A 115,343-nucleotide genomic window follows, 5' to 3' on the forward strand; every position below is an offset into this window, starting at 1 on the left:
GAAGTGTTTTAGCTTGTGATACTACTGATACTGATTTAGATGGAGTTATTGATATTATTGACTTAGATGACGATAACGATGGTGTTTTAGATACTGCAGAAAATGCATATAGCGGAAACCCAATTGCAGATACAAATAAAAACGGAATTATAGATTATAAAGATCCAAGTCTTAGTGGTTTCGTGGACTCTAATTCAGATGATATAGATGATCGATATGATCTCGATTTAGACGGAATTATAGATCAATTTGATGTGGATGCAGATGGAGATGGTTGTCCGGATGCTTTAGAAGGTGGTGCTACTTTTACTTTTGCAGATGTAGATGGTAACAATCGATTAAAAGGAGATGTAGATGAAAAAGGTATTCCTGTTGTAGCAACTAGTAATGGTCAATTATTAGGAAGTAGTCAAGATGATTTAGTACAAGATTCAAGTTGTAGTTTGCTGCCTGTAATTATTAGTCAAGTTTATCAAACGGCGTCAGGTAACGCCATTGAATTAACAAATATTGGAACAACAACTGTAACTAATATCAGTTTAGTTTTATTTAAAGATTTAGGGATTACTTCTGCAAGTGCTATTTCGCCTACGGCAGATTTAACAATAACAAGTATACCTGCAGGTGGCTCTGTTGTTATAAAATCTGTTGCATCACTTCCGGAAGTTACTTTTATAAATAATCCTATAGAAATAACAGATGCTAGTATTGCGGATTTAGCAGATGGAGACGACACTTTAATCCTTTCAAAAACCATAAATGCCTCTGCTTGGGAAAATAGATATGATGTTGTTAAGAATATTAGTAACACAACATCTTTGGTTCGTATCGATGAAATAACAAAAGCAAATACGACTTTTACTGTGGCAGAATGGCTTTCTTTTGTAGATGATTCAATAGAAGTAGTTGGAGATTCAGATCCAATTCCTGCAATTGTAAGACATGCAAATGGGCCGCTTTTATCAGAAGTAAAAACACCAATTAATGAAACAAATTGTGGTTTAGGTTTGCATAGAATAAGTCCAACTATTCTTACAGGAGCTGCGTGGAGTAATGGTTTTCCAGATAAGTCTAGAAGTGTAATTGTTAGAGAAACGTATACGCATTCTACAGGTAATTTAAATGCAAGAATATTAGATGTGCAAGGTAGTAATGTGTTAAGTGTTAGTGATAATGCGTTAATTGTTTTAAACAACACGAATATTAATGTAAATGCACAGATTAGAATTTTAGGTACTGGACAGTTTGTTCAAGTACACGATGGTAATCGTAATGTAACCGGCAATGGAAAACTATTAATAGATCAAAAAAGCGAGGTTCCTAATGTGTTCAGGTATAATTATTGGTCATCACCAGTGGTAGAGTTTATTGGCGGAAATACGTATAGAGTTTCAGAAATTATGAAAGATGCTGGAGGTGAGCTTACTGCTAGTTCAACAATTACAGATATTAATTTTGTTGGTGGTTACGACGGGGCTGTTGCGAGTCCTATACAAATAGCTAGTTATTGGATTTGGGCTTACTTTAATAGTACAGGAAATAACGATTGGGTGCAATTAAAAGAAACGGGTTATTTATCTAAGGGTTTAGGATATATTATGAAAGGTACAGGTGCTAATGCACAATATTTTACATTTTCTGGAAGTCCATTAGATGGAGATATTTCATTTAACTTATCTGCAGATACCAATAGTCTTTTAGGAAACCCATATGCAGGTACTTTAGATGGAAAAGCATTTATATTAAATAATGAAGACACTATTGATGGGACCCTTTATTTTTGGGAACATTCTGGAGAAGCAACAGATCAAGGGCACATAAAAGCAGGTTATGAAGGTGGTTATGCACAATTAACTTTTTCTATGGCAACAGCTGCTACAAGTGTTGTTGGTACAAACGGATTAACAGATTCTTACTCGTATAATACACCAACAAGATACATTGCTGTAGGTCAGGGATTTTTTGTTTTTTCAGATGCAGATGGAGGAACCATTAATTTTAATAACAAGCAAAGAAGTTATCAGTTAACTGAACCTCATTTCTTTAAAACAGAAGAGAAGAAAACAACTAATAGTTCGCTTCCTATTTTAAAATTAGGGTTAGATTTTACAAACAAAGACTATCTAAAGCTTCATAGGCAAATAGGTATTTCATTTAATGAAAATCATTCTTATGGTTTTGATTATGGTTATGAAAGTGTAATGATAGATGTCCAGTCGTCTGATGTCTATTGGGATTTTGATGAAATGGATCATAAGAAATTAGCTATTGCAGGAGTTGAGAGCATAAATGATGCTTTAAAAGTGCCACTTACAATTCTTGTTGATTCTGATGAACCTCTTTTTATAAGAATAGATGAATTAGAAAATATTAACCGTAAAATTTACTTATTAGATGCTTTAGAAAATACCACTAAAGAATTAAAAGAAGATGAGATGGTGGAATTAGAGTTGGCTAAAGGAACTTATAAGGATCGTTTTTTTATCACCTTTAATGAAGCTAATGTGTTATCAGTTTCTGATGAGGTTTTAGATTTTAGTTTAAGAGTTTATTTGGATGACAATTCGAATGCAATATCAATACTTAACAATACCAATCTTTTTATAGAAAATGTAGAACTATTTAATGTGTTAGGACAACAAATAAAAACTTGGACACCAAATGTTTCTAATGAAAAGATTGACTTAAAGTTGGGTAATTTACCAACATCTATATACATTGTTAATGTAAAAACAAACCAAGGTATATTTACGAATAAGGTCTTAAAAAAATAAAAAATTAGATACTGTATTATAAAAAACCTTTCTGAATAAGAAAGGTTTTTTTGTTATGTAACAAATCTTACAAAACTGTACTTTAAAATCAATTATCTTTGTAGTTATGAATGAAAACTTAAATCCTGAAAACGACAACTTATCTAATGAAGATTTAGACGTAGAAAAAAAATTACGTCCACTTTCTTTTGATGATTTTACAGGACAAGATCAGGCCATAGATAACCTAAAAATATTTGTGGAAGCAGCAAATCAAAGAGGAGAAGCTTTAGATCATACACTTTTTCACGGACCTCCAGGTTTAGGGAAAACAACTTTAGCACATATTTTAGCAAATGAATTAGAAGTAGGGATAAAAGTTACTTCTGGTCCTGTTTTAGACAAGCCTGGAGATTTGGCGGGTTTATTAACAAACCTAGATGAACGTGACGTTTTATTTATTGATGAAATTCATAGATTAAGTCCTATTGTAGAAGAATATTTATACTCTGCAATGGAAGATTATAAAATTGATATTATGATAGAATCTGGCCCAAATGCCAGAACAGTTCAAATAAATTTAGAACCTTTTACATTAATTGGAGCAACAACTAGATCTGGTTTGTTAACCGCTCCAATGAGAGCTCGTTTTGGAATAAGCAGTAGATTACATTATTACAAAACAGAATTGTTAACCACAATTATTCAAAGAAGTTCACACATTTTAGGAGTTCCTATTTCTATGGAATCTGCAATAGAAATTGCGGGTAGAAGTAGAGGAACACCAAGAATTGCAAATGCTTTATTAAGAAGAGTTAGAGATTTTGCACAAATCAAAGGGGATGGAAGTATTACCATAGAAATTGCAAAATATGCCTTAAAAGCATTAAATGTTGATGCACACGGTTTAGATGAAATGGATAATAAGATTCTAATGACCATTATCGATAAGTTTAAAGGAGGACCAGTTGGCTTAAGCACCATTGCAACAGCAGTTTCAGAGAATACAGAAACTATTGAAGAAGTGTACGAACCTTTTTTAATTCAGCAAGGTTTTATCATGAGAACTCCAAGAGGAAGAGAAGTAACCGAATTAGCATATACACATTTAGGAAGAGTTAAAGGAAAAAGTCAAGGGGAATTGTTTTAATATTTAGAGAAAAGAGAAAAAAAATAAGAATTCCTTCCCTTTTGGAAGGTTAGTATGGGCTAATGAATATAAAAAAGATAATACCAATTTTAGAATGGTTACCAAACTACAATACATCTCTTTTTAAGGGAGATTTATTGGCTGGTATAACTGTTGGTATTATTTTAATTCCGCAAGGAATTGCATATGCTTTAATTGCAGGTTTACCACCAATTTACGGTTTGTATTGTGCTTTGGTACCCCAAGTTATGTATGCTATTTTTGGATCATCAAGGCAAGTAGCCATTGGTCCTGTAGCAATGGATTCTTTAATTGTGGCAACAGGAGTATCTACCCTAGCTTTGGCAGGTTCTGAGAGTTACATAGCAATAGCTGTTTTGTTAGCTTTAATGGTGGGGGCAATCCAATTTTTAATGGGTGTTTTTAGTTTGGGGTTTATTGTAAACTTTCTATCAAAGCCCGTTATTACTGGTTTTACATCCGCGGTAGCGTTAATTATTGGGTTCAATCAATTTCGGAATTTATTTGGAGTAGATTTTGTGCAAAGTGATCAATTGCAGTATGTTGTAGCAGATGTTTTTGGTAGGATTAACAATTTTAATCACCCAACAACTATTATCGGATTAATTTCTGTCGTGATTATTATCATCCTCAGAAAAATCAATAAAAAAATACCAAGCGCCTTAATAGTTGTTATTTTAGGAATTGTAGTGCTAAAGTATTTTGGAGCTTCTTTTGGTGATGTTTCTATTGTAAAAGACATTCCTTCTGGGTTGCCGATTTTCGGAATTCCAGAGTTTGATATTGACTTAATAAGAGAGTTATTACCAATTGCATTTACGTTGGTAATGGTTGGCTATTTAGAAACCATTTCTATAGGAAAATCGTTAGAAGCAAAACAAGATGAATATAGAATAAGACCCAATCAAGAATTAATAGCTTTAGGAATTAGTAATATGGTGGGGTCGCTGTTTAAAGCATATCCAACTACTTCTAGTTTTTCTCGTTCTGCAATTAACCAAGAAAGTGGAGCAAGAACAGGTATGGCAGCTTTAATTTCTGTTGTAATGGTTGTTATTACGCTATTATTTTTAACACCGTTATTTTATCATTTACCAAAAACAGTCTTGGCAGCAATTATTATAGTAGCCGTTTTTAATTTGGTAAATATTAAAGAAGCAGCTTTTTTATGGAGAGCAAATCATTTAGATTTCTGGTTGATGTTAGCCACATTTATTGGTACGTTATTATTAGGAATCGAATTTGGAATTATTGTTGGCGTAGGGTTGTCTTTAATAGTGTTAATTTATAGAACCTCTAGACCTTATGTGGCGGAATTAGGGAAAGTACCCAACTCTAATTTTTACAGAAATAGAAGTCGTTTTGAAGAAGTTATTATTGAAGACGATGTCTTAATTTTTAGATTTGATGCACAAATATTTTACGCAAATTCTAGCTATTTTAGAGACAAATTAGATGAAATGGCATATAGAAAAGGAGATGCTTTAAAATTGATAGTTTTAGATGCAGAAAGCATAAACAGAGTAGATAGTACAGGAGTAGAAATGCTAAAAGAGCGTATTAAATATTATAAAAAGAAAGGGATTACTTTTTTACTAGCAGGCGTAAAAGGTCCAGTAAGAGACGACTTATTTAGAAGCGGAATTTTATCAATTATAGATATCAATCACTTTTTTATGCGCTCTAATGATGCCGTAAAATTCTACAAAACTGGAGATAGAAAACAACAAGAAAAATATGCGAAATATATACATCAAGCATATCATTAAAAATAATTAGTAACTAAGTCTATAAGTAAAATTTTTGAAGTGAATTCAGAATTTTAAAACCTTGTAGGTGTTAAAAATATAAAAATGATCATAGAACAAATTTATACAGGTTGTTTAGCTCAAGGGGCTTACTACATAGAAAGTAATGGCGAAGTTGCTATTATAGATCCATTAAGAGAAGTACAAGATTATATAGATAGCGCAGCTAAAAACGATGCAAAAATTAAATATATTTTCGAAACGCATTTTCATGCAGATTTTGTGAGCGGACACGTTACATTGGCAGAAAAAACGGGTGCACAAATTGTATTTGGTCCAACAGCAACAACTAATTTCGATGCAATTATAGCAGAAGATAACCAGGTTTTTAAAGTAGGAGATATTACCATTACGGTATTACACACACCTGGTCATACAATGGAAAGCTCTTGTTATTTATTAAAGGATGAAAACGGTAAAGACCATGCGCTTTTTAGTGGTGATACCTTGTTTTTAGGTGATGTTGGTCGTCCAGACTTGGCTCAAAAAAGTGATGTAACAGAAAAAGATTTAGCAGGTTTTTTATTTGATAGTTTGCGTACTAAAGTAATGACTTTAGCTGATGAGGTTATTGTATATCCTGCACATGGGGCGGGTTCTGCTTGTGGTAAAAACTTAAGCAAAGAAACGGTTGGTACTATTGGTAATCAAAAAGAAACCAATTACGCTTTAAGAGCAAACATGACTAAAGAAGAGTTTATAAAAGAAGTAACTGATGGTTTGTTGCCTCCTCCAGCTTATTTTCCTTTAAATGTAAAGTTGAATAAAGAAGGCTATAAAAGTATTGATGATGTTATTAAAAACAGTGAAAAGCCATTGTCTGTCAAAGATTTTGAAATCATTGCAAATGAAACTGGTGCAATTGTTTTAGACGTTCGTCATCAAACAGAGTTTGTAAAAGGATTCATTCCGCAATCTATTTTTATTGGTATCGATGGCGGTTTTGCTCCTTGGGTTGGTGCATTGATTAAAGATATTAAGCAACCAATTTTATTAGTTGCTCCAGAAGGAAGAGAAGAAGATACCATTACCCGTTTGTCTAGAGTTGGTTTCGATAATGTTTTAGGATATTTAGAAGGTAGTTTTGATACTTGGCAAAAAGCGGATAAAGAAATAGATACCTTAACGTCTGTTTCTGTTGATGTTTTAGAAGATAAAATTAAAGAAAATGCAGTGGTTTTTGATGCTAGAAAACCAGGTGAATTTGCAAGTGAACATGCAGTTGTGGCAAAAAATACACCGTTAGATTTTTTAAATGATCATATCTCTGAGTTTCCAGAAAAAGGAGATTTTTATGTGTATTGTGGTGGTGGTTATCGCTCTGTAATTGCTGCTTCTATCTTAAAAGCAAGAGGTATTCACAATGTAATTGATGTTGCTGGCGGTTATGCTGCCATAAGAAATTCTAATATAGAAAGAACAGCAGCTGTTTGTCCATCAACTTTAAAATAAAAAATGATGAAAAATGTTTTATGCCTTTTATTCATGAGCTTCTTTTTTATAAATTGTAATTCACAAGAAGATGTTAAGTCTGTTTCTACACAAGAATTAAAAGAGTTACTTTCTAAAGATAAAATTCAGCTAATGGATGTTAGAACACCTGCAGAAATAAATGAGGGTACTATAGAAACAGCTACTTTTGCAAATTATTTTGATGCTGATTTTAAAGAAAAAGCTTCAAATAAATTAGACAAATCTAAACCAGTTTATTTATACTGTAGAAGCGGGAAAAGAAGTGTAAAAGCCTCTAGAATTCTTAAAGAAAATGGTTATGAAGTCTATAATGTTTTAGGCGGATATAACAAATGGAAGCAAGAAAACTAAATTTAATTAGAAAATTGCTATACGAGGATCTTTAGAAATGATAATAAAAAATACGATTGTACACAAAGCAAAATCTTTTGTGAATTGTGCGGTTGGTAGAATTGATTCCTAACGTTAAAAAACACATAAAAAAGAGAGAACAAGCACCTAAATTCAGGTTTTTGTTCTCTCTTTTTTGTATTTTAGATTTATAAAAATAAACAAGGTTGAGCATTTATAAATCCGTTTTTATTGCATTTTTTTTATTGTTTGTAACAAGCTTAAATGCTCAGTTTTCTGCTGAATTTTTAAAGTATCATAAACTACATCCAGAAGATGCAAGAGTTCGTTTGCAGCAAGAAACTATTATTACAATAACGGTTGTTAATGATAGTTTACAAATACATCAAGAGTTTATTGAAGAAGATTTGTATTTAAACGATGCTGCAACTTACAACTCAAAAAACACCTTAAATTTCTCTGCTTTTTTCGAATTAAAGAACATAGAGGCATCCTCTTTTTCTTATGATAATAATGAATATGTAGAAAATAAAGTAGATAAATTTACAGAAAAAGATGAGTTGAATCAGTCTTTTCATGATGATTCTACATTGTTAAACTTTGTATATCCAAATTTAAAAAAAGGATCAAAATCTAGGTTAAAATATAGTCAAGAAATTAAAAACCCTCGTTTTTTAACGCCTTTTTATTTTGGTGATTATTTTCCTGTTGAACAAAACAAGGTAACCATTATTGCCGATGAAAATGTAACACTAGAATTTAAGGAGTTTAATATTTCTGATGCTCAAATTACATTCAGTAAAGAGAAAAAAGGAGGGAAGGATATTTATAGTTGGACAATAAACAATCAACCGAAATATGAATTTGAGTCGAATACACCAAGTTATAAAACCATTTTGCCACACATTGTTCCAATCATTACTTCTTATAAAATTAAGAACAAGCATAAAAGATTATTAGGTGAAGTTGCAGATTTGTATAATTGGTATTATTCGATGGTGAAAAATGTAAATACAGAGGCTCCAAGTGCAGAACTAGTCGCTTTGGTCTCTAAAATTACTGCGGATAAAAAGACCGATCTAGAAAAGGTAAAAGCTATTTATTATTGGACGCAACAAAACATAAAATACATTGCTTTTGAGTATGCTTTAGGCGGATTTATACCCAGAGAATCGAATGATGTTTTTAGAAAAAAGTATGGTGATTGTAAAGACAACTCGAGTATTTTATACAGAATGTTAGAAATTGCAGGCGTAAAAGGAAATTTAACATGGATTGGTACCAGAAGTATTCCTTATACTTATAAAGAAGTTCCAACGCCAGTTGTAGACAATCACATGATTCTTTCTTATGAAAACGATGGGAAAACCTATTATTTAGACGCAACCGGTAGGTATATTAAGTTCGGAATGCCAACTTCTTTTATTCAAGGAAAAGAAGCATTGGTAGGTTATGGAAAAGATTTTAAGATTAAAACGGTACCAATTATAGCTGCTAAAGAAAATGCAATTATAGATGTAACCAATATCAAAATTGAAAACGGCAGGGTTATTGGGGCTTCTGAAATAACGATTTCTGGATATCCAAAAATTGATATTTTTCACACGCTAGAATCTGGAAATTCAGAAACGAAGTTGAAGAAATTCTACAAAAGTATTTTTGGGAAAGGGAATAACACCTTTCAAATCAATAATTTTAAAGAAAAGAATAAGTATCATTACGACAATGATTTTATCGTCGATTACGATTTCGAAATTAAAAATTATGCTAAAAATTTAGGTGATGAGATTTACATCAACCTAAATTTGAATAAAGAGATTTCTTCTTATAAAACGGATAAAAATAGAGAAAATGCGATTGAATACGAGTATCAAAAACAGTATAATTATACCACTAAGTTAGAAATTCCTAAAGGTTATAAAGTAGATTATTTACCAGAATCTTTAACCGTTTCGAATGATTTATTAGTTTCTAAAATTACATACCAAGTAAAAGGAAACGAGGTGATTTACAATCATGAAATTGAATTAAACTTTTTAGTTTTATCGACAGAGCAACAAAAAGAAGTAAATAAAGAGATTCAAAAAATTGAAAGAAATTATAAAGAAATTGTAGTTTTAAAAAAAGAATAATAACAAAACGAATTGACCAATAATCATGATGTGTCATTCTGAATTTATTTCAGAATCTCATATAGCAACTTCTTATTTTAAGACCCTGAAATAAATTTAGGGAGAAAATTAAGACATGATTTTAAATAAACGAATGATGAAGAACAAAATTCACCTATTAATAGCCTTCTTATGTATTTTTCAGATTGTAACCGCACAAGAAAAACCTTTTTTTGAAAGTTACGATTGGGAGGTAAATCCGAAGTATAAAGTAGATAAAGAAATTTCTGAAGACATGATTGCTGTTAAAGAAAAGACAGTGACAGAGTTTTATTTTCAGAATGAAGATTTAGTGGAGTTTTATTTAGAACACAAAGTTTTATGGCTAAATTCTGATGATGCAATTGAGGAGTATAACAAAATCTACTTACCGTTTTCATCGGAAGCAGAAACACAAGTAAATAAAGCAAGAGTGATTACTCCTGATGGAAAAATTATCAATTTAGATAAATCTAAAATACTAACTGCAGAAGACGAAGAAACCGGTAATACCTATACATATTTTGCTTTAGAAGGCATTACAAAAGGCAGTTTTATTGAATACATGTATGTGGTAAAAAGGCCGCCAAGTTATACTGGTAAAAAGTTTTACATTCAAGATGAATATTATAAAGATCAAGTAGAATTCGATTTGTTCTCGCCAAGTAATTTGTTGTTTAAATTTAAGAGTTATAATAATTTACCAGATGTAGAAAGAGATACCTTAAGTACAGATAAAATACATTATAAATTACATGTTTCTAAGGTAGAAAAATTAGAAAACGAATACCAAGCACCTTACAATGCTTCAAGAGGTTTCATCGTTTATAAAATGGATAAAAATATCGATAATATGGACGAAGATATTATCTCTTACAGAAATATTGCACTAAATGTGTATGCTTCTTATTATCCTGAATATTCAGAAAAAACTAAAGATTTACTGGATGATTTTATAAAGGAATTAGCGTTACCAAAAAATGCAGATCAAGAAAGTAGTATCAGAAAATTAGATTTTTATATAAAATCAACGGTGTATTCGCAAGATACTTATAATGATGACTTAGAAGATTTAGACCTCATTTTAAAGACGCAAGTAGCCAATGAAAGTGGAGTTATCAAACTATATATTGCTGTTTTAAGAAGTTTAAATATTGAGCACGAATTGGTGATAACAACTGATAGAAATGAAATTAAGTTCGACCCAGAATTTGAAGCAACAAATTTTTTAACCGACTTTTTACTGTATTTCCCTACATCAAAAAAGTATTTATCTCCAAATGCATCCGGAACAAGATATGGTTTTCCAATTCCTTATGTAACTGATAATTACGGACTATTTTTAAAAGAAGGAGTTGTTGGTGATCAAAAAACGGTTACCGGAAGAATTAAATATATAGAACCTGTAAAAGTGGATGAGGTTTTGGATGTAATGAATGTAACCATCGATTTTAATAAGGATAATTTAACCGAAAACAGCGTTCATTTAGATAGAGCTTTCAGCGGATATTACGCAATGAATATACAGCCTTTTATGCATTTAATTCAGGGTAAAGATGCTAGGAATGACTTGGTAGATAGTTTTGTAGAAAGCATGACATATGATTTTGATGTAGAAAAAAGAGAGTTAATAAATGCAGATGCAGAATTGTTTGGAATAAAGCCTTTACAGATAAAAGTAGATTTTACTACGGAAGGTTTTGTAGAAAAAGCAGGAAGAAAGTACTTGTTTAAGTTGGGTGATTTAATTGGACAACAAATAGAAATGTACCAAGAAAAAGAAAGAGTTTTACCTTTAGAAGGACAGTTTCATAGAGGGTATAATAGAACTTTAACACTTCATATTCCTGATGGTTATAAAATCACCAATTTAGATGATATTAATATTAACAATTCCTATGTGAAAGACGGAAAAGAATTGTTCTTTTTTAAATCTTCTTATCAATTAAAAGGAAATATCTTAACTGTAACAGCCAACGAATATTACAAAGAAAATATTATTGAAGTTGCTATGTATGAAGAGTATAGGACAGTCATTAATAGTGCAGCAGATTTTAATAAAATTGTATTGTTGTTAACTGCTGAATAGTTTATTGGTGTGTATACAAAAAATAAAAAGGGAACATTTTGCTCCCTTTTGTTAGTAATGATATTGTGAAAAATAAACAAAAGTCTACCCTAAATATGTTTTTAAAAGATGTGTTTTAGATTGATGTTGTAAGCGTCTAATAGCTTTTTGCTTTACTTGGCGGACTCTCTCTCTAGATAAATCAATAGTTGCTCCAATTTCGGTTAAACTATAAGGACTCGGAAGATTAATGCCGTAAAACATTTTTATCACTTTTGCTTCCTTGTTAGAAAGTGTGTCTAAAGCTCTGTTTATTTCAATGGATAATGATTGACTCATTAAGTTTTTGTCGGGTCTTGGAGACTCGTCAGACTGTAAAACATTGTATAAATTAGTATCTTCACCTTCTTTAAACGGTGCATCCATAGATACATGTCTACCAGAATTTTTTAAAGATTGCTCTACTTCATCTTCTGTCATGTCTAACTGTTTCGCAATTTCCTTGTTGGTAGGCATACGCTGTTCTCCTTGTTCTAAACGAGCATATATTTTTCGAATTTTATTAATGCTACCAATCTTATTTAAAGGCAAGCGTACAATACGAGATTGTTCTGCTAAAGCAGACATAATTGCTTGACGAATCCACCAAACGGCATAAGAAATAAATTTAAAACCTCTTGTCTCATCAAAACGTTTTGCTGCTTTTACAAGTCCTAAATTGCCTTCATTAATTAAGTCAGATAGCTTTAAACCCTGACCTTGATATTGTTTAGCAACAGAAACTACAAACCTTAAATTTGCTTTTACAAGTTTATCCAATGCTCTGTTGTCTCCTTTCTTTATTTCTAAAGCTAATTCTACTTCTTCATCAGCAGTAATTAACCCAATTTTACTAATTTCTTGAAAATATTTTTCTAAAGATTTGGCGTCACGATTGGTTACTTGTTTTACAATTTTAAGTTGTCTCATATATTGTTTCGGTTTTTTAAAGATTAATTTTAAATAAATAAATTGCAATCATCACACGTTTTCACTTCTCCATAATACGTTTCTCGATATTCATGGATGGTTTTAATAGGAATTCCTAAAAAATATTTTTTAATATAAGTTACTCTAGAATTTAAAGTTCCCATTGCAGAGGAATAGTATTTTTGATATTTAGTTTTTCTTTGTATTTTAATTATTTTCATATGTACAGTTTTAAATAAGTGTAAGAACACTTAATATGAATTTGAAGATTAATACGGATTTAATTTTCTTAAAAAATTAAGGAATAGAAAAACTAGAAAGCGGGTGCAATTGATTTATTAGAATGACCTTTTAAATCGTAAAAAGCGAGACTATAAATGCTTGTGTTATTATTGATGTATAAAAATGAATTTTTCATAATTTTCAATATACGAAAAAACGACCGATTTTCAATAGAAAATGCTCGTTTTGTTTGTTTTTTGCGTTATTTTTAATCAAAAAAGACTAAAAATGATGTTTTTTAAAACTTTAAAGTAACGCCAACTAAGAAGTTTCTAGTAGCTTGTGGATAATAACCGGCACCGTCTAGAGTTGTAATTTGGTTTGGATCAGACCAAGTATCATCATACGTGTAATAATAACCTCTGTCTACATATTCTGTATTAAAAATGTTATTTATTAAAGCAGAAAATACAATAGATTTAAAGATCTTATTTGGGTTTATTTCATAAACAATATTTAAGTCAGATGTAAAATAATCGTCTAAAACATCGTTGTCAGAAATTTTACTACTAAAGTTGCTCATAAATTGTTTACCAACATATTTAGATAAAAATGAAACCTGTAAGTTCTCTATAGGCTTGTAAATAAACATGTTTCCTGCAACAACTTCCGGAGAAAAAGATAAGTCTGTATTACCTAAACTTTCTGGTGTATCAATTCCGTTTCTTGTTATAAAAAAGTCTTCGTTTTTATTAGAACTAAATGCAGCATTTGGTTTTATAGAAAACTGATCGCTTAAAGTAATGTCTGCATCAATTTCTAAACCTAGTCTATAACTGTTACCAGAAGTTGCTCTTACTGGCGCACCAACATCATCTAAAGCACCTGTTAAAACCAACTGATTTTTATAATCCATATAATAGATGTTGGTATTTAATTTAACGCTTTCCTTTTTTAAACGCCATCCAAATTCTAAATCATTTAAAGTTTCGTGTGTTGTAACTCCGCCTTCAAAATCATTCCTATTAGGTTCTCTGTTTGCTACCGCAAAAGAAGTATATAAGTTATTATCGTTATTAATCTTATAAGTTAATCCAACCTTTGGGTTAAAGAAATTAAAATTAGCATCAACATTAATAGCAGCAATGTCAGAAGTAATTCCTTTTGTTTGGTAACCAACAAAACGTCCTTGTAAATCTGCATAACCAGACAATTTCTCACTAATATCAAAAGTAGCTTTTGCAAAGATTGAAAAGTCTGTTTTCTTTGCATCAGAAAAATAATAACGATCTCTAATATTTACATTTGGCGCTAAATCTTCTCCCCAAATTACTTCACCAAAATGATCTCCAGTATAATTAGAATACGAAATTCCAGAAATAAAATTAAGTTTATCTGTTTTGTAATTGGTATTAAAGTTTACTACATAAAAATCATTTTCTAACCAACGTCTTACAATTACATCTGTTCCATCAACAATTAAATTTCCATAATCTGCTGCATCTCTTTCTTCTTTAAATTGCTCAAAAAAACCAGCACCTTTTGTGTAGTTTAAACCTAAGGTTGTAGACCAATTTTCATTCAATTTTTCATTCCAATGTAATTGATAATGGTTTTGGTCATAGTCATCTACTTCATTCTCGTACGTATACGGGTTTTGTCTTCTATCTTCCTTTAATTGATCTGCAGTTAAACCTTCCCAAGCTTGGTAAGTAACTTCTTTACCTCCAAAAGTAATTGCTTTTATCAACGTGTTTTCATCCGTATAACTTGCTTGTAAATAGTAAGATTTTAAATCGGCAGAAGCTCTATCTACATAACCATCAGATTTAATGTTAGACAAACGTCCGGCAACTTCAAAGTGCTCATTAATTTTACCAGTACTAAACTTTACAGTATGTTTTCTTGTTCCGTAAGAACCAAAAGAGTTCGATATTTCTGCAGAAGCCTCTTCAGAAACCGCATCTGTCAAAATATTTAAACTTGCACCAAAAGCACCAGAACCATTTGTAGAGGTTCCAACTCCACGTTGTAATTGTAAATTCTGAGTAGAAGAAGCAAAATCACTTAAATTTACCCAAAAAGAACCATGACTTTCGGCATCGTTATATGGTATTCCGTTTACCGTAACATTAATTCGCTCTCCGTTAGAACCACGAACGCTCATATATGTGTAACCAACACCTGCACCAGCATCACTAGAAGAAACCACAGAAGGCATGTAATTTAGTAAAATAGGAATATCTTGACCTAAATTACGGGTTGCAATTTCCTTTTTAGAAAGGTTAGAAAACGTAACAGGCACATCTGCATTTACACGAACAGCAGAAACCAAAACCTCTTCTAAAACTGTTGAATTTGGTACTAAAGAAAACGCAATTGTATTATTTTGTGATAAAGAAATTTCTTTAGAAACTGTTTTGTAACCCATAAATGAAACCTGAATGGTATAAGCTCCTTTAAGAAGATCTACACTAAACTTTCCATCAAAATCCGTAGCGGTTCCTTTTTTAGTTTCTTGTACCAAAATAGTTGCTCCTGGCAAAGAATTATTATTTTCATCTACTACTTTTCCGTTAAGTGTAAATGTCTGGGCGTTTACAAGAATGCTTGTAAACAAGAATAAAAAAAATGTGATTTTTTTCATTTTAAAAAATTTAAAACGAATAAAAAGAGGTAATTATTCTTGTGATTTATGTTGAATAATTAATTATTGAAGTTTCTACTTCTGCACCTATAAAAAGCTTTTACACTTTTTTAAAGTACTAGTTTCCTAAACAGCATTACCTGTTCTAGGTTCAATGGGTATGATCTCAGCTTTTTAAAGCACCCCTTTATGAGAACGCTGCAAAATTACCTCAGTTTTTTGACATAGAGAATAACAAAAGCACTTTTTTTAGAAGCTATTTCCTGCTTTTCGCTATATCTTTTTTTTGAAAAAACAAAAAAAAGGATGCCGCTGCTATCAGGGCTAAGTTTACTTACTAAATCTTAGTATTTTCTGAACTAAAATTTCAATTTAAAATCTTTTACCTAAAAACGAATAACTTATATGTTAAATATTATTTTAGCTTTTGTAATTTGCTATATATAATTACGACTGTTAGATTTTAAAATAGATTTTTGATAGATTTAAAACATTCTAAGACTGCTATTCTTATCTTTTCGCTTTCGCAAGAAGCCGAAAATTTACGTAAGCCTTTCCTTCAAAAAAAGGATACGGTTAGCAAACTGAATGCTCTTATTAAAGAAAAAGTTAGTTCTTTAGGTGTAGACTATTTTCATTACACAGAGAAAGATCAAAAAGGAAATAATTTTGGAGAACGTTATGTAAATACTGTTTCAGACCTTTTTAATAAAGGGTATGATAATGTTATAACGGTTGGTAATGATACTTTAAGTTTAGAAAAAAAACATCTTCGTACTGCGTTAAATGCAGTTGGGAACAAAGAGGTGCCTATTGGTCCTTCTTACGATGGTGGTTTCTATCTTTTAGGTTTACGTAAAGACCAATTTAATGCAGCAGATTTTCTTTCGCTTTCTTGGGAATCATCAACATTATATAAAGAGTTAAAAACACTTTTATCAGAAAAAGAAATAGCAACTGTTACACTTCCTTATTTATATGATTTAGATGAAGAGTTAGATATTTCTAAAAACATTGCTTCTCTTTCTTTTCTAAAAATAGAAGCACTTAAATTATTACAAAACCTACAAGTAGTAATTTTAAAAGTAAGCAAATTCATTCTACAAAAATTTAAAGAAGCTTCTTTAAACCACCTATACAATAAAGGACCTCCATTGGTTTGTAATTAATTATAAGTACAATTTTCTGTAAAAACAGGACTTATTATTTTACATACATTTTTAACTCAAACTAATGAAGAATTTATTTTTCGGCTTACTTGTGCTATTTACTATTAGCCTAAGCGCCCAAGGAGATCTTGTGGTTTATGCCATAGATTATAATACCAAAGTACCAATTAAAAATATAAGTGTTACGCTTGTTAACGATCAACAAGGTTACGAAGTAAAAAATACCACAAACGAATTAGGTAAAGCTTCTTTTAACTCCATTCCCGTTTTAAATGGTTATCAAGTTATTTTTGATGGAAATAAAACATACGGAACCACTATTTCAGATATGGTAGATGTTCGTTCTAATGAAGAGTCGGTGGTAAAATTGCTATTGTTTCCGGCTTTATTTCAGCAAGAAACGTTAAACGAAGTTGTAATTACTGCTTTAGGAATTAAAAGAGAAAAACAATCTTTAGTTTCTTCCGTAACCACTATAAAACCTGCTGCTCTTACAGAAGTTACGCTTACGAACGTGGTAAATAGCCTTGCCGGACAAGTTGCTGGTGTAAAAGTAACCAATGGTTCTTCTGGTGTAGGATCTTCTTCTCGTATTGTTATTCGTGGAGAGAACTCTTTAAGTAGCTCTAACCAACCTTTATTTGTTGTTGATGGTGTGCCTATTAGTAATGAGCAAATTACAAGTGATTTAGTAAATGATGGCTCATTACAAGAAGTAGATTATGGTAACGGAGCTTCTGAAATTAGTCCAGATGATATTGCTTCTATCTCTATTTTAAAAGGAGCAGGTTCTGCTGCTTTATATGGTGCAAGAGCCGCTAACGGAGTGGTATTAATCACTACTAAAAGAGGTAAAAAGAAAAAAGGTTTAGGTGTTAGTATTAATAGCTCTTTAACCTTAGAAACTTTATTAACCTTACCAGATTATCAAAATGTATATGGTGGTGGTTCTAATGGTGAATATTCATTTCAAAATGGTGCTGGCGCTGGCGTTAACGATGGTGGTTTAAGTAGTTATGGCCCACGTTTAGATCAGGGTTTTTTAATCAACCAGTTTGATAGTCCATCTGTAGATATTAACGGAAACACGGTTCGTGCTGGAGACGTTATTGCAAGAACACAAGCAGACGGAACTTTAACGCCTATTACACCTACTGCTTGGGTTTCTAACCCTAATAACGTACGTAATTTTTTTAAAACCGGAATTACTAAACAAAATAATATTGCTATTAGCTCTTCTGGCGATAAAGGAAGTAGTAGGTTTTCGTATAGTAATTTAATAAACGAAGGAATTGTACCTAATACCGATTTAAAAAGAGATGGTATCTCTTTAAGTTTAAACCAAGAAGTACACGAAAAGTTACATGTAAATGCTTTTGTTAATTATATTAATACAAGAAGTGGTAACCGTCCTAATTTAGGATACGGATACGAAAACCCTCTTTATGGCTTTAATTGGACAGGTAGACAAGCAAATATTGATTCTTTTAGAAATTATTGGCAAGCAGGACAAGAAGGTTCTCAACATTTTGATATTAACTACAACTGGTTAACAAACCCTTATTTAACTGTTTTTGAAAACACCAATAGTTTTAATAAAAATAGATTTTTAGGAAACGCCGCTGCCGTTTACAATATTACAGACAAATTAACTGCAACGGTACGTACTGGTTTAGATACATATAATGATAAACGAGAATTTAGACGTGCTGTAAGTACCAATGCAAATCTAGAAGGTTCTTACAGAGAAGACAATGTGTTTTTTAAAGAATTAAACACAGATGTATTAATCTCTTATGATGATGTAATTAATGATAATTGGAAATATAATGTAAGTGCAGGTGCTAACCGTTTTGATCAAGAAATTGAATACAGTTATACTTTAGCACCTCAACTAGCTATTCCAGATATTTTTACACTTGCAAACTCCAAAGCTGCTTTGGTTGCAGAAAGTAATACGTTTGCTAAAAGAATAAATAGTGTATATGCAACTGGTAATTTAAACTATAAAGATGCTCTTTATTTTGATGTTTCGTATAGAAATGATTGGAGTAGTACTTTACCTGCCAATAACAATTCTTTTGGATATTATTCTGCAGGAGTAAGTGCTTTAATTAGTAAATTAGTGACATTACCAGAAGCAATCTCTTTCTTAAAATTTCGTTTTAGTGGTGCTAGTGTTGGTAATGATACAGATCCTTATCAAAACAATCAGAACTTTTTATTAAATCAAAATTACGGAACCAATTTTCGTGTAACTAATGAGAATGTACTAAAGAACTCTAATTTAAAACCAGAAAGATTAAATGCTCTAGAAACTGGTATTGAAGCTTGGTTTTTAAACAACCGTTTGCAAGTAGATGTTTCTGCTTATCAAAATACTAGTGTAGATCAAATTATATCTAGTCCTATTTCTCAAGCGAGTGGTTTCGGTAATTTTAATATAAACGGAGGTGAAGTTCGTACTAGAGGATTAGAAGTTTTATTGAGTAGTATTCTAATTAAAAAGAAAGATTTTAAATGGGAAAGTTCTGTGAATTTTTCTACTTCTAGAAGTATTGTTACAGAATTACCCGAAGGAGTAGATCAATTTGTAACAGGTTCCGCAGACGTATTTTCTGGTTCTGGCGGATCTAATAGTGTTTTTTATATTGCCCAAGAAGGTGGTCGTGTTGGAGATATGTTTGGTACTGGTTTTGTAGAAATTGATGGAGAAATTCTTCATGATGCTAATGGTTTACCTGTACAAGACCCTAATTTACGCTTATTAGGAAATTATAATCCAGATTTTCAAGTAGGTTTTAATAATAATTTCACCTATAAAAATATAAATCTATCCTTTTTATTCGACTGGAGACAAGGAGGAACAATCGTTTCAAGAACTAAAGCTTTAGGAAGCACTTCTGGTGTATTACAAGAAACTTTAATAGGTAGAGAAACCGGTATTGTAGGTAACGGTGTAGTTAATATAGGTACAGATACAGCACCACAGTATGTTGCAAACACTACTAATGTTTCTGCACAAACATACAATAATAGCTTTTTTGATCGTGGTAATGAGGCAAGTGCATTATACGATGCTTCTTATTTAAAATTAAGACAACTAAGTATTTATTATAAGTTTAATAAAAGCTTAGTCAATAGAATTGGTTTCCAAAAAATAAAAATAGGGTTAACAGGTAGTAATTTATTCTTATTTACAGAAAACCCTCACTTTGATCCTGAACTAAATGCTTTACAAGGACAAAGTACAACACAGGGTGTAGAAGATTTCTCATACCCATCTACAAGAAGTTTAGGAGTAAGTATTAAAACTGAATTTTAAGAAAATGAAAAATTATAAAAATATATTTTTAGGAGTCTTCATTTTTAGTACATTTTTTACTGCGTGTACTAAAGATTTCGAAGAAATTAATACAAATAACAATAACCCAGAATCTGTTGCTCCGCAGTTTTTATTAACCAATGTTCTTTCGGTTTCTTCAGATTTAAATGCATTCGATCAAGGCTTTAGACAAGCCAATTATTTAGCTCAATTTTCGGCTAGTATTGAATTTGAACGTATAGATCGTTATGAAATGGGATCTAATAGCGAGTATTGGAACGCTATTTTTGGTTTGCTTTCTGACATAGAATCGATACAAAATTCAGAAACCACAAACAGTGCTTATAATGCAGTTGGTGATATTATGAAAAGTTATTTATTCTCTCAACTTACCGATTTATGGAATGATGTTCCGTATACAGCAGCTTTAGGAGCTATTGATGGTGTTTTTTCGCCTAAATATGACACGCAAGAAAGTATTTATACAGATTCTGAAACAGGTATTTTGGCTACTTTAAAAAATGCTGCAGCAACATTAGAAAACAACAATGCTATTATTGAAGGTGATGTTTTATTTAATGGCGATTTAAGTAAATGGATAAAATTTGCCAACTCTTTGCAAGTCCGTTATTTAGTGCGTATTAGTAAACGTTTAAGTGATTTTTCAGATTTACAAGCTTTGGCAGATTCCGGTAACATCATGCAGTCTAACAACGATAATGCTGTTCTTCCTTATTTAAGTACATCACCAAATCAGTTTCCTTTATTTAATGCAGCTTCTGGTATTAATAATGAACATACCATGACGATTACTGTAGAAGAAATTTTAAAATCTTGGAACGATCCTAGAATGGCAGTTTTATATAAGCCTACAAATGCAACTGCTAATACAACCGCAGAATTTCATGGTTTATTAAACGGACAATCTAGTAATAGTATTGCCGCTAGTGGTGTAGATTTAAATAATATTTCTTTATTCGGAACTATTTTTAGAGATACTCCTAATGGCGTAGATGCACAATACATGCAATATTCCGAAACTCAATTTGCTTTGGCAGAAGCTGTTGTAAAAGGTTTTATTTCTGGTGATGCAAATACGTATTACCAAAACGGAATTGCAGCTAGTTTTGATTATTACAATACAGAAATTCCTACAGATTATTTTACAAGAACTGCTATTGCTTTAGATGGAAGTGAAGAAGATATCACAAAAATTATGACTCAAAAATGGTTGAGTTTAATTTCTGTAGGTCATGAAGCTTGGTTTAATATTCGTAGAACAGGAATTCCTAATTTAGTAGCTGGTCCAGATAATCTTAATCAAGGCCGTTACCCAGTTCGTTATTTGTATCCAGAGTCAGAACAAGCTTCTAACAACGCTAATTATAAAGAAGCTGCAGAAAGGATTGGTGGGGACAATATTAATAGTAAAGGTTGGTGGGAGAAAGATTAATTTATTTAATTTTTAAATTAGAAATAAAGATATGTAATCCTATAATTTTCGACATATAAAATGTGGGGTTAAAATCTACATATAAAACTTTAGGTTATCATCTTAAAATTAAACATCATATATAATAATGACCAATTACATGAAAACGATATATATATTCATAACTTTTTTATTTGTTACAGCTTTTGCAGAAGCACAACAAAAACCGATACATTTAATTATAGATGCAGACACAGCAAATGAGGTTGATGACCTTTTTGCGTTGGTTCGTGCAATAGATGAACCTGCATTTAATCTTTTAGGTATTACTTCTGCACAGTTTCATACATCGCCACAAGCAACAGAAAATACGGTTGGTGAAAGTCAGGCTATTAATGAGCAAATTATTAAAGTGATGAACCGCCCAGAGATTAAACTGCCTTTAGGTAGTAACGTTCCGTTAGCATCTATGACAACGCCTTCTCCTTCGGAAGCTTCTAAATTTATTATAGAAAAAGCACACGAAATGGAAGGTAACGAAAAGTTAGATTTGGTTATTTTAGGATCTTGTACCAATGTTGCTTCTGCAATTTTAGAAGATCCTTCTATCATTTCTAAAATCCGTGTAAATTATCTTGGTTTTTGGCACACGGTAAAAACAAACACGTATAACAAAAAAGAGTTCAATTCGGGTAATGATCCACTTGCAGTGGATGTGCTTTTAAATACGGTTAATTTAGAGTTTAATGTAATGACGGCAACTACTTCTCAGCATTTAGTTTTTAAAAAGAAAACGATAGATAAGCAGTTAAAAGGAAAAGGCGGCATTAAAGATATTTTAGTAGATCGTTGGGACACATACAATCGTTGGTGGACAAAAAAAGATCCTAAAAAGAAAAAATGGGTAATGTGGGACGTTGCTCTTGTTGAGGCTTTAATTAATCCGGAATATGCAACGATAACGCCTTTACAAACACCAAAAGAAAACACAAAAAGAACTATTGGTGTGTACACAGATTTAGATAAAAAAGCAATGGAAAAAGCTTTTTGGAAACACCTTAATAAATTATAATATGAAGTATATTGATATACATACAGATTTAAAAATCATCAAAGAATTTCTATTAGAAATCAATTTTTTAAAGGAGTCTGAAGAAATTTTATCCGCAGAAAAACCAGGAGAAGGTAATATGAATGTGGTGTTGCGTGTAACAACCAATCAACGTTCTTTTATTGTAAAACAATCGCGTCCTTTTGTACAGAAGTATCAAGATATTCCTGCGCCAGAAGACCGAATTGATGTAGAATATCAGTTTTATAAAGCTATTGAAAGTCCTGCAATAACTTGTCATATTCCTAAAGTTCTTGCTTACGATGCTAAAAATTATGTATTAATTTTAGAAGATTTAGGAAATTGCGAAGACATGAGTCTTGTTTATAAAAATCGTGTTATTGAAACGGAATCAATTCAACTTTTGGTGGATATACTTTCTAATATTCATAAAAGTGAAGTTTCTAATACGTATCCAGAAAACAAAGAATTACGCGCTTTAAATCATCAACATATATTTGTTTTACCTTTTGTTACTGATAATGGTTTTTCTTTAGATACCATTCAAGATGGATTAGAAGCAGTATCACAAGCTTATAAAAATGATGAAAAATTAAAAGCACAAATTACTTTAGTTGGAGAACGTTATTTATCCGAAGGAACAACTCTTTTACATGGAGATTATTATCCGGGTAGTTGGATGACCAAAGAAGATGAGGTGTATGTAATTGACCCCGAATTTAGTTTTAAAGGTTTTGCTGAATTTGATTTGGGTGTTATGGCAGCGCATATGGTGATGGCAACTGGAAATAAACTACTAATTTCTAGAATAAAACAGGCGTATAAATTAAAGTTAGATGAGCCTCTTTTTTTGCAAATAACAGGTATTGAAATAATGAGAAGGTTAATTGGTTTAGCACAACTTCCGTTAGAAAGAACTTTAGAAGAAAAGAAAGAATTGCTAGAAATAGCAAGGTTGTTAATTATTGATTAATGACCTAGTTTTAATCTAACCCAGGTTTCTTTCTCAATGCTTTTTTTACAGAAGTTCTCTTCTTCTTTTCCGCATTTTTTCGAACAGAAGATTTACTTGGTTTTGTAGGTCTTCTTTTTTTCGGACGAATTAAATTTACGCGTAATAATTCTAAAAAACGTTTGATAGCCAAATCTTTATTTCTATGTTGAGAACGAGATTCATCACAAAATAAAATTAAGGTGTTTTCTTTTGTTAGTTTATTAGAAAGCTTGGTTTTTAAAAGCTCTTTTTCGTTATCAGAAAGAGAAAGAGAGTCTTCTAAATCGAAAGTCAACTCAATCTTAGAAGATACTTTATTTACATGCTGCCCGCCAGCACCAGAACTCCTAATGCCTTTAAAATTAAGTTCTTTTAAGATGTTTTCTTTGTTCATTTGTTCTAAAAATAAAGTCTATAAAAAGTAAAATAGTAGCGTTTTTAGATAAATATTCGATAGTTTTATCACTTATCACTTATCACTTATCACTTATCACTTATCACTTATCACTTATCACTTATCACTTATCACTTATTCTGTTATTTAATACTCAAACGGAGTGCCAAAATCACCCGTATTTTGATGTAGAAAATGCATGTCTACATCTTGTAAGGAATCAGAAAACGAATGTAAATTTTCTTTATCAGCAATTATTTTATCAATAGCTGCTGTAGCATTCCTTAAGCGAGTTTCTTTATCGCCTTTTAATAAAATATAAGGTCTGTTATGGTCTATTAAAGATTTCTCGAAAGCATTAAACATTTCTAAACGTAGCTCTGGTCTGTCTCGTAAATCATCTTCTTCCCAAGGTGTATCAATGTATGTTAACAAATACAAATCATATTGATTTTCGCTTGCCGCTTCGTTTAGTTTTTCATCAACAAAACCACCATAAAACTCTTCTGAGTATACTTTGGTTTCTAGTAAGTCGGTATCACAAATTAAAATTTTATCAGCTTTTTTAGCCAAAGCATTTTCTAATTTCATTTGTCCGACTGCAATAGGAAGTAAATCTTCTTTTTCGCAAGTTTTACGTTCGTTATTCCATTTTTCTTGCAAATATTCACGCGCAAATTCTGGTGCCCAAACGGTATTATAATAACGTGCTAAATGACGAGAAAGTGTTGTTTTTCCTGAGGATTCTGGTCCGAATAAAACAACTTTTACGATGTTAATCGGGTCTTGTTTAAGTTCTTTTTCCATGCTAAATAACCTGATATAGCTATAAAAGTAAATATTAAATATTGAATACTAGTAAAAGTAAATCCTTTATAAAAATACAAAGGAGTAGAAATGATGTCTCCAACAATCCAATAAATCCAATTTTCTATTTTTCGTTTTGCCATTAGCCACATACCCACAAAGAAAATTGCCGTTGTAAAAGTATCTACATAAGCGGTCCAACTAGTCCATTTTTCGAAATACGTATAGACTCCATACACAAAAATTAATGTGGCAATAAAGATAAGTACACTTAGTTTTTTTTCTTTTAAAGTGGTCCTAGAAATTGGCGTTTCATGCTCACCATCATTTTTATAAGTCCAGATATACCAACCATAAACACTCATTATAAAGTAGTAGACGTTTATCATCATATCGCCTAAAAGCTCCCACTTATAAAGGAGATATACAAAAATTAGTGTGCTAATCATTCCTGTAGGAAACACCCATATTTTATTTTGTTTAGAATACCATACTGATAAAAAACCGAAGATTACTGCTATAATTTCTAAGACAATATCTGTGGTTTCATACGTTTTGTATTGTCCAAAAAGGAAATCGATAATTTCTGACATTGAATTTTATTTGAAGTTGTAAATGTAATCTTTTCAGTTTTTATTGGTAAAGGCAAAAGTATAATTCATTTAAAACTACTTAAAAAAGAGAATATTGTCATTTCGACTTTTTGGGAGGAAACCTCATGAAATTTGGTAATTGTTATATTATCACTGTTATGGGATTTCTCAATACTTCGAAATGACAAGTTTGTGCTTCAATGTTATGGAGTCTAATGTTATGAGATTTCTACTCGCGTAGAAATGACAATTGTTGAGGTTTCTTTTTGTTCAGTTTATGCTATACCCAATTTTGTCATTTCGACCTTTTGGGAGAAATCACATAAGGTTTGGTTGTTGTTGTATAACTGTTATGAGATTTCTCAATACTTCTTTGTAGTTCAGTGTTGTGGGATCAATGTTATAGGACATCTTCTTCTTCTTGCGTAGAAATGACAAACTGCGAGGAAAAATTATAGTGTATTATTTTTTAAGTTGATTAAAAAAAGCTTCATCTTTTTCAAAAGCAGTACCAATAACCACTAAATCTGCCCCTGCATTAAAAGCTATTTCTAATTGCTTTTTAGAACGAATTCCTCCACCAACAATTAAAGGAATAGACAAATTACTTTTCACAACAGAAATAATACTTGCGTCCACAGGTACTGTGGCTCCAGAACCGGCTTCTAAATAAATCAATTTTTTACCAGAAAATTCACCAGCTAAAGCGGTGTTTAAAATGAGTTCGGTATTTTCTTGAGAAATTGGTTTTGTATTGCTTACTTTTTGAGTAGCTGTATTTTTTTGACCGTCAATTAAAATGTAACCCGTTGGTAAAATTTCTAAAGATGAATCCTTTAAAAACGGAACACTTTTTATTTGTTGTTCAATTAAATATTCAGGATTTCTGCCAGAAAGTAAACTTAAAAATAGAATTCCGTCTGCTTTTTGTGATATTTGAGAAACATCACCTGGAAAAAGAACAACAGGCAAATGTGTTGTTTTTTTAATTGCAGTAACAACTGTATTCGTTACGTTGTCTTTATCTGTACTACCACCAACAAAAATATGCGTAGCAATAGATTGATGTACTTTTTCAAAAAAAGTAGCAATATTATCTAGGTCTATTTTTTCAGGATCGATTAAAACGGCAAGTAATTTTTTGCCCTCTTTTTTTGCTAATAAAATGTTTTGATAAATATTCACAACTGCGAAAATACAAATTTATCTATTCTGATTATGTATCTTGTTACATCTAGTGATTTTTTAATTACTTAATTGTTTTGAAATCTCAACAAGCTCATTAGACATAAACTTTTTTAAGGCAACAGTTCTAATCAACCAAATTATTAAAATAGGTGTTGTAATAAGAAAGAGTGAGAGTAAAAGAGAAGCGTTCCATATTTTCCAAGTAATAAGTATGCCAAATATCCATAGAATTATCCAAAAAATGAATTGTTTTCTAAGGTTCATCATAAATAATATAGAAGTATCGTTTACAATAAAGTATCCAGAATCCTTAAAATTCAATTGTTTATGAGTTACTTCTCTATTGTTTGCAGAAGCATAATTATATATTTTTCTAATGTTTAATCTCGAATTAGAAACCCTTGTAGTTTTATAATTCTTAGATAATTGCAATTCGATGATGGAAAAAATAGCATGGGCAGATACATCTCTTGGTTTATCTATTTGTTTTTTCATCATTCTTTAATATTTTTAGATCGCTTTTTAAAAAGCATACACACAAGTAAAACCTTCAAACTCTAAAAACTCAATATGATAGGCGGTAGTTTTACCATCATATCTAATTTCTCCAGTCGTTTTTGCGTCTTTAAAATCAAAATCTTCAATATAAATATTTTCTAAAAAGCGTAATTTTTTCTTTCCGAAGATTTTATACAAACTCTCTTTTCCACCCCAAACAATGGTTAGTTTGCTAATTAAAGCATCGTGGTTTGCAATGGTTACATACTCTTTAACATGCGTAAATTTGTGTGCAATTTTCAGAATTTTATCACGTTGCATTTCAATATCAATACCAACATGTAAATTATCAGAAATTATCAATCCAGAAAAAGTGAAGGAATGTGTTATAGAAATAAATTTTCCATCTTTTAAGTGTGGTTTTCCAAATTCATCATAAATTAAATCCGAATCAGAATAACCAGCTTCTTTTAATAAATGACGCACACTTAAAAATCCTCTTTGGTGTAAGTCAGATTTCATTCCGTCTAAACGAGCTTGACTTTTATCAGTAAGTAAAACGTTTGTATTTAAATCGTTAAAGGTTTCTTCAATTTTCCAAATGAATACTTTAGTGTTTTTGTTAATCGTTAAACTTTTGTAAAGAGGCATACTTTTTTAAAATGGATGTCGTAACTTTGCAGTTCGAAAAATTAGAATATAAATATACATAATATGAGCACAAAAATAGCTTACGTACCAAACAAAGTTAAAGATATTTCTCTTGCAGCTTGGGGAAGAAAAGAAATTTTATTGGCAGAGGCAGAAATGCCAGGTTTAATGTCTTTAAGAGAAGAATACAAAAACGAGCAACCATTAAAAGGAGCTAGAATTGCAGGTTGTCTTCACATGACAATTCAGACAGCAGTTTTAATAGAAACTTTACAAGCTTTAGGTGCAGAAGTTACTTGGAGTTCTTGTAATATTTTTTCTACACAAGACCAAGCAGCAGCAGCAATTGCAGAAGCAGGTACAGCCGTTTATGCTTGGAAAGGATTAACTGAAGAAGAATTTGACTGGTGTATAGAGCAAACTTTATTCTTTGGTGAAGATAGAAAACCATTAAACATGATTTTAGATGATGGTGGAGATTTAACGAACATGGTTTTAGATAAATATCCAGAATTAGCAGCAGGAATTAACGGTTTATCAGAAGAAACTACAACTGGAGTTCATAGACTTTACGAAAGAGTAAAAGCCGGAACTTTACCAATGCCAGCAATTAATGTAAACGATTCTGTTACAAAATCTAAATTTGATAATAAATATGGTTGTAAAGAATCTGCAGTAGATGCAATTCGTAGAGCAACAGATATTATGTTAGCAGGTAAACGTGTTACTGTTTGTGGTTATGGAGATGTAGGTAAAGGTACAGCAGCATCATTTAAAGGAGCTGGTTCTATTGTAACGGTTACAGAAATCGATCCTATTTGTGCTTTACAAGCTGCGATGGACGGTTTTGAAGTTAAAAAATTAGAAACTGTTGTTGGTAATTCAGACATTATTATTACAACTACAGGAAACAAAGATATTATTCAAGGTCGTCATTTCGAAGCAATGAAAGACAAAGTTATTGTATGTAACATTGGGCACTTTGATAATGAAATTGACATGGCTTGGTTAAACAAAAACCATGGTAATACAAAAGATACTATCAAACCTCAGGTTGATAAATACAATATCAACGGAAATGATATTATTTTATTAGCAGAAGGACGTTTAGTAAACTTAGGTTGTGCAACAGGTCACCCAAGTTTTGTAATGTCTAACTCATTTACAAACCAAACTTTAGCGCAAATAGAATTATGGAAAAACGCTGATGCTTACGGAAATGATGTATACATGTTACCAAAACATTTAGATGAAAAAGTAGCAAAATTACACCTTGCAAAAATAGGAGTAGAGCTTACAGAATTACGCGAAGAGCAAGCATCTTATATTGGTGTAACAGTAGATGGTCCTTATAAACCAGAACACTATAGATACTAAAACTATTTGTCATTGCGAGGAAGCAATGACGCGGCAATCTTGTTTTTTAGATTGCAAAATATACAAAACCCTTTCATTAATTTGAGAGGGTTTTTCTTTGCTTCTAATTTCCGTTTTTTTCACACCTTGTCATTCCGAAATGAGCCTTTTTAGGCGATTGAGGAATCTCATAATAATTATGCTTTTTTTGGGCGTTTTAACAGGCTTTCACTACTCGCTTTTTTTATGAAAAATAAAAAAGAGCTCAAACAGACCGCTCAATCCTTAACGCGAAATTTTAGGATTAAATAAGGAATACTATTTTAAATTACAGTTCTTAGTAATTCTATTGTCATTTTCTCTTTCTGTTATTCCGAAATGAGTCTTTTTAGGAGATTGAGGAATCTCATATGATTTATGAAGTGTATTAACTTTATCTTTATTCATACCTTTACAACTTAAAATAATCACCTTGAAAAGAAAACAAGTACTATCCATAATAGCCATTATCATTTTAGTAGCTGTTTTAGGTTCTGAAGAACTGTTAGATGCTCAAAAAGAAAAAAGTATCATAGAAAATGGTAAAACACCAAAAGCAACTACCAACCAGTATTTTTTGCCAACAAGTACTACAAAGCAAGTGGTGCATCATCAAAATTATTCATTATCCTATAGCGAAAAACACGAACAAGCAGAATGGGTTGCTTACGAGTTAAAAGCATCCGATTTAAGTAGCACCAATTATAAAAGACCTTATTTTGAAATTGACAACGCAGTAAAAACCAAAGCAGCACATTGGCGTAATTATAAAAAATCTGGTTACGATAAAGGGCATTTATGTCCGGCTGCAGACAGACGTTTTTCTAAATATGCGCACGACGAAACTTTTTTAACAAGTAATATCAGTCCGCAAGAACACAAGTTTAATGCAGGTGTTTGGAATCGCTTAGAACAGAAAGTACGTTATTGGGCAAAGAAAAACGATGGTGTATTTGTAATTACTGGAGGCGTTTTAGAAAATAATTTAAAAACAATTGGTAGTGAAGCTGTTGCTGTTCCAAATCAGTTTTATAAAGTAATCTTAGATAAAACAAACGGAAAAATTAAAATGTTAGCGTTTTTAATGCCTCATAAAGAATCGGATTTGCCTTTGTACAAATTTGTGGTTTCGGTAGATAAAGTAGAAGCTTTAACGGGTATCGACTTTTTTAAAGAATTAGATGATACTATCGAAGAACAATTAGAGAGCTCTAGTAGTTATAAAAATTGGAGTTTTTAATTTCTCTAAATAATTTAAGAAAACCCTTTCATTAATATAAAAGGGTTTTTATTTTTTTAATAGTTGTTGCTTTATTTATCAGCAGAAAGCTGGACTTCATTTTTTTTAATACTAGAAGTATTATCACTTTTTTTAGAAACTACACTTCTTTTTATTTTAATGAATACTGGGTACAAAATTCCGATAAAGAAGAGTGTTGTGCCTAATATTAAAATGTTATCTATATTGGTAAAAGTATTACCAGTTGTTAATATTCCTAAAATTAATAAAACTGAAATAGGTAAAGAAAGTGCTAAAATTGATAAGGCAAAATTAATATCAAAAGTTTTTTCTAGGGTATTTTCTTTTTTCTCTTTTAGGTTTATGGCAGAAATATGTGCAAAAGGCCAAAAACTAGCAGAACTTAAAGCAAAAGCAATCATTACTAAAATATCTTTTTTGATTGTTATATCTGCAAATAAAATAATTCCAGCAATTAAAAGCAATGTAAAAGCAGCTCTTAAAAGGAGTAAAGAAAACAATTGAAGAAATTGTTCTTTTTTAATTTTTACAGCTAAACCAATAAAAAGTAAGACTAAAGGCGTCATTATATAGCTCAACCTTGTTAAGGTGATTGATAAATAACCAGGAATTTTGTCTAGTGTAATTCCAAATGAAACCAATACCAATGCTGCAATTATAAATAAGTTTACAGGCTCGTAAAGTAATGCTTTAAAAAGTCCTTTTAATTTTGTTTTTAGCGAATTTGCTTCAAAATCTGCATTTTTATAATGCCATTTTAAGGCTACTAAATAGAGTAAAAAAAGCACAAAAAACTTGTTACCTAAATCTGCCATTGCAGCTTTTGCCAAAGAACCATCACCTAAAAATTCTAATATAAAAGCAAAACAAGATAAACCCGGAGCTAAAGAAGGTATTAGTAGTTTGGCACTTCTACCTTTATCAGAATTTATATCAATACCAATAATTTTTAATAATATAGGTGTAACCGCAAAAAGTATTACATTAAAACCTAAAGCTAAAATTGGAAATAGAATTAAATTTCCATCAACTTTTACTTTTAATAAAGCAATAAATATAGTTGCAGGTAATGCAAGTGTTAGAATTAAACTTTTTAATCCGTTAGTTTGTTCTCCGGTAGATATTTTCTTTTTTAAGAGAACTCCTATTAAAATAAATAGGATAAATGAAATTGATTTTTCTAAAGCGCCATCCATAAATTATGCAAAAATTTCTGTCATAGCATTCGTAAATAATTTCATTTCATCCATGGTACCAATACTTACTCTACACCAATTTTTATCCCAAAATTTAAAAGATTTTACAGCTACATTTTTAGCGTAAATTTTCTTTAAAAACTCTTTTCCTTCCATAGGGATTTCAAAAATTATAAAATTTGTTTCAGATGGTAAACAAGAAAAATTCTTTTCTTTTAAATAACCCATTGTATATGTTCTAGCATCTGCAATTTTGGTTTTACAAGAATCTAAAAACTCGGTATTTTCTAAACTAGTAATTGCTGCGGCTATTGATGGACCTGTAATTCCCATTCCGCCACGTGTAATTTCGCTTATAATATCTAAAGTTTCTTTTTTACCAATAGCGTACCCAACTCTTAAGCCAGCCATTCCATGAATTTTAGAAAACGTTCTTGCTACTATTACATTTTTACCTTCTGCAACTAGAGAGTTCATAGAATCTTTAATTCCGTTTTTAGATAGCTCAATATAAGCTTCATCAACAAAAACGGGTACCTTTTCTGAAACTCTGCTACAAAATTCTCTTAACTTTTTAGCATCTGTAATTGAACCTGTTGGGTTGTTAGGGTTACATATGTATACTAATTTTGTGTTCTCATCAATTCCTGCTTCCATAGCATCTAAATCGTGTTGAGAATCCTTTAATAATTTATAAGATTTCCAATTACCACCTACAGATTTTGCAACTACAATTAAAGACATATAACTAGGGTCTGCACTAATTACATTACCACCTTCTTGAAAGAAAACCATGGCTACTTTTTCTAACAAATCTGAAGAACCAGGGCCCATTAAAATTTGGTTAGTGTTAATGCCTTCGTTTTTGGCTATTTTAGTTTTTAGATCGTTTAAAGATTCCCAAGCATATCTATTTCCTTTAAAAACTTCATCTTGAAAAGCTTTTGCTGCTTTTGGTGGTGGTCCGTAAGGGTTTTCATTAGATCTTAAAATGGTTAATGTACTTTCCTCTTCTATTATAGGAGGTGTAAATTCATTAAAATAGTTGTTAGAATTGTATAAGAAAGTTCTGCCTTCTTTTTGAGCGGTTAGTACGTTGCTACTCCATATATCATGAGGTACTAAAGCCATTGCACCTAGGGTTAATGCTCCTTTTTTTAACCACTCACGTCTATTAAAATTTGTTGTTTTCATCTATTAGAATTTTATAAGAATTTACATCAACTAAATTATAAAACTATTTATTTTTTACAGTATGAAAAATTTAATAATACGTATGTTTGTTTATTTATTTTACAATAATAAGGTGTTAAAATGTGTTATTGATATTGAAAATTTAGTAAAATTAACTTTTTACTGATAATAATGTATTTTGGTTATTTGTTTTTATATTTATTGACTTAATAATTATAAAATGTCTTTTTTATGGTATTTTTGATGAATATTAAATACTTTTTAAGTAGTAAATTTTTCTTCTTTATGAAAAGCTCAACAGCCATTTTTTACATGATTTTTAGTGTCATAGCATTTTCGTTAATGAATGCAGTTGTAAAATATTTAGGTGCTTTTGATGCGTATCAAATTGTGTTTTTTAGATCTATTGGTACGCTGTTATTCACTATTCCATTAATTATAAAAGCGAAGATTCCTATTTTAGGAAATAACAAAAAACTATTGTTTCTAAGGGGCCTTTTTGGAGTTATTTCTCTAACCTGTTTTTTTATGTCTTTAAATTATCTTTCTTTAGGAACCGCGGTTTCTTTAAGATATACATCACCTATTTTTGGGGCTATTTTTGCATTATTTTTCTTAAAAGAGAAGATTAAATCAGTTCAATGGGTCTTATTTTTAATAGCTTTTATTGGAGTTTTAGTTATTAAGGGTTTTGGGGCAGATGTTAATTCTTTGGGAGTAATTTTTGCAATTTTATCTGCAATTTTTTTAGGGTTGATATTTATTGTAATTAGAAAACTAGGAGATTCAGAAAATCCTCTAGTGATTATAAATTATTTTATGATTTTAGCATTTTTATTTGGCGGAATTATGTCTATAAAATATTGGAAAACGCCTAATTTAACAGAGTGGTTACTTTTATTAAGTTTAGGTTTTTTTGGGTATGTTGGTCAGTTATATATGACAAAATCATTACAATCTGGAGAAACAAACGTAGTTGTACCTTTAAAATATTTAGAAGTTGTTTTTATGATTGTAATTGGTGCTTTTTGGTTTGATGAAATTTATAATTTATGGACTTTATTAGGTGTCTATTTAATTATGTTTGGTCTACTTTATAATATTTATTTGAAAAGAAAGCGTAGCTAATTTTAGTGAAAATTCATTGCTTTTTTAGAAACAAAGCTCATCATTTAGTAAAAAAAAACAAACAGATTATTAACTGTAATTCTCTGTGAATTTGCGTTTATAAAAATTAATTTTATCCCAGCCAACCATCTCTATCTAAACTTCTATATTGTATGGCTTCTGCAATATGATCTGGAGAAATGTCTTTAGAATTTGCTAAATCTGCAATAGTTCTAGATACTTTTAATATTCGATCATAGGCTCTTGCGGAAAGGTTTAATTTTTCCATTGCAGTTTTTAAAAGTGATAAACTTTCTGGTGATAATTTACAGAATTCGCGAATCTGTTTTACACTCATTTGTGCATTATAATGTACGTTTTCGAAATCTTTAAAACGTTCAGATTGTATTTCTCTAGAAGCAGTAACTCGTTCTCTAATTGCTACACTAGATTCTCCTTTTCGCTCTTCAGATAGTTTTGCAAATGGAACAGGAGTAACTTCTATATGAATATCGATCCTGTCTAATAATGGTCCTGAAATTTTACTTAAATAACGTTGCATTTCTTGTGGAGAAGAGGTCATTGGGCTGTTTGGATCATTAAAAAAACCACTCGGACTCGGGTTCATACTTGCCACTAACATAAAACTACTTGGGTAAGTAACTGTAAATTTTGCTCTAGAAATAGTAACTTCTCTATCTTCTAAAGGTTGACGCATAACTTCTAAAACATCTCTTTTAAACTCTGGTAATTCATCTAAAAATAAAACACCATTATGAGATAAAGAAATTTCTCCAGGTCTTGGGTATTGTCCGCCGCCAACAAGTGCAACATTCGAGATTGTGTGATGTGGGCTTCTAAAAGGACGTTGGTATAGTAAGCCTTCCTTTTTAATTTTACCAACTACAGAATGAATCTTTGTAGTCTCTAATGCTTCATGTAACGTCATTGGTGGTAAAATGGATGGTAATCTTTTAGCTAACATCGTTTTTCCTGATCCTGGAGGACCAATTAAAATAATATTATGTCCGCCAGCAGCTGCAATTTCCATACAACGTTTTATAGATTCTTGCCCTTTTACATCAGAAAAATCGAACTCTGGGAAATCAATATTTTTATAAAACTCAGCTCTTGTATCAACAATGGTTGGTTCAATTTTTTTATCATCATTAAAATGATGGATGACTTCTAATATATTTTCGACACCTAAAACTTCTAAATCATCTACAATGGCAGCTTCTTTAGCATTTTCTTTCGGAAGAATTAAATACTTATAACCTTCTTCTCTTGCTTTTATGGCAATTGGTAAAGCGCCTCTTATGGGTTGTAAGCTTCCGTCTAGAGAAAGTTCGCCCATAATAATGTATTCATGAATAGCTTCAGATTTTATTTGAGCTGATGCGGCTAAAATTCCAACAGCCAAAGTTAAATCATAAGAAGCACCTTCTTTTCTAATATCGGCGGGAGCCATATTAATAATGATTTTTTTTCCAGGAAGTTTATAGTTATTGTTATTAAGTGCAGCAGAAATTCGGTAAGAACTTTCTCTAACTGCATTATCTGGTAAACCAACTAAATGGTAACCTATTCCTTTATCAATATTTACTTCTACGGTAATTGTGGTTGCCTCAATACCAAAAACAGCAGAGCCATAGACTTTTACAAGCATTCTTTTTCTTTTTTCTAAAGATAAAGAAAATTAATTAAGGTTTGGTTGTCTAAAGTTACAAGGATCCCATCTTGTAGGATCGTGTTTTTGTAAAAAGCCTTTTAATAAGTTTTCATCTCTATAACTTTTGTAATCGTCATAGATAAATTTAGTGGCTTTTGTAGTAAGGTTTTCAGTAGAAATTAAAAATTGGTTATCATCAATTTCTTCAAAAGAAACCGTTGAAAATTTATATTGTTTTTTTAAATTTAAGTCCTTGTTTATGGAAGAATAAGAAGGAGTATCATCAGCTTTGAGCTGAAAAGAAGTAGTGTAAATACTAACAGGAATAAAATTATTGTTGGTAGTTTGTTGTTGTGAAAAACAAAAACTACCAACAAATAAAGTTAAAAGTAAGAAAGCGTATTTTTTCATGGTACGTAATTTTACTTTATAAATATACTATAATTATTTGATAAATAAGTTTTTAAGCAGAGTTTCTACTTGCATTAATATTACCAAATAAAGAACGCATTACCATTTTTTCATACACTTCAATTTCTTCTGCGCTTCCGCCAGTTTTTTGAAGTTCTTGAATTTTCTTTAAAGCAAATTGCTGTATTGTTAATAAAGGCAATACAATTTGTTCTCTAATTTCTATAGATGCTTTTCCTACAGGGAAATTTTCCATTAATTCAGATTCTCCGGTAAGTTTTAAAAGCAGTCTTTTAGTAGTTTCGTACTCTGTGAATATTAGAGTCCAAAATTCACCAAATTCTTCATCATCTGCCATATAAGAAGTTAAACCAAAGAAAGATTTGGTTAAACTCATCATACTATTTTCTAACAAAGTTCTAAAGAAATCTGAAGCGTGATAAAACTCTTTTACTTCTTCAAATCTACCAGCATCTTCGTATTTTTTAAGTGCAGTACCTACACCAAAGAAACCTGGTACGTTTTGTTTTAACTGACTCCAGCTACCAACAAAAGGAATTGCTCTTAATGCAGAAAAGTCTAACTTGTCAGAGCCACCACGCTTACTTGGTCTACTTCCAATATTTGTTTTTGCATAGTATTTTAACGTACTCATTTTTTCTAAATACGATAAAAATTTAGGATGATTTTTAAAATCTACATACTTTTGGTAACTTGTAGCAGCCATGTCGTTTATCAATTCTCTATGGCTATCATTTAATTGATCTTTGGTAAAAACATCATTTTTAATACCAGAACTTAATAATTGTTCTAAGTTGTATTGAGATGAGTTTTGTGTACCAAAATTAGAACTAATTGTTTGTCCTTGTATGGTTAATTGTATTTCTTTATCCTCAATTGTTGGGCCTAAAGAAGCATAAAATTGGTGTGTTTTTCCTCCTCCACGAGCTGGTGGTCCACCACGTCCGTCAAAGAAAATTACTTCAATATCAAATTCTCTAGAGATTCTTGTTAAAGCTTCTTTTGCCTTAAAAATACCCCAGTTAGCCATTAAATAACCACCATCTTTTGTTCCATCAGAAAAACCTAACATAATCGTTTGTTTGTTTTTCCTTTTGGCAACATGGTGTCTATATACTTTATTAGAGTATAAAGTTCTCATTACATCTTCTGCATTTTCTAAATCTTCTACTGTTTCAAAAAGTGGAATTACATCTACTGGTAATTCATTTTCAAAACCACATAAGTTTAACATTGCAAAAGTTTGCATTACGTGTAAAGCACTTTGGTTGTTACTAATAATGTAACGGTTTGCTCCACGTTCTCCATTTCTTTGCTGAATTTCTTTTAAAGCATAAATAGACTCTATGGTTTTAACAGAAGTTTCATCCGTTAAAATACTTGGGTCAATACTTCCTTTTACAACAGATAAAATTTCAACTTGTTCTTCATCAGAAAGATTTAAATAGTTTTTAGGAAAAGTAGTATCTCCTGTTTTAAGTAAATCTTCTACAATTTGTGTAAATGCTTGGTGATGCACTCTACTGTCTTGTCTAATATCTAAAGTTGCAAAGTGAAAACCGAAAATTCTAACTTTATTGATAACATCATTCAATTCTTCTACAAATAAAGATTGATGATCATTTACAATAATTTCTCTGGCAGTATATAGCTCATCTAATAAGATTTTTTGAGAAAAGTTAACTTTTGTATAGCTTCTTACAACATGCTTGTAAAGTCTTTTTTCTAACCTTGCAAAGATTTCTTGCACACCATCAAAAGTATAACGTCTTTTTAAACGTCTAATGTCTCTGTAGTAATTTCTTAAAATTGTTTGACGCAATCTTTCTGCAACATCTAAAGTAATTTTAGTAGTTACAAATGGGTTTCCATCTCTATCTCCACCTGGCCAAAAACCAAGTTCAATAATTTCATTTTCTATCGGTTCACCATCATAAATATGATGTTGAATGTAGTTGTATATTTTAGGAACAGAATGATAAAATACGTGTTCTAAATACCAAATTAAACTTACAGCTTCATCAAAAGGAGAGGGCTTTTCTTTTTTATAGAAAGGTGTTTTCCCTAATTGAGCTAATAGTTTTCTAATGAGTAGTAAATCATCATTTTGTATTGCCTTGTCTAAATCTGTAATGATACCTAAAACAGACCCAGGGTAAAATTGCGTTGGGTGTGCCGTTAATACAATACGTACTTTAAAATCTTCTAAATGCTTTTTTAGTTCGTCTTTTTTATTGCTTAATAGCGCTAACTCCTTAGAGTTTCTTAACGTTCCAAAACCATCCATATTATTTACAATAGGATATGCAGCATCTTCTACAGCATCAAATAAAACTACTTGACGTTCTATAAATTGAATAAAACGAAAAAGTAAATCAGATTTTTCTTTTTCTGAAGGTTCGTCTTGGTATTTATTAAAAAAGTGTTCTACAATTTCTGTAGGGTTTTTTTCTAATTTAAAACCTTTGTTACAAACTTTATGTAAAAGAGGTAACAAAACCCCAGTATCGTCTATGGTGTCAAAAGGTAGCGTTGAGAAAATACTGTTGTAAATTTGATATTTAGACAGTACGTTTTCATTAAATCTATCTAGCTTAGGTAAATTGTTCATTTTCTTATGATTTTACGGGATTAAAATTACGAAAAAGGGAAATGATTAAGCGTGCTTTTTAATGAATAATCATGTTTTTATTTGCGAAAACGATATAAATTTGATTCCTTTTTAGTGAATTGTTTATTTTCTATTACTTATGAAGTTTTTTATTTTTATTTGAGCAAAAATATTTTGATATATCTGTACGACCAATAGCTTCTTTTTTTAATAAATTGTATCGTATAGTTTTTAATCTTTATAATTCTAAAGATTGTAGCGTTTCAACTAATTTTTGGTCAGACGGTCTTGGTGCATTTGCGTTTACAATATTTCCGTTTGGGTCAATTAATATAAAACGTGGAATCCCTTTTATTAGGTATTCTTCTACAAATTTAGATTCCCAATTATTATCTGCAAATAACTGTATTCCTTTTAGATCTTTATCAACAATCATTTTTTTCCATTTTTCATGGTCTTTCATTTTGTCGATTGAAATACTAATGAATTCAATGTTTTTACCATGATACTCTTTTTCTAGTTTCTTTAAAGAAGGTATTTCTGCAATACAAGGTCCGCACCAAGTTGCCCAAATATCTAAATATAAATATTTTCCTTTTAAGTCGTCTAGAGAAGTGGTTCCGCCTGCATTGTTTTCATAATCTATAAATTTTGGAGACGGACTCCCTTTAGCCAAAGCTTTTAGTTTGTTGTAAGCCGTTGTTATTTCTTTGTTGTTTTCTTTGTTGGTAGAATTGTTAGTAAAGAGCGTATAAAATTCTTCTAAATTGTCTGTATAAGTAATTCCGTATTTAGCGGCATCATACAATAATTTATTTTTTATTTTATCATTTTTTATTTTCGCAGTCAATTTTAAATAGGCAATATCATCTGCTATAGAATCTTTTTTTGCTAATGCTGTAGCATTGGTTGCTAATGCATTATCAACAAGACCTCTATATCCTGGAGAAAAAAGATAGTCGTTTTCATTTTCTAAATCGATATTTTTTAATTCATCTAAAAAGTTTTCTGATGCTTTAAAACTTTTGTCTTTAGTGTAATATCCGTGATAAGGAGTGTAATTCTGTAAAGTAGATAAATAACTGTAATTAATGTTTTTAAGTTCCTTATTTTTAAATTCTTCAGAAATATCATTTGTTTTTATTAATAAATCTTCTTCTGCTTTTTTTATATTTAATAAATGTGCTTTAAAGCTTGCTTCATCTTTTAGATACATTTCTTTTTGATCTCCAGTTGTAGCTGCTATAACCTTATTTTTTTCTGATAAGTATTTATTAATAGTGCTATTACTACCTGATAATTGTAGCGTAGAGTCTTTTTTTTCTGAATCGTATTCAATTTTTAAAACGCTTCCTTTAGTAATATATAAATTTGTGAAATCTTTATCTTGACGCAGTGCGTAAAAATCGGTAGATATCTTTAAAGTGTCTCTAAAAGTACCATCTTCTGCAATCGTTATATCAGCAACTTTACCCATTGTATATTGATCGTAAATGATTACTTTTTTAGAATCTGTATTTTCAATTTTACCAGAAATAATGGCATAGTCTACAGTTTCTTCTGGTTTTGGTTTACAAGATAATATGGTTGTAAAGGCAATTAAAACTAGTAACTTCTTCATAATTCTATTGGTTTAAATTTATATTGAAATTTTTAAGAGTGTATTGTTTTTTTTGTTTGTATCAAAACGATTGTCTTTTCTACATCCTATAACCCAGATAATGGCATTGTCATAATTACAAAGCAGCCATGTATTTTGTTTTTGTAAAAGCGAGAATTTTTCGTCTTTAAAATATTTGCTTAACTTCTTTTTTCCTTTCATTCCAGAAGGGTAAAAGAAATCTCCATCTTGCCACTTTCTAAGCTTTAAAGGGAATTGTAAGTTTTGTTTATCAACATAAATGGTTTGTTTGTTTTCTGTCGATTTTTCTTGTACTTCTTCAAGTTTTAAATGGATAGGTTCTGTAATTATACTTGTGTTTTCGTCTATCTCCGTTGTCGTTTCGAGCGCAGTAGAGAAATCTTTTTTTGAAAGTAATAAAAAACCTCTATCTTTTAATAATGTATGTGTTTTAGAGATAATTTGCTTTCCAGACTGTGCAGAAATTAGATCGGCAACATCATTCCACTCCGTAAAATTATAGTCTTTTAGAAGCTGATATAAATAAGCCTTCGGGTTCGATAATTTTTCGATTTTAGAAATATCAATTTTTAAAATATTGTTTTCTGTTGCGATCGTTTCTGCTGATATTTCATCAATTTTATCTTCAATTATTTGCTGACTTTCTTTTAAATGTGCCGTTGTTTTTTCAAAAGTTTCTAACAAACTAGGGTTTATTTCCTTTAAAACAGGAAGAATTTGATGTCTAATTTTATTTCTGATGTATTTTGTAGACGCATTGCTTTTATCTTCTCTCCAAGAAATATTATTTTCTTTTACAAAAGTTAAGATCTCTTCTCTAGAAAACTTTAAAAGTGGACGCACAATATTTCCATTAATTTCTGGAATACCCGTTAATCCATCTAAACCAGCACCACGCGTTAAATTAATTAGAAAAGTTTCTAAGTTATCATCTGCATGATGAGCTGTTAAAATGTAATCAAATTGGTGTTTTTCTATCAGTTCATTAAACCAATCATAACGGAGGTTTCTTGCTGCAATTTGTGTAGATTGTTTGTTTTCTTTGGCAAATTCTGTTGTATTGAAATGAATTGTAAAAACTTTGGTGTTTAGATTCTTTCCTAATTTTTTTACAAACTCCTCGTCTATATCACATTCAATTGGTCTTAAATTAAAGTTGCAGTGTGCAAGAGAAATATTAAATTTTAATGTTGATAAAAGATGTGCTAAAACTACAGAATCTACTCCGCCAGAAATGGCGATTAATAACTTTTTATCCTTTAAAAAAGAAAGGTTTTGGTTGATGTGGTTCTCTAGTTTTTTTAACATTATACCTCAAAAATAACAATTTTAAATGTGATAGTGTTATTTAATTTGAAGAGTATTGTATATCGTCTTTTGTATTTAATTTTCCATCTCCTCCTAAAGAAGTCAATTGGTAATTTTGTCCATCTTTAGATGGAATATATACAAAAGTAGATTTCCAATAATCCATTGTTAAATTGCTTCTTAACGGGTTGTTTCTAATAATGTCTTTTAATGCTGAAGGGTATTTTCCAAATTGTTTCTTTTCTGCTTCTAAAAGTTTAGAAATTTCCAGCATTCTTTTTGTAGTTCTCTTTTGATTCTCATTTTTAAAAAAGTAGACTGAAAATAGGAAGATAACAGGAGTAATAATGATAAAGAAAATAAACAATGGTTTTGTCATTGGATGCCAAACAATGCTTTTTGGTAGGTTGTTTTCTTTCTCATACTTCCTCCTTCTTTTTGTATCAAACCAATGTTTGATGTCTAAATAGGTGTCTAAAATACATCCTATAAAATCAAACATTTTATTGTTTATTTAACCAAGCACGAATCTCTTTTCTGATAGAAACTTCTGGTTTTGGCAACGGAATAGTTCTACCAAATTGTTTACTTCTGTTAAATTTAGAGAAGGTAATTTTTAAATCTTTCCATTCCTTTGGGTATAACTTTAAAAACATGTTAAACATATTTTGTTCTGTTGGTTTTTCGTCTAAACTATCTAAAGTTTTTTGAAAAAGTTCGTCTTGATTTGGTATCATCATGTAAATTTAGATAAAATTATTGATTGTCTTTTATTGCTTTATAAAACACCTGCTGCAGCTTTGGTCTTATATTTAGATTGTATATATTTCTATGATTTCTATTGGGATATACTCTGTTTGATAAGAATATAAAAACCAAATTATTTGCTGGATCTGCCCAAACAAAAGTTCCTGTAAAACCACTATGCCCAAAACTCTCTGGACTCACTTCTGGTGCAGGGTAAGCTTCTTTTATAGATAATGTAGCATTGTCAATTAACGGTTTATCAAAACCTAAACCTCTTCTGTTTTCGTTTTCTGGATATTGAATTTTGGTAAACTCTCTTACCGTGTTTTCAGAAATATATCTTTTACCATCATAAACTCCGTAATTGGCATACATTTGCATAATTTTAGCCAAATCTAGGGAAGTACCAAACAAACCTGCGTTACCTGAAATTCCGCCTAAAAGAGCTGCGTTTTCATCATGAACCCAGTTTTTTGTAAGTCCTTTTCTAAAAAGATCATCTACTTCTGTTGGTACAATTAAGTTGTTAAAGTTTTTAGATTTTGGTCTGTAGCTTAAAGTGGTTGCTTCTAATGGGGCATAAAAATTGGTTTGCAGATATTCCGTATAATCTTCTTTAGTAATTTCTGAAATTAAGTCCGGATAAATTAAAAAACTTAAACCAGAATATTTGTATTTTTTTACATCAGAAACTTTAGATCTGTTAATTTGTCTAAAGACCTTATTTTTAAATCGATTCTTAACATAAAGTCCTTCGTAAGCTTCATTTTTAAATCTTTTACTGGCTTTACTTTTGATAAAACGCGTTTTGATTTTACCATTTTTCTTTAAAACTTCATTTAAGAAAATAATGTACGGATTCAACCCTGCTTGATGCGCTAAAATTTCTCTAACAGTAAGCTCTTTTTTGTCTTTTCTTTTTTTCCAAGGTTTCCAATAATTGCTAAAAGGACTGTCTAAATCTAGCTTTCCTTCAGAATGAAGTTTCATTAATGCAGGTAAAGGTCCTGTAATTTTTGTTACAGAAGCTAAATCATAAATATCATCTAAACTTACTGCTTGAATGCTATCATAAGTATGAAAACCGTAGGCTTTATTAAAAATGATTTTACTGTCTTTTACAACTAAAATTTGTGCACCAGGAAATGCTTCTTCTTGTATTCCAACATTCATTATGGAGTCTACTTTGGTGTACATGTAGAGTGAATCCATTCCCACTTCAGACGGATTTCCATAAGTGATTTTTTCATTTTGAGCAAAAGTAAAATGTGAAAGAAACAAGAACCCAATTAGTAGTAAAGTAGCTGTTTTTTTTAATGTTGTCATATTTATTGATAATTATTTTATGATTACTGTTTACTTAGAATTCAATAAAGCAAACTTCATTGCTTTTGCTTTTAGCAAGCATTCTTCGTACTCCTTTTCTACTATAGATTGTGCTGTAATGGCACCACCAACAGAGTAAGAGATGTATTTTTTATCTTCATTATATAAGATACTTCTTATAATCACATTAAAGTCAAAATTGTTTTCTGGGGTAAAATAACCAATCGTTCCAGAGTATAAACCACGTTTCGTTTCTTCTAAATCTTCAATAATTTTCATGGCAGAAACTTTTGGAGCTCCTGTCATACTTCCCATCGGAAAGGTACTTTGTAGTACGTCTATTGGGTGTGTATTTTCTTCCACTTCAGAAACTACTGTAGAAATTAATTGATGCACCTGTTTAAAGGAATATACTTTGCATAATTCTTCTACTTTTACAGAGCCTATTTTTGCTGTTTTAGACAGATCGTTTCTTACCAAGTCTACAATCATTACATTTTCTGCCCGTTCTTTTTCGTCTCGCGTTAAATCTAAAGCTAATTGTGCATCATCAAATTCGCTAACCAATCTTTTTGCAGTTCCTTTTATAGGTTGAGAAATTATTTTTGTGCCTTCTTTTTTAATATATCTTTCTGGTGATGCGCACAAGGCGTATTGATTATTTAACTTTAAAAAAGAGGCAAAAGGAGGTTCGGAAATTTGGTTGAGGTGTTTATACACTTCAATCGGATTTATAATGGCATTTTCTGCATAAAATTCTTGACAAAAATTAGCTTCGTAAATATCGCCTCTTTTTATATGTTCTAAAACTTCGGTTACTTTTGCATGGTATTCATCCTTGTGAATTCGTAGTTTTATTTTGATGTCACTTTTAGATTGCTGGATTGCTGGATTTTTAGATTTAAGAATCTCATCAAAATCACTGTCAATTTCATCGTCAACCATTCTTAAATACTGAAACTCTACAGAGTTTCCTTTGATAAAAACAAGCTTTTTAGGTTGAAAAAAATACAAGTCAGCAAAATCTAAATCATCAAAATTTTTGGAAGAAAGTTGCTCAACATCATTTTTAACATCATAGGTGATGTAACCAAAAATGTAATCTTTGGTAATGGTTTGGTATTCCTTTAATTTCTCAAAAGCGTTGTAATAATCTGTTTTTATAGACGTAAAATCGTCTGCAGCTAAAGCAGCATCGAAACTAGAGTATTTTTGATGGTAGTTATTAGAATCTAACCAAATAACAGTTTCAAATTGTTGTGCCCAAGACAATAAATTATCTTTAAATTCAATAGTGTTATCAACAGTATAAGTGTGAGTTGTTCTTTGCATATTCGCTTCAAAAATACAATTCTTATTTCTTTGAGATCAAAATTTTTAAATTGATTTGATGTTGGCATTAAAATGTTTTTCCAATTGTAAATTGGATAGGAATTGCAACACCTGAATTTTTAGTAAAAATATTTCCGTTAGAGTAATGCATAATTCTAAGTTCTGCGTTGTAAGCTCTTTTTTCTCCGAAGAAAACGCCTAAACCCATCGTATCTTGATACGTGATTTTTGGTCCTGTTTCTAAATTATCTATGTTACTTTTTGTTAAATAAGTGGGCCCAATTAACGAGTAATTGGTGTACATATCAAAACCATCTCTTCGCATTAAGTAAAAACGCATAGTAGGAAAAATGGAAAACGCAAACACATTTGTATTGGTGGCTTCTGTGTTAAAAGCGGTAACACTAACACCCCAATCTAGAGAAAAAAGTTTTTGTGTTCTAAAGGCAAGTCTTTGGTAGGTTATAGAAAATGAGTTTTCTGCTTTTACATCACCAACCCAAAAAACCGGAATTCCGAAACTTTCGAAATTACCAACTTTTAAGCTCATTCCGAAAAATTGGTTTGCACCAAAACCAATTTTACTGGTTCCGTAACTTACTTGTAAAATATTTTTTGGAAAGAAATACCTTTCATCATTTTCGTATGCTAGCGCCAACTCTTCAGGTATTTTTTGAATATGGTATTCAAACCCAACAGAGGCTTGTGAAATAGAAGGCTGATTGTGTTTGTCTGATTTTGGAAAAAAGGTTCCGTTTAAGGCTAGTTTCCACCGGTCATTTAATTGGTAATTGAATCCAAAACCATAGAGTAAGCTTCCAAAATGAGCATCGTCATAAATTACTTTATCTTCAATAGAAAAACCACTTCTTGTAACATTTGCAGCGCCAACTTCTCCAAAAAAGGATAGTTTTTTAGTTAGGTTGATGTTTTTTTTGAGTGATAAATACCAGGCATTAATCCACACACTTCTGTAATAACCAATATTATTCACATTATCATATTTAAACCAAGAAGCAGGTCTAATAACTCCAAATTGTAATGCTAGGTTTTCTTTTATTTTATACCCAAAACCTAATTTTCCTGAAAAATAGTTTTTACTGAAGGTTTCTGTTTTATAGCCTTCAATTAAATTGTCATTAGAAAAAGGATAAAAAATACCACCAAAATTTACACTGTAATAAAATTTTGACAAAAATTTGGAAGGTTGTGTTTTGGGAGTTTTACTTTCTTGACTATTTAGATTAGAAATAATCATAAAAAAAGAAAGTAACAGCATATTTTTTTTCATGTTATAAAAATAGACAACTTTTTAAAAAGAAAAGGATTGGGAAAGAAGCTATTTTTACGAAGTATATTTTTAGATTTATTTTTTGGTAGTATATTTACATTATGGAATTAATTATTTTAGGATTGGTTATTGGTTTAGGGGTTTCCTACCTAATATCGAAACGATTTTCAGTATCAAAGAAAAAGGATTTAGTAGAAAAGCAATCTGTTATTTTATTGGATAAAATAAAGAAAGTGTCTAAATTGATTACTGTAGAAGGAGATTTTTCTGAAATTTATCATCATGAAAATACCAAAGAAAACTTTTGGGGATTTAGTAGTAAAAAGAAAGCGATTGTTTTAATTCAGGCAAAAGCACACATTGGGTTCGACTTTAGAAAAATTAAACTAGCAGCTAATACAGAAAAAAAGGAAATTGTTTTATCAAATTTTCCGCAGCCAGAAGTGGTTTCTATTGAGTGTGATATTAAGTTTTACGACATAAAAAATGGCTATTTAAATAAGTTTGGTACAGAAGATTTTACCAGTTTAAATAAAGACGCAAAAGAACATGTGTTGAATAAAATACCAGAAAGTAATTTAATTAAATTGGCAAATAAAGAAGCTTTAGAAGCAATTTTATTAATGGAAAATATTGTAGAAACCATTGGTTGGAAACTAGATTATACGGCTTTAGAAGAAAATGAAGCGCAAAAAAAAATCTCGAAATAAACGTATTTCGAGATTTTTAAAATTATATATTTTTACTGATTAAGCATTTAAAGGCTTTCCGTCCCAAGCAGCTTTTGCAGCTTCTTTTACCGCTTCAGAATACGTTGGGTGACCATGACAAATTCTTGCCAAGTCTTCTGCCGATGCTCTGTATTCCATTGCAACTGCAGCTTCCATAATTAAATCTGCAACACGTGCACCAACCATGTGAACTCCTAAAATTTCATCTGTATTTTTATCTGCAATAACTTTTACAAAACCATCTGTATCTCCACTAGCACGAGATCTACCTAAAGCTCTCATAGAAAATTTACCAACTTTGTAATCTACTTTTGCATCTTTTAATTCTTGTTCTGTTTTACCAACAGCAGCAACTTCTGGCCAAGTGTACACAATACCAGGAATTAAATTATAATCGATATGTGGTTTCTCGCCAGCTAAATATTCAGCTACAACAACACCTTCTTCTTCTGCTTTATGTGCTAACATTGCTCCTTTAACTACATCACCAATTGCGTAAATATTAGAAACATTTGTTTGTAAATGATCGTTTGTAGTAACTTGACCACGCTCGTTAACTTCTACACCAATTTTTTCTAAACCTAAGCCTTCTGTATATGCTTTTCTACCAACAGCAACCAAACAATAATCTCCAGTAAAAGTAACTTCTTCACCTTTTTTGTTATTTGCTTTTACGGTAACTTCATCACCATTTCTTTCTACAGAAGTAACACCATGACTTACAGCAAACTTAATACCTTGTTTCTTTAAAACTTTTGTAAGTTCTTTAGAAACATCAGCATCCATAGTTGGCGTAATTTTTGGCGCATATTCTACAACAGTAACATCTGCTCCCAAACGTTTGTAAACCGTACCTAACTCTAAACCAATAACTCCACCACCAATTACAATTAAATGTTTTGGTACTTCAGGTAATTTTAAAGCTTCGGTAGAAGTAATTACACGCTCTTTGTCTAAAGAAATAAATGGTAAAGTAGACGGTTTAGAACCCGTTGCAATAATAATATTAGTTCCTTCAATTATTTCTGAAGAACCATCATTTTTAGTAATCTTTACATGTGTTGCATCTTCAAAAGAACCTAAACCTTCAAAAACATCAACATTGTTTTTGTCCATTAAATATGTGATTCCTCCGGTAGTTGTTTCTACAACTTTGGCTTTTCTTTCTACCATTTTACCGAAATCAAACGTAGGGTTTTCAACAGAAATTCCATGTTCGTCAAAATGGTTAACAGCATCATAATAATGATGAGAAGAATCTAATAATGCTTTAGATGGAATACATCCAACATTTAAACAAGTTCCTCCTAAAGTTGAATATTTTTCAATAATTGCTACTTTTTTACCTAATTGAGATGCTCTAACTGCAGAAATGTATCCTCCAGGACCAGATCCAATTACAATAATATCGTATTTCATGATTGCGTTTTTTTGCGTAAAGTGTAACCTTTCGCTTTGTTTCTTATATTGATGAACAAAAATACATATATTTTCATAGAATAAAGTAAGAAATAAGTAGTTTTACCAATCTGAATTTCTTAAATTTTAGCTAAATAAGTTTTAAAAAGAAAAGGGTTTTAAATGAAAAATGATTTGAAAGAATTGACAATACAAAATGTTTTAATTATTGGTTACGTTTGGGTTGAGCCAAACTCTTCTGCTGCCGGAAGTAGAATGATGCAATTAATTGAGCAGTTTTTAAAACATAATTTTAAAATAACTTTTGCTTCTCCTGCGCAAAAAAGTGAAAAAGCTACAAGTTTAAATTCTTTAGGAATTGATGAAGTTTCTATTGAATTAAACAATGCTTCTTTTGATGATTTTATAAAAGAGTTACAACCAACAATTGTCATGTTCGATCGTTTTATGATGGAAGAACAATTTGGTTGGCGCGTTGCGGAAAATTGCCCGAATGCAATTCGGATTTTAGATACGGAAGATTTACATTTTCTACGAAAAACACGTCATCAACAATTAAAAAAAGGAGAAGAATTTACAACAGAAGCATTATTAAAATCTGATGATGCAAAAAGAGAAATAGCCTCTATTTTACGTTGCGACATGAGTTTGATTATCTCTACGTATGAAATGGATTTATTAAAATCTGTTTTTAAGGTTGATGAAAAAATCTTGTATTATCTACCTTTTTTATTAGATAGGATTGATGAAAATCAACAAGGAAAATGGAAGTCTTTTGATGAAAGAGCAAATTTTGTGTTTATTGGTAATTTCTTTCACAAACCAAATGTGGACGCTGTTTTAACTTTGAAAACAGAAATTTGGAGTGAAATTAGAGAGCAACTTCCAAAAGCAGAAGTTCATATTTATGGAGCGTATGCGAGCCAACAAATAAATCAATTACATAATAAAAAAGAAGGTTTTATAGTAAAAGGCTTTGCAGAAGACGCTAAAGAAGTGGTGAGAAATGCGAGACTTGTTTTAGCTCCGTTACGTTTTGGAGCAGGAATAAAAGGAAAACTGACCGAAGCCATGATTTGTGGAACACCAAGCGTAACTACAGAAATTGGAGCAGAAGGAATGTGTGATAGATTTCCTTGGAATGGTTTTGTAGAAAATGATTTTTCTGATTTTGCATTGATTTCCGCAGAACTATATCGAAATAAAAATATGTGGAAAAGTCATCAATTAACAGGAGCTGAAATTATCAATGAAATATATGATAAAGAGAAGTTAGGTGTGCTTTTTATCAATCAAATAAAAGAAGTTCAAGAAAATTTAGAACAACACAGAACTCAGAATTTTTTAGGGAATTTATTGCAACATCAAACGTTACAAGCTACAAAATACATGAGTAAATGGATTGAAGCTAAGAATAGTATTTAGTAATTTGTTTTAATTTCTATAATTTAATTTCCTTTACAATACTCTCGTTTCCAAATTTATCAACAGCGGTTATGACAATTGCTTTTAAGTTGCTTCTTGAATTTTTATTATCAAGCTTAACTAAAGGTATGTTTTGTGAATTGGTAAAATTACCATGAATGCTATAATCCCATTTAGAGTTGTATTTGTAATACACTACCCAATTGGCAATTTTATCAATATGTTTATGTGCCCAAGTTACCGATAAATTGTCTTTATCTTTAGAGTAATTTACAGTTGGAGCTTCTGGTGCTGTTGTGCTTAACCAAGGATAACTAGGTGTTAATGCTTGCTTTTTATAAGGACCATTAAAAATTGCTTCCGTAAGTTCTGGTGAATCAATTAAAGGAGCAATGCTCCAATGCACGGTTCCTGGAGATTTTGAGGTCATTCCTCGGGTTATCATAATTTGATTGATGACTTCGTCTATGGCTTCTTCTCCTTTTTGTCTACCAATACTCATTCCTGGCCAAAGGTGTCTTTCTTTGGTGTTTTCTCCTATCCACCAATTTAATAAAACAGGAAAACTAACATCCATTCTATTAATTGGCCAATACAATTGCGGTGTAAAATAATCTATCCAACCTTCGTTTAACCATAATTTTGCATCTGCATACAACTCGCTATATTGGTCAAATCCAGCAGTTACTGATGCAGGATAATTAGGTCTCCAAAATCCAAAAGGACTAATTCCGAATTTTACGTTAGGTTTTGTTTCTTTTATGTTTGTGTAAATACTTTTAACGAATTGGTTTACATTGTCTCGTCTCCAATCATCTCTTTTTAATTTTCCACCAGTGTTTAAGTATGTTTTCCAGCTTTTATCATCAGGGAAATCTTTGTTGTTGTTGTAAGAAGGGTATGGGTAAAAATAATCATCAAAATGAATTCCGTCTACATTGTATCTTTCAACAATATCCATAACAACTTTGTAACTATGGTTTTGCGTTTTTTTATTTCCTGGATCTAGCCAATAAAAACCAGTTTCTAGTTTTACAGCTAATTCTGGTTGTTTGTTAACAATAGAAGCTGCTGTTATTTCGCCTCCGGTGGTGTGGTGCGCTCTATAAGGGTTTAACCAGGCATGTAATTCTAGTCCTCTTTTATGCGCTTCTTTAATCCAAAATTCTAAAGGATCATAATATGGAGAAGGTGCTTTACCTTGTGTTCCTGTTAAAAAATAAGACCAAGGCTCTAAGTCGCTTTTGTACATTGCATCTGCCTGAGGTCTTACTTGTAACACAACGGCGTTAAAATTATTTTTATGAAGAAGGTCTAATAATTTAATAGCTTCTTCTTTTTGTTGTTTGGTAGAAAGACCACGTTTACTTGGCCAATTTATATTAGCGACACTAGCAATCCAAGCAGCTCTGAATTCTCTTTCTGGAGCAGGAACTACCTTTTTTTTTACTTCAATGTTATTTTCAGTTTCAACATTTTTGTCAATTTCAATGCTTTTTTGAGTTTCATTGCCTTTTTTTACATCTGTATTATAAATTTTTTTACTACAACTAATAAATAGTAAAGTAAATAAAGTAATAATATATATTGATTTGGTATTTTTATAAAAAAGCATTTTCATTGATGTTGTTGTGTTTATTCTAATAATCGCTCCTTTTTTTCTTAATGAATATTACATTAAAACTAAGCCAGAGTCAATATAGGGTTTTAATATAGGGTCATCTAGTTCTAAATCTGTAATGGCAATATCAATTTCTTTAAGTGGGCAAATATCATAATTTAGTCTGATATTTAGTTTGTTGGAAGTAGATAGGTACACATTGCGTTCAGAAGAATCAATCATTGCTTTTTTAACCAAGGCAACCTCATATCCTTCACCTGTAATTCCTTGTTCTGCATTAAAAGCACTTACGCCTATAAAGCAAAGGTTTGCGGTAATGTTAGATAAATATTGAATTACATCTATACCAGTTGTTACCATCGAGTTTCTTTGTATTCTACCACCAATAAAAATAGTTTCAATAGTTGCGTGTTCTGCCAATTGCATTGCAATTGGTAAGCTATATGTGTAAATGGTTGCTTTTAAATTTTTTGGAAATAATTTTGCTAACATCAAATTTGTAGTACCTCCACTCATTATAATAACCATTCCGTCTTCTACTAAAGTAATTGCTTTCTTAGCAATAACAACTTTTTCTTCTCTTTTGTAGATTACATCTTCATTGTAATGGTAGAGTTTTTGCATGGTAGAAATTGCTCCTCCATGTACTTTGGTTAGTAGACCTTTCTTGTCTAATTCCTTTATATCTCTTCTAATAGTGTCTTCTGAAACATTTAGTTTTTCAGCCAAAAAAGTAGAACTTACCTGTCTGTTAATACTTACTTCATCTACTACTTTCTGCTGTCTCTCTTTCTTTTTCATAAAAAAATGATTTTTTCAAAAGTAAGATTTTATTTAACCATTTTGCAAATGCTTTTTGTTTAAAAAGATTTTTTTTGCCGTTTTTTTTGCGTTTTTGTAATTAAAAACGCAAAAATTAACTAATTTTCAATTAATGTTAAATGAAGCAAGTTTTGTTCATTTTCCTTAGTGATACATTCATTTATTGTTGTATTTGGTTGATTTTGTGCTTATTTAGTAATTTTTGATAATTCTTAAAATCGCAATGGATGCGTGTTTTTTTCTTGAAATATTTAATTTTTCGAATAATTTTATTAAATATTGCAAATTCATGCAATTAACTTGCAGCTTTTTGTTTTTTTTATATCTTTACCTTAAATAATTCAAATTTAAACTAGATGAAAAAAAATTACAAACTAACATTGTCCTTGATAGTGTTTTTGATTGTGCAAAGTACATTTGCTCAATTAAAGACTATTTCGGGAGTTGTTACAGAGAAAGGCAGTGAAATACCGTTGCCGGAAGTTAGCGTTTTTATTAGTCAAATTAATAAGGGTAGTGTTACCGACTTTGATGGGAATTATTCTATTAAGGCTGAAGATTTAAAAGGAAAAACAATTGCCTTTAGTTATCTTGGTTATAAAACGGTTACAATAACCTTAACTGGAGAAAATCAAGTTATAAACGCAGAGTTAGAAGCAGATGCTACTGGTTTAGATGAGATTGTGGTTACCGCACTTGGTATTAAAAGAGCTGCAAAATCTTTAGGGTATTCTTTAACGGAAGTTGGTGGAGAAGATATGTCTGCGGTAAAAAGCACAAGTGCTGTTAATTCTTTACAGGGTAGAGTTGCTGGTGTAAATATTTCTGCAGGTAGTGGAGGAGCTGCTGGGTCTAGTAGGGTAATTATTCGTGGAGCAAGTTCGTTAACAGGAAACAATCAACCTTTATATGTAATTGACGGAATTCCTATTATTAACAATACAAACGGTTCTGTAGTTGGTGCAACCAATGATGGAACAGGAGATGGAGGAGATGATATTTCTTCATTAAACCCAGATGATATAGAGAGTGTTTCCGTTTTAAAAGGAAGTTCGGCTGCCGCACTTTACGGTTCTTTAGCATCTAACGGGGTTATTATGATTACTACAAAATCAGGAAAAGGTCAAAAAAGAATGGGCGTAGAGCTTTCTAGTTCTTTTACTTTTGATAAAATTAATACTGATTTACAAAACTTTCAAACTACTTACGGACAAGGTAATAATAGATTAAAACCAGGTTACGAGTATGATGGTAGTGGTCAGCCAGTAGAAATTTCTAATATAGCCAATGCAATTGATGATTCTTTTGTAAGTTCTTTACAATCTTGGGGAGATAAATTAGATGGCTCAATGGTTTATAATTGGGATGGTACTAAAAGACCTTATTCTAATACAGGAAATAACCTAGATAAATTTTATAACGTAGGTTCTACAGTTATAAACACAGTAGCATTATCAAAAGGAGGAGAGGAATATAATTATCGTTTGTCTTTTTCTAATTTAGATAATGATGATATTTTTCCGAATACGACTTTAAATAGAAAGTCAATGTCATTAAATGCTTCTGCAAATATTACTCCTAAATTAACATCTACAGTTAATGCTAAATATGTTATTGAAAAAGTACATAATCGTATTAATATTGGAGATACACCAGGGAATGCTAATACAGTAGCCTATGTGCTGCCAAGCAGTTTAAATATTACAGACTTACAACCAGAATTTAATGAGGAAGGTACAGAGCTGTTATTTCAACCAAGTCAGTTTATTTCTAACCCATATTGGGCAACAGATGTATTTAATAATGATGATAAAAAAAATAGGTTTACAGCATCTACAACTTTAAAATATGATTTTAATGATTGGTTATATGTAACAGGTCGTGCAGGTATAGATACGTATGATTTAAGTAGAAGAAGAGTAACACCTTTCGGAACAGCATACAGACCAGCTGGTGAAATGACGCAAGCAAAATCTACGTATACATTGTTTAATGGAGACTTAATGTTAGGTATTGATAAAGCTTTAACAGAAAAAATTTCTACAAGCTCAATTATCGGAGCAAATACAAGAACATCATCATTCGAATCTTTAAGTGCATTGGGTAGAGGTTTTATTGTAGAAGGTTTAGAAGATATTAATAATACAACTTTACCAGAGCCAACTTTTGGATATTCAAAAACAAAAACAAATTCACTTTATGGGTCTTTTGAAGTAAGTTATGATAAGTATTTTTACTTAACATTTACAGGAAGAAACGATTGGTTCTCTACACTATCTTTTCCTGGAAAAACAACTCCAAATAATGGCTTTTACTGGTCTCTAAGTCAGAGTTTGTTATTAAACGAATTGTTTGATTTACCAGAACAGGTTAATTATGCTAAATTTAGAGCAAGTTACGCACAAGTTGCAGGTGGAGCCAGTAATGCATATAGTTTAAATTTAGATTATGCAATTACAGGTTCTTTTCAAGGACAATCTTTCGGGCAGTTAAATGGTAATTCTATTCCTAATCCTAACTTAGTTCCTTTTCAGAAGAATGAATTTGAAGTAGGTTTTGACGGACGTTTCTTTCAGAATCGTTTAAATTTAGATGTTGCTTATTATCAAAATCAAACTACCAATGATATTGTAAGTGCTTCTGCATCTCAATCATCTGGTTTTACATCGTCAATTCTTAATATTGGAGAACTTCAAAATAAAGGGTTTGAATTTTTAATAGGTGGTACTCCAATTAAAACTGAAGATTTTTCATGGTACACTTCTTTTAATTTTGGATATAATGACAGTGAAATCGTTCACACAGATGATGAGGATACTGCTATTAATGTTGATGGTAGCCAGACGCGTTCTAGAACAGCAATTATTTCTCATATAGTTGGTGAAAATTATGGTGTAATTTGGGGTTCTTCATACAAAAGAGATGCTGATGGTAACATCATGTACAATACAACAGGTTCTATTCCGAAACCAATTCAGGGAGAAAATAAAATTTTAGGACAAGGTGTTGCACCATATACTTTAGGTTTTTCTAACTCTTTTAAATACAAAGACTTTTCATTAAACTTTTTAATTGATGCTAAGTTTGGCGGAAGTGTTCATTCGGGTACAAACAGAGAGTTAATGATGCGAGGTTTACATGAAAAAACATTAGAAGGTAGAGAAGATGGTTTAGTGGTATCTGGTATAGATGATGCGACAGGAAACCCATTTACAATGACAGTAGCACCAGAAAACTTAAGAACTTATTATGGTTTTATTGGTGAAGAAAACTCTGGTATTTCAGAAGAGTTTGTTTATAGTACAGATTTTATAAAATTTAGAGAATTAAGTGTAGCTTATAGTTTCCCGAAAAAAACGTTAGAAAATATTTTTGTAAGTGATGTAAGGCTTTCTTTAATAGGAAGAAACCTATTTTATATTTCTAAAAAAATAGATAATGTAGATCCAGAAGCTTCATTAAACAATTTAAACTCTCAGGGTATAGAAAGATTCGGAACACCATCAACTAGAAGTTATGGATTCGCAATAAATGTTAAATTTTAAAAAAACAGATCATGAAAAAAATATTTATTTCATTCATAATTATAATGTTTACTTTAAGTGCTTGTGACGATGGTTTCGAAGAACTTAATGTAAATCCAACAAAACCAGTACAATTAGATCCTTCTACAAAATTCACTTATGTTCAATTATATACAGGTGGTAGCAGTTATGTAGCCTATTTATTTTGGAATATAATTCACTTAATGCAAAACGTACAACATTTAAATAATACGTCGTATGCATCATTTTTATATAAAGAAGGAAACACACATTGGTTGTTTGAAGAGCAATTTAGTACTACGGTAAAAAATATTGCAGATTTAGAAGCGCAATTAGAGTTAAGTACAGAGCCAACTGCAGCTATGGATTTGGCAATTACTAAGGTGCAAAAAGTATTAATTTTTAGTAGAATTACAGATGTGTATGGAGATATTCCTTACAGTGAAGCTGGTAAAGGTTTTTTAGAAGGAATTCGTTTTCCTAAATATGATCAGCAAAGTGCTATTTATGCAGACATGTTATTGTCTTTAGAGAGTGCAACCGCAACTTTAAGTGCTGGCGGAACAAGTTCTTTTGGTTCTGCAGATTTAATGTTTTCGGGTGATGTTGCAAAATGGAATAAGTTTGCAAATTCATTAATGTTACGTTTAGCACTTCGAATGGTAAAAGTAGATGAAGCTGCTGCTAAATCTTGGGCAACCAAAGCAATTGATGGAGGTGTAATGACAAGCAATGAGGATATTGCATATATTCAATATGAAAACTCTGCAAATGATGGAGGACCAAACGTAAACCCATTAACAAAAGGTTTTACTTCTAGAGCATCCACACAAGTTAAGATTTCTAAAACTTTCATGGATTTTATGAAAACAAGAAACGACCCAAGAGTTTCTGTTTTAGCATCTACAGTTGATGGAAATACTGATTTTGCATTACAATTTGGACAAGATATCAACGATGAAACAAGGGGTGAAGCAAACTCTAAACCAAATATTAACATTTTTGGAGGTTCTGGAACTGTAATTTACGATGCACCATTTTTCTTTCAAACGTATGCAGAAGTAGAGTTTATGTTAGCAGAATCTGCAGAACGTTGGGGTTTAGCTGGAGGATCATCAAATGTAGAAACGCACTATAATGCAGGTGTAACAGCGGCAATGCAATATTTATCTATGTATGGAAGTGCTGCAGATATTACAACTACTCAAATAAATGATTATTTAAGTGCTAATCCGTTTGTGCCAACGCAAGCTTTAAAAATGATAAATGAGCAATATTGGGTAGCTACTTTTGGTAATGGTTTAGAAACTTTTTCTAACTGGAAAAGATCAGGCTATCCAGAATTAGTTCCTGCAAATGTAGCAGCAACGCTTACCAATGGAGAAATTCCTAGAAGACTTCCTTATCCAGCATCCGAAAAATTAAATAATTCGACCAATGTTGAAGCTGCAATAGCTGTACAAGGAGGAGATCTTTTAACCACAAGAATGTGGTGGGATAAAAATTAATTATAAAGCGAGTCCCCCAACTAATTAATTTAATGTTTGTTTTTTTTATTTTTTTTGAATTAGTAAGGGGTGAGATGGTATGAAAGTCGATTCTCACTCCTTATTTTAAAGAATTTAATTTGAAGTCAAATATAGGAGAACTAATTTTTTAATATATAACTATTTAAGAGGATAAGAATTAAGATTGTATACATATGAAAAAGCATAAATCAATAATACCTTACTTTATTATCCTTTTACTTTTACTAAGTAATTGTAAAGATAATTCTAAGAAACAAGTGGAGGAGAGTAATGTGGAGGTTCAGCCGAAGGTTACTACACTAACTACACCGAACAACAATGAAGTTTCCATTGTCAAAGAAGATAATGTTTTTGTTATTGATCAAACTTTTTCAAAGGAAGATGATCAAAAAAATATAATAGGAAAACCTGTAGAGGTTGATTTATCCACAACATCAGGGGCTATGCTTTCAGCGTATTCTAAATATAATGATGATTATACAGTTTTTTATAAAACTCTAGAAAATGATACTTGGTCTGATTGGGTAGAACTTAAAGAAAATGATCATGTCGAAAATCCAAACCGTAAAGTCTTTTCGCCACAAAATTTAAAAACTTCGGTACAAAAAGTCCAATTTAAATCAAGTAAAATAACAAAAAGTGAAGTGATATTTAGAATATACACATTTGAAAAATAATCTCCCTTTATGAAAAAAATAATATTCTTATTCGTTCTTATGTCATCGTATTTTTGTTTTGCAGATTGTACGCAACCCGACTTTTGCGGAAGAGCTTGTTGGGATACAAATGGTACGCGTCCTGCTCAAACAAGTCCAAGTTACACAACCCCTACTCATATTATAGTGCACCATACCGGAGATGGAATTGTTTTTCCAGCGAATACTAATTACGCAGAAAAAATCAGGTATTATTGGGATTTACATGTAAACACCAACGGATGGTCTGATCTTGGATACAATTGGTTAATCGATAGAAATGGTGTTATTTATGAAGGAAGAGGAAATGGTGTTGCTGGAGCACATTTTAGTGGGCATAATGCGGGGACAATGGGTGTTTGTATGATTGGTGATTTTACTTTAGAATCTCCTTCTGCAAAAGCTTTAACTTCTTTAAAGAATATAATATCTTGGGAGGCAACAGATAAAAATATAGATGTCGCAGGTGCTAGTTATCATGCATCATCGGGTCTTAACTTAAACAATGTTTCAGGTCATAAAGATGGTGGAGCAACCGCTTGTCCTGGTACAGATCTTTATAATTTATTACCAAGTATTAGAACTTCTATAAGTGCGTTTTCATGTTATACAGATACAACTCCAGCACCAGGTTTAGATTGCTCAAGTGCAATAGAACTAAGTAATGGTGTTACTTATTCAGGAAGTAGCTCTACGGCTGGTTCAAAAGTTTCTACTTTCGGGTGCAACTCTTGGACAGAAACAGGTCCGGAAAGAGTTCATAAAATAACTCCTACGGCAGACGGTACAATAACAGTTAGTTTATCTAATTTTTCAGGAGATTTAGATGTTTATATTTTAGGAAGTTGCGATCCTTCAGATTGTTTAGGAGCCGTAAGTTCGTCATCAGCAACCTTTGAAAATGGTATTGCAGGGCAAACGTATTATTTAGTTGTAGATGCAGATGATGGTAGTGGAGGTGCGTACGATATTGTAGCAACATATTCAGAAGCAGTAATTGCTGAAGATGTAACAATTTCAAATGGACTTGTAAATATAACAAGCGTAAATGCAGGTGAAACTATAGATGTTTCAGCTACACAAAGTTATTCAGGGTCTCAATTAGCTGCAGATTTACCAACTATTCATCTTGGTTATTATTTATCTACAGACTGTAATTTGAGTTCAAATGATGTTTTACTTGGAGAAAGTAGTTCTAATTTAGGTAGTGATAATGCATCTCAAAATGAGGGTAAAACGCTTACCATTCCTACTAATACTTCTGATGGAACTTATTTTATCCTCTTTTCCGCAGATAATGAAGGTGGATTAACCGAAAGTGATGAGACTAATAATGTAAGTTGCATACAAATTACAATAAATAGTACTGAAGAGTCAGCAGATATAAAGGTGATAAATACAACTGTAAGTCCATTAGTTGTAAATGCAGGAAATAACATTAATGTTACTGCTACACAAAGTTATTCAGGGGCTCAATTGTCTACTAATTTACCAAGTTTTAGTCTTGGTTATTACTTGTCTACGGATTGTGATTTGAGTGAGAATGATGTTTTACTTGGAGAGAGTCGTTCTAATCTTGGTAGTGATAGTACTTCTCAAAACGAGAGTGAAACTCTTACTATTCCTAATAATACCGCTGCTGGAACTTATTTTATGCTATTTTCTGCTGATAATGAAGGTAAATTAACCGAAAGTGATGAGGTTAATAATACCAATTGTATTCAGATTAAGGTAGACGCAGCTTTGACGAATGTAGATTATCAATTTAAAAATCAATTAAGTGTTTTTCCAAATCCTACATCAGACATTATAAATATAAAGGCAAATATCAATTTGGTTATTAATAAACTTTATATCTATAATTTAAATGGACGTTTAATAAAAGAAAGTACATCTGATTTGAATAAAATTAATATTTCAGAATTTTCTAAAGGAATCTATTTATTAAAAGTGGTGGGTAATGAAGATGAAACAGCCGTTTTTAGAATTATTAAAAAGTAAAAATATTTTAATCGACAGATTTAGATTTTAAAACGTTAAACAATAAAGTACATGAATTCAACCATAATTTTATTAATCATTATCTCTTATTTTGGAGTATTAATGTTAATATCTCACTTTGCTTCAAAAAATACAAGTGATGATTCTTTTTACACCGGAGATAGAAAATCTCCATGGCAAGTAGTTGCTTTTGGAATGATTGGAGCTGTAATGTCTGGTGTTACATTTGTCTCTATTCCAGGAATGGTAAGTAATAATTATTTCTATTATTTACAATTTGTTTTTGGTAATGTAGTCGGATATATTTTTATCACGTATGTGTTAATTCCTATTTATTACAATTTACAACTCGTTTCTATTTATAGTTATTTAGAAACAAGATTTGGTCCTAGAACCTATAAAACAGGTTCCTTGTTTTTTCTGATATCTCAATCGTTTGGTGCTGCTTTAAGATTATTGTTAGCAGCAAAAATTTTACAATATGCCGTATTTGATGCGTTGAATATTCCGTTTTTCTTAACGGTAATTATCATATTGATTTTAATATGGATGTACACAAACAAATCTGGTATTAAAACAATTGTTTGGACAGATACGCTTCAAACATTTTTTCTATTATTGGCAGCAGTTGTATCGATATATATCATTAAAGATTCTTTAAACTTAAGTTTTTCAGAAACCATAACATCTGTTACAAACCATAAATATTTTAAGGTTTTTAATTGGGATTTTAATTCTGGTAGCAATTTCTTTAAGCAGTTTATTTCAGGGATTTTAATTGCAGTTGCCATGGTTGGTTTAGATCAAAATATGATGCAGAAAACATTAACCTGTAAAAGCAAAAAAGAAGCACAGCGTAACATTCTTACCTTTAGTTTATTCTTGGCCTTAGCACAATTTCTATTTTTAGGTTTAGGAGTGATGTTGTATTTATATGCAGAAAAATTCGGAATTCAATTAGAAATAGAAAACGGTCAATTTATTCATACCGATAACTTATTTCCAATGCTTTCTTTGGGGAGTTTTGGTACAGTAGCAGCAATCAGTTTTATTTTAGGAATTACGGCTGCTTCATTTTCTAGTGTAGATTCATCATTAACGGCGTTAACTACATCCTTTACACATGATTTTTTAGATATTACTCATAAAAATTCAAAAGAAAAAAAACGTCTTAAAAATTATGTTTTACTTGCTTTCTCTATTGTAATCTTCATTATTATAATGTTGTTTTCAGGAAGTAAAGGAGACGTAATTACAACAATTTTTAAAGTGGCAGGCTATACGTATGGTCCTTTATTAGGGCTTTACCTTTTGGGTATTTTCACTAAAATAAAAATAAAAGATACGGCTGTACCTTATGTCTGTGTTTTAATGCCATTACTTACTTATTACATAAATTACATAGTTAAAGTTAAGTTTTCATTTGATTTAGGTTTTATGAACATTTTATTAAATGCATGCCTTACTATACTATGTTTAATCCTTATACGAAACAAAAATGACGAATAAATTAACTACAGAGCAAGCATCAGATTATAATAATTTAGAGCAGATGAGTACCACAGAGTTACTCACAAATATGAATACAGAGGATAAATTGGTTCCTTTGGCAATTGAAAAAGCAATTCCATCTATACATAAACTTGTAGATGTGATTCATAAAAAAATGAGCAACGGAGGACGTCTGTTTTATATTGGAGCAGGAACAAGCGGAAGGTTGGGAGTTTTAGATGCATCAGAATGCCCACCAACGTATGGCGTTTCTGATAATTGGGTAATCGGAATTATTGCCGGTGGAGATATTGCGCTTAGAAAAGCAGTAGAAAATGCCGAAGATGATACCGAATTAGCTTGGGAAACTTTACAAGAACATAATATATCAGATAAAGATGTTTTAATAGGAATTGCAGCTTCTGGTACTACACCTTACGTAATAGGAGGTATGCAAAAAGCAAAAGAACAGAACATCGTTACGGGTTGTATTACGTGTAATGAAGGTTCTCCTGTTGCGTTAGAAGCAGATTATCCTATAGAATTAGTAGTTGGGCCAGAATTTGTAACAGGAAGCACAAGAATGAAAGCAGGAACTGCTCAGAAATTGGCTTTAAATATGATTTCTACAACGGTTATGATAAAACTAGGCAGAGTAAAAGGAAACAAAATGGTAGACATGCAGCTTTCTAATAAAAAACTAGTTTCTAGAGGTGTAAAAATGGTGATGGATGAATTAAATATTGATACAGAATTAGCAAGTAAGTTATTGAAACAACATAAAAGTGTTCGGAAATCTATAGAAGCATATAAAGAAGTGGTGAAATAGTACATTCTATAAAGATGGAAAAAAAAGAAAGATTAATAGCGTTAGATGTTCTAAGAGGCATTACAATTGCCTCTATGATTTTGGTGAATACACCCGGTAGTTGGTCTTATGTTTATTGGCCATTGTTACATGCAAAATGGAATGGTTTTACACCAACAGATGCTGTTTTTCCTTTTTTTTTATTTATTGTAGGGGTTTCCATACATTTTGCTTTTAAAAACTTTAGAGAAAATGAGCATAAAAGAGCACTCAAAAAGATCATTAAAAGAACTTTAATAATTTTTGCTATCGGATTGTTTTTAAATTTATTTCCGAAATTTAATTTTGAAACAGTTCGGTATTTTGGAGTATTACAAAGAATAGCAATTGCCTACGGTATAGGTGCTACTCTTTGTTTGTTCTTCAATAAAAGAAATCTAATCTATATAACGGTATTTATTTTACTCGGATATTGGGCTATTTTATATTTCTTTATTCTCGAAAATCCTTTTGGTCCACAAACCAATTTAGTAGGTAAAATAGATTTGTATTTATTTGGATCAGATCATATATGGAAAGGGCTAGGTTTTCCTTTTGATCCAGAAGGATTATTATCTACGTTACCATCAATTGCAACAGTACTTATTGGGAGTTTAACGGGTAGTTTTTTAAGTAAACGATCTGAGAATAGTACTAAAATAGTTACACTTTTAAGTTACGGAATTGGGCTTGTTCTACTCGGTTACATTTGGGGTTTTGTGTTTCCTATTAATAAATCGCTTTGGTCAAGTACGTTTGTTTGTTTTTCCGCAGGATGGGCAATGCTATTATTGGCATTTTTAATATGGGTTATCGACGAAAAAAAATACACAGCATGGTCTAAACCATTTATCCATTTTGGTACAAATCCTTTATTCATTTTTGTGTTTTCTGGTTTGTTTGCAAAAACGATCATTTATTTAATAAAAATCACCAATTCACAAGGAGAAATTGTATCTGCAAAACAATATTTATATCAAGATATATTTGTCCCTATTGCCGGAAATATGAATGGGTCACTTCTTTTTGCAGTTGCTCATATTGTCTTTTTCTGGTGTTTAGTATATCTATTGTACAGAAATAAAATATTTATAAAAATTTAATTACTAAAAATGAAAAAATTAATTACTACACTCTTAGTCTTATTATTCGTTGTTTCAAGTTGCGATAAAAAACAAACGGTAAACAAATCATCAGAAGATATAGAACGAACAAAATGGGTAGATAGCATCTATAATAAAATGACTTTAAAAGAAAAAGTTGGTCAATTGTTTATGATTGCAGCCTATTCTAATAAAGATCAAAAACATACGGATTCTCTTAATAAATTAATTAAAGAATACGCCATTGGTGGATTGGTGTTTTTTCAAGGAGGACCAGTAAGACAGGCAAAGCAAACAAACTTATATCAAGCTACATCTAAAGTGCCTTTGTTAATTGCAATGGATGCAGAATGGGGGTTAAATATGCGTTTAGATAGCACGGTAAGATTTCCGTATAACATGACGTTAGGTGCTGTGCAAGACAATGATTTAGTGATGAAGGTTGGTGAGAAAATAGGCGAACACTGCAGTCGTTTAGGCGTTCATATAAATTTTGCTCCTGTGGTAGATATCAATACAAATTCTAAAAATCCAATAATTGGTGTGCGTTCTTTTTCTGAAGATAAATATAACGTAACGGAGAAAGCATTGGCTTATACAGAAGGGATGCAGAGTCAGAATGTATTGGCGTGTGCAAAACATTTTCCGGGACATGGAGATACAGATAAAGATTCTCATAAAACGCTTCCAACTGTTACACTTTCTAAAGAAAGAATAGATTCAGTAGAAATGTATCCGTATAAAAAATTATTCAAAAACAATATGGCTGGTGTAATGGTTGGTCACTTAAATGTACCGAGTTTAGAAAAAAACGACGGTCTACCTTCTTCTTTATCTCATGAAATTGTAACTAATATTTTAAAGGAAAGACTTCAGTTTAAAGGGTTAATATTTACAGATGCATTAGAGATGAAAGGAGTATCTACTTTTAAAGAACCAGGTGATGTAGATTTAGCGGCATTTAAAGCAGGGAATGATGTTTTATTAATGGGAGAAGATGTTTCTAAAGGAATTTCAAAAATTATAGAAGCCTATAATAATAAGGAGGTAACTGAAGAAAGATTAGCACATTCTGTAAAGAAAATTCTAGCATCAAAATTTGATGTTGATTTAAATAATTTTAAACCTATTGAAATAGAAAATCTTATTAGCGATTTAAACGATGAAACAAATGATGTTTTAAACGAAGCTGTTTTTATAGATGCCATTACTGCTTTAAAGAATAATGAAATTCTTCCTATTAAAAAGGATGGAAATGAAAAAATAGCATTTGTAGGTTTAGGTGATGGAAATTCTGCTTCTTTTTTAAATGCTTTAAAATCACACTTAAAAGTAGATGATTTTTCTGATTTAAAACAACCAGAATTGCTTAAAAAACTTAAAACCTATGATAAAGTAATCGTTAGTTACCATCGATTAAATAGCAGATTGACTAAAAAAATATCTGATGAGGATAAATTAAAAATAGAAGAAATAGCAAAAAGTAACAAGGTTGTTTTAGATGTATTTGCAAGTCAATATAGTTTAGAGAATTTAGACTTCGAAAATATAGAAGCAGCTATTATTTCTTATGAAAACACGGATATAGCTCAAAGTGTATCTGCCGAAATAATTATCGGGAATAAGGATACAAAAGGAAAATTATCAGCATCGCTAAATGATGAGTTTATTGCTGGTGTAGGAATTGAAATTTTAAAATAAAAATAACTTAAGACAGATTCATATTGTAAAAAACTAAAACTACTAACTTAAAACCAAGAATTATGAAACAATTATTACATTTCACAGTAATTTCCTTATTTATCTTTTTCTCTTGTAATAACCTTTTATCTCAAGAAATTATTAAGAAAGGAATTCATGAATTACAAGCAGAAGAGTTTGGTGGTTCTGCCAAGCATCAAAAAAGTTTAAGTAAAATTGTTTCAGAAATTATTCCTTTGCAAAGCAAAAGCGCAAAAGCATTATCAAAAAAAGTTTTTGGTTTTTTACCTTATTGGGAGCAAAGTAGTGGAGCACATAATAATATTCAATATAATTTATTAACGCATTTGGCCTGTTTTGATTTTAGAGTACAATTAGATGCAGCTATTTCTACACCTCCAGGTTGGCCTTGGACAACAGAAATTAATGCAGCACATGCAGCAGGTACAAAAGTGATAATGACTGTTGTAAATTTTGGTGGAGCAGACGGTGCAGATGCAGTGGCTTGGGAGTTGTTTACAAATACAAGTAAGAAAAATATTTTTTTCGCCAATGTTAAAAATTTAATTGAAACGTATAATTTAGATGGAGTTAATATCGATTTTGAAGGAATAGCAAGTGCGCACAGAGGTGCTGAGTTAAATACGTTTATGGCTGCTTTAACGGCTTATATTCATCAAGAATTACCAGGGAAAGAAGTTTCTTTTGATGGTCCGGCAGTAAATTGGGGAGGTTGGATTATGGATGATTTAGTAGATAGTGTAGATTATTTAATTATAATGGCATACGATTATACGTCTGGTTCATCTGCCAATGCAGGGCCAGTAGCTCCTTTAACACACCACACTTCTTGGAAAAGATTTGTGAAAAGAACCGTAGAAACCGGAACTTATAAAGTGCCTGTTACAAATAATCCAGAAAAGTTAGTGATGGCAATTCCGTATTATGGTCAACATTGGAAAACCGCAACAAATGTTTCTGAATCTGCAACAGTTTCTCATGTTAAATCAACCAGGTATAAAGACACTTCTATAGATGCAAGTGCTTATGGAGGTTGGATATGGAACAGTGATTTTGAGGTTCCGTGGTACACTTGGAATGATGGTGTAAATTGGAATCAGATTTGGGCAGATAATGAATTGAGTATTTCAAAAAAATACGATTTGGCAATAGAAAATAATTTAGGAGGTGTTGGTATTTGGGCTTTAAATTATGATGGAACAAGACCAGAGCTTTGGGAATTAATCAATACTAAATTTGGCTCAACGGCTAATGTTCATTCTTATTTGAATGATATTATATCTGTGTACCCTAACCCTACCAATAACATTATTAATATTTCAAATGAAAAAAATATAAAATTCGCTAAAATTGGGGTTTATAATACTTTAGGGGAATTAGTTAAAGAAGTAGGTTTGCAAAAAACAGCTATTGATATCTCTAATTTTTCAAATGGAGTGTACTTTTTAAAAATTATTGATGAATCGGGTAAACAAGCAACATTAAAAATTTTAAAATCATCTTTATAATTTACAATCATGAAAAATTTAATTATACTATTATCTCTTGTTTTAGTTTCCTGCAATGCTAAGCCTAACAAAGAAAAGCAAACAGAAAAAGCTAGCATGATAGCAGTAAAAGAAGATGTTAAAATTATTGTTGCTGCTAATCAAACAGCAGAGTACTTTGATTTATTGAAAGGTAAAAAAGTAGGTATTGTTGCCAACCAAACAAGTGTTATTTTGAAAGGTGATACAAATGTTCATTTGGTAGATTCTTTAGTTTCTTTAGATGTGGAGATTACTAAAGTTTTTGCTCCAGAACATGGTTTTAGAGGTAAAGCAGATGCAGGTGAACATGTAGAAGATGGTATTGATGCTAAAACAGGCTTACCAATTATCTCATTATATGGAGCAAACAGAAAACCATCTCATGAACACTTAAAAGGTTTGGATGTAATACTGTTTGATATTCAGGATGTTGGAGTACGTTTTTACACGTACATCTCTACTTTACATAATGTTATGGAGGTTTGTGCAGAATTAAATATTCCACTTATAGTACTAGATAGACCAAATCCTAATGGGCATTATATTGATGGTCCTATGTTAGAAGAAGAAGCAAAAAGTTTTGTTGGGATGCATCCGGTTCCTACAGTTTATGGAATGACAATTGGAGAATATGGAAAAATGATTAATGGTGAAAAATGGTTGGAAAACGGAATTCAATGTAATCTAACAGTAATTCCTTTAAAGAATTACACACATAATTCTGAGTATGATTTACCAATACTGCCTTCACCAAACTTACCAAATGCAAAATCTATTAATTTGTATCCTAGTTTGTGTTTTTTTGAAGGGACAAATGTTAGTGCAGGTAGAGGTACAGAAATGCAATTTCAAATTTTTGGCTCGCCTTTTTTAGCAAAAGAATCTTTTGACTTTAGTTTTACGCCACAACCTAATTTTGGGGCAAAACATCCAAAGCATGAAGGAGAAGTTTGTTTTGGTACAGATTTGCGAACTCATAAAAAATTAAGCAGTTTAAATTTAGAATGGCTTATAGAATCTTATGCGAAAACAGCTGATAAAGAAAAGTTTTTTAATAAATTCTTTTTAAAATTAGCGGGAACAAAAGAATTACAAGAGCAAATTGAAGCAGGTTTGTCATTCGAAGAAATACAATTAAGTTGGCAAAATGACTTAACTTTTTTTAAGGAAGTTAGAAAAATGTACGTATTATATTAACTACTTGTTGTAAAGTATAAATGGAAAGAAAGTAAAAGATATTCAGTCGTAGTTTTTAGTAAATAATGTACTAAAAACTGCGACTGAAAATTGAATATTAAATTAAACCTGCTCTTCTTAAAAGCGCATCTGGTTTTGGTTCTTTTCCTCTAAAACGTTTGTACAATTCCATAGGTTTTTCTGTTCCACCTTTAGAAAGTATATTGTCTTTAAACTTAGTTGCAACTTCTTTGTTAAAAATTCCTTCTTCTAAGAAATACTCAAAAGCATCTGCATCTAAAACTTCTGCCCATTTGTAAGAATAATATCCTGCAGAATATCCTCCTTGAAAAATATGAGAAAAAGCAGTACTCATACAGTTTTCTGCAACATCAGGATATAATTTTGTGTTTGCAAAAGCTGCGTTTTCAAATTCTTTGATTGATGTAATTTCTGATGGATCTTGTCCATGCCATTGCATATCTAAAAGACCAAAACTAAGCTGACGTAAGGTTTGCATTCCCTCATGGAAACTTGCAGATTCTTTAATTTTCTCTACATATTTCATCGGAATAACTTCTCCAGTTTCATAATGCTTTGCAAACAATTCTAACGCTTCTTTTTCGAAACACCAGTTTTCTAAAACCTGACTTGGTAATTCTACAAAATCCCAAGAAACAGAAGTTCCAGATAAGCTATTGTAGGTTGTGTTTGCTAACATTCCGTGTAGTGCATGACCAAATTCATGAAACAACGTTGTAACCTCGTTAAACGTTAATAAAGACGGTTTGGTTGCGGTTGGTTTGGTAAAGTTACAAACAATAGAAACCTGTGGTCTTTCGTTAATTCCGTTTTTAATTTGTTGAGATTTGTAACTTGTCATCCACGCACCGTTTCTTTTTCCTTTTCTTGGATGAAAATCAGCATAAAAATGCGATACAAAATTTCCGTTTGCATCTGTTACGTTATATGTTTTAACATCTTCATGGTATTTGTCGATGTTATTTATTTCTTCAAATTTTAAATCATATAATCGGTTGGCAATTTCAAAAACACCATCAATTACATTTTCTAATTTAAAATATGGCTTTAAAGCTTCTTGGTCTAAATCGAATAATTCTTTCTTCAGTTTTTCTGAATAGTAAGAACCATCCCATTTTTCAAGTTGGTCTATGCCGTCTAATTTCTTCGCGAAGTTTTCTAAATTTTCAAACTCTTTTAAAGCAGCAGGTTTAGCTTTTTCTAAAAGATTGTTAGAAAATTCAATTACTTTTTCTGGCGTTTCTGCCATTCTTTCTTCTAAAACAAAATGAGCATGTGTTTTATAGCCCAATAAATTAGCTCTTTTTTGACGAAGGTTTACAATGTCTAAAACAACTTGTTCATTATTAAATTCATTATCTTGAAACGCTTTTTTACCAGCAGCAATTGCCATTTTTTTACGCAACTCTCTGTTGTCAGCATACGTTAAAAAAGGAATGTAACTTGGGTAGTCTAATGTAAAAACATAACCATCTTTATCTCTAGAATTTGCTACTTCTTTTGCTGCTTCTTTTTCGCTTTCTGGCAAACCAGCTACATCTTTTTCATCAGTTAAATGAAGTTCAAAAGCATGCGTTTCTGCCAATACGTTTTCTCCGAATTTTAAAGATAATTTAGAAAGCTGCGCATCAATTTCACGAAGCTTTGTTTTATCAGCTTCATTTAAGTTAGCACCATTTCTAGCAAAGCTTTTATATTGCTTCTCTAAAAGCATGGTTTGTTCTGGAGTTAAATCTAAATTTTCTTTAGCATCAAAAACCGATTTTACTCTTTTAAACAAAGCTTCGTTTAAAGTAATATCATTACTAAACTCACTTAACCAAGGAGAAACTTCTTGCGCTATTTTCTGAATTTTATCATTCGTTTCTGCAGAATTTAAATTGAAGAAAATACTGGTAATTTTATTCAATTTTTCACCAGAAAAATCTAAAGCAACCGTTGTATTTTCAAAAGTTGGTTGTTCAACATTATTTATAATTGCATCAATTTCTGCTTTGGCAATTTCAATCCCTTTTTTAATTGCAGGCTTGTAATCTTCATTAGAAATTTTAGAAAAAGGCGGTGTATTAAAATCTTGTAAAAGTGGGTTCATGAATTCTTAGTATATAAAGATCAAAGATAGATATTCTATCAATTTTATGCTTGTAATCAGTAAAAAAACTTCTATTTACCGAATAAATAATTAACTTTATCCAATTTTTACAAAGTAAGGTTTATTTTAGAGTTACCTTTATCTTAATATTTAATATCCCCCTGATTATGAGAAGCGTATTTATTAATTTTATAATAATTTTAATTACTTATTGTAGTTATGGACAGACAGCTAATGATGGTCTATATTTTGATGGTGTAGATGATACTGTAATAGTTCCAAATACTACAAATATTAACAGTACAGTAACTAATAACAGAACTTATGAAACTTCTTTTAAAGTTGAAGATGCAACTTCCTCTACAAAACAAGTTATAATGAAAGAAGGAGGTGGTACAAGAGCTGTTATTATATATGTAGAAAGTGGCTATTTATATGTAGGGGCTTATAATAGAACAGATTATACACCAATATGGAATGGTACTTTTTATAGGGAAGCTATTTTATCAAATACTTGGTATCATGTGGCATTGGTGTTTGACAATGCTATAGCTGCTAATGCAACTAGTAACCCAATGACGGCTACTTCAAATAATGCTTTAAAATGGTATTTAGATGGTGCTTTAATGGGGCAAATTTCTGGCTATCAGTTAGGAAGCCATAATTCAATAAGGTTAGGGTATAAAAATGAAACTTTGCGTTTCCCTTCTTGTGGAACATGGACAGTCACTGGTATGTCTGAGTATTGTTTTAATACAATTGCAAATGATGATGGTGGCGATGAATATTATTTTAAAGGATACATTTGGGGGTTTAGAGTTTGGAATGATGTAAGAACAATTACAGAACTTGTAGATTATAGGACAGACATTGTAACAACTGTTGGTACTAATGATTTGGTTGCTGCTTTAGATGGAGATTCATTTACTTATTTAAATAGTTCTGATGTTGCTGCAGAAGCAACGGTGTCTGCAGTTCCTACAATTATTTGGAGTGGAACAGCTGCATCAACAGATTGGAATACGGGTTCTAATTGGATTGGAGGTATTGTGCCAAATTCATTAATAAAAGAAAGAGCACAAATACAGACTTCTAATAATTACCCAGAAATATCAACACACATTGTTGTAGGAGATTTAATAGTTGATACTAATGCTAGTATAACGGTTAATGCAGGAGGAACGATGGAAGTTTCTTATGATTTAACAAATAATGGTACTATTACTGTTTTAGATGATGCTAGTTTAATTTTAAGAGAAAAAAAAGCTGGTTTAAATACAGGTACATTTAACATTCAAAAAGTTACTCCAACGTATTCTAGCAATAAATTCTTTTCATATTGGAGTTCTCCGGTTATTAGTTCAGATTCTAATATTGCTACTGTTTTTCCAGATGCATCTAACATTTATAAGTTCGATGCAAGTGTTTCAAATTCAGATTGGGTTGCTACTGGTGCTGCAGATTTTAATACAGGTATTGGATATGCGGTTCGTAATGAAAGTACTGGAGGGCAATTAAGAACTTTTTCTGGTAAAATTAATGAAGGTGATATAGAAGTAGATATATACAATACGTCTAATTTAGAAGGTTTAGATTTTGATGGAGTAGTTTGGTCTACAAGTGGAGATAATTTAGTAGGAAATCCATATCCTGCAGCAATAGACTGGGAGTTGGTTATTAATGATCCAGATAATAGTGAAATTGAAGGAACAATGTATCTTTGGGATCAGAATTCTGTTCATATAGGTGAAAATAGACAAGCAGATTATATAGAATATAATAAAACAGGTGGTTCAACTCCCACAGTAAATAGTGTTATAGGTTCTGGTCAAGGTTTCTTCATAAAAACAACAAGTTCAGATTCTAATTTAAAAATCACTTTTAAAACTACGCATCAAGTAGAGGGGTTAAATACTAAATTTCTTAAAAGCAATGAGGTTAGTGCTAATAGTATAAAAAAACAAGGGCGCTCTTGGTTTACTTTTAATCATAATGATATAACAAAAACATTATTGATCGGTTTCTTAGAGGGTGCAACAGATAAGTTTGATAGGTTGTATGATGCTCCTTTTGATGTAGAGAAGACATCTATGGGGTTTTACTCGTTTGTAGAAGATGTACATAAAGCAAGTATACAAGGTTTACCTGTTTTAAAAGAGGATACTAGAACAATTAGGGTAGGGTTTGTTGTAGATGAATTAGGAGATTATTCTTTAGGCATACAAGAAGAACAAATAGAAGAAGCTTACAATATTTATTTATTAGATACAGAAAAAGGAGTTACTGCAGATTTAAAGCAGTCAGAATATAATTTTACTGTTGATGCTGTTGGAGAAAATAATACAAGATTTAAAGTTGTTTACACTAAAAATAAGTTAAAAACATTAAGTGCAGATTCATATGAAATGGATGCAAACAAATTTTTGGTATATCTTAATGAAAGAAAAGAATTAATAGCAACATATAATAATAGTGCAGATGATATAAATGAGGTTTCTGTGTTTAATGTTCAGGGAAGAAAAGTAGCCTCTTTTAAAGGAGAACAGAAAATGAATACTTCTAATCTATCATCAGGAGTGTATATTGTAAGTGCTAAACTACAAGATAATAGAAGCTTAAATAAAAAAATAGTGCTTGTAGATTAGTCATAAAAAAAAGACATAAAAAAACTCAGAATTTTATAAAATTCTGAGTTTTTTTATTTTAAAAATAATTATTTTCTAACTCTTTCTGAAGCTTGATTTACTTTTAATTTTAATTCTTCTTTGTAAGCGATTATTTTATTTAAAATAAGCTCGTCTGAAGCACCAATAATTTGCGCCGCTAAAATACCTGCATTTTTTGCGCCATCTAAAGCTACAGTTGCAACTGGTACGCCACCTGGCATTTGTAAAATAGATAAAACAGAATCCCAACCATCAATAGAGTTTCTACTCTTTACAGGAACTCCAATTATTGGTAATGGACTCATAGAGGCTACCATTCCTGGTAAATGTGCTGCGCCACCTGCTCCAGCAATAATTACTTTAATACCTCTTTTGTGTGCATTTTTAGAGTATTCAACCAGTTTTTCTGGAGTTCTGTGAGCAGATACAATATCTACTTCTATTTTAATATCAAAACTCTCTAAAATGTCTATTGCTTCTTGCATTATTGGAAGATCAGAATCGCTTCCCATTATTATTCCTACCATATTTTTTCAATTATCAATCATCAGTTATCATTAATAACTGATGATTGTTTGATGTTAATTATTTTTACTAATAACTCTAATCGTTTCTTTTACCTCTTGTGCTACTTTTCTAGCAACTTCAATATCTTTATTTACAATAGTAACATGTCCCATTTTTCTAAAAGGACGTGTTTCTTTTTTTCCGTAGATATGTGGCGTAACACCATCAACCTTTAAAATTTCTTCTATGTTTTCATAAATTACATCACCAGAAAAACCTTCTTCACCAACCAAGTTTACCATAATTCCGGCAACTTTACTATCTGTATTTCCTAACGGAAGATTTAATATTGAGCGTATATGTTGTTCAAATTGATTGGTATAACTTGCCTCAATAGAATAATGCCCAGAATTATGAGGTCTTGGAGCAACTTCGTTTACCAAGATTTTATCATCTACGGTTTGAAACATTTCTACAGCCAATAAACCAACAAAATCTAAATCGCTTACTACTTTTAAAGCTATTTCTCTCGCTTTTTCTGCTACTTTATCATCTATTCTTGCAGGGCAAATTACATATTCTACCTGGTTTGCTTCTGGGTGAAATTCCATTTCTACAACTGGGTAGGTTTTTACTGCACCAGCAGCGTTTCTAGCTACAATTACTGCCAATTCATTTTTAAACGGAATCAGTTTTTCAGTAATACATTCAACATTTGGTAAAGATTCTAAATCTTCTATATTTCTAACAATTTTAACACCATTACCATCATAACCAAAACGAGCCGCTTTCCAAACAAAAGGAAAATCTATCGTATTATTTTCATAGGAATGTTTAATCTCTGTGGAGTGCGCAAAATGAGAAAATTCTGCAGTAGGAATCTCATGATCTACATAAAAATTCTTTTGTCTTGCTTTATTTTGAATAATGCGTAAATCTTTCGGTTTCGGAAAAATGGTTAAACCTTCATCCTCTAGTTTGTCTAAAGCATCTAAGTTTACATTTTCAATTTCGATAGTTAAAACATCTACGGTTTTACCAAAGTTGTAAACAGCATCAAAATCTAATAAATCTCCAACCACAAACGTGTTACAGATTTCTGCACAAGGTGCGTTTTTATTCGTTTCTAAAATAGAAGTATGAATGTCTAATTTTTGAGTTTCTGCTAAAAGCATTCTACCTAATTGACCTCCACCAAGAACGCCTAATTTAAAATCTGAAGAATAATAGTTTTTCACGTTGAGAATTGTTGTGTTTAGGCAAAAATAAGCAACTCAATTTAACTAATCTACAATTTTAATTTCTTATTTGAACCCCATCACTTCCAATTAGGTTCACAGTGTACATTAACATGCCACATCCTTCTTCTCCAATTAGTTTTCCACCTTGTAAATAATTATAATTTCTATCATGGCAAGTACAAGTTATAATTGGTGCATTTGTAATAATATCTAGGGGTGCATTGCAGTTCCTATCTGGACATTCTAAATCAAAAGCTATAAAATCTGAAGCATTATTTCGAATAATATGTATTTGTCTACCACCAATTGAATATGTATTGCTAGTACCATTAATAGTTAACAATTGGTATGATGGAAGCCTTGTGTTTAAAACTTCAGAGACATTTACATCTAAAAAACAATCATTAATTTGTGTGTTATCTGAGCATGATAAAACAATCATTGAGCAGCAGAATAATACTATTTTTTTAATCATACAAAAGTTTCATTTTATTTAAAACGTTAGCAAGTTACAAATATTTTGTATATTTGTTATTCAATCTCATTCCTGTTAGGGCAATGGGATTTTTTAATATAAACCCGTGTTGGGTTTTTTTAGTGTAAAAGCAACTTGTTTTTAATAAAATTAAGAAGTTATTAAATTGAGGTTAGAAATTAAAATAAAAAAAAATGAGCGAGATATCTTATTATTCAGCAGAAGGATTAAAGAAATTGAAAGATGAATTGGTGCAACTAGAGCAAGTTGAGCGCCCAAGAGTAACTACAGAAATTGCAGATGCACGAGATAAAGGAGATTTAAGTGAAAATGCAGAATACCATGCTGCAAAAGAAGAACAATCTCACCTAGAATTTAAAATTGCCAAGTTAAAGAATGTTATTTCTAGTGCAAGAATTATAGATGAATCTCAATTAGATACTTCTAAAGTATTGATTCATTCTATTGTAAAAATAAAAAATGTAGCAAACAAAATGGAGTTTTCTTACACGTTGGTGGCAGATTCAGAAACCGATGTTAGAAACGGTAAATTGTCTGTAAACTCTCCAATTGGTAAAGGTTTGTTAGGTAAAGAAGTTGGTGATGTTGCAGAAATTAAAGTACCAAACGGAATTATGAAATTCGAAATTGTAAATATTTCTAGATAGTTTTTTTAGAAGCTATTTCCTGCTTTCCGTTGTATCTTTTTTTAAGAAAAATAAAAAAAGGATGCCACTTCAATCAGGGCTACACTCCTTTGCAGGCTTTTTGGCTTTCTTAAAAAAAAATAGACTTTTTATACAAGTTTCCATTATAAATTCGGGTTTTAGCATTGCTAGAACCCGAATTCTTTTTTTACCTTTACTACTGTTTGTCAGGTCGAGTATAGTTTAGATCTAATTTATAAATCAATTCAATAAAAAAAAAATGAGCATTTTCACAAAAATAATAGAAGGAGAAATTCCTTGTTACAAAGTAGCAGAAGACGATAATTATATTGCTTTTTTAGATATCAACCCCAATGCAAAAGGGCATACTTTAGTGGTGCCAAAAAAAGAAGAAAACAAATTATTCGATTTATCTAAAGAAGATTATTTAAGTCTTATGGATTTTTCTTACCGAGTAGCAGAAGCCTTAGAAAAAGCAGTTTCATGTAAAAGAGTTTGTATGAGTATTATTGGTTTAGAAGTGCCACATGTACATGTACATTTAGTACCAACAAATGCAATGGAAGATATTCAGTTTACTAAAAAAGTAAAGTTAACAAATGATGAATTTGTTGCTTTAGCTGCAAGTATTTCATCAAAATTTGAATAAAGACTAATAACTCTAATTAAAAATGAAATACGCTGAATTTATTGTAGAATCTAATAAAATTGAGTTTTTAAATTCTTTTTTTGGAGTTGAAAGTGTTTTGTTAAATGGAAAAATAATATCTAAGAAGTTCTCTTTTTCTGGAATTAAGCATAAAGTAAAACTAAAATCTAGCGATTTAACATTAGAATCAAATTATAAACAATTCGATAAAAAAGAAATTATACTTGAATTGAAAAATAATGAAGAATTGTTAGATAAGCGAATTGTAGAAACGGACAAAAAACAACGTTTTTATTGGATGTTAATAGGAATGGTTTTAGGTTTTTGTATTTATAAAATATTAGATTTCTTGCTTGAAAACTATACTGTATAAATTACAAACAATTAGTTTGCAAAGAAATTTAGCCCTGATTGAACGGTCTGTTTGAGCTCTTTTTTATGCTAAACTTGTTTTAGTATAAAAAAAGCGAGTAGTGAAAGCGGGAAATAGCTTCTAATAAAAAACCCTACTATTATATATAGTAGGATTTTTAACGATTAGAAATTAGTTTTTATTTTTCTTAAAATAAATTATTCTACTACTATTTTTTTAGTAACTCTTCCATTTTCTGTATCAATATTTACAATGTAAATAGATTCAGAAATAGTATTAATTTTCAATCTATTTTGGATTGTATTGGTTTCAATAGTATTCCATTCAGCCACTTTCTGACCTAATAAATTAAATAAAGCTACCTTTTTTAATTCTAAATTACTGTTGTTATTAATTACAATTTCTTTAGTATTGTTGTCTAAATAGGCAGTAACTTTATTTTCTAAAATAGCATCTTCTACACCTAATGTTGTGGTTTTAGAAAAAGCAAGTACAAAACGATCTGTATACGTTCCTTTTACAAGTGTAAAGTCAATAGTTTTACTATTAAGAGAATAAGATGTATTTGTTAATTTATCTGTTAAATAAACGTCTCTGTCAATCGCATTCCATTCATCTATACCAATTGTTACTTGTCCGTTCTTAGATATTACTAATTCTAAAGGGATTTCTAAATCTTCAGAAATGCTTTGTACACCAGTAATTACATACTTTTCATCAGTATTTGGAAACTTCCAATAGATATCAGTCGTTCCTACATCATAAATTTCTGTGTCATATCCTTTGTCAAAATCAAAAGAGTTATTGTTTTTAAATGAAATAGCTAATTGCCTGTGTAGGTTTAAATTTTCATCATTAGTATAACTCATTCCAAGTTTAATAATAGGCAATGTATTTGTGTGGCTTGCAGATTTTTTGTTTTCACTTTTAAAGAAATAAGAATTGTTTCCTTCTTGGATATACTCTCTTTGGCTATTGTTAAATTGAATGTTATCTGCACCTGTAGAGGCAGCATCGTCTCCTTCTATAAAAAATCCTTGTCCAATTGCTATAAAGGCTTTTGGTTCTGTATAAGAACCGTTACCTAAAGTTGGTGTGCCGTTATCACTATTATTGTTGATAGATACACTAGTTGCCGCAACTCCACCAGATAAGTTTCTTACTCCATATCCGCCTATATATCCTCCAAAATTATGTCCTTCAGATCCATTGCTAGAAGCTTTTTCACCTGCATGTTCCCAGAAATATAAACTTCCGTTAGTGGTCTCTAAATTATCTTCTATAAACTTTTTAGCACTGATAGCAGATGCATACGGATTACCAATTAAATAAGAATCTCCTGCACTAATAGTGGTTGTTAATGTTCCGTCTTTAGGTGTACCAACAAACGTATAATTCTGTCCATTTGTAATCTGATCTAAACTACCTGGTCCTTTAAGTAGGAATCCATCTGTTTGCGAAATGGTGCCTTCTTTATACTTATGTAACCAATTAGATCTTCCGTCTGCTGAGGCTGCATAGGTATATACCCAATATTCAGCGATTTCTATGGGTGATTTTGTATAGTCACCATCATAACCTGCTACAAAAGTAATCTCTTTAGCTATATTAGAGCTTCCGTTACCAATAGTAGAGGTTGCGTCTAATGGGTTTGTACCATCTTTTAAAACACTAGCAACCGTAAAATTGGTTTCTCCAATTGTATTTACCGGAGAACTTAAATAGTTATATCTGTATTTACTTGGTACGGTAGAATTTTGATCTACTAATAATTTTCCATCACCAGTTACTTTGGCTGTTGTTTCGTGGGTTTGTATTAGTTGCGATTTGTTGGTGTCATCAGAGCTAATTAATCGTATTTGATCGGTCGAATTTGTAATTTCAACCTCATGAGTAACTACTAGTAAATTGTCTGTAATACTAAGTATACTGTTTCTAACTTCTAGTTTTCTTGCGCTTAATTTATCAGAAGTACTAAAGTCTTTAAAAATTTGGACCTTTCTAGATCTGTCAGGGTATCCGCTAGACCAAGCGGTATTTGATCTTCTAGTACGTCCAAAGTTATGCAAACCAGGTCTTATATTAGCGGCGTCATCTGCATTAGCAATTTCAGATAAAAGTGGCGCATGTGCATGACGTTCTATGGCATTATCATTTGCTGCATCTGAATACGTAATAATAGTATCATCTATAAAAGCAACCCATTCATCTTCTGTATAGGTTGTGTTTGGTACTAAAGTTTCATCTATACGCACGTAACTTGTATTGTCTGCAATAGCACTTACAACATCTACTCTTCCGTTCCAAGCATTACTTACTGTACCTCTGGTAAGTACTAATACATCATCTGCATCAGAAAAATCTACTACGTTTGCATTAGTAATAGGTGTGCCTAGAGCATTGTTTAACGAAGTATTACTAGTATTATTAGTAATTAAAATAGTATTACCTGGTGAAATAGCTGCTGTATTTGCAAAAATTACAGGAGTTGTTGCTGTTGTTGGGTCAGATCCATCTTTAAATAAAGCTAACGTTGCTGCATTTATACCAACAATATTATTTTCATCTATATTTGTAATTTCTACCCAATGTTGTGTGCCTGTAGTATTAGTATACACTTGTGTTATCATTGGTATACCACAAGCTTTTAATGCTGCATCTAAAGCATAAGTAGTGTACATTGATGAGTAATTGATGACTGCTGCATCTGTGTCTACATCTTCTAAGCTATTTGCTAATCCATTGGCACCAACTAGGTCTTGTGTAGTATCTATAACTGCATTTGCTATATTGGTTATTATGGTTGTTGTATTATCTGTATCTAAATTACTTACAGGCGCTTCTTTAAATGTAGTTGGCACATTTGCTTCTATTGCATCTGGGCAACCGTCTCCATCAGAATCTAAATCTAAATGGTTTGGTATACCATCATTATCTTGGTCAAAAATGGATTGTACTTCAGTATCATCATCTCCAATAGCTGCATTAGCATCATCGTCATCTAAATAAGCAGGTACACCATCACTGTCATCATCTGCTAATGGATTTAATCCGCCTGTTCCTGTTTCATCAACATCTAAAACACCATCATTGTCATCATCAATGTCATAAATATCTGCGATGCCATCTCCATCATAATCTCTTAAAACATTAAAAGAAACAGATGGTGAATCTGTAGTGGTATTATCATCTACTTGATCTTGTGTATTTGTAGCTGTGTTTACTTTAGCAGAAGTAGTGCTAATACCTGTCATTGCATCTGCTTTTGCTACAATTGTAATGGTTTCTACTTGCCCGCTTATAAGGTCTCCTACAGTCCAATTAGGAGCTGTCCAAGAACCTATACTTGTACTTACGCTAGTAATTGTTAAACCATTAGGAATAACATCTGAGATATTAACATTTGTAGCCGCATTTACACCTTTACTTTCTACTGTAATTTTAAAAGTAATGGTTTCTTCTTCTAGAATTTCGGTTTTGTCGGCAGTTTTGGTTACCACAATATCTGGGTTACAATAGTAAGCAGATATTGGCTGAGAATCATATGAGCAACCTCCTTTAGTAACACGTACATAATAATCTCCAGATGTTGTAGGGGTGTATGTATGGTCTGTTGCTCCTGGTACTAAAACACCATTATCATACCATTGGTAAGATTCAAAATTTTTAGTAACGACTTCAATAGTACCGCCTGGTAAACAACCTCCACCTGTAACAGCTAATTCTGTAACAGGTACAGTGTCAAATCCAGAAAAATACCCGGCAATTCCTCTAGCACTATTAAAGCCTATAAACCCAACAGCTATGGGGCCAGTAGAATTTACAGAAACGTCTCCTGTAAGTCCTGTAATATAAAATGTTTTCCATTCGGTAGTACCTGAAACAGTTTCTTCTAGGGGTAGAGTAATTTGAGTAGCATCGTCATAAACCTCAATAGCTGAGTTTGGTGTTGTAGTTGATGCTATAATAAATAAACCTCCGGATGCTGGAAGTCCAGCAATATCTTCTATATTAGAAATGTGATCCATGGTATCTGGTAATAAACAGTTTACTGGGGCTACGAAATTTAAACCTACTGTATTAGGATGATCGGCTCCGGAAATAACTTGATAGGCATATACGTTTTTTGTAGTTGCTATGTGCATGTTTTTACCTGCAGTGGTACCAGAATATTTAGAAGAGGGTACTTCGGCATACTCTCCAACACCAATTGTAGCAAAAGGCGAAGTCTCATCATTTACATAAATCTCTGTATTTGCTTGCGTTCCTATAATGATCACAAACTCATTAGTGGATCCTCCATTACCACGCACAAAAATATATTCTTTACCTAATTTATCTTCTGGTACAGGTTGGTCGGCACCAGCATCTCTAGCTCCTCTATTAGTGACACCAAAATTGAACATTCCGTTACTGATGGCTATGTCTTTATCAGATACAATAGATGCACCAATCCAACCATCAATGTTGGCTGCGGCACCGTCTTTAGCTGCTTCAAGTACATAAGATTGCCCTTTATTTAATGTAATGTTTATAGTGCTAGAACTAATGCCGTCTATTGCAGTTGGAGATCTAAACCTACAAGCTGTATCGTAACCACTTATTGTTATCGAGGTATTGTCTTCTGTAGCCATAATACCTAATGTTGCATTAACAGTACTATGGCTGGATTCAATTGGTGCGCCTCCCCATTTAAATTTTTGACCTAAAGCAGCTCTACCTTTAGAGGTAATTGAAGCTGCTTGGCTTCCAGATCTTCCTCTGTAATTCACATAAAATTTTTCTCCGCTTGCAGATTCAAAACGTAAGCCTCCATCAGATAACACGATTCCTGTGTGTGCATCACTTACTAGGGTTATATCATTGTCTCCTGAGGCTGGAGAATAGGTTTGTGGGGTAGATTTTGATAGTGATAAAGTAGCAAGTTCTGTAGTATTAGTACCTCTATATATTTTTACATCGAAACTAGAAATTTCTGGTGTAGATAAATAGATGGTTTGTTCCTGAATTGCTGCGTTATTAGCAGACTGTTTTAATGGCGGTAGGTAGTGTAAATCGCTTAATTGGCTATAACCAACCTGTGTTATGGTTAATAAAATAATACTGATAACTATTTTATATAAACTTTCTCTCATTTTGGGGGGATTTAGAGTGTTTTATTTTATAATAATGCTAATATAATAATAATATAAGTTATTGTAAGATAAAGGCTTAAATACTTTAGAATATTATTAATTGATTTTACTTTATAAGGTAGATATACAGTTAGTTACTTCTTTTATATGAGGATAGCACTTTATTTTAAAAGAGCTGTAGAAGACGATAATTATATTGCTTTTTTAGATATCAATCTAAATGCCAAAGGTCATACTTTGGTAGTTCCAAAAAAGGAAGAAAACAAATTATTCGATTTATCTAAAGAAGATTATTTAAGCCTTATGGATTTTTCTTACCGAGTTGCAGAAGCCTTAGAAAAAGCAGTTTCATGTAAAAGATTTTGTATGAGTGTTATTGGTTTAGAAGTGCCACATGTACACGTACATTTAGTACCAACAAACGCAATGGCAGATATGCAATTTAGCCAAAAAGTAAAATTAACAAATGATGAATTTGTTGCTTTAGCTGCAAGTATTTTATCAAAATTTGAATAAAATAAAAAAGGGGGTAAAAAAGAGGTTTTTAAATGTCTTTTTTTATAATTCACATTATAATATTTTCATAAAAAAAAACCACGTTTTCTTTTATGAAAACGTGGTTTTAAATATTCAATCAAAAATATTTTATAGAAAATTTATTTTACTAATATCTTTTTACTAATATTCCCTTTTTCTGTAGCAATATTTACAATATAAATAGATTCAGAAATAGTATTAATTTTCAATCTATTTTGAATTGTATTGGTTTCAATAGTATTCCATTCAGCCGCTTTTTGACCTAATAAATTAAATAAAGTTACCTTTTTTAATTCTAAATTACTGTTGTTATCAATTACCAATTCTTTGGAGTTATTATCTAAGTAAATAGAAACGTTGTTCTCTAAAATTGCATCTTCTATCCCTAATACTTGGCTTTTAGTAGTTTCAGAAAAAGCAAGTACAAAGCGGTCTGTGTAGGTTCCTTTTGCAAGTGTTAAAACAATACTTTCATCATTAAGTAAATAAGAGGTGCTTGTTAATTTATCTATAATATAAACGTTTCTGTCAATCGCATTCCATTCATCAATGCTAATTGTTACTTGTCCGTCCTTAGAAATAACCAACTCTAAAGGGATTTCTAGTTCTTCAGAAATACTTTGTACACCAGTAATTACATATTTTTCATCAGAGTTTGGAAACTTCCAATAGATATCAGTAGTTCCTACATCATAAATTTCTGTGTCATATCCTTTATCAAAATCAAAAGAGTTATTGTCTTTAAATGAAATGGCTAATTGTCTATGTAGATTAAAGTTATTATCATTTGTATAACTCATTCCTAATTTAATAATTGGTAATGTATTTGTAAGGCTTGTTTTAGCAGCAGATTTTTTATTTTCACTTTTAAAGAAATAAGAATTTGCTCCTTCTTGTACATATTCCCTTTGGCTGTTGTTAAAAACAATAGGTCCAGAAAGTACATCATCTCCTTGTATAAAAAAACCTTGACCGATTGCTATAAAGGCTTTTGGCTCTGTATAAGATCCACTACCTAAAGTAGGTGTGCCATTATTACTGTTATTATTGTCAACTACACTGTTTGCAGCAACGCCTCCAGATAAGTTTCTAACAGCATATCCACCAACGTATCCACCATAATTATGTCCTTCAGAACCATTACTAGAGCTTTCTTCTCCTACATGTTCCCAAAAATATAAACTACCGTTCGTAACGTCTAAATTATCTTGAATAAACTTTTTACTACTCATTGCAGATGCATACGGGTTTCCTACTAAATAAGAGTCTCCTGCATTAATAGTTGTTGTTAATTCTCCGTCTTTAGGAGTACCAACAAAAGTATAATTTTGTGCAGCACCAGGACCTTTAAAAGTAAATCCATCGGTTTGTGAAATTGTTTCACTTTTGTATTTATGAGACCAACCAGATCTTCCATTAGATCCTGTTGCATATGTGTATATCCAATGATCTGCTATAGAAATAGGAGATGTGGTATTACCATCATAACCACTCACAAAGTTAATGTCTGTAATTGTAGAAGTTGCAGAGGTTGGTATTGTGCCGTCTTTTAAAACATCTTCTATAGTAAATGTTGTAGCATTAAGAGTATGTACAGGGGAGCTTAAATAATTGTATCTGTACTTACTTGGTACTGTAGAGTTTTGGTCTACTAATAATTTACCGTTTCCAGTAACTTTAGATGCTGTTTTATGCGTTTGAATTAACTGTGCCTTATTAGTATTGTCTGAACTAATTAAGCGTATTTCATCGTTTGTATCTTTAATAATTATTTCATTTGTAACTACTAATAGGTTATCTGTAATTGTAAAAATACTACTTTCTTTAACTTCTAATTTTCTAGCACTTAACTTACCTGTATGATTATAATCTTCAGAAACCTTTACATTTCTAGATCTATCTGGGTATCCGTTTGTCCAAACACTACTACCTAATACGGTAGTTCTGTCTGTAAATTGAAATCTATGTAAACCTGGTTTTATATTGGCTTCATCATTAGCTGTAGCTATTTCAGATAATAAAGGATCGTGTGCATGACGTTCTATAGTATTATCATTTGCGTCATCTGAATAGGTAATAATGTCATCGTCTATAAAAGCAACCCATTCTGTTGTATCTGCAGTTTTATTTGGTGCAGAAACTTCATCAATACGCACATAGCTTGTATTGTTTTCTATAGATGCTATCACATCAATCCTTGATGCCCAAGCATTCGTGTTAGATATTCTAGTTAAGGCTATAATATCATTGGCATCATCAAAATCTGTAACATTTGTATCAACTATTTCAGAAGCTGTAGAAAGCTTATTAGAAACAGTTCCTGCAGATATTAATAGAGATTCACCCGGGTTAATAGCATTTGTGTTAGAGATAAAAGCAGTTGGCGTATTATCTGTTTGATCTCCAGAGGTGTTTTTAAAGAGTGCAATAATAGCTGCATTTGGTGCAACAATATTTGCAGCATGCTTGTTGGTAATTTCTATCCAACGTTCTGTGTTTGTTTGATATATTTGTGTAATCATAGCCATTCCACATACATTTGTATTTTTATCTAACGCATATGTATTGTAGGTTGATGTATAGTTTATAGGGGTTGTAGTATTATCATTAGTTTCTAAGCTAGCCGCTAATCCATTGCTTCCAACAGGGTTATTTGAAATGTTTATTACAGCATCTGCAGTATTTGTAGTGGTATTATTAATTACGTTTGCACTTTCTAATACCGCAGGGACACTAGCTTCAATAGTATCTGGACAACCATCACCATCAGAATCTAAATCTAATTGATTTGGTATACCATCGTTATCGGTGTCGTTATTTCCTTCAGTAGTGTCTAGAACACCATCGTTATCATCATCAATATCATATATATCTGCTATAAGATCTCCATCATAATCTCTTAAGATGTTAAAAGAAACAGAAGGAGCATCACTGGTGATATTATTGTCTGTTTGATCTTGCGTATTTGTGGCTGTATTTGTTGTAGCGGCAATTGAGTTAATTCCTGTCATTGGATCTACTTTTGCTACAATTGTAATTGCTTCAACTTGGCCACTTGTAATATCTCCTAATGTCCAATTAGGAGCTGTCCAAGAACCAGTACTTGGGCTTGCACTAACAACTGTTAAGCCATTAGGCATTACATCTGAAATGTTAATATTTGTAACAGGATTAACACCTTTACTTTCTACTATAATTTTAAAAGTAATGTTTTCTCCTTCCATAACTTCAGTCTTATCAGCAGTTTTGTTAATAATGATATCTGGGTTACAATAATAAGCAGAAATTGGTTGAGAATCATAGGTACAACCTCCTTTAGAAACACGTACGTAATAATCTCCAGATGTTGTTGGGGTATATGTAGGTCCGTTTTCACCAGGTACTAAAACACCATTGTCATACCATTGATAGGTTTCAAAATTTTTAGTTACTACCTCAATGGTTCCATCTGGCAAACAGCCTCCACCGGTTATAGCTAATTCAGTAACAGGTACGGTATCAAAACCAGAAAAATAACCAGCAATACCTCTAGCTCCATTAAAACCTAAAAACCCAACAGCTATTGGACCTGTAGACTTTACAGATACATTTCCTGTAAGACCTGTAATATAAAACGTTTTCCAGTCAGATGAACCTGCAACAGTTTTTTCTGTAGGTAAATTAATTTGAGTAGTACCGTCAGCACCATTATAAACTTCAATAGCTGAGTTTGGTGTTGTAGTTGATGCTATAATATATAAACCTCCAGAAGCTGTAATTCCAGAAATATCTTCAATATTAGAAATTTGATCCATTGTGTCAGGCAATAAACAGTTTACGGGAGCAACGAAATTTAAACTTACCGTTATAATAGATGTATCTCCTGAAAGAACTTGATATGCATAAACGTCTTTTGTTGATGAAACAAACATATTTTCACCACTTGAAGTCCCAGAATATTTAGAAGAAGGTATTTCTGCATATTCTCCTACACCAATTGTAGCATAAGGAGTGGTTTCGTCATTTACATAGATTTCTGTGTTTGCTTGGGTTCCTATGATAATCACAAACTCATTGCTTGAACCTCCGTTACCACGTACAAAAACGTATTCTTTTCCTAATTTGTCTTCAGGTACAGGCTGGTCTGCACCAGCATCTCTAGCTTGACTATTGGCATTTACACCAAAATTTAACATTCCGTTACTAATAGCAATATCTTTATCAGACACAATAGAAGCGCCAATCCATCCGTCTATATTGGCTGTAGTAGCATCTTTTGCAGCTTCAAGAACATAAGACTGTCCTTTATTTAATGTAATATTTATAGTGTTGTCAGTAATACCATCAACAGTACTTGTAGCTCTAAATTTACACTCTGTATTATAACCACTTATTGTTATCGAGGTATTGTCTTCAGTAGCCATTACACCTAATGTAGCACTCATTGTTTTATGGTTCGCTTCAATAGGAGCGCCTCCCCATTTAAATTTCTGACCTAAGGCTGCTCTACCTTTAGAGGTAATTGAAGCTGCTTGTGAAGCAGATCTACCTCTATAGTTTACATAAAATTTTTCACCATTTTCAGATTCGAAACGTAACCCGCTATTAGATAATACGATACCTGTGTTTGCGTTGGTTACTAAAGTTATATTGTTGTCTCCGTTACCTGGGTTGTATGTTTTTGGAGTTGTTTTTGATAGAGATAAAGTAGCAACTGCTGTAGTACTAGTTCCTTTATAGATCTTTACATTAAAACTTGAAGTTTCTGGTGTAGATAAATAGATGGTTTGTTGCTGAATAGCTTGGTTATTAGCATCCTGTTTTAATGGCGGAAGGAAGTGTAAGTCACTTAATTGACTATAACCAACTTGTGTTATGGTTAATAAAACTATACAGATAAATATTTTATGTAAATTATGTTTCATTTTATAAGTCTTTTAAAATTTGTATAACAATGTGCAAAGTGTTATAAGTTAATCTGTTGCGATACAAATTTATAGAAGACTCTTTAAAATTAGGATATTATTATTTGATTCGTTTTGTAGGTTAGACGAATTGCAAGTTACTTTCTTTAAACGGTATTTTTTTTTTGATAAAAAAGAGTAATAGTAGCTGTGTGTAGTGTTTTAAAGCTTTTTCTCGTTTTATGAAAGGTATTTGTGTGTTGTTTTAAAAAAACTACACTTTATCTAACAGAATCTCAAAAGTAGTTCCTTTTCCTATTTCAGATTTTTGCACAAATATTTTTCCTTTGTGATAATCAGAAACAATACGTTTAGATAGCGACAAACCTAAGCCCCAACCACGTTTTTTGGTCGTAAAACCCGGTTTAAAAATCTGTCTAAATAGTTTTTTTGGCATTCCCTTTCCGGTGTCTGAAACTGTAATTTTTACTTTTTTAGTAGTGTTTTCTATATTTAAGTCTAGTTGACCTTTACCCAACATGGCGTCAATAGCATTTTTAATAAGGTTTTCTATAACCCAACCAAACAACTCTGTATTTAAATTGGTGTAAATCTCGGTATCTGAAGTTGTAAAAGAGAAAGAAATTTGTTTAGAACTTCTAGATTCTAGGTAATCGAAAGCTTGTTTTGTTATGGCAACTACGTTTTCTTTTTCAAGCTCTGGCGTAGAACCAATTTTAGAAAAACGATTGGCAATGGTATTTAATCTACTAACATCTTTTTCTATTTCTTCTACATATTTGTCATCTACTTTTTCCATTTTTAAAATGGCAATCCATCCTAAAAGAGAAGACAAAGGTGTACCAATTTGATGTGCCGTTTCCTTAGCCATACCAGTCCAAAGTTTATTGGTTTCTGCAACTTTATTAGAGCTGTAAAACATATAAATAACACTCAAAAATAGAAATAAAATTAAAATTAACGCAATAGGATAATAGGTTAATCTGTTTAGTAAATCAGAATTCCGGTAATAGATAAATTGTTTATTTTTTCCTTTATAGCTAACCTCTATTGGTAGGTTCTCTGCCTTCATTTCTAGCAGCTGTTTTTCTAGATATTTAGGGTTTAAAGCTTTTACGGAATCAAGGTTCTGAAAATATTCTATTTCTCCTTTATCATTCACCAAAATCATAGGAATATTATTGTTATTCTCAATAATTTTTAAGGGTAAATCTACATTGGCATCTAAGTTGGTATCGCTAGCAATTTCTTTTTGGGCAGTTGCTAAAATTTCCATTTTTATACGCTCTTCTTGTTTAAATTTCTGAAAGAAAGTATAGGTGTTCCATAAAATTAAAGAAACAATAATAAACGAAACAAGAATGGTAATTCGTTTAAATAAAAGGGTATTAGAAAAAATGTTCATCAAAACAAATATAAGGTTTCCTCTGTATAACTCATTTAAAGATTAGATAGTATCTTTACAAAGCAAATAATAATTGCCAGTTAGCATTTTTACTTTTTTTCAAAATTTTATTCTGATAAAAGTATCAAACGAAGATATAGAATTTCGTTAAACTTTTTAGTTGTGCTCTAAATGGCATTTAGTAAAATTTATAAGTATGCTATCTATCAATCCAAAAGAGATTTCTACCCAAAAATTACATGGTTATTTATTAGGCGCCATTGCGCCAAGACCTATTGCTTTTGCAAGTACGGTTGATGCAGATGGAAACCCTAATTTATCTCCTTTTAGTTTTTTTAATATTTTTGGAGCAAATCCGCCTATATTAGTTTTTTCGCCTGCTAGAAGAGTAAAAGATAATACTACAAAACACACGTTAGAGAATGTTTTGGTTACCAAAGAAGTGGTTATAAATGTGGTAAACTATGCCATGGTGCAACAAATGTCTTTAAGTAGTACAGAATATCCGCAAGGGGTAAATGAATTTGAAAAAGCTGGGTTTACCATGTTGCCTTCAGATCTTATAAAACCATTTAGAGTAGCAGAATCTCCAGTGCAATTAGAATGCAAAGTAAATGATGTTATTTTTACTGGTGATGAAGGTGGGGCTGGAAATTTAATAGTTTGCGAGGTGGTTAAAGTACATATTTCTGAAGCCGTTATAGGAGATGACGGAAGCATAGATCAGCATAAAATAGACTTGGTGGCAAGAGCAGGAGGTAATTTTTATACTAGGGCTAAAGATGGTTTTTTTGAGATACCAAAACCAGTAAGTACTTTAGGTATTGGAGTTGACAAAATACCTTTAGAAATAAGAAATAGTAGGGTGTTAACAGGGAATAATTTAGGAATGTTAGGTAATGTAGAACAATTGCCAACAGAAGCAGATGTTAATAACTTTAAGAAAGATCATTTAGAGTTTATTGGACTAGAAACCACAAAAAAACATACATTTGCCCAAGAGTATTTAAAAAAGAATGATGTAGAAAGTGCTTGGAAAGTACTTTTATTAAATTAGAAATTATGGAAGTTATTGGTAAAGTAAAATTAATTGGAGACGTTCAAACATTTGGATCAAACGGATTTCAAAAGAGAGAATTAGTGGTTACAACAGATGATCAATATCCGCAAATGATTAATATCGAGTTTCAACAAGATAAAACTGATTTATTAAACAATTACAAAGTTGGGCAAGATGTAAAAGTATCTATCAATTTAAGAGGTAGAGAGTGGATTAACCCACAAGGTGAAGCTAAATATTTTAACTCAATAGTTGGGTGGAGAATAGAGAATTTATCTCAAGCAGCTGCAGGTGGTGGGAATTTGCCTCCAGTAGATCAATTTCAGCCAGCATCTAAAGTTACAGATGAAGAGCCAGACGATTTACCGTTTTAAATAGCATCAAGATTTTTAACATTAAGAATCAAGACAAATAAAAAGAGAGATTTCATTATTGAAATCTCTCTTTTATATTTATAAAGGTTTGTTTATTTTTTTGTTAGTCTTGTTTCTTGTGTCTAAAAGCGAAACAATCTAAACATCAAAAAAATAAAAACTTATTTCTTTTCACCTTTTTTAGGCATTGGTCCACGTAAATGAACAACCAATCCGTTTAAGAAATTACGTAATATTTGATCTTGACATTCTACATATTTTGGGTGTTCTTCACTTCTAAATAAGGCACCTAGTTCTGCTTTACTTACTTTAAAATCTACCAAAGCACAAATCTCTACAATATCTGTATCTCGTAATTTATGAGCTACACGTAGTTTTTTTAAAATGTCATTATTTGTTAATCCCATAATACTAATATAATTATTTTAATCTGAATTTAATCTACAACCTGAAAAATTGCCCAAGCATATATTGCAAATCTAATAAAACGAAATAAACCAAAAAAGATAACTTTATTAAATGGGTATTTTATCATTCCTGCAGCAATACAAGCAATAGAAAAGGGTAATGGAAACAAAGCACCTACTAGAATTAAAATACCACCCCATTTTCGAGTGTTTTTTAAATTCTTAGCCATTTTTACTTCTAAATATTCTTTAACAGATTTAATTCTTAATGCAGTTTTACCTATAAAGTAAGAAACTAAACCACCAGAATATGATAAAGTAGCTAAAATTGCTAAGTTTAATATTGGGTCTGGTGTTTTTTTAGACCACGCAATAAATATTTCTGGAGGTACCAAGCCTAACAAGGTTTCAGAAGCAAAGAAGAATATTAAAACTGTAAGTCTAGAAACCGTTTCTGTAAAATGATGTAATCCATCATTAATGTTGTATACATATTCGTTAAAAAGAAATAAACATGCAACAACAATTACAATTGGCCAGAAAGCTTTCTTTAAACTCTCCCATATAAACATATAGAACCCTGTTCTATGGAAATAGGAGTGCATCAATTTAGCTCTATGCGTTTTTGTTTTTTGTTTTGTTTTTTTTGCCATTTTAGATTTCTCTTTTTCTTTAAACAGAGTACAAAAATAAGGACTTAATTTTTATAAAGTGAACAATAATTTATATTCCTACTCTTTTATGAATTCCTTAATTTAGCAACAAATAAATTTCTATGATTTGGCTTACAGATAAAATTGAATTTCCGCCCTATGAATTTACTACTAATGATGGAATTATCGCTTTAGGTGGAGATTTATCTGATGAACGGTTAATTTGTGCCTACAAAAATGGAATTTTTCCTTGGTTTTCAGAAGGAGAACCTATTGTTTGGTATTGTCCGTTGGAAAGAATGGTGTTGTTTCCCGGTGAAATTAAAGTTTCTAAATCGATGCGAAAAATCATTAATAAAGGTGAGTTTACCATCACAGAAAATAAAGCGTTTAGAGAAGTAATCTACCATTGTAAAAACATTGAAAGAAGTGATGGTTTTGGTACTTGGATTACTGATGATATGGAGCAGGCTTACATTAATTTACATAATAAAGGTATTGCAAAATCTATAGAGGTTTGGCAAGACAACCAATTAGTGGGCGGTTTGTACGGTTTAGAGATCAACAATATTTTCTGTGGAGAAAGTATGTTTAGTAAAGTTTCTAATGCTTCTAAATTGGCATTTATTCATCTAGCTGAAAAGAAAGAGTATACTTTAATAGATTGCCAAATGTATAATGATCATTTAGCGAGTTTAGGAGCCCAAGAAATTGATAGAAATATATTTTTAAAAATACTAAAGGATTAAATATTAACAAGAATATAGGCAATGGAATAGTTATTGCTTAAGTTTTGGTACCCAATATAATGCAATGAAAAAAATACTACTTTTACTCCTGTTTTTTTGTACGATTCAAACTTTACTATCACAAGAAAAACTTGGAAAACCTTTTTTTACAGGTTCAGCAAATTTAACTTTTGCTGTTAATGAACATTATACGTTAGATCCAGATGATGGTGAAACATTTTTAATTCCTTCAGCAATTTTTTTTAGAATGGGGTTTGGATATGAAATTAAAAAAAGAGTTGCTATAAGTGTAAATGGCGGTTTCGATTATCATTGGAATTATGCCGTAAGTGCTTTTCCAACTTACGTGAGTTTAAAATATAATATAACCGAAGATGAAGGAGATAATTTTTTTACAGAAGTGAGTTACGGAAAAATGTGGCGTCCATCTAGTAATTATCCTGACGGAAATTATTACCGAATAGGATTAGGTACTCAGGTTGCAGGGGAAGAAAGATGGAACACAATAGTTCGTTTAGATTTTCATAGAAAAGGAATCATTGGTTTCGAAAATAATAGATTAGACAGTGTTTCTTTAGGGATCGGATTTTCGTTTTTCTAAAAATCTGGTGCCACTGTAAAGCTCATTCTCTTGTGAGTTGTTGGATGTGAAAACTCTATAAATTCAGCATGTAAATGCAACCTGTTTTCTTTGTTACCGTATAAATCATCACCAATAATTGGGGTGTTTAATCCGTTTATATGAGCAGCATGAACTCTTAATTGATGTGTTCGTCCTGTAATTGGGTAAAAATGGACTTTTGTCTTTCCATTTTCTCTATGGATGATTTTCCAGTCAGTTTCTGCATTTTTTCCATGAACAAAATCTACTAATTGCTTGGGTCTGTCGTCTAAATCTACACGTAAAGGAAGTTTTATTTTTCCGCTTTCTTCGGTTAAGTTTCCGTCTAATAAAGCAACGTATCGTTTTTTTACTGTTCTATTTATAAACTGACTTTGTAATACTTTATTAGCTTCTTTTGTTTTGGTCAATAATAAAATTCCAGAAGTAGACATGTCTAATCTGTGTACAATTAATGGCCCTGTAGCGTCTGGATATTTTTCTTTAATGCGAGTATATACAGAGTCGGAAATATCTTTTCCTGGTACAGATAAAAACTCGGTCGGTTTATTTACAACCAATAAAACATCATCTTCATAAATGATTTCTAATTCTTGTTTTTCAGCTAAATTTTCTAACAATAAATTTTCATCCATTGTAATACCATCTAACATATGTGTTAAAATAGGTTTACATCTACCTTGGCAGGCAGGATAAAAGTTCTTGTGTTTTCTAATTGCTGAGTTTGGCGAAATTCCCCACCAAAATTCGGCCATACAAATAGGCGTATAGTCGTTTGAAAAAGCATGTTGTAGTAATTTAGGAGCAGAACATTCACCTGAACCTGCAGGAGGCTTTATTGCTGGATTGTTAAAAATATCTAATAAACTACGCAGCTCTTTCTCTTGATTTAAAAAAGCATATTTACTAAAAAGAGTTTGTTGTAAATAATTTGATTTTTCTTTTCTATCTTTTTTTAATGCTGCAATTTTGTTTTCAAAAAGAGTTAATTCTGTCCTTTTTTTTGCGATTTTATCTTCGTAGTATTCTACTAATTCTTTGTAATAAAACTGGTCGTTAAAACTTTCTTGAACTAATACTTTGTTGAGGTTGTTAAAATCTTTCTCATTTAAAGTTGCTTGTCCGTTTGTTTTTCTAGTCTTTCTATCTTTTTTCTGAAGTTTCAGTTTTTTTCTTTCTAGGACTAAATCTTCTTCAATTTCTTTCGATAATTTTAAAAAGGTTTTTTTCAGTTTTAAATAATTTTTATCCTTTTTTAAAAGAGATAATTGAGCGTTTATTTGGTCTATTTCTTTTTCACCTTTTATGTAAAAACTTCCTTCTGTTCTCATGTTAAAAACAGGAGGAGCAAATTTTAAAGGCAAACTTTTATCGGCTAATTTTCCTGAAAAGGCCGCTAAATAACCAATTTCATTTTGTTTGTTTTTAACCACTAAAACCCCAAACATTTTTCCAATTGGCAATTCGTTTTTTATTTCTGTAAGACCAAAATTATGTTTAAAATCTGTCTGATTTTCTAAATATTCTTGCAACTCATTTGTGGCAATTATAGCCAATTTATGAGGTTGATAATAAAACGGAAAAGTAAATTTTTCTGGAAGTTTAATGTCAGAAATATCTGCTTTAAATTTTTGAAAATAAGTCAAATTAAAAAAATATCAAGTTAAAGGCTAAAAGTTGCTCTTTGCAAACGGTCGTTAATAGATTTTCCTAAACCAAATTCAGGGAATCTTTCTGCAATAATTACATCTAATTTTAGATGGTCTAATTCGTGTAAAGAATCGTATAATTTTGATGCAGCTTCGTGCAAAGATCCTTTTTCTGATAATATAATTTCTGTTAGAGAAACATCATTCAAAGAATTTTTAAAAGGTAATACACCAATTTTTTTGCCTAAATGCTTTTTAACTTCATTCGCAATATCATCAACCAAAAAAGTACGAGTAGCAGGTGCATAATGTCTTGCCAACATTCCTGGAGCATCCGGACTTACTTCTTCTTTGTTTTTAATGCTAATTTTACCAACAACCGCTTCAATATCTTCTAATGCCAAAGCGCCTAATCTGTAAATAATAGGTTCGTCATTTATAAAACCAATAATGGTAGATTCAATTCCGTTTGTACAAGCTTCACCATCCAGCACCATTTTTATATCGTCTTTAAAATAACGTTCTACATGTGCTGGTTTTGTAGGGCTTATGCTTCCAAAAGGATTTGCACTTGGTGCTGCTAAAGGAAATGGTAATTGTCTTAATAACTCTAAAGTTACTGGGTGATTAGGTACACGAACGGCAACCGTATCTTTGCCTGCAGTAATAATATCAGGAATATTTTTGTTCTTTTTTAAGACCAATGTCATAGATCCTGGCCAAAAAGCATCTGCTAATAACTTTGCTTTTTCAGGAATGTGCGTTACAATTCCGTCTAAAGCATCAACAGAAGGGATGTGTACAATTAATGGATTAAAAAACGGACGCTTTTTAGTTGAAAAAATACTTTTAATTGCTTTCTCGCTAAAAATATTCCCTGCTAAACCATAAACTGTTTCCGTAGGTATGGCAACCAATTCTTCATTGGTTAATAATTGTATGGCTTTTTGTATGTCTTTAGAAATGATGCTCATTGATTATTCTTATAGACCGCAAATTTAATTATAAAATAGCACAAATAGGTTTAGTTAGTTTGATAAGAAATAAAGATCTAATTTTTTTTGATAATTAATGCTGTTTTTATTTTGTTATGAACGTAGGTTCATTAACTTTGTGTAAAATTTAAGAGATGCCTAGACCTCATAAGAAAAGAAAAGTAAATCATCCACCAAAAATGCTGGGTTTTAAGCCGTTTGGAATTCGGTTTTGTGATACGGAGCATGTCGATATGCGGTATGAAGAATATGAGGCTGTAAAGTTGGTTATTTATGATAATCTTTCTCAGGATGCTGCGGCAGAAAAAATGGAGGTTTCTAGACCTACGCTTACTAGAATTTATAACAGTGCCTTAAAAAAAATTGCACAAGGTTTTGTGGAAGGTAAATCGATTGTTATTAAAGGAGGGAACTTCGAATTTGAAAAAGATTGGTACAAATGTAAAACGTGTTTTAAATTAATTGATGGTGTTACAAATCCTACAACATGTGGTGATTGTCCTGCCAATGATAAAGATGAGTTAGTGAATCTAAATGAATAGAATATGCCAAATTTTGATAACAATGGTCCACAAGGTTTAGGTCCAAAAACAGGAATGAAATTAGGGGAATGTAGAAAAACTAAATCCGATGCCAATCAATCTCCAGAAAATAGACCTTTTAGAAAAGGAAGACGTAAAAAAGACAATACGAGAACAATAGTGATAATAAATGATTCGTTATGAAAAAAATAGCAATACCAATAACAAAAGACAACAAGATTGCAGACCATTTTGGAAGATGTAAGTTTTATGAAATCTATACTTTTTCTAATACAAATGAAATTTTAGACTTAAAATTGTTAGAGTCGGATGGTAAGTGTGGTTGTAAATCTAATATTGTTAGTGTTTTAGTAAAGGAATGTGTAACATTTATGTTGGCGGGTAATATTGGTGATAGTGCAATGAGTAAATTAGTGGTTGCTGGGATTGGCGTAATACGCGGTTGTTCTGGTAAATCTGCAGACGTTATTTTAGAGTTTGTTGAAGGTAAAATTTCTGATACAGATGTTAGTTGTGCAAGTCATGGTCACAAGCATAAAAAAGAGCATGCACACGCATGTCATCATTAGTAATCTATACATTATTTAAAGACTAAAAAGCATCAGATGGGGAATCAACTTAGTGATGAAAAATTAGAGCAGAATTGTTATGATAACTGATCTTTTTCAATTAAGACCACGTTATGGGGAAGTCGATAAAATGGGCTATGTTTACCATGCCAATTATGTAGTCTATTGTCATCAAGCACGCAATGAATTATTGCGAAAATTGGGTTTAGATGAAGTCGAGTTAGAGGAAAATCAAATAATGTTACCTGTAGTTTCTTTTGATATAAAATACCGGAAACCAGCTCACTTTGATGAGTTGATTACCATAAAAACAATTATTAAAGAAATGCCAAAAGTTCGTTTCGGTTTTGAATTTGAAATAACAAATGAACAAAAGGAGTTGCTAAGTAAAGCTAAGTCAGATGTTGTTTTTGTAGATTTTCTGTCTCGTTTTCCGAAAAGAATTCCAAGTTTTATTGAAAAGAAACTAGCTGCTTATTTTTTTAAAGAAACGGTATAAAATTAATGATTTTAAAAGCTGATTATATCTGGTTAAAAACCTATACAGTCTCTTTTTGTGATTGATTTAATAATGCAGAGTTAAAAACTTAAACAGTTCTGTGGTATTGCAGTTTATATAAATAAAAAATTAACAAAGTAATTCATTAATTAACCCTTTTTTTTCAGAGTTTTGCACCTGAAAAAACACTAAATATTTACAGGTTAAATAATCTGTAAAAGATACTCATTAGAGAAAGCGACGTTGTAATAAACGTTTAAAATAAAGCACTTATGACAAATAATATAGCGATAGAAGATCAATATAAAAGAACTTCTTTATTTGAAAAAGAAAATATTAATTATCTAGTTCATGTTTTAAAGAGATTTAATACGGTACCAAAAATAAATAACATTAATATTATTACTTCTAATACGGTACCAAAAGTTTTTAAAATTGTTCCGAATGAATCGATAATAATTGGTGCTTTATATTTAAGAAACCCAGTTTTGGCATTGGTTTATTTACGATACGGAATAGAATGGCAACTTTGGTATAAAGCCTTAGAAAGTGAAAAAAAAGATACTTCTTTATGTAATATTGCTGCCTTAGAAGTAACTAGAATTTTTTACAAGTTGCTACCTAAAGAGGATAAAGAAAAGTTAGAAAATGTTGATTATTTTTTAATTAATTTGATTAAAAATGAAGACAGTCTAAGTGCTGAATCTTTATTAGAGCATGAAGAGTTAGAAGCGTTTCATGGATTAAATACAGGGAGTAAAGTATTTGAAAAATCTTGGAAACCTATTATTGATAACCTTGCAAAACCAACAGAGTATTTATTAATGGATGGAGGTGACCATAGATTAAATATTGATGAAATAGCTTTATTAAATAAATATGGTTGCAGGCCTTTTCCAAGACCAGAAGCTTTTACGTTTGCCTCTTCTACAGCAACCAGTGTTTCTAATTTTGCTTTTGATAAAACAGATAAAACTAGAAGTATTTTAATTAAGAATAGCTTAAAAAATGGATTTAAAGAGAGTGCTATAGAGTTTTCTGAATTATTAAAAAGTAATTTGAGAAAAATTTTTACTTTAAATGATGCTTGCGAAATAATTTTTTCTCCTTCAGGTACAGACTCATCACTTCAAATAGCAGCTATTAGTCAAATTGTTACAGACAAAGAAATTACACATATTTTAGTTGCTTCCGATGAAACCGGTAGTGGAGTTCCTGCTGCATTAAAAGGATGTCATTTCGAAAATAATACAGCTTTAAATTTTCCGGTGAATAAAGGCGATAAAATGGAAGGTTTTAGAGACGTAGATCTTATTAAAATTCCGTTTAGAGATGAAAAAGGAGCATTAAAATCAACAGAAAAATTAGATTCTGAAGTTTTTACAGCAATTACTGAAACTCATAAATTAGGAAGACAAGTTGTATTACACGTGATGGATCATTCTAAATTAGGTTATCAGTCACCTAGTGTAAAAATGATGCGAGAAATAGATGCTCTTAAAGATTTGTCATTGCAAGTAATTATTGATGCAGCACAGTTAAGATTAGATCCTACAGATATTCAGAACTATTTAAACAAGGGGTATATTGTTAGTATTACCGGAAGTAAATATTTTACAGGACCTCCGTATTCTGGAGCATTAATTTTTCCGGAATGTGTAAGTCTGCAAATTAATGATGCCAAAAAGAAGTTGCCAAAAGGATTAACGCAATATTTTAATCATTCTGATTGGCCAGTTAATTGGTTTTGTTCTAAAGAATTATCAGACGGATTTAATTATGGTTCTTATATGCGTTGGAATGCTGCAATTGTAGAGATGGAACGATATTATAAAACACCTATTTTATATAGAAATATGGGAATAGAAATGTTTTGTAATTTTGTAGAAGACTCTATAAAAGAAGCTACTTTTTTAGAACCTGTTTATGGTTATGAGTCTAATTTAAATACAAATAATGACGAAGAATTTGGAATAAGAAATATTCGAACTATTTTTCCTTTTTTCATCCTTAAAAATAAAGAAGCATTGTCTGTTGATAAAGTGAAAAAACTTTATGCGCTTTTAAACTCTGATCTTTCCAATAAATTTGAAGGAGCTTCTTTAGAAATTATAAGACTTGCAGCACAAAAATGTCATATTGGGCAGGCAGTAAACGTAAAGTTTGAAGACGATATACAAAGTGCTGTCTTAAGAATTAGTTTGGGGGCCAGAGTAATTTCTGAAAGTTGGGTAAATAGAGATATCAGTCTATATTTTAGAAATATTGAAGCACAATTGAGTCAAATTACTGTAATTATCAAAAAAATAGAATTGATTCTTAATACGCCAGAATTATTGAAATAATTTTTTAATTGATTGGAGCATTGCCTTGTTGTTAAATTTACAAGGTGATGTGTTTCGTGTCTTTATAATTTTGACTTATTTTAATACCAAAATCGTTGACTTTTTTCCAGTCAGTGAACTCTATAGGTTCTTTGGATTTTGTAGGGCCATCAGTTAATCTCATAATTAGTTTAATCATAATTCTATCTAATAAAGAGTATGATTTATAATCTAATTTACCGGCAAACACTTCTAATAAATCAGGAGTCCAGTTTATATCTTTTATAAATTTAATTAGATATGGATTTGTAGAAGGGCTGTTTTTATTTTCTTTTCTTGCTACCAAATTAACTGAGAAAAAGGCTGTTTTTATTTCTTTAAGGTACTCTTTGTTTTTTAAGATAAAATCATAAACTTGTTTATTGTGTTTTCCATATCTAATACTTGCTCCAATTATTAGTGTGTCAAATTCCGATAAATTATCATTAAAATTCTCAATTGAAAATAGTGCTGATTTTATTTGCTCTTTCTTGAAATGAGCATTTAGTTCTTCACAAATTTTTTTAGTTTGTCCGTCTATAGAAGAGTAAATAATTCCGATTTTTCTTTTCATAACATTCTTTTGTCACTTTGTCTTGAATTATTACTTTATTACTGCAAAATGTTCCTGTTTTACAGACTACTAATTTACGAAATTCAGTGGAGTTTTTTGTTATTTAAAAAGGAGGAATATTGTATGTTTTTAAAGGGAGCGGTTTTTCGTGTCTATTGATTTTTATTAAATAATTTACTCCTCATCAAAAGTAGCTGTGGGGCAAAATAATAAATCTGTAGGGTTGTCAATTTCATATAAATATTCATATCCTTTAGACTCTTTTTTGCAAAAAGGTTCCAAAAGTCTTGCCATATTTCTAAACCCTTCTAGGGTTAAAATACAAAAAAAAGTTTCGTTATCTTTGGTTAAGATTCCTTCATCAGTTTTAAATAAACCGAAAATTAAATTGCAATTTCGTGGCGTTATAAAATCTAAGGTAGCTAAATCTAACTTTTGTTTTTTATCAATAATGGTATCTACAATTAGGTCTCTAAATAGAATTGCTTCTGCTTTGTCAAAATTGTATAAACGAACAATGTTCTGATCATGTCCGTCTATGTTTTCAATATAATCTAATTCCATTTATCGTTTTTAATAAGTTTTTCTACAGGTTATAGTAGAAAGTGAGGTGTAATGAATAATTGCTGAAAGTATTTTAAATTTCCTTCATCACTAAAAATAATATCTTTTTATCTTTTTCCGTTAATTCATGAGATAACTCCTTAGGGTTAAAATGAAGTTTAAAAGAATAAATAGCATTTTTAATATTGTCTGTATTGTAGCCAATATATTTTAAAGCAAAAGTAATATTAAAGTCTACCGGAAGTGTTACGGTCTTTAAATCCTCTTCAGTATACCAAATTCCAAAACCACTTTCTGCTAATGATTTCCAAGGAAATAATGCACTCGGATCTGTTTTTCTTCCAGGAGCAATATCCGAATGACCAATAATATTTTGCGCAGGTATTTTATATTTTTTCGTCAGCTTTTCTAATAAGAAAGTTAAACTATTAATTTGAGCATAAGAAAAAGGTTCTGTACCATTATTATCTAGTTCAATACCAATAGAAGAGCTGTTTATGTCGGTGTTTTTACCCCAACTTCCATTACCTGCATGCCAACCTCTAACCAGGTCGTGTAGCATTTGTGTAATGGTTCCATCATCGCAAATTACGTAGTGAGAGCTTACTTGTGTTCGCTCTAAAGCAAAGGTTTTATAGGTTTGCATACAACTATCTTGAGCAGTGTGATGTATAACAACTAAATTAGGTTTTCTTAAATTAAAATTCTGAGATTCTATAACCTTTGTCGTTCTGTTTCCTATGGTGTCTGACTCAATTTTAACTAGAGATTTCCCTAATTGTTTTGCTTTTTTATGATACGTGTTCTTAGATACTTGATAGATGTTTTTAGAACACGAAGCAAATACCGTAATGATGATTAAAAGTCTTAAATATTTCATTGTTTAATTTTTAATGTGCCTGTAACCAGTTTTCTCCAATTCCCATTTCAACATCTAAAGGAACACTCATTTTAAAAGCGTTTTCCATTTCGTACTTTATAATAGGTCTAATAATTTCTAACTCGTCTTTATGCGCGTCAAAAACCAATTCATCATGTACTTGTAAAAGCATTTTTGATTTAAAACCTTCTTTTTCAAATCGATTATGAATGTTAATCATGGCTAGTTTTATAATGTCTGCAGCAGAACCTTGTATTGGAGCATTTACAGCATTTCTTTCTGCACCAGATCTAACCATGGCATTTCTAGAATTAATATCTTTTAAGTATCTACGTCTGTTTAAGATGGTTTCTACATATCCATGTTCTCTGGCAAAATCTACTTGTGCAGACATGTATGCTTTTAACTTTGGATACGTTTCATAATACGTGTCAATTAATTCTTTTGCTTCACTTCTAGATAAGTCAGTTTGATTACTTAATCCGAAAGCAGAAACTCCATAGACAATTCCGAAATTGACTGTTTTAGCGTTACTTCTTTGTTCTCTTGTCACTTCATCTAAGGGAACGTTAAAAACTTTTGCAGCGGTAGAAGCATGAATATCTTCACCATTTTTAAAAGCTTCCATCATATTTTCTTCTTCACTTAAAGCTGCAATAATTCTTAATTCTATTTGAGAATAATCCGCCGCTAATAATACATAGTTTTCATCTCTTGGAATAAACGATTTTCTAACTTCTTTTCCTCTTTCGGTTCTAATAGGAATGTTCTGTAAATTCGGGTTGTTAGAACTCAATCTTCCTGTAGCAGCAACCGCTTGCATGTATTCTGTATGAATTCTTCCTGTTTTCGGATTCACTTCATTTGGCAATGCATCTACATAGGTACTTTGTAATTTTTTATACTGACGATATTCTTGAATATCTCTAATAATTTTATGGTCTTTTGCTAAGAATGATAAAATATCTTCGCCTGTTTTATACTGACCTGTTTTTGTCTTTTTAGGTTTTTTAACCAACTCCATTTTCTCGAACAACACAATCCCTAATTGTTTTGGTGAAGCAATATTAAATTCTTCACCTGCTTGTTCGTAAATATTTTTTTCAAGTCTGTTAATGTCATCCGTTAAGGCAACAGATAATTCTTTTAAGAAATCAATATCGATGTTAATTCCTTCAATTTCCATGGCTGTTAAAACCGAAACTAAAGGCAATTCAATAGTATTAAAAAGAGTGCTAACATTTCCGCTTTCTAATTCACCAGTAAAAAGTTGTTTTAATTGAAACGTAATGTCTGCATCTTCTACCGCATATTCTGTTTGATCTGCAACCGGCACAACACGCATAGAAAGCTGATTTTTCCCTTTTTTACCAATCAAATCTACAATAGAAACCGGCTGATAATTCAAATATGTTTCTGCCAACATATCCATATTGTGGCGCATATCTGGATTGATTAAATAATGCGCAATCATGGTATCAAATAACTTCCCTTTTACAGGCATTTCATAATTCGATAACACTTTTATATCATACTTTAAATTATGACCTATTTTTTCGATTGCATCGGATGTGAAAAACGGACGAAATTCTTCTAAAATGGCTTTTGTTTCCTCTTGATTTTCTGGGAAAGAAACATAATATCCTTTACCTACTTCGTAAGAAAAAGCAATACCAATTAATTCCACTTCCAAAGCTCTTAAACCCGTAGTTTCTGTATCAAAACAAACCGAAGTTTGTTCCATTAATTTTTTAAGTAATAATTTTCTAGCAAAAGGCGAATCTATATGTTGGTAAAAATGACTCGTATCTTTTATCGATTTAAAACCAGATGCAATTTCTTCTTCAGAAACACTTCCGCTTCCTGGTGCTGCAAATAAATCAAACTGACCTTCAGGAACTGGAGCTGCTTTTTTAGTTGATGACTTCTCAACTGCGCTCGAAGGGACATCTATAGAATTTTCGGCAGAATTTGCTTTTTCAGCATTTTCAACAGCAAAAGTTCGTAAAAAATTGGTTAATAGATTTCTAAATTCTAACTCGTTAAACAGTTCTGTTACCTTGTCTTTATCTGGCTGATCTAATTCAAAGTCTTTGGCATCAAAAGTTACCGGAACATCCAACATTATTGTTGCCAATTGTTTAGAAAGCAAGCCTAATTCTCCGTTTGCTTCTATTTTCTCTTTCATTTTTCCTTTTAGCTCGTGCGTATTTGCTAAAAGATTTTCCATAGAACCGTAAGCAGCTAAAAATTTCTTTGCGGTTTTTTCTCCAACTCCAGGTAAACCTGGGATATTATCTGCAGAATCTCCCATCATTCCTAAGAAATCGATGACTTGTTCTGGATTTTCTACACCAAATTTTTCTTTCACTTCGTCAACTCCCCAAATATCATAACCACCACCAAAACGAGGTTTGTACATAAAAATATTTTCAGAAACTAGTTGCGCAAAATCCTTATCTGGCGTTACCATATACGTTTTGTAACCTTCTTTTTCTGCTTGTTTAGAAAGTGTTCCAATAACATCATCAGCCTCAAAACCTTCTTTTACCATAATAGGAATGTGCATGGCTTTTAAGATTTCTTGTATGTAAGGTACCGCTAACTTAATAGCTTCCGGAGTTTCGTCTCGGTTGGCTTTATAAGCTTCAAACATTTCTACTCTGTCTACACTACCGCCTTTATCAAAACAAACCGCTAAATGATCTGGTCTTTCACGTTTAATAACATCTAAAAGAGAGTTCATAAAACCCATTATTGCAGACGTATCTAAACCTTTACTATTAATTCTAGGGTTTTTTATAAATGCATAATATCCTCTAAAAATTAATGCAAAAGCATCCACTAAAAAAACTCTTTTCTGATCTGACATTATATTGGTTTTGTGGTTTAAATTGATGAAAATTTGACCTCAAAAATAGTGTTTTTTGAGATGCGAGAAAGGTACAAAACTTTAACAAGACGTTAAAATCCAATCGAAACTTAAAAACCTACCTTTGCCAACATTTTAAAATTTATTTATGCCACGTTGGGTTTTTCCTTTAATCATATTAACTATTGTTATCACGCTTGTAGAAATTTATACGTTTCAAGCGTTTAAAACAGTCTCTAAAAGTAAAATAGTTCGTTATTCTTTTCTATTGATAAGTATCGCGGTATACATTAATTTTTTCATCACTTTCTTAACATACTCTAGAAGCGTAGGGCAAACGCCACAGTTTCAAATGGCCGTGGGTTTGTTGCTAACAATTTCTATTCCTAAATTGGTTATTATCATCTTGCTTTTTGGAGAAGATGCATATCGTTGGGTTTTAAAATTATTTTCTGCAATTTCAAGCGGAGAAACAAAACAACTTGTAGGTAGAAGAAAGTTTATTTCGCAGATTGCTTTAGGGTTGGCAGCAATTCCTTTTGCAGCTTTTATTTACGGAATTATTCAAGGAAAATACAATTACAAAGTTTTAAAATACCAACTAAGCTTTAAAGATTTACCAGATGCTTTTGATGGTTTTACAATCACTCAAATCTCAGACATTCATTCTGGGAGTTTTACCAACAAAGAAAAAATTAAATATGGTGTCGATTTGATAAATCAGCAAAAATCGGACATAATGTTATTTACAGGAGACATTGTGAATAATAAAGCAGATGAAATGGACAACTGGATGGATGTTTTTGATAAGTTAGAAGCAAAAGACGGTAAATATTCCATTCTTGGTAATCATGATTATGGCGATTATATGGATTGGGATAATCCGCAAGACAAAATAGATAATTTTCAAAAAGTAAAAGATATTCACCAGAAAATAGGGTTCGATTTATTACTAGACGAGCACCGTTATTTAGAAAAAGACGGACAAAAAATTGCATTATTAGGCGTAGAAAATTGGGGAAAAGGATTCAACCAAGCGGGAGACCTTGCAAGGGCATCGGCAAACATAAAACAAGAAGATTTTAAAATATTAATGAGTCACGATCCAAGCCATTGGGAAATCAAAGTAAAACAAGATCCTTTTAACTATCAACTTACGTTAAGTGGGCATACACATGGTTTACAAATGGGTATCGAAATTCCGGGTTGGTTAAAATGGAGTCCTTCAAAATATGTTTACAAACAATGGGCAGGTTTGTATGAAGAAGCAGGTAGGTTTATCAACGTAAACCGAGGTTTTGGGTATCATGCATTTCCGGGTAGAGTAGGTATTTGGCCAGAAATTACAGTGATAGAATTGAAAAAAGGCTGATCCTCAGACCATTTAATTACTTTTCTATATATTTGTTAAGTTACAAGTGATTATTTATACGTTTTTTCCCCCTTAAAAAATCTATATTATGGCAAAATTTGGTGATTTAATAAGTGCTGAAAAGCCTGTTCTAATTGACTTTTATAAAGATTGGAGCGAGGTAGATAATACCGTACATACTTTAAGAGATGTTGCTGCCGTTTTAGGTGATAAAGCTAAAGTAATTAAGATTGACATCGCTAAAAATGAAGCGCTTGCAGAAGCGTTGTTAGTTAAAGGAAATCCTACTTTTATGATTTATAAAAATGGCGAAATGAAATGGCGCCAAACAGGTGCTCAAGATGCAAATACTTTAATTGGTTTGGTGCTTAAGTATCTTTAATTTTTAGAAGCTATTTCCTGCTTTCCACTATATCTTTTTGTTTTAAAAAAAAACAAAAAGGATGCCGTTTCAATCAGGGCTAAAACTTGGTTGTAGAATTTAAATATCTATTGCTCTGTAAAAAACTCATTGAAGCAATTAATTCTGCTAAAATCTGTTTCAATTTCTATTTTTTGAGAAGTTGTATTTGCTATCCAAACTTTTTTAATATTCTTAATTTTTAAACGATCTGTTTTATCAACGATTGCAATAATATTTGTACTGTTATCCGTATTTAGATTGCAGTAACCTATGGTTATAGATTCAGCATTTTTTAAATTAGAAATACTTAAAGTATCTAAAATTTTATAAGAAACGTTTTTAACGGAGTCGGTAGTAATGCCTTTAAAAATCACTAAATGTGTCAATTCGTTTTTTAGATGTAGAATTCCATATTTGTCTTCTCTTTTATTTTCATAAATAGTGGTATCAGTAACTTTTACATACGCTTTAAGTAGAGATATGTCTTTAAAGTTTCGAGAAGCAGATTCCATTCCAATTATAGAGTGATTTTTTTTGTTTGTTTTATGACCACAACTAACAATCATCAATAAAATTATTATATAGAATGCATTTTTCATGATGTTTGCTTTTAGAATCATTTTTTTGAATTACAAAAGTTATGCCTTTTTTAATTATAAGACTATTTTTTATAAAACTTATACCAGATGAGGCGTGTGTGAAATACAAAAGAAGGGTGCTATAAGGTTTGTCAACGTGCAAAAAAATATTTAGAAATGATACTCCGTAACTTTTATATTGACTTAAATACAAATCCTTTATCAGAAAAATGTTTTAATACTTTAGGTAGCGCATATTTCATTCTTTCAGCAGCTTTTACGCTATCATGAAAAACGATAATACTTCCTGGTTCAGTATTTTTTAAAACGTTTTCTAAACACTTTTCATTAGAAATTTTGGTGTCAAAATCTGCAGATAAAACACTCCACATAATAATTTTGTAACCTTTTTCAATTAGATGTTTTGCTTGGTTCTTTTTTATTTTTCCGTAAGGAGGCCTAAAGAGTCTCTGAGTAATTGTTGAAGTGTTAAATTGTTTAATTGTTTGCTCGCACTCTAAAGCATTTTTTACATAGGTGTTGGTTTCACTTTTCCAGCCCTTTAAATGGTTTTGGGTATGGTTGCCAATGCTATGACCATCAGAAATAAGTTTACTGAATATTTCTGGGTGATTTTGTATGTTTTTCCCAATGCAAAAAAAGGTGGCTTTTGCTTGGTGTTTTCTTAATTCAGTTAAAACAAACTCGGTGATTTCTGGCGTAGGTCCATCATCAAAAGTGAGAAAAATCTCTTTTTTATCAGAAAGAAAACGCCACGTATATGTAGAGAAAAATCTCATCATAAAACGTGGCGTTCTGGGGAAATAACTTTTCATTTAAAAGGTGTTATTCTTCATCTGGCATTAGATGATCAAATAGTTTTACAATACTTATAAATTCATTTTGTAATGCTTCTAAATATTCTTTATCTACTTCGCCTTGTTCTACTTGTGTAATAATGTTTCTGTACATGTAAAGCGTCGTGTCTATGTCGTCAAAAACCAATTCAGTATCTTCCATAGAGAAAGTACTTAGCCAAATTAATTTTTCTTTAAATAAATCAATCAATGTTCTAGCAGTTTCTCTAGCTTTTTTACTGTCTTTTAGATTGTAATAAGCTTCTGGGTATCCCATAGATAAACTATAATGGTCAAAGTCTTTAATAGGCATTTTATCTAATGATAAATCTAAAATTTCTAATGCTTTTGCTGTGTCTCCTTCTTTTGCGAAAGCTTCAGATAAACGCAATAAGCTATTACGCATAGAAATTGAATTTCTTTTGGTTTGTTCGTCTAAATAAATTTTACCATCGTTAATATTTCTCCAATCCCATTTCTGAACATTGGTGTACATTTTTTCGGTGTCTATTCTACCCATATCAAACAAGCTCTTGTTGGCCATAGGGGTTTTAATAGGTACTAACTTGTAAGCCAAACCATCTAACTGTAGGTAGTCTTTTAGCCAAAGGTACTCTTCTGCAGCATTTGCGCCACCTGTAAAGTAAATTGGTCTTTCCCAATTGTTATTGGCAAGAATATCTAACATTAAAATTCTGTTCTTAAACAAAGCTCTATCATCAATAGTAATGTCTATGTATGGTAAAATTTTATCAGCATCTTTTTGTGCTACAATTCCGCTTTTTAAGACCGCTTCTTTATTAACAGGAAGTCTAATTTTATTAGTCGGATAAAACTTTTCTTTCTGCCCATTTTCTGTTTCTACATAAGTTGCATCACTATCTGAAGCAATCCAACGCATAAAGTTTTTAATAGTCATTACAGAGTCTTTAAAACGCGGGTGATCCATAGAATAAGCAACATCTAAAGTTCCGTATTTGTATTGATCGTGTTCTAATTGAGACGGAATAGGAGCAGCCTTATAGGTAGCTCTTTTCATTTGGTCTATGTACCAATCTGTAGCAAAAAGTGAAGTGTTTACAAGTTTTACATCTGTTCTAAAGTCTTCTACCTCTTGCATGTACCAAAGTGGAAATGTATCATTGTCTCCAATGGTAAACATAATGGCGTTTTCGTCACAACTTTGTAAATATGCCTTCGCGTTTAAGTGTGTTGTGTATCTGTTAGAACGATCATGATCATCCCAGTTTTGAGAAGCCATTAAAGTTGGTACTGCTAATAGAGAAACCAAAGAAACTGCAATGGCAATTGTTTTTTTATTACCAAAATTCTTTAAGTATTCATAGAGTGCAAGTACACCAAAGCCAATCCAAATGGCAAAAATGTAGAAACTTCCTACAACGGCATAGTCTCTTTCTCTAGGTTCAAATGGTTTAGGGTTTGTGTAAAATATAATAGCAAATCCTGTAAACGCAAAGAATAAGAAGAGTGTAAAGAAGTTTTCTTTATCCCATTTAATTTGATATAATAAACCAATAATACCTAAAATTAACGGTAAAAAGTAGTATTTGTTTCTTCCTTTGTTTTCTAAGGTTTGAGAAGGTAGATCCTTTTGTGAACCTAATCTCATTTCGTCTAATGCATTAATTCCACTAATCCAATTTCCGTTAAAAATATCTAAGTTTCCTTGTATATCATTTTGCCTTCCAACAAAATTCCACATAAAATAACGTCCGTACATGTAGCCAAACTGATAGCTCATCATAAACTTTACATTCTCTGCAAAAGTAGGTCTACGTTTACTGTTTTGCGGAATGCCAGCAATAGATTTGTACATTTTTTCTGAAGCAGGGTTTACCATTCTTGGTATAAAACCTTTGTGCTTGTCAGACCAGTTTGGTACAACTCCTTCGTAGTTATTTACAATCTCGTATTTACCATTTAATTTTTCATATTTTGGCTTATCATCTTTGTAAGGATTCTTGGCGTCTTGCTCTCTGTCGTAAGAATTTGAGTAATACGTGTCATAAAAAACATTAGCATCACCATATTGTTCACGATCATAATACGCTAATAATTCACGTGCACTAGAAGGATTATTTTCGTTAATTGTGGTGTTTGCGTTTGCTCTAATTGGTAACATCATCCAAGAAGAGAACCCAATCATAATAAATAATACAGAAAGGATTAAGGTGTTTGTGTGAATTTTATTTTTCTTACGAGTGTAGTTTAATCCTAAGTAAAATAATACAATTAAAATAATTGCAGCAATAATACTTCCAGAATTATAAGGCATTCCTATAGAATTGATAAAAAATAACTCTGAAGCACTAAAGAATTTTAATGTAAACGGAAATAAGAATTTAAAGACAAACATTAACGCTAAAACAGAAATTACGGTTGCAATAGCAGTTGTTTTTATGTTGATGTTTTTGTACATCTTAAAGAAATATAACATTACAATAGCCGGAATAACCAACAAAGAAAGAATATGTACTCCAAATGATAATCCTACCACAAAACTGATTAAAATTAACCATTTGTTTCCTCTAGCTGTGTGTAGTTCGCTTTCCCACTTTAAACCTAACCAGAATAATAAAGCCATTAAAAAAGATGACATTGCGTATACTTCTCCTTCTACGGCACTAAACCAAAAACTATCTGAAAAAGTGTATGCTAAAGCTCCTACTACAGAACTTCCTAAAATTGCTATGTATTTACCTTCTGAACCTTCACCATTTTTTAAAGCAAGTTTTAGAGCTAAATTAGATATAGTCCAAAACATAAATAAAATGGTGAATGCACTTGCTAATGCAGACATAAAGTTTACCATTTTAGCAATATGTGTAATATCTGTAGTAAACATTGCAAAAAATGCACCTAACATTTGAAATAAAGGCGCTCCCGGTGGATGTCCAACTTCTAATTTAACGGATGTAGAAATGTACTCTCCACAATCCCAGGCACTCACAGTTGGTTCTAGTGTAAGGTAGTATGTAATTAAAGCAATTACAAATGTTGCCCATCCTAAGATGATGTCCCATTTTTTAAAGTTTGCTGATGTCATAGTCGTTTTAATAATGTGTGGCGAATTTACTAATAAATATGAATTAAATTAGTTTGGGATTGGTATTATAACTGATAATTTCATCTTAAATGTTTGTTAAATGTAAAAAAAAATAAAAAAATGTTTGCAGATTCTAAATAAAGGTTTAAATTTGCACCCGCATTACAGTATTGGCCTATGGTGTAATTGGTAACACACCGGTTTTTGGTACCGACATTCAAGGTTCGAGTCCTTGTAGGCCAACTGCAAACCCTTTTAATCATTTGATTAAAAGGGTTTTTTATTTTTAGCTTTTTTTTTGTGTTGGTAATTGTGTCGGTTTTGTAAGATTACTTATCAAGCAATAATACGCCAAATGAGGTTGGTGTATGAAAATCAGGAGTTTCTGTGTTTGGGTTTATCCAAGTAATCCAAGTAGGTTTAAATGTATTGTCTTCTTGTTGGTTGTATTTTGCTCTATAAATTCCTGTTTCTATAGCTCCATTTTTTAACAAGTTTAGATCTTTTAAAGATTGAAGTGAAATTTCAATTTCTACAATAAAGTTATTTTTGTTTACTGACGTTTTAACTGCTATTTCTTGTGTGGGCCAATTCCAATTAAAATCGAATTCTCTATTTGGACGAGCTTTAAAATCCATAATTCTACCTGTAGTATCTATTTCTAAACAGTAATATGGGGCTAAAGAAGTATTACTTCTAAAAAATAATTCTACTCTATCAGAATCATTTATGCTTTTATTTTTATCACCAGAAGGATGTATGTGTGTCTGATGATCTTCTACTTTAAATTGGAAGAATATTTTTTCTGAAGTATGAAGGGCTCTCAATTCTATTTTCTTTACAGGTTTGTCATTCCAAGGAGATGTAAAATTGGTTAAAGAATCTGCTTTTTTCCAAATTGGATTATTGCCATCTGCTGAAATATTTATTTCTGTATCTTTTATTAATTTTACGTTGTAGCTATTCATTTGTAATTTTATGTTATCAAATTTATTTTCTTCCAATACGGGAATACTACCTTTTCTAGCAGATGTAATCACGGTTTGTCAAAAGATGATGTATTACATCCAAAGTTACTATTTAAATTTCTTTTATAGTTTGTGAGTAGACGAAGTATTAAATGTTGTTGTTCTTTTGATATTTGTGTCTCTTTTTTTAGTCTTTTAGTTTCAAGTTTATTAAACAGATAGCGTTAATATAAATATCATCTAAGTTAAAAGGGATTCTACATAAATTTTATTTTTGTATTGAAATAGAATATTAATCTTTAAAAATATATAAAAATGAAAGTACAATCATATTTAGCATTTAATGGAAATTGTCAAGAAGCATTAAATTTTTATGGAGAATTATTTAACGCAAAAATAGAAAACAAGACAACTTACGAAGATAAAAAAATAGATGTTCCTTCTTCGTATAGAAAAAAGTTACAGCATGCAGAGTTAAAAGGTAAGGGTGTGGGTTTTATGGCTTATGATGCTGCTCCCGATACGCCAATAAATTCAGGGAATCAGGTTCATATGAGTGTTGATTTTAATGACAAACATGAGGCTGAGTCAGTTTTTAATGATTTATCTAAAAATGGAATTACGCATACCGGATTCGGAGAAAAGGAATGGGGTTTTTATGGAAGGTGTACAGATGAATTTGGTATAAATTGGATGGTAAATTCCAAGAAATAAGAAATTTAGAAACAAAAAAGGATAGCAAATTAATGTTATCCTTTTTTTGTTTTTACCCTTTGTTTTAAGATGTTTTGTGTTTCAAATTAAATAATTATTTTACCTTTATACTTTAAAATGAAAAATGTATCCTATTGATTAGTTTTATTACTTGCTTGTAGTCATTTTTAGAGAAACTAAAATTAAAAATTTTCAGTATAAATGCGTTTTTTACTTCTATTCTTAATTCCTTTTTCTGTTTTTTCTCAAATAGAGAATCAGTCTAAAAAATTTGACTCTATCTTTTATCAGGTTGCTGTAAATATTTCTTCTGCAAATCCTGTTAAAGCAATTCACCTAGCAGATTCCCTTTCTTTATATTCTGCCAATAAACAGCAAAAAATTAAATCGCTAATGCTTATTGCAGATATTTTAGCAAAACAAGAAAAAAGAGGAGAAGCGATTATTAAGGCGTTGGAGGTTTTAGAGATAGCGAAAGATGCAAAAGAATATGTTTTACTCGCTAGAAATTATGGTTTTTTGGCTACACAATATAGAATGATTGGCTTTTTAGATAAAGGGAAAAGTTTTTTGAATGAAGGAATAAAAGTTAGTAGCCTTTTTTCTGATAAAAAACAAGTAGTCAGTTATATTGCTATGTGCAATCAAGAATTAGCTGAGTTTGCATTAGAAGAAAAAGATTATAAAAAAACGATAGAATACCTACAGTTAGCAATGCTTACGTTTGAAAAAGAAGAAGATGCACAGACTAGATGTTTTGTATTGGCTAATGCAGAAGAAATGTTAGGACGTTCTTATTTGTTTTTAGGTGATGTTGATAAGGCTATATCTCATTTTTCTAAGTCCAATTTTTTTATAAATGAAGCGGGAGCAGGTAATACCATATGGGCCTCTTTAATATATCAAAGTTTAGGAAATGCATTTTTAGAATCTAAGAATTTAGATAGTGCTGGTGTTTATTTAAAGAGGTCGCTTTCTATTTCAAAAAATAGTAATCATGGTTCTTTAAAACAACGTGTATTTAAAAGTGTGTCTGAGTATTACTCTCAAATTAAAGAAATAGATAGTTTTACGTTGTATAATACTAAATATAATACTCAGTTAGCTAAAAATACAGCAGAAAAAAGATTGATGATAAATAGTGCTTACAATTCACTACAAGAGCGCCCAGGTAAAAAAAAATCTAACGGTACAATAATGTATGTAGTAGTGTTTATAGTATTGTTTTCTGCTTTTGGTTTTTACTTTATCAGAAAAAAAACAAGTACTACTAGACAGAAGGATCCTGTTGATGTTGGTAGTAAATCATCAGATTTCACCATTTCTCGAAAGACAGAGAATTACCTTGAAGCCAAATTAAAAGAATTTGAGGAGTCGGATGAGTTTTTAGATAAGAATATGTCTTTACCTAAATTATTAGGCTTGTTAAATATCAATTCTAAATATTTTAGAAGGTATCTTAAGGATAAAAAAAATACAGATTATACTAATTATATTAATGAGTTAAGAATACAGTATATTAAAGAGAAATTAAAAACAGATAAAGAGTACTTAAATTATAAAATTAGTTATTTAGCTGAAGAGTGTGGTTTTTCTTCTCACAGTAAATTTTCTGCAAGTTTTAAAAGCGTTCTTGGTATCAGTCCTTCAAAATTCATTAATAAGCTTAAAGAAGATGAGGTTTCATCTTAAAAAAGGTACTTCATTTAATCTTGGTGCAAGCTTATTCCTTTATGTATTTTAGTTATATATATTGCTTATTCTTTTCTAATTTTTATAGTCTTTTTTTACCCTAAAATTAGAGCGTTAAAACAGTTTAAATTCATTAATTCTTAAAAGGTGTAAAGTTGTTTTTTTTACGTAACAAACTCTTTTTTGATTGTGTTGTAATTGTTTTTTTAGTGGATAACTTATAGTTGCTTGTTTATAGGGTGTTTGCACACTGTCTGTTTTACGGAAAACAGACAGTGGATAGCTTTTTAATAGAAAGATCCTATTATACTTTTGTGAAAAGTTCTTTTTCAAATAGTAATTAAATATTAATACCTTTTTCTTCCCCTAAATATTTAATTAAAAAAACATGTATTGTTTAGGTTCTTAAATATCGTTAATGTTGTTTTTGAACGATAACTATCTAGAAATTTATAATTATTATATTTTAAAAATTTTAGGATGTATAAAACTATTTAACTAGATTGATAATAAAGAATAAAAGTACAGAAAATGAAATTTTTTTGTGCACCAATTTAACCTTGATTTAAAGAATGATTTTTAAAAAAAAAATTAACCTATTATTTTTTTTTCCTTTTTTGCTTTCAACTTCTGTTTTTTCTCAAACAGAGAATCAATCTAAAAAATTTGACTCTATCTATTACCATATTGCTGTAAATATTTCTTCCGCAAATCCTGTTAAAGCAATTCACTTAGCAGATTCCCTTTCTCTATATTCTGTCAACAAATATCAAAAAATTAAATCATTAATGCTTGTTGCTGATATTTTAGCAAAACAAGAAAAAAGAGGAGAAGCAATTGTTAAGGCGTTGGAAGTTTTAGAAATAGCGAAAGAAGCAAAAGAATATGTCCTATTAGCTAGAAATTATGGTTTTTTAGCTACGCAGTATCGGATGATTGGTTTTTTAGATAAGGGGAAAAGTTTTTTAAATGAAGGGATAAAAGTTAGTCGCCTTTTTTCTGATAAAAAACAAGTGGTCAATTATATTGCTATGTGTAATCAAGAGCTCGCGGAATTTGCGTTAGAGGAAAAGGATTATAAAAAAACGATAGAATACTTACAGTTGGCAATGCTTACGTTTGAAAAAGAAGAGAATGCACAGACAAAATGTTTTGTAATGGCTAATGCAGAAGAAATGTTAGGGCGTTCTTATTTGTTTTTAGGTGACGTTGATCAGGCTATATCTCATTTTTCTAAGGCCAACTTTTTTATAAATGATGCCGGAGCAGGCAATACGATATGGGCGTCTTTAATTTATCAAAGTTTAGGTAATGCTTTTTTAGAATCTAAGAATTTAGATAGTGCTGGTGTTTATTTAAAGAGATCTCTTTCTATTTCTAAAGATAGTAATCATGGTTCTTTAAAACAGCGTGTATTTAGAAGTGTGTCTGAGTATTATTATCAAATTAAAGAAATTGATAGTTTTACTATTTATAATTCTAAATATAACACTCAGTTAGCTAAAAATACAGCAGAAAAAAGATTGATGATAAATAGTGCTTATAATTCGTTAAATGAGCGTTCAGATAAAAAATCATCTAACAATAAAATCTACGTTATAATACTTATGGTGTTACTTTCTGCTTTCGGATTTTATTTTATCAGAAGAAAAAGAAGTATTACTAAAGAAGAGGATTCTGTTGAAGTTAGTAATAAATCATCAGATTTTACAATTTCTCAA

90 protein-coding genes, 1 tRNA gene and 1 riboswitch (2 of these 92 running past the window's edge) are annotated in these 115,343 nt (G+C 31.1%); of the genes, 47 read left to right on the forward strand and 44 right to left on the reverse strand.

Going from position 1 to position 115,343, the window contains the following annotated elements:
- The 7 genes from H0I29_RS07815 to H0I29_RS07845 all read left to right on the forward strand — a co-directional run.
- Positions 1–2,774, forward strand: the 3' portion of a protein-coding gene (locus tag H0I29_RS07815) for a T9SS type A sorting domain-containing protein (RefSeq protein ID WP_218754995.1). It extends 1,585 nt beyond the left edge of the window; only the last 2,774 of its 4,359 coding nucleotides appear in the window; the start codon falls outside the window, past its left edge; its stop codon occupies positions 2,772–2,774.
- A gap of 106 nt (positions 2,775–2,880) precedes the next feature.
- Positions 2,881–3,903, forward strand: a complete 1,023-nt coding sequence (gene ruvB, locus H0I29_RS07820; RefSeq protein ID WP_218732259.1) for a Holliday junction branch migration DNA helicase RuvB — start codon at positions 2,881–2,883, stop codon at positions 3,901–3,903.
- Between the two features lie 62 nt (positions 3,904–3,965).
- Positions 3,966–5,693 carry a SulP family inorganic anion transporter gene (locus tag H0I29_RS07825; protein ID WP_218754996.1) on the forward strand — a complete coding sequence of 576 codons (1,728 nt, stop codon included), beginning with the start codon at positions 3,966–3,968 and terminating at the stop codon, positions 5,691–5,693.
- An 84-nt stretch (positions 5,694–5,777) separates the two neighbouring features.
- Entirely contained in the window at positions 5,778–7,184 is a 1,407-nt protein-coding gene (locus tag H0I29_RS07830; RefSeq protein WP_218754997.1) for a rhodanese-like domain-containing protein, read from the forward strand.
- A 3-nt stretch (positions 7,185–7,187) separates the two neighbouring features.
- Positions 7,188–7,556: a rhodanese-like domain-containing protein gene (locus tag H0I29_RS07835; protein ID WP_254712722.1), complete on the forward strand. Its 369-nt coding sequence runs from the start codon at positions 7,188–7,190 to the stop codon at positions 7,554–7,556.
- A 206-nt stretch (positions 7,557–7,762) separates the two neighbouring features.
- Entirely contained in the window at positions 7,763–9,688 is a 1,926-nt protein-coding gene (locus H0I29_RS07840) for a transglutaminase family protein (protein ID WP_254712723.1), read from the forward strand.
- A gap of 133 nt (positions 9,689–9,821) precedes the next feature.
- Positions 9,822–11,795 carry a DUF3857 domain-containing protein gene (locus H0I29_RS07845; RefSeq protein ID WP_254712724.1) on the forward strand — a complete coding sequence of 658 codons (1,974 nt, stop codon included), beginning with the start codon at positions 9,822–9,824 and terminating at the stop codon, positions 11,793–11,795.
- Between the two features lie 84 nt (positions 11,796–11,879).
- Here the strand turns inward: H0I29_RS07845 and H0I29_RS07850 are convergent, their stop codons facing one another.
- The 3 genes from H0I29_RS07850 to H0I29_RS07860 form a co-directional block, all read right to left on the reverse strand.
- Positions 11,880–12,743: an RNA polymerase sigma factor RpoD/SigA gene (locus tag H0I29_RS07850; RefSeq protein WP_218754998.1), complete on the reverse strand. Its 864-nt coding sequence runs from the start codon at positions 12,741–12,743 to the stop codon at positions 11,880–11,882.
- A gap of 29 nt (positions 12,744–12,772) precedes the next feature.
- Positions 12,773–12,964: a hypothetical protein gene (locus H0I29_RS07855; protein ID WP_208890862.1), complete on the reverse strand. Its 192-nt coding sequence runs from the start codon at positions 12,962–12,964 to the stop codon at positions 12,773–12,775.
- 299 nt (positions 12,965–13,263) lie between these two features.
- Positions 13,264–15,612 carry a TonB-dependent receptor gene (locus H0I29_RS07860; RefSeq protein ID WP_218754999.1) on the reverse strand — a complete coding sequence of 783 codons (2,349 nt, stop codon included), beginning with the start codon at positions 15,610–15,612 and terminating at the stop codon, positions 13,264–13,266.
- A 106-nt stretch (positions 15,613–15,718) separates the two neighbouring features.
- A riboswitch (TPP riboswitch) is annotated at positions 15,719–15,809 on the reverse strand.
- A gap of 279 nt (positions 15,810–16,088) precedes the next feature.
- Between H0I29_RS07860 and H0I29_RS07865 the strand changes: the two genes are divergently transcribed.
- From H0I29_RS07865 to H0I29_RS07885, 5 genes are all read left to right on the forward strand, one after another.
- Positions 16,089–16,781 carry a DUF2064 domain-containing protein gene (locus H0I29_RS07865; RefSeq protein ID WP_218755000.1) on the forward strand — a complete coding sequence of 231 codons (693 nt, stop codon included), beginning with the start codon at positions 16,089–16,091 and terminating at the stop codon, positions 16,779–16,781.
- 64 nt (positions 16,782–16,845) lie between these two features.
- Positions 16,846–20,106 (forward strand): SusC/RagA family TonB-linked outer membrane protein, encoded by a 3,261-nt coding sequence (locus H0I29_RS07870; protein WP_254712725.1) that lies wholly within the window; start codon positions 16,846–16,848, stop codon positions 20,104–20,106.
- A gap of 4 nt (positions 20,107–20,110) precedes the next feature.
- On the forward strand, positions 20,111–21,559 hold the full coding sequence (locus H0I29_RS07875) for a SusD/RagB family nutrient-binding outer membrane lipoprotein (protein ID WP_218755001.1): 1,449 nt from the start codon (positions 20,111–20,113) through the stop codon (positions 21,557–21,559).
- Between the two features lie 139 nt (positions 21,560–21,698).
- Positions 21,699–22,610 (forward strand): nucleoside hydrolase, encoded by a 912-nt coding sequence (locus tag H0I29_RS07880; protein WP_218755002.1) that lies wholly within the window; start codon positions 21,699–21,701, stop codon positions 22,608–22,610.
- A 1-nt stretch (position 22,611) separates the two neighbouring features.
- Positions 22,612–23,583 carry a phosphotransferase gene (locus H0I29_RS07885; protein ID WP_218755003.1) on the forward strand — a complete coding sequence of 324 codons (972 nt, stop codon included), beginning with the start codon at positions 22,612–22,614 and terminating at the stop codon, positions 23,581–23,583.
- 10 nt (positions 23,584–23,593) lie between these two features.
- Here the strand turns inward: H0I29_RS07885 and arfB are convergent, their stop codons facing one another.
- The 6 genes from arfB to H0I29_RS07915 all read right to left on the reverse strand — a co-directional run bounded on the left by arfB (position 23,594) and on the right by H0I29_RS07915 (position 27,735).
- Entirely contained in the window at positions 23,594–23,998 is a 405-nt protein-coding gene (gene arfB / locus H0I29_RS07890) for an alternative ribosome rescue aminoacyl-tRNA hydrolase ArfB (protein ID WP_218755004.1), read from the reverse strand.
- A gap of 147 nt (positions 23,999–24,145) precedes the next feature.
- Positions 24,146–24,805 (reverse strand): AAA family ATPase, encoded by a 660-nt coding sequence (locus H0I29_RS07895; RefSeq protein WP_218755005.1) that lies wholly within the window; start codon positions 24,803–24,805, stop codon positions 24,146–24,148.
- Positions 24,766–25,398 carry a nicotinamide riboside transporter PnuC gene (gene pnuC, locus H0I29_RS07900; RefSeq protein WP_218755006.1) on the reverse strand — a complete coding sequence of 211 codons (633 nt, stop codon included), beginning with the start codon at positions 25,396–25,398 and terminating at the stop codon, positions 24,766–24,768. The genes H0I29_RS07895 and pnuC overlap by 40 nt, the downstream gene beginning before the upstream one ends.
- Before the next feature lie 462 nt (positions 25,399–25,860).
- Positions 25,861–26,583: a geranylgeranylglyceryl/heptaprenylglyceryl phosphate synthase gene (locus tag H0I29_RS07905; RefSeq protein ID WP_254712726.1), complete on the reverse strand. Its 723-nt coding sequence runs from the start codon at positions 26,581–26,583 to the stop codon at positions 25,861–25,863.
- A gap of 60 nt (positions 26,584–26,643) precedes the next feature.
- Positions 26,644–27,084 carry a hypothetical protein gene (locus tag H0I29_RS07910; protein ID WP_218732272.1) on the reverse strand — a complete coding sequence of 147 codons (441 nt, stop codon included), beginning with the start codon at positions 27,082–27,084 and terminating at the stop codon, positions 26,644–26,646.
- Positions 27,085–27,108: 24 nt separating this feature from the next.
- Positions 27,109–27,735, reverse strand: a complete 627-nt coding sequence (locus tag H0I29_RS07915; RefSeq protein ID WP_218755007.1) for a 4'-phosphopantetheinyl transferase superfamily protein — start codon at positions 27,733–27,735, stop codon at positions 27,109–27,111.
- A gap of 63 nt (positions 27,736–27,798) precedes the next feature.
- Here H0I29_RS07915 and ahcY point away from each other — a divergent pair, with 63 nt between their 5' ends.
- Entirely contained in the window at positions 27,799–29,112 is a 1,314-nt protein-coding gene (gene ahcY, locus H0I29_RS07920; protein WP_218732274.1) for an adenosylhomocysteinase, read from the forward strand.
- Between the two features lie 297 nt (positions 29,113–29,409).
- Here the strand turns inward: ahcY and H0I29_RS18425 are convergent, their stop codons facing one another.
- Positions 29,410–29,538: a hypothetical protein gene (locus H0I29_RS18425; RefSeq protein ID WP_302850017.1), complete on the reverse strand. Its 129-nt coding sequence runs from the start codon at positions 29,536–29,538 to the stop codon at positions 29,410–29,412.
- A gap of 25 nt (positions 29,539–29,563) precedes the next feature.
- On the opposite strand from H0I29_RS18425, the gene H0I29_RS07925 reads away from it, so the two are divergent.
- Positions 29,564–30,370, forward strand: a complete 807-nt coding sequence (locus H0I29_RS07925) for a DNA/RNA non-specific endonuclease (protein WP_218755008.1) — start codon at positions 29,564–29,566, stop codon at positions 30,368–30,370.
- Between the two features lie 71 nt (positions 30,371–30,441).
- On the opposite strand, the gene H0I29_RS07930 is transcribed toward H0I29_RS07925, so the two are convergent.
- Complete coding sequence (locus tag H0I29_RS07930; protein ID WP_218755009.1) at positions 30,442–31,587, reverse strand: permease; 1,146 nt, start codon at positions 31,585–31,587, stop codon at positions 30,442–30,444.
- A 3-nt stretch (positions 31,588–31,590) separates the two neighbouring features.
- Positions 31,591–32,781: a histidinol-phosphate transaminase gene (locus H0I29_RS07935; protein ID WP_218755010.1), complete on the reverse strand. Its 1,191-nt coding sequence runs from the start codon at positions 32,779–32,781 to the stop codon at positions 31,591–31,593.
- Between the two features lie 285 nt (positions 32,782–33,066).
- Between H0I29_RS07935 and H0I29_RS07940 the strand changes: the two genes are divergently transcribed.
- Positions 33,067–33,909 (forward strand): DMT family transporter, encoded by an 843-nt coding sequence (locus H0I29_RS07940; RefSeq protein WP_254712727.1) that lies wholly within the window; start codon positions 33,067–33,069, stop codon positions 33,907–33,909.
- A gap of 112 nt (positions 33,910–34,021) precedes the next feature.
- Here the strand turns inward: H0I29_RS07940 and H0I29_RS07945 are convergent, their stop codons facing one another.
- From H0I29_RS07945 to H0I29_RS07990, 10 genes are all read right to left on the reverse strand, one after another.
- Entirely contained in the window at positions 34,022–35,557 is a 1,536-nt protein-coding gene (locus tag H0I29_RS07945) for a YifB family Mg chelatase-like AAA ATPase (protein ID WP_218755011.1), read from the reverse strand.
- A 30-nt stretch (positions 35,558–35,587) separates the two neighbouring features.
- Complete coding sequence (locus H0I29_RS07950; RefSeq protein ID WP_218755012.1) at positions 35,588–35,971, reverse strand: hypothetical protein; 384 nt, start codon at positions 35,969–35,971, stop codon at positions 35,588–35,590.
- Between the two features lie 52 nt (positions 35,972–36,023).
- On the reverse strand, positions 36,024–38,603 hold the full coding sequence (locus tag H0I29_RS07955) for a phosphoenolpyruvate carboxylase (protein WP_218755013.1): 2,580 nt from the start codon (positions 38,601–38,603) through the stop codon (positions 36,024–36,026).
- A gap of 238 nt (positions 38,604–38,841) precedes the next feature.
- Positions 38,842–40,224: a TlpA disulfide reductase family protein gene (locus H0I29_RS07960; protein WP_218755014.1), complete on the reverse strand. Its 1,383-nt coding sequence runs from the start codon at positions 40,222–40,224 to the stop codon at positions 38,842–38,844.
- A gap of 18 nt (positions 40,225–40,242) precedes the next feature.
- Positions 40,243–41,553, reverse strand: coding sequence for a tRNA lysidine(34) synthetase TilS (gene tilS / locus H0I29_RS07965; protein WP_218755015.1), 1,311 nt, complete (start codon positions 41,551–41,553; stop codon positions 40,243–40,245).
- Positions 41,554–41,593: 40 nt separating this feature from the next.
- On the reverse strand, positions 41,594–42,055 hold the full coding sequence (locus tag H0I29_RS07970) for a hypothetical protein (RefSeq protein ID WP_218755016.1): 462 nt from the start codon (positions 42,053–42,055) through the stop codon (positions 41,594–41,596).
- Between the two features lies 1 nt (position 42,056).
- The gene (locus tag H0I29_RS07975; protein ID WP_218732285.1) at positions 42,057–42,290 is read right to left on the reverse strand and encodes a hypothetical protein; all 234 of its coding nucleotides are present in this window, start codon (positions 42,288–42,290) and stop codon (positions 42,057–42,059) included.
- Positions 42,291–42,309: 19 nt separating this feature from the next.
- On the reverse strand, positions 42,310–43,626 hold the full coding sequence (locus H0I29_RS07980; RefSeq protein ID WP_218755017.1) for a serine hydrolase: 1,317 nt from the start codon (positions 43,624–43,626) through the stop codon (positions 42,310–42,312).
- A 30-nt stretch (positions 43,627–43,656) separates the two neighbouring features.
- Positions 43,657–44,958, reverse strand: coding sequence for an anthranilate synthase component I family protein (locus tag H0I29_RS07985; RefSeq protein WP_218755018.1), 1,302 nt, complete (start codon positions 44,956–44,958; stop codon positions 43,657–43,659).
- Between the two features lie 67 nt (positions 44,959–45,025).
- Positions 45,026–46,153, reverse strand: coding sequence for an acyloxyacyl hydrolase (locus H0I29_RS07990; protein ID WP_254712728.1), 1,128 nt, complete (start codon positions 46,151–46,153; stop codon positions 45,026–45,028).
- Positions 46,154–46,350: 197 nt separating this feature from the next.
- On the opposite strand from H0I29_RS07990, the gene H0I29_RS07995 reads away from it, so the two are divergent.
- Complete coding sequence (locus H0I29_RS07995; protein WP_218732289.1) at positions 46,351–46,959, forward strand: DUF4230 domain-containing protein; 609 nt, start codon at positions 46,351–46,353, stop codon at positions 46,957–46,959.
- Positions 46,960–46,998: 39 nt separating this feature from the next.
- Here H0I29_RS07995 and lpdA read toward each other — a convergent pair whose 3' ends face one another.
- Positions 46,999–48,399 (reverse strand): dihydrolipoyl dehydrogenase, encoded by a 1,401-nt coding sequence (gene lpdA / locus H0I29_RS08000; RefSeq protein WP_218755020.1) that lies wholly within the window; start codon positions 48,397–48,399, stop codon positions 46,999–47,001.
- A gap of 162 nt (positions 48,400–48,561) precedes the next feature.
- On the opposite strand from lpdA, the gene H0I29_RS08005 reads away from it, so the two are divergent.
- Positions 48,562–49,824: a glycosyltransferase gene (locus H0I29_RS08005; protein WP_254712729.1), complete on the forward strand. Its 1,263-nt coding sequence runs from the start codon at positions 48,562–48,564 to the stop codon at positions 49,822–49,824.
- A gap of 16 nt (positions 49,825–49,840) precedes the next feature.
- On the opposite strand, the gene H0I29_RS08010 is transcribed toward H0I29_RS08005, so the two are convergent.
- Both H0I29_RS08010 and H0I29_RS08015 read right to left on the reverse strand, forming a co-directional pair.
- On the reverse strand, positions 49,841–51,445 hold the full coding sequence (locus tag H0I29_RS08010; protein WP_254712730.1) for a glycoside hydrolase family 10 protein: 1,605 nt from the start codon (positions 51,443–51,445) through the stop codon (positions 49,841–49,843).
- A gap of 51 nt (positions 51,446–51,496) precedes the next feature.
- Complete coding sequence (locus H0I29_RS08015; protein ID WP_218755021.1) at positions 51,497–52,246, reverse strand: DeoR/GlpR family DNA-binding transcription regulator; 750 nt, start codon at positions 52,244–52,246, stop codon at positions 51,497–51,499.
- Positions 52,247–52,623: 377 nt separating this feature from the next.
- Here H0I29_RS08015 and H0I29_RS08020 point away from each other — a divergent pair, with 377 nt between their 5' ends.
- From H0I29_RS08020 to H0I29_RS08065, 10 genes are all read left to right on the forward strand, one after another.
- Positions 52,624–55,812, forward strand: coding sequence for a SusC/RagA family TonB-linked outer membrane protein (locus H0I29_RS08020; protein ID WP_218755022.1), 3,189 nt, complete (start codon positions 52,624–52,626; stop codon positions 55,810–55,812).
- Between the two features lie 11 nt (positions 55,813–55,823).
- Positions 55,824–57,320, forward strand: a complete 1,497-nt coding sequence (locus H0I29_RS08025) for a SusD/RagB family nutrient-binding outer membrane lipoprotein (protein ID WP_218755023.1) — start codon at positions 55,824–55,826, stop codon at positions 57,318–57,320.
- Between the two features lie 194 nt (positions 57,321–57,514).
- On the forward strand, positions 57,515–58,018 hold the full coding sequence (locus H0I29_RS08030; RefSeq protein WP_218755024.1) for a hypothetical protein: 504 nt from the start codon (positions 57,515–57,517) through the stop codon (positions 58,016–58,018).
- Positions 58,019–58,027: 9 nt separating this feature from the next.
- On the forward strand, positions 58,028–60,037 hold the full coding sequence (locus tag H0I29_RS08035; RefSeq protein WP_218755025.1) for an N-acetylmuramoyl-L-alanine amidase: 2,010 nt from the start codon (positions 58,028–58,030) through the stop codon (positions 60,035–60,037).
- A gap of 51 nt (positions 60,038–60,088) precedes the next feature.
- Entirely contained in the window at positions 60,089–61,546 is a 1,458-nt protein-coding gene (locus tag H0I29_RS08040) for a sodium:solute symporter (RefSeq protein WP_218732297.1), read from the forward strand.
- A complete protein-coding gene (murQ, locus tag H0I29_RS08045) occupies positions 61,536–62,357 on the forward strand; it encodes an N-acetylmuramic acid 6-phosphate etherase (protein ID WP_218755026.1) in 822 nt (273 codons plus the stop codon). The genes H0I29_RS08040 and murQ overlap by 11 nt, the downstream gene beginning before the upstream one ends.
- A 14-nt stretch (positions 62,358–62,371) precedes the next feature.
- A complete protein-coding gene (locus H0I29_RS08050) occupies positions 62,372–63,478 on the forward strand; it encodes an acyltransferase family protein (RefSeq protein ID WP_218755027.1) in 1,107 nt (368 codons plus the stop codon).
- Positions 63,479–63,487: 9 nt separating this feature from the next.
- Positions 63,488–65,179, forward strand: coding sequence for a glycoside hydrolase family 3 protein (locus H0I29_RS08055; protein ID WP_218755028.1), 1,692 nt, complete (start codon positions 63,488–63,490; stop codon positions 65,177–65,179).
- Between the two features lie 62 nt (positions 65,180–65,241).
- Complete coding sequence (locus H0I29_RS08060) at positions 65,242–66,708, forward strand: glycosyl hydrolase family 18 protein (RefSeq protein WP_218755029.1); 1,467 nt, start codon at positions 65,242–65,244, stop codon at positions 66,706–66,708.
- Positions 66,709–66,717: 9 nt separating this feature from the next.
- Positions 66,718–67,926, forward strand: a complete 1,209-nt coding sequence (locus H0I29_RS08065; RefSeq protein ID WP_218755030.1) for an exo-beta-N-acetylmuramidase NamZ domain-containing protein — start codon at positions 66,718–66,720, stop codon at positions 67,924–67,926.
- Positions 67,927–68,023: 97 nt separating this feature from the next.
- On the opposite strand, the gene H0I29_RS08070 is transcribed toward H0I29_RS08065, so the two are convergent.
- Positions 68,024–70,039, reverse strand: a complete 2,016-nt coding sequence (locus H0I29_RS08070; protein WP_218755031.1) for a M3 family metallopeptidase — start codon at positions 70,037–70,039, stop codon at positions 68,024–68,026.
- Positions 70,040–70,206: 167 nt separating this feature from the next.
- Between H0I29_RS08070 and H0I29_RS08075 the strand changes: the two genes are divergently transcribed.
- Positions 70,207–72,684 (forward strand): T9SS type A sorting domain-containing protein, encoded by a 2,478-nt coding sequence (locus H0I29_RS08075; RefSeq protein WP_218755032.1) that lies wholly within the window; start codon positions 70,207–70,209, stop codon positions 72,682–72,684.
- Positions 72,685–72,752: 68 nt separating this feature from the next.
- On the opposite strand, the gene purE is transcribed toward H0I29_RS08075, so the two are convergent.
- The 3 genes from purE to H0I29_RS08090 are packed head-to-tail and all read right to left on the reverse strand — an operon-like array spanning position 72,753 to position 74,895.
- The gene (purE, locus tag H0I29_RS08080) at positions 72,753–73,232 is read right to left on the reverse strand and encodes a 5-(carboxyamino)imidazole ribonucleotide mutase (RefSeq protein ID WP_068449301.1); all 480 of its coding nucleotides are present in this window, start codon (positions 73,230–73,232) and stop codon (positions 72,753–72,755) included.
- A 54-nt stretch (positions 73,233–73,286) separates the two neighbouring features.
- On the reverse strand, positions 73,287–74,450 hold the full coding sequence (locus tag H0I29_RS08085) for a 5-(carboxyamino)imidazole ribonucleotide synthase (RefSeq protein ID WP_218755033.1): 1,164 nt from the start codon (positions 74,448–74,450) through the stop codon (positions 73,287–73,289).
- A 58-nt stretch (positions 74,451–74,508) separates the two neighbouring features.
- Positions 74,509–74,895, reverse strand: a complete 387-nt coding sequence (locus H0I29_RS08090; protein WP_218732306.1) for a Rieske 2Fe-2S domain-containing protein — start codon at positions 74,893–74,895, stop codon at positions 74,509–74,511.
- A 227-nt stretch (positions 74,896–75,122) separates the two neighbouring features.
- Here H0I29_RS08090 and greA point away from each other — a divergent pair, with 227 nt between their 5' ends.
- From greA to H0I29_RS08105, 3 genes are all read left to right on the forward strand, one after another.
- Positions 75,123–75,596 carry a transcription elongation factor GreA gene (gene greA, locus H0I29_RS08095; protein WP_068449307.1) on the forward strand — a complete coding sequence of 158 codons (474 nt, stop codon included), beginning with the start codon at positions 75,123–75,125 and terminating at the stop codon, positions 75,594–75,596.
- Positions 75,597–75,855: 259 nt separating this feature from the next.
- A complete protein-coding gene (locus H0I29_RS08100) occupies positions 75,856–76,245 on the forward strand; it encodes an HIT family protein (protein ID WP_218755034.1) in 390 nt (129 codons plus the stop codon).
- Between the two features lie 22 nt (positions 76,246–76,267).
- Positions 76,268–76,618 carry a hypothetical protein gene (locus H0I29_RS08105; protein WP_218755035.1) on the forward strand — a complete coding sequence of 117 codons (351 nt, stop codon included), beginning with the start codon at positions 76,268–76,270 and terminating at the stop codon, positions 76,616–76,618.
- Between the two features lie 197 nt (positions 76,619–76,815).
- Here the strand turns inward: H0I29_RS08105 and H0I29_RS08110 are convergent, their stop codons facing one another.
- On the reverse strand, positions 76,816–81,753 hold the full coding sequence (locus H0I29_RS08110; protein ID WP_218755036.1) for a T9SS type A sorting domain-containing protein: 4,938 nt from the start codon (positions 81,751–81,753) through the stop codon (positions 76,816–76,818).
- A 147-nt stretch (positions 81,754–81,900) separates the two neighbouring features.
- On the opposite strand from H0I29_RS08110, the gene H0I29_RS08115 reads away from it, so the two are divergent.
- Positions 81,901–82,269: an HIT family protein gene (locus H0I29_RS08115; RefSeq protein WP_218755037.1), complete on the forward strand. Its 369-nt coding sequence runs from the start codon at positions 81,901–81,903 to the stop codon at positions 82,267–82,269.
- A 140-nt stretch (positions 82,270–82,409) separates the two neighbouring features.
- Here H0I29_RS08115 and H0I29_RS08120 read toward each other — a convergent pair whose 3' ends face one another.
- Together H0I29_RS08120 and H0I29_RS08125 are read right to left on the reverse strand one after the other, a co-directional pair.
- A complete protein-coding gene (locus tag H0I29_RS08120) occupies positions 82,410–87,194 on the reverse strand; it encodes a T9SS type A sorting domain-containing protein (RefSeq protein WP_218755038.1) in 4,785 nt (1,594 codons plus the stop codon).
- 253 nt (positions 87,195–87,447) lie between these two features.
- Positions 87,448–88,599 (reverse strand): HAMP domain-containing sensor histidine kinase, encoded by a 1,152-nt coding sequence (locus H0I29_RS08125; protein WP_218755039.1) that lies wholly within the window; start codon positions 88,597–88,599, stop codon positions 87,448–87,450.
- Between the two features lie 196 nt (positions 88,600–88,795).
- Between H0I29_RS08125 and H0I29_RS08130 the strand changes: the two genes are divergently transcribed.
- Both H0I29_RS08130 and H0I29_RS08135 read left to right on the forward strand, forming a co-directional pair.
- Positions 88,796–89,656, forward strand: a complete 861-nt coding sequence (locus tag H0I29_RS08130; protein ID WP_218755040.1) for a flavin reductase family protein — start codon at positions 88,796–88,798, stop codon at positions 89,654–89,656.
- A gap of 5 nt (positions 89,657–89,661) precedes the next feature.
- Positions 89,662–90,033: a DUF3127 domain-containing protein gene (locus H0I29_RS08135; RefSeq protein ID WP_165733870.1), complete on the forward strand. Its 372-nt coding sequence runs from the start codon at positions 89,662–89,664 to the stop codon at positions 90,031–90,033.
- 161 nt (positions 90,034–90,194) lie between these two features.
- Here the strand turns inward: H0I29_RS08135 and H0I29_RS08140 are convergent, their stop codons facing one another.
- Positions 90,195–90,440 carry a DUF1456 family protein gene (locus H0I29_RS08140; RefSeq protein WP_068449322.1) on the reverse strand — a complete coding sequence of 82 codons (246 nt, stop codon included), beginning with the start codon at positions 90,438–90,440 and terminating at the stop codon, positions 90,195–90,197.
- A 29-nt stretch (positions 90,441–90,469) separates the two neighbouring features.
- Entirely contained in the window at positions 90,470–91,093 is a 624-nt protein-coding gene (locus H0I29_RS08145; RefSeq protein ID WP_218755041.1) for a YqaA family protein, read from the reverse strand.
- A 122-nt stretch (positions 91,094–91,215) separates the two neighbouring features.
- On the opposite strand from H0I29_RS08145, the gene aat reads away from it, so the two are divergent.
- The gene (gene aat / locus H0I29_RS08150) at positions 91,216–91,842 is read left to right on the forward strand and encodes a leucyl/phenylalanyl-tRNA--protein transferase (protein ID WP_218755042.1); all 627 of its coding nucleotides are present in this window, start codon (positions 91,216–91,218) and stop codon (positions 91,840–91,842) included.
- Positions 91,843–91,906: 64 nt separating this feature from the next.
- On the forward strand, positions 91,907–92,443 hold the full coding sequence (locus H0I29_RS08155; protein WP_218732316.1) for a hypothetical protein: 537 nt from the start codon (positions 91,907–91,909) through the stop codon (positions 92,441–92,443).
- On the opposite strand, the gene H0I29_RS08160 is transcribed toward H0I29_RS08155, so the two are convergent.
- Together H0I29_RS08160 and H0I29_RS08165 are read right to left on the reverse strand one after the other, a co-directional pair.
- Complete coding sequence (locus H0I29_RS08160; RefSeq protein WP_218755043.1) at positions 92,440–94,110, reverse strand: RluA family pseudouridine synthase; 1,671 nt, start codon at positions 94,108–94,110, stop codon at positions 92,440–92,442. The genes H0I29_RS08155 and H0I29_RS08160 overlap by 4 nt on opposite strands.
- Positions 94,111–94,127: 17 nt before the next feature.
- Positions 94,128–95,087 carry an L-threonylcarbamoyladenylate synthase gene (locus tag H0I29_RS08165; protein WP_218755044.1) on the reverse strand — a complete coding sequence of 320 codons (960 nt, stop codon included), beginning with the start codon at positions 95,085–95,087 and terminating at the stop codon, positions 94,128–94,130.
- 155 nt (positions 95,088–95,242) lie between these two features.
- Here H0I29_RS08165 and H0I29_RS08170 point away from each other — a divergent pair, with 155 nt between their 5' ends.
- The 5 genes from H0I29_RS08170 to H0I29_RS08190 all read left to right on the forward strand — a co-directional run bounded on the left by H0I29_RS08170 (position 95,243) and on the right by H0I29_RS08190 (position 99,063).
- Positions 95,243–95,650, forward strand: a complete 408-nt coding sequence (locus H0I29_RS08170; RefSeq protein WP_218755045.1) for a DUF134 domain-containing protein — start codon at positions 95,243–95,245, stop codon at positions 95,648–95,650.
- Between the two features lie 3 nt (positions 95,651–95,653).
- Positions 95,654–95,833, forward strand: a complete 180-nt coding sequence (locus tag H0I29_RS08175) for a DUF5320 domain-containing protein (RefSeq protein ID WP_218755046.1) — start codon at positions 95,654–95,656, stop codon at positions 95,831–95,833.
- Complete coding sequence (locus H0I29_RS08180) at positions 95,830–96,219, forward strand: NifB/NifX family molybdenum-iron cluster-binding protein (protein WP_218732321.1); 390 nt, start codon at positions 95,830–95,832, stop codon at positions 96,217–96,219. The genes H0I29_RS08175 and H0I29_RS08180 overlap by 4 nt, the downstream gene beginning before the upstream one ends.
- A 79-nt stretch (positions 96,220–96,298) precedes the next feature.
- Positions 96,299–96,718, forward strand: coding sequence for a thioesterase family protein (locus H0I29_RS08185; RefSeq protein WP_218755047.1), 420 nt, complete (start codon positions 96,299–96,301; stop codon positions 96,716–96,718).
- 272 nt (positions 96,719–96,990) lie between these two features.
- Entirely contained in the window at positions 96,991–99,063 is a 2,073-nt protein-coding gene (locus H0I29_RS08190) for a hypothetical protein (RefSeq protein ID WP_218755048.1), read from the forward strand.
- A 37-nt stretch (positions 99,064–99,100) separates the two neighbouring features.
- Here the strand turns inward: H0I29_RS08190 and hemG are convergent, their stop codons facing one another.
- From hemG to polA, 4 genes are all read right to left on the reverse strand, one after another.
- A complete protein-coding gene (gene hemG / locus H0I29_RS08195; protein ID WP_218755049.1) occupies positions 99,101–99,655 on the reverse strand; it encodes a menaquinone-dependent protoporphyrinogen IX dehydrogenase in 555 nt (184 codons plus the stop codon).
- 174 nt (positions 99,656–99,829) lie between these two features.
- Positions 99,830–100,219 carry a hypothetical protein gene (locus H0I29_RS08200; RefSeq protein WP_218732325.1) on the reverse strand — a complete coding sequence of 130 codons (390 nt, stop codon included), beginning with the start codon at positions 100,217–100,219 and terminating at the stop codon, positions 99,830–99,832.
- A 73-nt stretch (positions 100,220–100,292) separates the two neighbouring features.
- A complete protein-coding gene (locus tag H0I29_RS08205) occupies positions 100,293–101,099 on the reverse strand; it encodes an N-acetylmuramoyl-L-alanine amidase (RefSeq protein ID WP_218755050.1) in 807 nt (268 codons plus the stop codon).
- A 10-nt stretch (positions 101,100–101,109) separates the two neighbouring features.
- Positions 101,110–103,971 carry a DNA polymerase I gene (gene polA, locus H0I29_RS08210; protein ID WP_218755051.1) on the reverse strand — a complete coding sequence of 954 codons (2,862 nt, stop codon included), beginning with the start codon at positions 103,969–103,971 and terminating at the stop codon, positions 101,110–101,112.
- A gap of 148 nt (positions 103,972–104,119) precedes the next feature.
- Between polA and H0I29_RS08215 the strand changes: the two genes are divergently transcribed.
- On the forward strand, positions 104,120–105,343 hold the full coding sequence (locus tag H0I29_RS08215) for a metallophosphoesterase (RefSeq protein ID WP_218755052.1): 1,224 nt from the start codon (positions 104,120–104,122) through the stop codon (positions 105,341–105,343).
- An 88-nt stretch (positions 105,344–105,431) separates the two neighbouring features.
- Positions 105,432–105,725 (forward strand): co-chaperone YbbN, encoded by a 294-nt coding sequence (locus H0I29_RS08220; protein WP_218732329.1) that lies wholly within the window; start codon positions 105,432–105,434, stop codon positions 105,723–105,725.
- A 107-nt stretch (positions 105,726–105,832) separates the two neighbouring features.
- On the opposite strand, the gene H0I29_RS08225 is transcribed toward H0I29_RS08220, so the two are convergent.
- The 3 genes from H0I29_RS08225 to H0I29_RS08235 form a co-directional block, all read right to left on the reverse strand.
- Positions 105,833–106,345 (reverse strand): hypothetical protein, encoded by a 513-nt coding sequence (locus H0I29_RS08225; protein WP_218755053.1) that lies wholly within the window; start codon positions 106,343–106,345, stop codon positions 105,833–105,835.
- Between the two features lie 173 nt (positions 106,346–106,518).
- On the reverse strand, positions 106,519–107,127 hold the full coding sequence (locus tag H0I29_RS08230; protein ID WP_368384622.1) for a polysaccharide deacetylase family protein: 609 nt from the start codon (positions 107,125–107,127) through the stop codon (positions 106,519–106,521).
- A gap of 43 nt (positions 107,128–107,170) precedes the next feature.
- On the reverse strand, positions 107,171–110,248 hold the full coding sequence (locus H0I29_RS08235) for a DUF2723 domain-containing protein (RefSeq protein ID WP_218755055.1): 3,078 nt from the start codon (positions 110,246–110,248) through the stop codon (positions 107,171–107,173).
- Between the two features lie 171 nt (positions 110,249–110,419).
- Between H0I29_RS08235 and H0I29_RS08240 the strand changes: the two genes are divergently transcribed.
- A tRNA-Gln gene (locus H0I29_RS08240) sits at positions 110,420–110,491 on the forward strand.
- An 86-nt stretch (positions 110,492–110,577) separates the two neighbouring features.
- On the opposite strand, the gene H0I29_RS08245 is transcribed toward H0I29_RS08240, so the two are convergent.
- Positions 110,578–111,216: a carbohydrate-binding family 9-like protein gene (locus H0I29_RS08245; protein WP_218755056.1), complete on the reverse strand. Its 639-nt coding sequence runs from the start codon at positions 111,214–111,216 to the stop codon at positions 110,578–110,580.
- Positions 111,217–111,531: 315 nt separating this feature from the next.
- Between H0I29_RS08245 and H0I29_RS08250 the strand changes: the two genes are divergently transcribed.
- From H0I29_RS08250 to H0I29_RS08260, 3 genes are all read left to right on the forward strand, one after another.
- Complete coding sequence (locus tag H0I29_RS08250) at positions 111,532–111,930, forward strand: VOC family protein (protein ID WP_218755057.1); 399 nt, start codon at positions 111,532–111,534, stop codon at positions 111,928–111,930.
- A gap of 201 nt (positions 111,931–112,131) precedes the next feature.
- Positions 112,132–113,622: a helix-turn-helix domain-containing protein gene (locus H0I29_RS08255; protein ID WP_218755058.1), complete on the forward strand. Its 1,491-nt coding sequence runs from the start codon at positions 112,132–112,134 to the stop codon at positions 113,620–113,622.
- A gap of 572 nt (positions 113,623–114,194) precedes the next feature.
- Positions 114,195–115,343, forward strand: the 5' portion of a protein-coding gene (locus tag H0I29_RS08260; protein WP_218755059.1) for a helix-turn-helix domain-containing protein. Its footprint extends 363 nt past the window's final position; the window shows 1,149 of its 1,512 coding nt (coding positions 1–1,149); its start codon is at positions 114,195–114,197; its stop codon lies off the right edge, out of view.

The organism is Polaribacter sp. R2A056_3_33 (genome assembly GCF_019278485.1).
In the GTDB taxonomy this organism is placed as follows: Bacteria; Bacteroidota; Bacteroidia; order Flavobacteriales; family Flavobacteriaceae; genus Polaribacter.

Coding starts and splice junctions, on each gene's coding strand:
- ruvB (WP_218732259.1), top strand. CDS start 2,881: ATGAATGAAAACTTAAATCCTGAAAACGACAACTTATCTAATGAAGAT.
- H0I29_RS07825 (WP_218754996.1), top strand. CDS start 3,966: ATGAATATAAAAAAGATAATACCAATTTTAGAATGGTTACCAAACTAC.
- H0I29_RS07830 (WP_218754997.1), top strand. CDS start 5,778: ATGATCATAGAACAAATTTATACAGGTTGTTTAGCTCAAGGGGCTTAC.
- H0I29_RS07835 (WP_254712722.1), top strand. CDS start 7,188: ATGATGAAAAATGTTTTATGCCTTTTATTCATGAGCTTCTTTTTTATA.
- H0I29_RS07845 (WP_254712724.1), top strand. CDS start 9,822: ATGATGAAGAACAAAATTCACCTATTAATAGCCTTCTTATGTATTTTT.
- H0I29_RS07850 (WP_218754998.1), bottom strand. CDS start 12,743: ATGAGACAACTTAAAATTGTAAAACAAGTAACCAATCGTGACGCCAAA.
- H0I29_RS07855 (WP_208890862.1), bottom strand. CDS start 12,964: ATGAAAATAATTAAAATACAAAGAAAAACTAAATATCAAAAATACTAT.
- H0I29_RS07860 (WP_218754999.1), bottom strand. CDS start 15,612: ATGAAAAAAATCACATTTTTTTTATTCTTGTTTACAAGCATTCTTGTA.
- H0I29_RS07870 (WP_254712725.1), top strand. CDS start 16,846: ATGAAGAATTTATTTTTCGGCTTACTTGTGCTATTTACTATTAGCCTA.
- H0I29_RS07875 (WP_218755001.1), top strand. CDS start 20,111: ATGAAAAATTATAAAAATATATTTTTAGGAGTCTTCATTTTTAGTACA.
- H0I29_RS07880 (WP_218755002.1), top strand. CDS start 21,699: ATGAAAACGATATATATATTCATAACTTTTTTATTTGTTACAGCTTTT.
- H0I29_RS07885 (WP_218755003.1), top strand. CDS start 22,612: ATGAAGTATATTGATATACATACAGATTTAAAAATCATCAAAGAATTT.
- arfB (WP_218755004.1), bottom strand. CDS start 23,998: ATGAACAAAGAAAACATCTTAAAAGAACTTAATTTTAAAGGCATTAGG.
- H0I29_RS07895 (WP_218755005.1), bottom strand. CDS start 24,805: ATGGAAAAAGAACTTAAACAAGACCCGATTAACATCGTAAAAGTTGTT.
- pnuC (WP_218755006.1), bottom strand. CDS start 25,398: ATGTCAGAAATTATCGATTTCCTTTTTGGACAATACAAAACGTATGAA.
- H0I29_RS07910 (WP_218732272.1), bottom strand. CDS start 27,084: ATGATGAAAAAACAAATAGATAAACCAAGAGATGTATCTGCCCATGCT.
- H0I29_RS07915 (WP_218755007.1), bottom strand. CDS start 27,735: ATGCCTCTTTACAAAAGTTTAACGATTAACAAAAACACTAAAGTATTC.
- ahcY (WP_218732274.1), top strand. CDS start 27,799: ATGAGCACAAAAATAGCTTACGTACCAAACAAAGTTAAAGATATTTCT.
- H0I29_RS18425 (WP_302850017.1), bottom strand. CDS start 29,538: ATGAATAAAGATAAAGTTAATACACTTCATAAATCATATGAGATTCCT.
- H0I29_RS07930 (WP_218755009.1), bottom strand. CDS start 31,587: ATGGATGGCGCTTTAGAAAAATCAATTTCATTTATCCTATTTATTTTA.
- H0I29_RS07935 (WP_218755010.1), bottom strand. CDS start 32,781: ATGAAAACAACAAATTTTAATAGACGTGAGTGGTTAAAAAAAGGAGCA.
- H0I29_RS07940 (WP_254712727.1), top strand. CDS start 33,067: ATGAAAAGCTCAACAGCCATTTTTTACATGATTTTTAGTGTCATAGCA.
- H0I29_RS07945 (WP_218755011.1), bottom strand. CDS start 35,557: ATGCTTGTAAAAGTCTATGGCTCTGCTGTTTTTGGTATTGAGGCAACC.
- H0I29_RS07950 (WP_218755012.1), bottom strand. CDS start 35,971: ATGAAAAAATACGCTTTCTTACTTTTAACTTTATTTGTTGGTAGTTTT.
- H0I29_RS07955 (WP_218755013.1), bottom strand. CDS start 38,603: ATGAACAATTTACCTAAGCTAGATAGATTTAATGAAAACGTACTGTCT.
- H0I29_RS07960 (WP_218755014.1), bottom strand. CDS start 40,224: ATGAAGAAGTTACTAGTTTTAATTGCCTTTACAACCATATTATCTTGT.
- tilS (WP_218755015.1), bottom strand. CDS start 41,553: ATGTTAAAAAAACTAGAGAACCACATCAACCAAAACCTTTCTTTTTTA.
- H0I29_RS07970 (WP_218755016.1), bottom strand. CDS start 42,055: ATGTTTGATTTTATAGGATGTATTTTAGACACCTATTTAGACATCAAA.
- H0I29_RS07975 (WP_218732285.1), bottom strand. CDS start 42,290: ATGATACCAAATCAAGACGAACTTTTTCAAAAAACTTTAGATAGTTTA.
- H0I29_RS07980 (WP_218755017.1), bottom strand. CDS start 43,626: ATGACAACATTAAAAAAAACAGCTACTTTACTACTAATTGGGTTCTTG.
- H0I29_RS07985 (WP_218755018.1), bottom strand. CDS start 44,958: ATGCAAAGAACAACTCACACTTATACTGTTGATAACACTATTGAATTT.
- H0I29_RS07995 (WP_218732289.1), top strand. CDS start 46,351: ATGGAATTAATTATTTTAGGATTGGTTATTGGTTTAGGGGTTTCCTAC.
- lpdA (WP_218755020.1), bottom strand. CDS start 48,399: ATGAAATACGATATTATTGTAATTGGATCTGGTCCTGGAGGATACATT.
- H0I29_RS08005 (WP_254712729.1), top strand. CDS start 48,562: ATGAAAAATGATTTGAAAGAATTGACAATACAAAATGTTTTAATTATT.
- H0I29_RS08010 (WP_254712730.1), bottom strand. CDS start 51,445: ATGAAAATGCTTTTTTATAAAAATACCAAATCAATATATATTATTACT.
- H0I29_RS08015 (WP_218755021.1), bottom strand. CDS start 52,246: ATGAAAAAGAAAGAGAGACAGCAGAAAGTAGTAGATGAAGTAAGTATT.
- H0I29_RS08020 (WP_218755022.1), top strand. CDS start 52,624: ATGAAAAAAAATTACAAACTAACATTGTCCTTGATAGTGTTTTTGATT.
- H0I29_RS08025 (WP_218755023.1), top strand. CDS start 55,824: ATGAAAAAAATATTTATTTCATTCATAATTATAATGTTTACTTTAAGT.
- H0I29_RS08030 (WP_218755024.1), top strand. CDS start 57,515: ATGAAAAAGCATAAATCAATAATACCTTACTTTATTATCCTTTTACTT.
- H0I29_RS08035 (WP_218755025.1), top strand. CDS start 58,028: ATGAAAAAAATAATATTCTTATTCGTTCTTATGTCATCGTATTTTTGT.
- H0I29_RS08040 (WP_218732297.1), top strand. CDS start 60,089: ATGAATTCAACCATAATTTTATTAATCATTATCTCTTATTTTGGAGTA.
- murQ (WP_218755026.1), top strand. CDS start 61,536: ATGACGAATAAATTAACTACAGAGCAAGCATCAGATTATAATAATTTA.
- H0I29_RS08050 (WP_218755027.1), top strand. CDS start 62,372: ATGGAAAAAAAAGAAAGATTAATAGCGTTAGATGTTCTAAGAGGCATT.
- H0I29_RS08055 (WP_218755028.1), top strand. CDS start 63,488: ATGAAAAAATTAATTACTACACTCTTAGTCTTATTATTCGTTGTTTCA.
- H0I29_RS08060 (WP_218755029.1), top strand. CDS start 65,242: ATGAAACAATTATTACATTTCACAGTAATTTCCTTATTTATCTTTTTC.
- H0I29_RS08065 (WP_218755030.1), top strand. CDS start 66,718: ATGAAAAATTTAATTATACTATTATCTCTTGTTTTAGTTTCCTGCAAT.
- H0I29_RS08070 (WP_218755031.1), bottom strand. CDS start 70,039: ATGAACCCACTTTTACAAGATTTTAATACACCGCCTTTTTCTAAAATT.
- H0I29_RS08075 (WP_218755032.1), top strand. CDS start 70,207: ATGAGAAGCGTATTTATTAATTTTATAATAATTTTAATTACTTATTGT.
- purE (WP_068449301.1), bottom strand. CDS start 73,232: ATGGTAGGAATAATAATGGGAAGCGATTCTGATCTTCCAATAATGCAA.
- H0I29_RS08090 (WP_218732306.1), bottom strand. CDS start 74,895: ATGATTGTTTTATCATGCTCAGATAACACACAAATTAATGATTGTTTT.
- greA (WP_068449307.1), top strand. CDS start 75,123: ATGAGCGAGATATCTTATTATTCAGCAGAAGGATTAAAGAAATTGAAA.
- H0I29_RS08100 (WP_218755034.1), top strand. CDS start 75,856: ATGAGCATTTTCACAAAAATAATAGAAGGAGAAATTCCTTGTTACAAA.
- H0I29_RS08105 (WP_218755035.1), top strand. CDS start 76,268: ATGAAATACGCTGAATTTATTGTAGAATCTAATAAAATTGAGTTTTTA.
- H0I29_RS08110 (WP_218755036.1), bottom strand. CDS start 81,753: ATGAGAGAAAGTTTATATAAAATAGTTATCAGTATTATTTTATTAACC.
- H0I29_RS08115 (WP_218755037.1), top strand. CDS start 81,901: ATGAGGATAGCACTTTATTTTAAAAGAGCTGTAGAAGACGATAATTAT.
- H0I29_RS08120 (WP_218755038.1), bottom strand. CDS start 87,194: ATGAAACATAATTTACATAAAATATTTATCTGTATAGTTTTATTAACC.
- H0I29_RS08125 (WP_218755039.1), bottom strand. CDS start 88,599: ATGAACATTTTTTCTAATACCCTTTTATTTAAACGAATTACCATTCTT.
- H0I29_RS08130 (WP_218755040.1), top strand. CDS start 88,796: ATGCTATCTATCAATCCAAAAGAGATTTCTACCCAAAAATTACATGGT.
- H0I29_RS08135 (WP_165733870.1), top strand. CDS start 89,662: ATGGAAGTTATTGGTAAAGTAAAATTAATTGGAGACGTTCAAACATTT.
- H0I29_RS08140 (WP_068449322.1), bottom strand. CDS start 90,440: ATGGGATTAACAAATAATGACATTTTAAAAAAACTACGTGTAGCTCAT.
- H0I29_RS08145 (WP_218755041.1), bottom strand. CDS start 91,093: ATGGCAAAAAAAACAAAACAAAAAACAAAAACGCATAGAGCTAAATTG.
- aat (WP_218755042.1), top strand. CDS start 91,216: ATGATTTGGCTTACAGATAAAATTGAATTTCCGCCCTATGAATTTACT.
- H0I29_RS08155 (WP_218732316.1), top strand. CDS start 91,907: ATGAAAAAAATACTACTTTTACTCCTGTTTTTTTGTACGATTCAAACT.
- H0I29_RS08165 (WP_218755044.1), bottom strand. CDS start 95,087: ATGAGCATCATTTCTAAAGACATACAAAAAGCCATACAATTATTAACC.
- H0I29_RS08170 (WP_218755045.1), top strand. CDS start 95,243: ATGCCTAGACCTCATAAGAAAAGAAAAGTAAATCATCCACCAAAAATG.
- H0I29_RS08175 (WP_218755046.1), top strand. CDS start 95,654: ATGCCAAATTTTGATAACAATGGTCCACAAGGTTTAGGTCCAAAAACA.
- H0I29_RS08180 (WP_218732321.1), top strand. CDS start 95,830: ATGAAAAAAATAGCAATACCAATAACAAAAGACAACAAGATTGCAGAC.
- H0I29_RS08185 (WP_218755047.1), top strand. CDS start 96,299: ATGATAACTGATCTTTTTCAATTAAGACCACGTTATGGGGAAGTCGAT.
- H0I29_RS08190 (WP_218755048.1), top strand. CDS start 96,991: ATGACAAATAATATAGCGATAGAAGATCAATATAAAAGAACTTCTTTA.
- hemG (WP_218755049.1), bottom strand. CDS start 99,655: ATGAAAAGAAAAATCGGAATTATTTACTCTTCTATAGACGGACAAACT.
- H0I29_RS08200 (WP_218732325.1), bottom strand. CDS start 100,219: ATGGAATTAGATTATATTGAAAACATAGACGGACATGATCAGAACATT.
- H0I29_RS08205 (WP_218755050.1), bottom strand. CDS start 101,099: ATGAAATATTTAAGACTTTTAATCATCATTACGGTATTTGCTTCGTGT.
- polA (WP_218755051.1), bottom strand. CDS start 103,971: ATGTCAGATCAGAAAAGAGTTTTTTTAGTGGATGCTTTTGCATTAATT.
- H0I29_RS08215 (WP_218755052.1), top strand. CDS start 104,120: ATGCCACGTTGGGTTTTTCCTTTAATCATATTAACTATTGTTATCACG.
- H0I29_RS08220 (WP_218732329.1), top strand. CDS start 105,432: ATGGCAAAATTTGGTGATTTAATAAGTGCTGAAAAGCCTGTTCTAATT.
- H0I29_RS08225 (WP_218755053.1), bottom strand. CDS start 106,345: ATGAAAAATGCATTCTATATAATAATTTTATTGATGATTGTTAGTTGT.
- H0I29_RS08230 (WP_368384622.1), bottom strand. CDS start 107,127: ATGATGAGATTTTTCTCTACATATACGTGGCGTTTTCTTTCTGATAAA.
- H0I29_RS08235 (WP_218755055.1), bottom strand. CDS start 110,248: ATGACATCAGCAAACTTTAAAAAATGGGACATCATCTTAGGATGGGCA.
- H0I29_RS08245 (WP_218755056.1), bottom strand. CDS start 111,216: ATGAATAGCTACAACGTAAAATTAATAAAAGATACAGAAATAAATATT.
- H0I29_RS08250 (WP_218755057.1), top strand. CDS start 111,532: ATGAAAGTACAATCATATTTAGCATTTAATGGAAATTGTCAAGAAGCA.
- H0I29_RS08255 (WP_218755058.1), top strand. CDS start 112,132: ATGCGTTTTTTACTTCTATTCTTAATTCCTTTTTCTGTTTTTTCTCAA.